This is a genomic window from Micromonospora sp. DT62 (assembly GCF_049847285.1).
GTDB classification, from domain to species: Bacteria; Actinomycetota; Actinomycetes; order Mycobacteriales; family Micromonosporaceae; genus Micromonospora; species Micromonospora reichwaldensis.
Map to the genome: position 1 here is coordinate 55,994 of NZ_JBNCOB010000010.1, position 113,301 is coordinate 169,294.

The following is a 113,301-nucleotide window of genomic DNA, read 5'->3' on the forward strand; positions in this document are numbered from 1 at the left end:
GGCGGCCAGCCCCTTGCGGGAGATCTCCGCCCGGTCGGCCGCCTCCCGGGTGATCCACCTGCCGTGGTAGCCGCCCGTCAGGATGCCCGGCCCGTCCGGCACCTCGCACAGGTCGAGGATCTCGCGCAGCGCGGTGCCGGCCGCGCACTCCACCACCGCCGGGCGTCCCGCCGCGCCGGTGACGGTGAGCAGCACGGTGCCCGGCTCGTCGTCGGTGCCGAGCGCCGCGTACTCGTACGGGCCGAGCCGGGCGGCGACCGCGAGTTGGGCGTACGTCTCGGCGTTGCAGAGCAGGGTGGGCAGGCCGCCGACGCCGGAGTCGCTGGAGCGTCGCTTGGTGCCCGGCGGGATGTGCGGCAGGCCGTTGATGCCGTTGACCAGGGCTCCGCCCTCGCCGGAGATGAACCGGTGCGGCACGGTGACGATGCTGGTCGGCGCCGGCATCCGGCGTTCCTCCAGCGCCTCGGTCAGCGAGTCGCGGCCCACCCCGTCGTCGGCCACTCCGACGACGATCTCGTCGGCGTCCAGCGCGTACGCGGCCAGCGCGGCGCCGTCGAGGACCAGGTGCGGGGCCCGGGTGAGCAGCACCTTGTCCTTCCAGCTCGCCGGCTCCCCCTCGGTGGCGTTGACCACCACCACCGCCGGGAGGTCCCGCCGCTCGCAGGACTCCAGCACCGCGCGGAGCTTCCTCGCGAACGGGAAGCCCGCGCCGCCCTTGCCCTTGAGCTGGACGCCCTCGGCGAGCCGGAGCAGGGTGGCCGGTTCCATCGGCCCGACCGGCCCGTGCACCTCCTCGTGGGCGGGCAGGTCGAGCCGGCCGAACTCGGCGAAGCCGGCGGTGAGCCGGGGCTCGCCGACGCACGCCACCGGAGGCACGGTCGTCCGGATCACTTCGCCTCACCCCGCAGCCCGGCCCAGTACGCCCCGTCGACGGCGTCGGCGTTGACCCGGCGGCGGGCCGACCGGCTCTCGCCGGCGGCCCGGCGTGCCCGTCGGGACGCGAGGTCGACCAGGGTCGGGGTGTCGTCGGCCGGCAGCGGGACCTCCTCGGGGACGTACCGGACCGGGGGCCGCCAGTAGTCCGGTTCGAGGTCCCGGTCGTCCTCGACGCTGTGCCGGCCACCGCCGCTGCGCGGCGCGGCGGACACGGGGCCGGCGGACATGGGACCGGCGGAGATCGGGTCACTCGGCTCCCAGCGTCGGGGGCTGTCCCAGGGTTCCTCGGCCTCCTCCCGGCGGCGGGGCGGCGCGGGCTCCTCCTCGCCTCGGCGCCGGCCGGCCGGGGCGAGTTCCGCCGCACGCCGGCGCGGGCGTGCCGGGTCGCGGAGCGTGCCGGGCTCGGGCACGGCCGGCACGGTGAACCGCTCCGGGTCGCGGCGCCGCGCGGCGGGGGCGGACCAGGTGCCGGTGACCGTGGTACCGGCGATCGTGGCGCCGGCCCAGGTCCCCACGTGCCGCTCCGGCTCCGCCGCCCGGCCGGCGCGTCGGGTCCGGCCCCGCAACAGCGACCGGCGCGGGGCGTCCTCGGCCGGCCGCCCGGCCAGGGCCTGGTTCATCGCGGCGGCCTGGTGCTGCTCCCGGCGGCGCCGGCCGAGGCTGACGGAGAGGCGGACCAGCAGCGCCAGCACGACCAGCAGGACGCAGACGAGATAACTCAGCAGCACCCAGGGCTTCGCGGGCCGCCCGGCGTTGAGCCCGTGCACGATGGCGAACGGCCAGGAGAGGTACGCGGCCGAGTGCAGGGTCCGCCAGAGCCACCTCGGGCCGACCCCCGCGAAGCGGGCCCGGACGACACCGGTCCAGAGCACGCTCACCATCAGCAGGGCGGCCACCGTGCCGAGGCCGACGTAGAGGCCCCGTCCACCGACGAAGGGGACCACCGCGTCGGTGCTCGCCGCCCGGCCGGTGGCGATCTTCGTGAGCACGTGGAAGACCAGCCCGGCGACGCCGAGGATGCCGGTGGCCCGGTGCGCGGACTGGAGCAGCACCCGGTGCCGGATCAGCAGCACCAGCCGGTCGGTGGCGAGCAGCCCCATCATCACGGTGAGGCTCAACGCCACGAGGGCGACGACCCCGGCGAAGAACTCGGTGAAGAAGAAGCCGTACGCGTACGCGGCCGAGCCGGCGCCGGTCAGCATGGTGGCGGCCCACAGCGCGGCGAGCGCCGAGAGGGTCAGCAGGGCCACCGCGGACCGGGACCGGGTACGGGCCCCCCGGCTGGTGCTGGTGGTCCGGACGGTGGGCGGCTTCTGGTTCCGTTGTGCCCGGGCCATCTGCTCCTCGATCGTCTCGCGGCGGCGCACCACCGGCCGGCCCTGTTCCCCATCGAGTACGGACGGGCAGGGCGGGCGGATCACCGGCGCGCGGAAATTCCGCGTACCGGCGCCGAAGCGGGGCCCGCGTGTGATCTTCAGAGGGTCCGTGGCACTGAACCTCGGCGGGCAACTGGCGAGCCGCTCGGGCGTCCTCTGCTGCCGAGAGGCGCGTGTCCAGTGGTGGTCAGGCTCGCTGCTCGCCAAGGACCTTGCTGAACAACGCGAGGTAGCTGTCCTGGGCCAGGGACAGTTCTCCGAGCGCCTCTTCGGTGAACCACGCGATGGCGTCGTGTTCGTCCGGCGCGGCGTTGACCGGAGACCCCGTCCACGCTTCGATCAGCCAGATCTGCATGTCGAACGTGTCGGCATGAACTTCGTGCACGGGCGGACCCGACGGCGCCGCGATGTCGATGCCCAGCTCCTCCCGAAGCTCCCGGGCGAGTGCCGCGCCGGGCAGTTCCCCGGGATCCACGTGCCCACCGGGCATGTCCCAGACGTCGGGATACCAACGGCGCTGAGGAGATCGGTGGCACAGCAGCACCCGGTTGTCGTCCCGCAGCAACGCCGTGACGATGCGAGCCTTGGAAGAGCCTTCCGCGGAGATCGACACAGGCGCATTGTGCCACCCGTCGGACGGTAGGGGGCACTATCGTTCTGACGTGCACATCCGTTTCGACGTCCCCGCCGATCCCGCCTACCCGGGCCGCGTGGCCGCTGCGCTGGGCAGTGTCCGGTTGCGCAAGTTCGGCTACATCGGTGCGGTACTGGCGGCGGTCGGGGCGATCGGGTTTGCCGTCTCGCGGGGGTTCGCGTGGGGTGACCGGGTCTCGTCGCTGTGCATGGCGATGGTCCTGGGTGGTCTGCTGTCGATGGTGTACTCGCCGTGGGTGCAGTGGCGGGCCCGGCGTCGCTCCGGTCGCTATGCCGTCGAGGGCGCCTACGACATCACCGACGACAACATCATGATGCGCAGCGGCTCGGAGTCCGGCGGTATCGCCTGGGACGGGGTGGCTCGGGTGCGGGACACCCCTGAGTTCTGGATCGTGTACGTCGGCCGGATGCCGGCGACCGTGATTCCACGCCGCTTGATGTCCGCTGAGGACGCGGAGACGTTGGGGGCCTTCATGGCCGATCGCGGGCTGCTCGTCGGCTCCGCCTGACAAGTTTTCAGGCAGGGCCGGCACCTCTGTTGACGCCTGCCGGTGCCGCTGTTTCCCCGCTGGGCGGGGATGGCAGGCTGCGATGGTGTCTGCGGAGCCGCGCGGCGACTACTCCTGGCTGTTCGACCTGGTGGCGGTCGATCCGGTCGTGCGTCACCATGCGCTTGCCCGGCATCAGGCACTGCTCGCCGCGGCGAGCGATGCGTTGCGTCTGTCGAACGGCCTGTGGGCAGCGCACTACCGGTCGAGGTCCGGTCAGGCTCGGCTCGCCGCGAGGTTGGACCAGGCGCGCGCCGACTTCCGGTGGCATCAGGAGCAGACGATCCACGGGCCTCTGGAGGCCTTCCGGGACGCTTCGGACGACGACCGCGCCGGCCGCGCCCGGTGGGCGCCGATCGCCGCCCTCTACCTGCGGTGGGAGGCGGAGTATCCCGACGAGTGGGGAGCGCCGGAGTCGTGGATGTGGTCCTGCTGGGGCACGAAGGAGGTGCTTCTTCGCCGACTCGGTCGGGGCGGTCTGCCGGAGGCCATCAAGCCAGAGATCGCCGAGCTGATCCTCGCGGCACTGCGGCGGCCGTACCGGTGCAAGGACTGGCTGTACGCATGCCTGGTCCGTCATCTCCACGACTCGCCGTTCTTCCAGGAGGTGGAGATCCTGACGTCCGCCGACGATCCCCTGGTCCGGCTCCGGGCACAGTTCGTCCTCCACGTGGCCGCGCATCCCGAGCGGACTCCCACCCGTACGAGCTGGCGGCGCTGGCTCGATTCCGCCACCTGACCGCTCGATCGCAGGCGCCTGGTCCGTCGTACGAGGCCGACAGCCCGAAGACATCCACGCATGCCCATGCATTGACAGCGCTTGCAATGCGCTTGTAACCTTTCGGAAATTTTCAAGCCGTACTGCAAGATCACGGCACCATCGGGGCCTCCCGGCCTCGCCACCGCCCCGTCCCCCACACCCCCGTCAGGAGTCCTCCATGCAGAGACGTCGACGGTTGTCGGCGATCGTCGCCCTCGGCGTGATCGCTGGTCTGATCGTCCCCACCGCCGCGACCACTCCCCCGGCCGGCGCGGCCCCGGCAGGCGGCAAGAAGGTCATCGCCAACCTCTTCGAGTGGAACTGGTCGTCGGTGGCCACCGAGTGCCGCACCAATCTCGGCCCGAAGGGCTACGGCTGGGTGCAGGTCTCGCCGCCCCAGGAGCACGTGCGGGGCTCGCAGTGGTGGCTGGCGTACCAGCCGGTCAGCTACCGGATCGAGTCGCGCAAGGGCACCCGCGCGCAGTTCAAGTCCATGGTCGACACGTGCCACGCCGCCGGGGTGAAGGTGGTCGTCGACGCGGTCGTCAACCACATGTCCGGGCAGGACAACGGCGGCACCGGCTGGGCCGGCTCGTCGTACGGGCACTACGACTACCCGGGGATCTACCAGACGCAGGACTTCCACCACTGCGGCCGCAACGGCGGCGACGACATCGCCAACTACAACGACCGGTGGGAGGTGCAGAACTGCGAGCTGGTCAACCTCGCCGACCTGAAGACCGAGTCGGACTACGTCCGGACGAAGATCGCCGGTTACCTCAATGACCTGCTCTCGCTGGGCGTCGACGGCTTCCGGATGGACGCCAGCAAGCACATGCCCGCCGCCGACATCGCCGCCATCAGGGGCAAGCTGTCGCGCTCGGCGTACATGGTGCAGGAGGTGATCCACGGCGCCGGGGAGCCCATCCAGCCGGGTGAGTACACCGGCAACGGCGACGTGCACGAGTTCCGCTACGGCAAGGACCTGGCCCGGGTCTTCCGCTCCGAGAAGCTGGCCTACCTGCGCAACTTCGGCGAGGGGTGGGGGCACCTGCCCAGCGGGTCGGCGGCTGTCTTCGTGGACAACCACGACACCCAGCGCGACGTCGGCGGGGTGCTGACGTACCGCGACCGGGGCATCTACGCGCTGGCCAACGCGTTCATGCTCGCCTGGCCGTACGGCTCCCCGACGGTGATGTCGAGCTACACGTTCAGCCAGCGCGACCAGGGCCCGCCCTCGGACAGCTCCGGACGGACCCTGAACGCCACCTGCTACTCCGGCTGGGAGTGCGAGCACCGCTGGCCGGTCATCGCCAACATGGTCGGCTTCCGCAACGCCACCGAGGGCGCCGGCGTCGTCAACTGGTACGACAACGGCAACAACCACATCGCCTTCGGCCGGTCCGGCAAGGGCTACGTCACGATCAACGACGAGGACTCCGCGGTCAACGGCCGGTCGTACCAGAGCGGGCTGCCGGCCGGCCGCTACTGCGACGTCGTCCACGGCACCTTCAGCAACGGCACGTGCAGCGGGCCGGTGATCACCGTGGACGGCGGCGGCTGGTTCGCCGCGAACGTGCCCGCCCACGACGCGATCGCCATCCACGTGGGCGCGCGGCTGAGCTGAGGCTCCACCCCTGCGGACCCCGTCCCGACCGGCATTCCGGCCGGGACGGGGTTTCGCCGCCGTTCACCCGTTACAGTTGGTTTGTGCGTTTTGACCGAATGAACCGGCGACACGTCCGCACGCTGGCCGCCGCCGTCGGCGTACCCCTGCTCCTGCTGGCCGGCGGGGCCACCGGCTGGGTGCTGACCCCCGGGGCCGAGCCCACCGCGCCGCCGGTCGTCGGGCCGCCCGCGCCGACCGGCGCGGCCCCCACCAGCGCCGCGCCGGAGCGGGTGCCCGTCGCCGCGCCCGCGCCGGACGACCTGCCGGTGGTCGACTACGGCCCGGCGCCCACCGGCTTCCCGCCCGACCGGGACACGATGGACACCACGCCGCTGACCGAGGGCCTGCACCCGACCCGCCGCATCGCGGCCTACACCGCCCCCGGCGGCCGGCCGCTGGCGTTCCTCGACCCCACCATCAGCGGCGTCGAGCTGACCATGCCGATCGCCCAGCGGCGGGCCGGCTGGACGGCGGTGCTGCTCCCGTCGGCCAACCGCACGCTCGCCTGGCTGCCGCCCGGCGGCCACGCCACCGTGACGCTTTCCGACCAGATCGTGATCGAACGCAAGCACCACCGCCTCACCTGGTACCGCGCCGGCCGGGCCGTGCGCAGCTGGGAGGTCAGCCTCGGCCAGCGCGGCCAGGAGACCCCGCTGGGCCGGACCTTCATCCTGGGCCGCACGCCGCCGCCGCAGAGCGTGTACGGGGGCGTCGACATCTACGCCCTCGGCTCGGTGCCCGACGACCCCGACTCGGTGCCGGCCGGCCTGCGCGGGGCGCACATCGGCATCCACAGCTGGTACCACGACGGCGAGCTGGGCAAGAAGACCACCAACGGCTGCGTCCGGCTGACGAAGAGCGGGCAGCGGGAACTGCTGGCGAAGGTCCGCCCCGGCACCGAGGTGGTGGTGGTCGACGAACTGCCTGCCCCACCACCGACGGCCTGACCGACACCGATCCCGGTGGGCGAACCCGGCCGGGGCGAGTCCCGTCGTCGACACGGCGGGCCTTGCGACGACGGGCCAGACTGGGCACCCCGTGACCCAGGAGGCACCGTGCGTAATCCGTCCCGCTTTGTCAGACGCCTCGGGGTGGCCGCAGCCGCCGCCACAGCCATGATCACGCTAATGCCGCAGGCGGCCGTCGCCGCGGTCGTCCTCGCCGACGGCGTCGTACTCCAGGCCACGACCGGCACCGACCACCTGGTCACCGCCGACCGGCCCGCCTGGGCTGCAGCGGCCGTCTACTCGAACTCGAACTACAACCTCAGCCTCTTCGACCAGTGGGGTGGATGGCTGGCCTCCAGTTACGGCTACGGCTTCAACCGGGCGGAATTCGTCGCCGTCAACTCGCACCTGTTACCCCTGGCGTCGTACGAGGCCCGCACCAGCACAAGCTACGGGCCCGCCGTCGCGCACACCCAGTGGCGGCAGTCCCACACGACGACGACGTTGCCCTACCCGGCCAACGACGGGGTGACCGGTCCGTCCGATCCAGATCTGGCCTTCGCGGCGCTGGGCAGCACCCAGGTGGTCAGCATCTCGGACATCCACCTCAAGGCCGGCGAGGCGTTCTGGGTCGACACCGCCCCCGACACGCTGTTCTTCCTGCTGGAGAGCAACCCGTACGACAGCACGACCCGGCTGCGCAGCCGGCATCAGCACGCCACGTCCGGGGTGGTGCGCACCGCACAGGGCTGCACGCTCTACCGTGCGAACCACAGCGGCGTCCACGGCCTGCTGATGGTCGCGGACGCCGCACCGGTGACGACCACCCCGCCGGGCGGAACGGCGGTCGCCCTGCACCGGTACGACCCCGCCCGCCCCTACACCTGCCCGCAGCGCAACTTCCCGGGTCCCACGCCCCCGGGCGTCTGACCGACCGGCGGGTCCTGCCTTGCAAGGCCACCTCCCGTCCAGGCCAACTACCTCGCCTCCAACGGCGGCGCCTGGTCGGGCGACAGCCGCCACTCCCCGCCGCCCTGGGCGTGGAGGGCAGCCCGTACGCCGGGGCTACTGCTACGGCCTGAGCACGACCGGCATGCGCAACTGGATCCCGCGCCATCGTGAAGTTCGCGACCCGGCCGACACGGAGGACCACATGTCCACCGTGTCGGCTCGGGCGGCCTCCCGACCATGCCTTCAGGCGGGAACCGCGAACCGTGGGATAGGGGTTTGCCTACGTTGACGGGCACTGGGAGCAACGATCAGAATCCACTGGTTTCGATCATTGATCTCGGAAGGAACCTGATGCGGAAATCTCTTGTTGTGCGCTCCGTCCTGGCGCTGATGTTGACACTGACCGCGACGGTGTTCGGTGTCGGCGCCACCGGATCCGCCGCGTACGCCGACGGCTGCTACACCTGGGGGCGCCAGCTTTCCCAGGGCATGTCCGGTGACGACGTCCGCCAGTTGCAGATCCGGGTGGCCGGCTGGGCCGGCTACCAGAACGTCGTCGCGGTCGACGGGGTCTACGGCGCGGGCACCGCAGCGGCGGTGCAGCGGTTCCAGGCGGCGTACGGGCTGTCCGCCGACGGTATCGCCGGCACTCAGACGTTCAACAAGATCTACTCGCTGCAGGACGACGACTGCAGCCCCATCCACTTCAGCTTCGCCGAGATGGACGACGTCTGCTACGGCGGCTTCTCCGGTGGTCCGGTATCCGCAGCGACGACCAAGGCCAACATCCTGCGCACCATGTGGAAGCTGGAAGCGCTGCGGCACGCCCTGGGCGACCGGTCGCTGTCCGTCCGGGGATTCCGGGGTTACACCTGCAACAGCCAGATCGGCGGCGCCAGCAACAGCCAGCACCTCTACGGCACCGCCGCTGACATCTGGTCGAGCAACTACTCCCTCTGCACGATCGGCAAGCAGGCCCGCTACCACGGGTTCAGTGGAATCCTCGGCCCTGGCTACCCGGACCACGACGATCACATCCACGCCGACAGCCGGTACGAGAACAACGACGACGGCGCCACCAACAAGTGGAGCTGGGTCGCTCCGACCTGCGGCATCTGACACCGACTCGGTCACCCTGCTGGGCCCGGCCCCCGGACTGCGCGAGCCTGCGCCCGTATCCGCCCGCGCCGTGCAGCAGCCAGGACACGGTCGCCTGCCCGTGCGATACGCGGGCAGGCGGCCGTCGACCTGGCGCCCCGCAGCCCGGATCGGATCTCCTTGAGCGGTACGGCATCGAAGGCGAGGAGGTCGACGCGCTCGTGCAGGTTGCCCGGGATCCACGCCAGCACGGCTGGTGACAGGCGTACGACGAGGTGCTACCGGACCGATTCGAGGTCTACGTCGGGCTGGAGGCGGAGGCGTCGGGGATTCGCGCCTTCCAGCCTCAACTGATTCGGGGTCTACTTCAGAGCGCCGACTACGCCCGTGCGGTCATCCGCGACGAGCACCCGGATGCCCCCACCGAGGGAGTCGAGCGGCGGGTCGAGCTGCGGATGCGTCGCCAGGCCAGCGACAGCCCTCCCAAGCTGTGGATGGTGCTGGACGAGGCAGCCCTGCGGCGGCCCGTCGGCGCCGACGAACTCGACGTTCGCCCAGTGCGCCGACTTCGTTGCCCTGTCCGCTCAGCCTTCGCACTTACCAGTCGGACGCCCGGTCGGCGGACTCGACGTCAACGGGCGGAAGCTGGCGGGGCACCGGCCGGTGCGGTCGTCCGGCCAGCTTTCGCCACAGGAACTCCAGCGTCAACGCCCAGACGAAGGCGCGCTGCTCGTTGTTCGCCGCCGCGCCGTGCCCGCCCTCGACGTTCTCGTAGTAGGCCACGTCGTGGCCGTGCTCGCGCAGCCGGGCCGCCATCTTGCGGGCGTGCCCGGGATGCACCCGGTCGTCGCGGGTCGAGGTGACGAGCAGGACCGGCGGGTACGCCCGGTCGCCGTCGACGTTGTGGTACGGCGAGTAGCCGCGCAGGAAGTCCCAGTCGGCCGCCACGTCCGGGTCGCCGTACTCGGCCATCCACGAGGCGCCGGCCAGCATCCGGTGGTAGCGCCGCATGTCCAGCAGCGGCACGTGCGCGACGACCGCCCCGAAGAGCGACGGGTAACGGGTGAGCATCACCCCCGTCAGGAGGCCGCCGTTGCTGCCGCCCTCGACCCCGAGCCGCTGCGGCGTGGTGACGCCCCGGCTCACCAGGTCCGCCGCCACCGCCGCGAAGTCCTCGTACGCGCGGGGCCGGTTCTCGCGCAGCGCGGCGCGGTGCCACCCGGGGCCGTACTCCCCGCCGCCCCGGATGTTCGCCACCACGTAGGTGCCACCCCGGGCCAGCCACCCCCGGCCGATCACCCCGCTGTAGTGCGGGGTGAGGGGGATCTCGAACCCGCCGTAGCCGGTGAGCAGCGTCGGACCGGCTGGCGCGTCCGGGTCGCCCACCACGAAGTACGGCACCCGCGTGCCGTCGGCCGAGGTGGCGAAGAACTGCCGTACCGCCAAGCCGTTCGCGTCGAAGGACGCCGGTGCCCGCTTGAGCGTCCCGACCGCGCCGCCGACCTGCCCGAGGCGCAGCGTCGCCGGCTGGAGGAACCCCTCCGAGGCGAGCAGGTAGGCGTCGTCGTTGTCCGGGTCGGTGTCCACGACCTCGCTGTGATCGAACTCCGGCACCCCGGGCAGCGGCTCCCGCCGCCAGCCCTCCCCGTCGGGCGTCAGCACCTCCAGCCGGCTCCGCACGTCGACGAGGGTGGCCAGGATCAGCCGGTTGCGGGTCCAGGACCAGCCGCTGAGCGCCGTACGGTCGTCGGGGCGGAAGAGCACCGTCATCTCCCGTTCCCCGGCGAGGAACGCGTCGAACCGGGCCGCCAGCAGGGCGCCCGCGGGGTGGGTCACCCCGCCGACCGCCCACGGCGAGCGCGGCCGGACGAGCAGCCACTCCCGGTGCACGTCCCACCCGGCGTCCTCCGGCACGGCCACCCGGATCCGCTCCCCCGTCGCGGTCAGCAGGTGCTGCTCCGAGCGGTAGAAGTCCAGCCGGCGGCCCACGAAGTCACGCGCGAAGCCGGGCGTCGGGTCGTGCGAGGCCCACACGGCGACGTCGTCGGCCTGCCCCTCGTGGACGATCTCGGCCTCGGCCAGCGGCGTGCCCCGCCGCCACCGCTTGACCACCCGGGGATAGCCCGAGGAGGTCAGCGAGCCGGGCCCGAAGTCGGTGGCGACGTAGATCTGGTCGGCGTCGATCCAGCCCACGTCGCTCTTCGCCTCGGGCAGCGTGAAGCCGTCCTCGACGAAGACGCGGCGGTCGAGGTCGAACTCCCGCACCACGACCGCGTCGCCCCCGCCCCGGGAGAGGCTCACCAGGGCGCGCCCGTAGCCGGGCCGCAGCACCGTCGCGCCGCCCCAGACCCAGCTCTCGCCCTCCTCGGCGGCCAGCGCGTCCAGGTCGAGCAGCACGTCCCACTCCGGCTCCGACCGGCGGTACTGCTCCAGCGTCGTCCGTCGCCAGACCCCGCGCGGGCGCGCCGCGTCGGTCCAGAAGTTGTAGTAGAGATGGTCGCCGCGCCACCCGGGGTAGGGGATGCGGTCGTCCGCGTCGAGCACCTGGCGGAGCTCGGCCCGCAGGGCGGCGAACCCCTCTCCGCCGGTCAGGGCGGCCACGGTCTCCGCGTTGCGGTCCCGCACCCACCGCGCGGCGTCCGCACCATCAAGATCTTCCAGCCAGAGGTACGCGTCGTCGCTCTCCACGGTCAACCCAGCCACCTCGCCACTATCCCCGACGGGGCGGACACACCCGGACCCGGCCGGCTGTCGGCATGGCGACGTCCCGCCACACGTGGCGTTCCGCCGGCCCACCGGTGACGTGATATCAACGGCAGGTCCGGCCGCCACCACCGATGCGCGTCAGTCCCAGGTCTCGCCGAGGTCGAAGACGTCCAAGCCGGGTGGCGCCGCCGCTTCGATGGCCTTCCGGTCCCGGGTCACCAGATAGCAGCGGTAGAGGATCGCCGTGGCGATCGCGTGCGCGACGTCCAGTGACACGGTGAACGCGGCCGCGATGCGGGCCACCCGCCGACTCGTCGCAGCGTCGTAGACCGCCACCTGAATGTCGCGGTCCTCCGTGAACAGCAGATCAAGCATGGCGGCGGCGGGCGTGCCCGCGAGTTCGAGCTGCGCCTGCCCGAGACAGAGCGCCGGAATCCACACCTGCTGGTCGGGATCCTCCTCGGCCAGGGTCAGCATGGCACCGGGCTCGACGCTCGTGCCCGACGCGTACGCCAGCAGGGCGGAGGTGTCGAGGACGAGACCGTTCACGCGGCGGCGGTCCCCTCGTTGTCGAACTGGCTGAGCCACTCGACGTTGCGGGCGTGCTGCTCGTCACTGACGGGCGCGAGAGCCGCCAGGCGGGCGCGGGTCTGCTCGACGTCCTCGTCGGTGACCACGTAACCGAGCTGCGCCCACTTCGCACGAAGACTGTCGGCACGCATCTTCCGACGAAGGATCCCGGCGATGAAACCGGACGTGGTGCCCTGCGTGCGCTCGACGTACGCGGCCACGTCGTCGGGCAGGCTGATCGTGATGCGGCGAGTCATACTCCGACCATACCCGCTGCATACTGACGGAATGCCAGCAGCTCGTCACGCCACACCGATCGCGCTCCAGTCCACCACCGGTGCCGACCCTCTGGTCACTTTTGGTCAATATGCCCCAGAAACTGCCTTACGATGAGATCTCTTCGTGGAGGTGGAGGACCATGCCGACGTATGTCGCGTTGCTGAACTGGACCGATCAGGGGATCCAAGGCTTCAAGGACACCGCGAAGCGCGCCGAGGCCTTCGCCGCAGCGACACAGAAGCTCGGGGCGAATCTCCTGAACATCTGGTGGACCGTCGGTCCGTACGACCTCGTGGCCATCGTCGAGGCGCCCGACGACGAAACCGCCTCCGCGGCGCTCCTGCGGCTCGGCGGGGCGGGCAACGTCCGCACCACGACCCTGCGGGCCTTCGGTCAGGAGGAGATCAGTCGCATCGTCGCCAAAGCCGCTGGCTGACTCCGTCACGGCCATGACCATGGGGTGGCTGCCGACCTGAACGAGCAGCCACCCCCGTACGTATGGCCAGGACCGCGGACGGGCACCCTCGCCGAACACCCGCCGCGGCGTGCAGGCGATTCAGAGACGCAGCACCCTAGAGGCCGAGGTAGGCGGCGATGCCGTTGGCGTGCCCTCGGGCCGTGGCGGTGATGAAGGCGGCGCGCTTGAGCAGGTTCGCATCGGCCACGGTGTCGATGAACAGGTTCTCGGTCAGGACGGCGGGCATGGCGGTCTCGCGCAGCACATGGAAGTTGGCGGTCTTCAGGCCGCGGTCGGTGACCGAGCCGACGGTGCGCATGCCCGACAGGACCCGGGAGTGCACCGGACTGTGCAGGGCGCTGGAGGTGCCCGGGTACCGGTAGCTTTCGAAACCCGTACCGCCGCCGGAGTTGATGTGGATGCTGACGAAGATCGTGGCGCCCCACGCGTTGGCGTCGCTCGTACGGTACGTGAGACTGCGGGTGATGTCTGAGGTGCGGGACATCCGTACGTCGACGCTGTAGTTGGCCTTGAGGATGTCGCGGGTCTGAAGCGCAATGCTGAGGGTCAGGGCCTTCTCGGTCAGGCCGTTGCCGACCGCGCCGGGGTCGGTGCCGCCATGCCCGGGGTCGAGGTAGACCTTCGGGACCGCCGCATGCGCGGTTCCGGTCGCCGCCCAGGGAGCCACGACGAGACCAGCGGCGGCAGCCAGCAGGGTGCGGCGGCGCGCTGAGGAGTTACTGATCACGAGCACCTCTCACGGAAGTAGGGGGCGCCAGGAGGCCGCCGGGGCCGCCCATACCCGTACGGGCTGGCACGGCGTCACTGTAATGCATGGAAATATCTAGATGGAATGATCCGCTGCTCGAAGTCGTCCAGCGGGGCCGAGCGGGCCGGTCAGAACTGCGCGACCCAGTACGGGGAGAGGTCCATCCAGCCGTTGGCGCCCGCGCCGTTCTTCCGGCCGCTGCTGGCGGTGCTCAGGGTGTACCAGGCGTCCACGAAGTCCGGGTCGTCGGTGTACCAGGAGGTGGGGATGGCGTCCAGGATCGCGTTGACCAGCGGGGTGTACGCGCCACCGTCCACGATCACCAGCAGGGCGCCCGCGATGGCCTTGACCAGGGACGAGTAGTTGGTGTCCCCGTCGTCCTCCATCATGACCACGTCGGCCAGGTTGTACTTGTACGAGGAGAAGTGCACCAGCAGCTGGTTCGGGTAGTAGGTGGTGCCGTCGTGGTCCAGGTACGGCATCTGCACGAGGTCGACCTTGACCTTGCCGTCCAACCCGAACCCGGCCACGAGGTTGTAGATCTCGGCGTCCCCCTTGATCCAGGGCTCCTCGTCGTCGCTCAGCCGCACGGCGTCGACCTTGGTGGCCCAGTAACCGGCCGACGCGGTCACCCCGGAGGCGCGGGTCGCCGGACGCGCCGGAGCCGCCCGGCCGATGCCCCTCTCGCCCAGCTCCTGGCGCATCATCGCCAGCCCCGCGGTGAGCGCCCGCTCGGTGTCCACGTCCACCACGAGCACCGGCTGCCGCGGCACCCGCGTGGCATCCAGCACCACCGTGCCGCCGGAGCGGTCGTAGGCGGTCACGCTCGTCGCCGAGTCGTCGGTCGGGACGGCGGCCACCAGCGGCGCTTCGCCGCGGGCCAGCGCCGCGCGCATGTCCGAGTGGGCCAGCCGCAACCGCAACAGCGAGCCGGTGCCGCCCGGCAGGCCCTTGGCGACCAGCAGCCGCTGGTTGGCGGCGCGGAGGTCACCGGCGAGCCGGGCGTCGACGCCGGCGGCGAGCAGGTCGACCGGGCCGTTCACGGCGGAGCCGCCCAACCGGGTCAGCTCGGACCGACCGGTGAGGGCCACCTGACGGGCCACGCCGTCGGTGATGGCGAACACCGGGCTGGCGACCGCCGGGGCCGGTGCGGGGTGGTCGGGCCGGGCGTACGCCGGGGTGCCGATCGCCGCGACCAGGGTGGTGGTCGCGATGCCGAGTGACAGGACGGCGCGGCGGAAGGTACGTCGGTTCACATGGACTCCTCTGCGTCTCCCGGCCATCTGCTCGTGGCGGCGACCGGGAAATTGACGACGATGACTAAATAGGTATACGTCCACGGGGAAGCCGTCAACGTCGCCGTGAGCAGTTGATTACGTACCGCAGGTCAGACAGCCACGAACCGGACCGGCTCGCCGAGCACTGTGGCGGCCCGGTCCAGATCCGCCAGGCGAGCGGCGAGTGTGGCCGATGCCAGACGCCCCCAGCAGCACCTCGCGTACCGCGCGGGTCATCTCGAAGCCCTGGCTGACCTGCGCGTCGCCGGGCGCTGGCGGCACGGCAGGGAACCCGTGATCAGCGGCCGAGAAAATCTGGTCTCCCGAGACTAGACATTCTTGGTGGGGCTGGGTAATGTTGCCTCCGTTGACGACAGAGATCAGTTGCAGACGCTGACGAGAGCAGGACGAACGTCGAAGCAGGGCCCGGAACTTCTCGCGGCTCGCTCGGCAACTGCGGTGGAACCACATCACCGCACGCAACACGGCACGTGCAGGACAAGACCTTGACGTAACTCCAGGTCAGGGCAACCGCAGGACAAGACCTTGACGTAACTCCAGGTCAGGGCAACCGCAGGCAGGGCCGATGCAATGTTCGGGGCTCCGCCTGATGCAGCAAGGATCCGCCGCACATGTGCGGGGCCATGAAGTCGCGTGGGGCTCCGGCATCGGCGGATAGCAACCGTAGGCAATGCAAGAAGAGGAAAGGGAGGGCTGGACGCCGTTGGATCGCCCGCCGTCAGGACGTAGTGCAAGTTCTGAGGTGGACGCCGTAGCCCCATCGAACGTGAGGTGGTCTCCGGTCACGCTTATGCGATCCTCGCACCGCCTGCTGATAGCGGCACGGTGCGGAAACGAGAACCCGACGAACCTGTCGGTAGATGGTGTATTCAACCCGTAACCCTGGGCCCCGGCGCAACACGCGCCGGGGCCCTCGTTCACGAAGAGGAATGCATGGCCCAACCCGACGACATGCTCAACGACGACGACTACCCCGCCTACACCATGGGCCGCGCCGCCGAGATCGTGGGCGCCTCGCAGGATTTCCTGCGCCGCCTCGACGAGGCGAAGCTGATCATCCCGTTCCGCTCCGCCGGCGGACATCGCCGCTACTCCCGCTACCAGCTGCGCCTGGCCGCACGGGCCCGGGAGATGGTCGACCAGGGCACCGCCCTCGAAGCCGCCTGCCGGATCATCATCCTCGAAGACCAGCTGGAAGAAGCCCTCCAGCACAACCGCGACCACCAGTGCCGCCAGCAGGCCGGCGCTACCTGACCCCGCGCCACACGGTCCTTCTCCACCACGAGAAGGACCGTCTGCCGCACCCCGAAGAACCTGCGGATGTCGCGCCGCCAGGACAGGGACACACGCAGGGAGACCAGGGGCTGTCACCCGCCTGTGCTACGGTCTCCTTGTTGCAGTTTTGATTTCCGTAGACGTTTCCGGCGCCTGATGGGGTTATCTGAAACCTCCTCCAGGCGCTCTTTTCGTTTGTCGTGTCGGTTCGGCGCGGGCGATCAACGCGGCGGCGTAAGAGTTCGCACACCGTGCGGCCTCCAACAGCCTGCGAAGGAGCAGACATGGCTACAGGTACCGTGAAGTGGTTCAACGCCGACAAGGGCTTCGGCTTCATCGCCCAGGACGGCGGCGGCCCCGACGTCTTCGCCCACTTCTCCGCGATCGCATCGAGCGGCTTCCGCAGCCTCGATGAGAACCAGCGGGTGGAGTTCGACATCACCCAGGGCCAGAAGGGCCCGCAGGCGGAGAACATCCGCCCGCTCTGATCTCCATCCTGCGAACGGCGGTCCGACTGGTTCAGCGGGCCGCCGTCCGTCATTTCCGCTGGCGGTGGGCCTGAGCGCCGACCACGCCGGATCCCGGCGCAGCGACCGGCCAGGACCTCGTCATCGACGGTCCGCCCGTCGCGGCATCGGCCAGCATGGCCTTCCGAACTGGCATGGGCGCGACGATCGCGGGTAGTACCCGAAACATGAGGGCGAGTTTCCGGCTCGGCCGGATCGCGGGCGTGCCGGTCGGGGTCAACTGGAGCGTCCTGGTCATCTTCGCGCTGATCGCCTGGGGGCTGTCGGCCAACCAGTTCCCCCGGGCCTACCCGGACCGGCCCGTCGCCGCGTACGTCCTGGCGGGGCTCGCCGCGGCGGTGGTCTTCTTCCTCGGCCTGCTCGCCCACGAGGTCTCGCACGCGATCGTCGCCAAGCGCAACGGGCTGGAGGTCGGCGGGATCACCCTCTGGCTCTTCGGCGGGGTGGCCGAGCTGCGCGGCGAGGCGCGCGACCCGGGCGCGGAGCTGCGCATCGCCGGCGTCGGCCCGCTGGTGAGCCTGCTGATCGGGCTCTTCTTCGGCGCGATCGCGGTGGTGCTCGCCATGGCCGGGGTGGAGGGGCTGCTGCTGGGCTCGCTGGCCTGGCTGGCCGGCATCAACGTGCTGCTCGCGGTCTTCAACGCGCTGCCGGCCGCCCCGCTGGACGGCGGGCGGCTGCTGCGCGCCGCCGTGTGGAAGGCGACCGGCGACCGGACGAAGGCGTCGGTCGTCGCCGCCCGGGCCGGCTGGGCGCTCGGCGCGGTGCTGATCGGGCTGGGGCTGTGGCAGTTCCTGGCCGGCATCGGCATCGGCGGGCTGTGGCTGACCCTGATCGGTTGGTTCCTGATCGGCGCCGCCGGCATGGAGGAGCGGCAGGCCCGGATGGGCAGCGCGCTTCAGGGCATCCGGGTGGCCGACGTGATGACGCCGCAGCCGCAGACCGCGTCGGGACAGATGACGGTGGGCGACTTCGTCGACCACTACCTCTTCGCGTACCGGCACACGGCGCTGCCGCTGATCGAGGACGACCGGCCCGTCGGCCTGGTCACCCTCGACCGGGTGCGCGGCATCCCGGCGGACCGCCGGGCCGGCACCACGCTGGCCGAGGTGGCCTGCCGCGCCGACGAGCTGGTGCTCGCCCGGCCGGACGAGCCGCTGAACGAGCTGCTCCCCCGGCTCAGCGAGTGCGCCGACGGCCGCGCGCTGGTGGTGGCCGACGGCCGCCTCGTCGGGATCGTCTCGCCGAGCGACATCAGCCGGGCGGTGCAGCGCGGCAGCCTCCGCGATCAGATGCAGGGCAGCCGGCCCGGTCGCTAGTCGCGGGGAAGGTAGTGGTCGAGCAGGTCCGTGCGGAACGTGCCGGCCGGGTCCAGGCGGCACGCCAGGTCGAGGAAGTCGGCGTACCGGGGCAGGGCCGCGGCGACCGCCGCCGGGGCGAGGCCGAAGACCTTCCCCCAGTGCGGGCGCGGCGCGAACGGCGCGAGCCGCTCCTCCACCGCCGCCACCACCGGCAGCACCGCCGCCGCGTCGGCGGTCCAGGTGAAGTGGATGGCCAGGCTGTCCCGCCCGTGGTTCGGGCTGAGCCACAGCCCGTCGGCGGCCACCGCCCGCAGCTCGCAGACCTGGAGCACCGGCGCGATCAGGTGCGCCACCGGATCGAGCGCGGCCAGCGCCTCCGACGCCGAGCCGCGCGGCACGTGGTACTCCGACTGCAACTCCGTTCCACTGCTGGGCGTGAACCCCAGCCGGAAGTGCGGCAGCCGTTCGTGCCACGGGCCCGGCTCGCCGAGCTGCGGGGTGCAGTTCCGCGCGGGCATGCCCGGCACCGGGTGCCGCGGCGCGTCGGCCGCCGTCGTGCCGAGCCAGTCCGCCGGGAGCGGGGCCGCGTCCGCGCGCTGCTTGACCCACACCTCCCGCAGCCGCGGCGACCGCCAGTCGGTGAAGACGCTGACGCTGTACGCCGAGGCGAACGCCGCGTCCAGCTCCGCGCGGGACAGGCCGAGGCGGACGTGCTGGCGGATCTCGAAGGTCGGCACCACGTCCAGGGTGACCCGGGTGACGACGCCCAGCGCGCCCAGCGACACGACCATCCCGGCGAAGGTGTCCCCGTCGGCCGCCCGATCCACGGTCAGCAGGTCGCCGCCGGCGGTGACCAGTTCCAGCCCGGCGACCGCGCTGGCCAGGTTGCCGATCGTCTCCCCCGAGCCGTGGGTGCCGGTGGCGACCGCCCCGGCGACCGAGATGTGCGGCAGCGAGGCGAGGTTGGCCAGGGCGTACCCGCGCGGGTGCAGCCAGGCCGCGAGGTCCCCGTACCGCATGGCGGCCGGCACGGTGACGGCCCGGCGGTCCGGGTCGAGCGCGACGGTCGCGGGCAGCCCGGCCAGCGAGACCAGGTCCCCGGTGGTGTCCCCGAGGCGGTTGAACGAGTGCCCGGTGCCCACCACCCGGAGGCGGTCGCTGCCCGCCACCAGCCGGCGCAGCTCGTCGAGCGAGGAGGGGCGGTGGAGGCGGCGGGCGGCGTAGCGGACGTTGCCCGCCCAGTTGTGCCGCGGCCCGGCCTCGGCGGTGGTCGCGGGCACCAACGCCCCCCGGTTGCGGTGCAGTTCCATGTCGTACCCCCGTTCGACACCGTGGTCGTCGGGACGCATCATCCGACGAGCAGGGCGGGACGGAAACCGGTCGATCGGGCACGGTTATCGCGCCCTCGTCGGGGAACCCTACGCCGATGAGCAGCTATCGCGATCCCGCCCCGCAGGGCGACGTGTTCCCCTCCGAGGAGGAGATCGACCCGACCGGCATCGGACCGGCGGCGCCGGCCGGGGCGTACCCGGCGGGCACCACGCCCCGCCCCAAGCCGGCGCCGCCGCCGACGCCCCCGCCGCGCCCGGTGCCCCATCCGGGGCCGGCGCCCCGGGTGGGCCGCGCCTGACGGCCGGCACGACGGGGCCGCCGCCCCGCGCGCGCGACTTCCCGCCGTCGTCGGCGCAGGGAGGTCGACGCGGTGGCGGAGCGGCGGTTGCCCGCCGGCTCAGAGCTGGGGCTTCACCTCGGCGGCGACCAGCTCCAGGTGGTCGAGGTCGGCCAGGTCGTGCACCTGGAGGTAGAGCCGCTCGCTGCCGATCTCGGCGTACCGGCCGATCTTGTCGACCACCTCGGCCGGGGTGCCCGCCAGGCCGTTCTCGCGCAGCTCGTCCGGCTCCCGGCCGATCGCGGCGGCCCGCCGGGCCACTTCGGCGTCGTCCCGCCCGCAGCAGAGCACCAGGGCGTTGGACCAGCGCAGCTCGCCCGGGTCGCGGCCAGTCTCGGCGCAGGCGGCCCGGACCCGGTCGAACTGGGCGGCGGAGTCCTCGATCGAGGCGAACGGCAGGTTGAACTCGTCGGCGTAGCGGGCGGCCAGGCGGGGCGTGCGCTTCGGGCCCATGCCGCCGAGCAGGATCGGCGGGCGCGGGTCCTGCACCGGCTTCGGTAGGGCGGGCGAGTCGCTGACCGGGTAGTACGTCCCGGCGAAGTCGAAGGTCGCGCCGGGCGGCGTCGCCCAGAGCCCCGTGACGACCGCGAGCTGTTCCTCCAGCCGGTCGAAGCGCTCCCCCAGCGACGGGAAGGGGATCCCGTACGCGGTGTGCTCCTCGGCGTACCAGCCGGTGCCGATGCCCAGCTCGACCCGGCCGCCGCTCATCTGGTCGACCTGCGCCACGGTGATGGCCAGCGGGCCGGGCAGCCGGAAGGTGGCGGCGGTCATCAGCGTGCCCAGCCGGATCCGCCGGGTGTCCCGGGCCAGCCCGGCGAGCGTGGTCCACGCGTCCGTCGGGCCGGGGTCGCCGCTCACCGCGCCCATCTTCAGGTAGTGGTCGGAACGGAAGAAGGCACCGTAGCCGACCTCCTCCGCGCAGCGGGCCACGGCGAGCAGGTCGTCGTACGTCGCGCCCTGCTGGGGTTCGGTGAAGATCCGCAGTTCCATGCTTCGAGCATAGGGAGCGGGCCGGGCCGGCGTGCCGTTCCGGCCCTTCCCCGGGCGGCGGCGTCGGGCGGGTGCCCACCGCGCGAAGTGGCGGGCATCCGATAGCGGCGAGCCTGGCCCCGGGTCGTCCGCCGGTCCAGAGTGGAGGCCGAGCGACGAGGCGAGGAGGAACCCATGGAGGACCAGCACCGGGACGGGCTGACGGGGGCGGTGGACGCGCTGCTCCCGGAGGTGTCCCGCCGGGCCGGGGAGATCGAGGCGGCCCGGGGCCTGCCCGCCGATCTGCTCGACTCGCTGCGGGCGGCCGGCTGCTTCCGGATGTTCGTCCCCCGCAGCCACGGCGGGTACGAGGCGGACCTGCACACCGGGCTGCGGGTGCTGGAGTCGCTGGCCCGGGCCGACGGCTCCACCGGGTGGACGGTGATGATCGGCGCCGAGACGCCGCACCTGGTGGCGATGCTCTCCCGCGACCGGTTCGACAAGGTCTACGCCGACGGGCCGGACGTGATCGTCGGGGGCGGGTTCGCCCCGCAGGGGCGCGCCGAGCCGGTCGACGGCGGCTTCCGGGTCACCGGCCGGTGGGCGTTCGCGAGCGGCTCCCGGCACGCCGACTGGATCTTCGGCAACTGCGTGCTGACCGGGGACGGCGGGCCGGCGGGGGGACCGCCGGCGATGCGCTCCATGCTCTTCCCGGCCTCCCGGGTCACCGTGCACGACACCTGGCACGTGCTCGGCCTGCGCGGCACCGGCAGCCACGACATCGAGGTGGCGGACGCCTTCTGCCCCACGGAGGAGAGCTTCGACCTGTTCACCGGCGTGCCCTGCGTACCGGGGCCGGGCTTCGTGGCGCCGCTGGTCCACTTCGTCCTGCACCTCGGCGCGGTGGCGGTCGGCATCGCGCAGGGCGCGCTGGACGACATGGTCGCGCTGCTCGAGGGCGGCCGGCAGCGGCTCTACGCCCGGCAGTCGCTCGCCGACTCGCCGGCCTTCCGCCTCCAGCTCGGCCGCGCCGACCTGGACGTACGGGCCGCCCGGGCGCTGCTGCGGGACCTGGCCGACGAGCTCTGGGCGGCCTGCGCCACCGATCCGGCGGCGATCCCCGCGCTGCACCCACGGATCTCCGCCGCGCTGCCCTGGGTGACGGAGCGGGCAGCCGCCGCGGTCGACACCTGTTACCGGGCGGCCGGCGGCGGGGCGGCCCGGGACTCGTCGCCGTTGCAGCGCCGGTTCCGCGACATCCACACGTTCAGCCAGCACGCGGCGGCGGCCGAGGGCTGGCTCGCCAACAACGGCGCGCGGGTGCTCGGCCGGCCGGTGGAGCTGGCCTACTGACCCCGGGGTGCAGCGGCGCGCGGGCGGGTGTCCCGGCTTCCGACCGGAGCCGGGGCACCCGCCCGCCGTCGATCGACGGGTCAGCAGCGCTGCCGCTGCCCCGTGTAGTGCACGCCGACCTTGCCCACCACGGTCAGGTCGGTCAGGGCGGTGTTCGCACCGCGGGACACGTAGCACGAGTAGCGGTGCTGGTTGATCACTTCGAGGTGGATGTGGGCCCCGCTGTCACCGTTGACCTGGTAGCAGCTGGACCAGCGGAAGCGGCCCGTCTCGCCGAGCTTGGTCCACGGACCGACCGAGGCGCCGACGACGATGCCACCGGGCTTGTTGTTCACGTGCATCACGTCCGCCCGGCCGAGGATCTGCCCGGTCGTGGTGTCCCGGGCCTCGAGCCCGATGCGGTAACCGCCGTCGGCGAGGTTGCGGGTCGCGCAGCCGGCCTGGACGGTGACCACCTTGACGGCGACCGGGTGCCCGGAAGCCGTCTTGGTGCCGAACGGCGAGACGATCGTGGCACCCGGATTGCGGTAGATGTCGACAGCCCAGTCGTTCGGGTAGCCCCAGTGGCCGAAGACGATGTGGTGCGAGGTCGGCCCGGAGAGACCGAACCGGTCCCAGGTGGACGATCCCTGGATCGGCGGATAGACGTTGACCGTGTCCGCCTCCGGATGCGCCTGCGCGGCGCCGGCCGGGGCGACCACGGCGCCGACCGCGAGCACGAGGGCGGCCATCGCAGGGGCGAGACGACTGAACTTCACATGATCTCCATGGCTGTCCTGGCGCAGCGGGCTCGGTGGACATCACACCGGGAGGCGCACGAGCGGGCCTGCGCACGATCTGGCGGATCTTATACCACCATCGATGGATCTCATGATCGACGTCTATCCCTCCGCCCCCGGCTCCCGGGTCCTCCTGGCGGATCTCCGGCCGTTCAGACGTACGGCCGGGTGGCGTACGCCGCCTTCAGCGCGGCCAGCCCCGTCGACTTCGGCGACAGGGTGCCCCAGCCCGAGTTGAAGTAGTTGGTCCGCGCGATCCGGGGTCCCTGCTCGGCGTTGAGCTGGGCGATGGCGGCCGGGACGGTGGCGATCCAGCCCGCCTGGTCCGGCACCTCCGCCACCCGTACGCCCCACTCGGCGATGATCACCGGGCGGGAGAGGGCGACCGGGCCGAGGTCGGCCACCGCCCAGTCCTTCGCCCGGCGGAACCGGGCCAGCGCCGTGTGGGTGGGGCTGGTGGCGTAGGCGTTCCACTGGAGGAAGTCGAGCCTGGCCATCAGCGCCTCCGGGTGGGTGCGCTGGAAGCAGGCCCGGTCGAAGCCGCCCACTCCCACCGAGAACGTGGTGCCGGCCGGCAGCTGGCGGGCCTTGAACCAGTTCACGATGTACGTCATCGCCTGCACCGCGCGGGCGTCCGACTGCGCCCAGTTGTAGGTGACGCCGGACTCGGTGGTGCCGAACTCGTGGTCGGTGTCCAGTTCGGAGGCGAGCTGGATGTTCACCCCGAAGCCCATGGTCCGGTACTGGGACAGAGCGCGGGCGAAGAGCCCGTCGCAGTGCCCGGCCAGGACCTGGCTGTAGCCGTACGCCCGGGGCCAGGTCGTGCCCGGGCGCTGCTGGATGGTCATCGCGGGCGCCGGGACGGTGTAGGTCACGCCGTCCACGGTGAAGGTCTGCGGCCCGGCGTCGGGCGCGCCGTAGTGCTTCAGCTCCAGCACCATGTTCATCTGCACCCCGGCCCTGCCGAGCGTGACGAACCACGGCCGTTGGTAGCCGGGGAAGATGTAACCGTCGGCGAAGCTGCGGTACTGGGTCAGCGAGCGGAAGTTGCCGCCGGCCATGTCGGCCGTCGGGTCGGCGCCGCCGGAGAGGTAGTAGCCGCCCAGCACCGGCGGCGCGATCGTGTAGTCGGCGGTCGCGGTGGCGGTACGTCCGGCGTTGTCGCGCACGGTGACGGTGACCCGGGGCATCACGCCACCGCCCGGTAGACGGCGACGGACCCGTTGTCCGACGCCCTGGTCCAGGTGCGGCCGGAGTCGTCGGTGACGGTGAGGGTGAGCGGGTCGATGACGGCGGTGACCTTGACCGGCGCGCTGCTGTTGCCCTGCGCGTCGGTCACCACGATCGTGACGGTCACCGGCTTGGTGTCGGCGTCGCCGTAGGTGACCGTCAGGATCATCTGGTCGCCGGGTGAGTAGGTGGAGGCGTTCAGGGAGGCGGTGGCGGTGGGAGCGGCCATTGCCGGCTCCTCTCGTGCTCGGTGACCGGACCGACCGGCGCGTGGCCAGGGCCGGTTCCGGTGGGCAGGGTGCGGCGGCTTCCGCCCGGGCACCCGGGACGGGACTGCCGGAGCGCGACCTCACGCTGCGTGGGCGGCCGGCGCTGCGTTACGCCGGGGGCGTCGCGGGGTCGGGTTCGGTGATGGCGGTGTCGGCGGGGACGATGCTGTCCCCGCCGGGCCCGAGGAATGGGTTGTGGCCCGCCATCCTCACGCCTCTGACCTGCTACAACAGTGCGCCGGAAAGGCGATCGGCGTCCTGTCGGTTATCGGACGGCCGGCATGTCCGGCAGGTGACTGCGCTCCGGCCGGAATTGTGCCGAAGCTGCCCTGGCGACGACCTCCTCCGGGCTGAGCGGCGCCTTCGGGTGGTGGGACAGGCACATCGGCGTGTCCACCTTGACGAACGCGAAGCCCTCCCCGGCCACGTAGAACTGGCCGCTCTGCATGAGGCCGATGTCGGGCAGCCGCCCGCCCTTGGCCTCCGCCAACTGACGGGCCGCGTCGATCTGCGCGGGAGCGTTGAGCAGCCCGAAGAACTGCGTGGTGGCGTTGCCCGAGATCTGGTTGTGCAGCCCCTTCGGCGCCTGGGTGGCGAAGACCAACCCGAGCCCGTACTTGCGGGCCTGAGAGGCGAGGGCGATCGTGCTGGCCGTGCAGGCCGTCTGCCCGGACGACGGGGCGAGAGTCTGCGCCTCGTCCATCACCAAGAGCCCGCCCAGCGGTCGCCCGCCCGCCGGGTGCCGCTTGATCCAGGCGAACAGGGCCATCTGGAGCTGGTTGACGAAGCCCTGCCGTTCCTGGTCCGACGTGAGCCCCACAAAGCTGATCACCGAGATGCGTGCGCGACGACCCGGCGAGGGGGTGAGCAGCAGGCCCGGATCGGCCGGGGCGCCGACACCGCCGAACAACGGATCGGTGACCATGGCGGCCTTCAGAGTCTCGGCCAGATCCTGGGCCAGCTTGTCCGCCCGGCTCAACCGGCTCACCCCGTCGGGCAGTTCGGCGAGGAACTCGGTGAAGCCGGGCAGGCCCACCATTCCGCTCCTCGCGTACGCCTGGAGGGCCTCGGTCAGCACGGCCTTTCCCTGCTGGGCCACCTTCGTCGGCCGGTCCACACTGGCGCGCGGGGCGAGTGCCTCCACCGCCGAGCGGATCGCCTGGTCGAATTCGTCCGGCGAGTCGCGTACGGGGGTGAAGTCCGGCAGCGGCTGGAAGCTCAGCGGTCGACCGGCGTTGACCCGGGGCGTCCAGACCACCACCTCGGTGTGTTCGAAGTGGTCGCGGGCCCGCTCGGCGTCACCGGGGCCCCATCCGGCCGGCGGCTGCGGCCAGGGATCGCCCAGGCGGGCGAGGTCGTTGTTGGGATCGAGCACGATCGCGGAGACGCCCTCCCGTGCGCACTCCTCGACCAGTCGCCGGATCAGCACGGTCTTGCCGGAGCCGGAGCCGGCGAAGATCACCGTGTGACGGCGCAGCGACTCCAGGTCCACCGCGAACGGCCGCGCCCCGTCGGTGGTCCGCCCCAACAGGATCGAAGTTCCGTCGACCGCGCCCCTCCCGCCGTCGACCCGCGTCTCGTCCTCGCCGCCCACCTCGGCAGTCGGCCCGACTGACCGGGCGACCGGCCCGGCCTCCGCACGGGCCGCCCCAGCGGAGTCGCCGAGGATCGTGGCGAACAGCTGCGTAGAGCCGGCCGGTCGGCGCGCGACCAGCCACTCCTGGAGAACCGAGGCCGGTTCGCCGCTCAGCTCACGAAGCGCGGCGAACACCCGCAGGTCCGCCTCCGGGACGCCGCAGCGGACGCCGCCGGCCGCGTCGAAGGCCGCCAACACCTCGGCCGTACGCTTCCCGGTCGGCCACGGGCCGTTGCGCAACAGCACCAGCCGCCGCTGCGGCAGCGCACGGTCGAGGCCCGCCATGGTGCAGGCCGCCTTCACCCTGGCGGTCGCCGCGATCGCGTTCGGATGGGAGATCCCGCGGAAGCACCAGTGCGCCTCGTTCTCGGTGGCCTCGTCCAGCACCTCGGTCAGCCGCCCGTGCAGCGCCGGTTTGCGGCCCGGCAGCGGGTCGTACCTGTAGCTGGCGCCTATCGGGGACCGCTCGGCGATCCAGGCCGCCAGACCGGCGGCGAGGAGCGCCGGCATGTGCTCGTCCTCGGTCCGCGGATCGAGCGCACCCGCCACGTCCGCCCCCGCCACCAGCTCGGCGAAGCGGGCGTCGAGCTGCCGCAGGCGCACGTCGTCACCGGTGTCCGGGTCGCGGCACGACGTCGGGCCGACGGCGGCACTCCCGTCCGGCGGCTCGGACCCGCCGACGACGTGGTCGACGACCTCGATGAGACGGTCGAGCTCGGTCACCTCGCCCCGGTCCCGGCACCAGGCGACGTGCCGGTCCACCCGGCGCAGCAGCGCCCGGGGCGTCAACGCCGAGGCGTCGACGAACGCCTTCTCGCTGATCGGCCAGGTCGGGTACGGCGGTGCGAAACGCGGCCCGGCGAAGGCGGCGGTGAACCGCTTCGCGACGATGGCCCGGCCGATCTCGGGGGTGGGAATCCGGTCGGGGAGGATCGCCTGCCGGAACCGGTCGCCGACCGGAGTGGGCGCGCTCCTCGTCAACAGCTCCCAGGTGTCCGGCAGGCACGACACCACGATCAGCGTCCGGCGGGTGACGTCACGCAGCTTCAGCAGGCCGTCGGCGATGGGCCCGACGACCTTCGCCTGGGCGTCCTCCAGCCCGGCGTACTGGTCGAACATGGCGGTGCTGGTCTGGGCGAAGAGCGTGTCGAGCTGGTCGACGGCTATCACCGTGGGGTCGAGCGTCAGCGCCATCAGCCGCGAGACGTCCTGGACGATCTGCTGCGGGGTACGGATCGCCGGGGTCAGCCCCCACGCCGCGCGACCGTCCGGGTCACCCGGCTCGGAGATCAGATGGGCGTAGCCGACGTCCTGTGCCTCGAAGTCCAGCGCGCCGTGCAGGACGAGTGCCCGGGCGGTGTCCTGGCAGTCCCGGCCGATCTCGCGATGGCGCGTCCGCAGGGCCCGCACGAAGGTGTCCAGGTGCTCCCGGGTGACCGGCTTCGTCCCGGCGACCGCGTCGCGTACCTCCGCCGGGATGCCAAGCTGGGCGGTGAGCCGACGCAGGAACGTGCGCAGCTGGGTGCCCCAGCCGATCGCGTCCCGTCCCATGCCCTCGACCAGGGCCAGCGCCACGCTCTCCCAGAACGTCTTCCCGCTGACCATGTCGACCAGGAAGAAGTAGCCGCCCTCGCGCTGGATCCGATCCCGCACCGCCCCGAGCAGGTGGGTCTTGCCGGCGCCGGCCCGCCCCTGCATGGCCACGCCGAGGGGCACCGTGGTGTCGTCGGTGCGGGCCCTCCCCACGCCGCGCAGGATCTCCGCGACCACCTTCTCGTGCAGCTCCGGCACGTCGTGCGGGCTGGGCCGCCACACGTCGTCGGGAGTGACCGCAGGGTTGAGACTGACCGCCTCGAGTGCGGCCCTCACGTCCTCCGGGATCATGCCGAGCCGATCGCCAGGGTGTGGTTCTCCTCGTCCCCGATGCGCACCGCGGCCGCCCGGTCCCGCGCGGTCAACGACTTGGTGTTGGCGACCGGGATGATCCGTACGCCGTCCCGGTGGACCATCGCGCGCAACGTCGCGTCGACGGTGGCGCGGTCCTGCCGGCCGAGGCGCTCGCGCAGGTCGGCGAGCCCCACCCACGCTCCCGGCTCCCGGGTCAGCTCGTGATAGGCGGCGCGGATCAGGGCCTCCACGGCGTCCGGCTCGGTGGCCGCCGGCGCTGGCGCCGCGCTGGGAGGCGTCGGGCTGGCCGCCGGACCTGAAGTGGCCGACGGCGGCGTGAAGAAGTCGGCGTGGCTGAGCCCCAACCGGCTCAGCGAACGGTGCAGGTTGGCCAGCAGGGTGAACAGCGAACGGGTGGCTGAGCCACTACGTGCGGGCGGGGCGCCGCCGTGCAGCTGCCGCACCACCCGCCACCCCTCGTCGGTCAGCTCGTGGGAGAAGGGCCGGTGGGACCGGTCGGTCTCGACCAGGCCGAGCTTGACGAGTTTGGCGTTGTCGGCGCCGGTGAGGCTGAACCCGGCCAACTCCTTCAGCTCGTTGTTGGTCAGTTCGCGGGCCTCGACCATGAGCACCACGAGCGCGTTGATCTGGTTGGGCGTCAGGTGGGGAAGGTCCGCCGTGCTCGTCATGGTGCCTCTTCTTCGTGGGGGTGCGCGCCGGCCAGGCGACGACGGGTCAGCAGTTGCCGGATCATGCCGACCACGGCCTGGACGTCGGACAGCACCTGCTCGTTGGTGAACCGGAGCACGTCCAGCCCGAGGAGTTGCAGCCGCACGTCACGCCGCCGGTCGTTGGCGAATCTGATTCGTCCCCGATGTTCCGGGCCGTCCACCTCGACCGCAAGTCCCTCGGCCGGCCAGAAGAGGTCCAGGCGGTAGGTCTCGCCGAGCAGGTGCCAGTCGTACGTGTGGTTCCAGCGCCTCCCCCGGGCCCACTCGTGTGGCGTCAGTGCCAGCTCCAGTGCCTGCTCGGCGGCGCTGTCGCCGCGCGGGACACCGGACAGCGGCGGAAACGTCAGTGCCGGCGGAGGCTCGCGGACGGTGTCGGGAACCCGACCCGCCTGCACCGCCAACTCGGTCAGGCTCGACGGCAGCGCAACCTGAACCGACCGGATCCGGTCGACCGTCCGCAGTTCTGGCCCGGCCAGCCAGACGGTGAGGCGGCCGTGCCGCACCAGCCATTCGGCGGCGGCAACCAACGCGCGTTCGGTCTCCGTGGTCAGCTCGTCGGTCAGGCCGACCAGCAGGACGCACCGGTCACGGTCGTACGCGGAGGCCACGACCCGGGCCAGGCCGGCAGCCCGTACCTCTGCCGGAAAGCGCGGCCGGTGCTGCCGGTCCTCCCCGCGCAGCGCGCGCTCGGCGAGGTCGGCCAGGAACGGGCCGAAGTGCTCGGAGTGCGCGGCGGCCCGCATGGCAAGGGACCGCACCGCAGCGACGCCCAGCGTGCCGGACCCGTCGAGCCGTTCGGCACCGGGCAACCAGCGGGGGAACAGCGTGAGTGCGGCCCCGTCCAACTCGTCGAGGACGGCGGCGAGCAACTCGGTGAAGCCCCGTCGGGCCGGTACGTGGTACCGAACGACGACCGGGGCGGCGGCCGGTGCCGGATCGAGTCCTACCTGGAGCAACTCGGCGTCGATGCCGGGCAGGTGGCTGACCTGCCGCGGAGGAAGGGCCTCCCACCACTCGCCGGGAGGTACGCCAGTGGCCACGGCCGAGCACGTTACCGAGGATCGATCGGGCGCGCCGCCCGCCCGATCCGCCTGCCCGTGCCTGCACCGCTGTGACCGGGTACGGCCATCCGGCTGCGGCTGTCTGCTGGTCCCGGAGCCCTGCTGTCGGTGTCGGGGGCGGCGGCGGGCCCGGAGTCGGCCGTACAGTGTGCCGACCGTTCTAACGAGGAGGGGCTTCGTGACCCAGCCACCACCGGTGTCGGGCCCCCCGGGGTCCGGCGAGCCGACCGGCAGCACCGACGGTGACGGCCCCGGAGACGCGACGCCGCACCTGCTCGTCATGCCGTCCATCGAGGGCGCGCCACCCCCGATGGTGTGGCCCGGGGCGGAGGGCGCACCCGCCTGGGCGATCCCCGTCAGCATCCCGCCCGGGACGCGCGGTTACGCGGTGTTCATCCCGCTGATGCCGGCCACCACCGAGGCGGCTCCGGTCGCCGCGGGCCCGCCGGCCCCGGCACCGGCCGTCCCCGCCCCCAGGCCGGCCGAGGCGACCGCCGCGCCAGCCCCGACGGCCGTCGTCGGGCCGGAAGAGAGCATTCCGACGCAGACCGTCGCGGTGACGGCGGCGGACGCCGCGCCACCGGCCACCGCCGGAGCACCGGCCGCCCCGTCGGCGGGCACCGGCACATCCGCTGCCCGCCCGCCGGCGACCATCGTCCAACAGCCCGCCGCCGCGCCGCTGCCGGCGCCGTACCGGATCGGGGTGCCGTCCGGCGCGCCGGCGCCGTACCGCGGCTACCAGCCGGTCCCCCGCCCACCGTCGTTCCTCGACACCCGCTGGCCGGGGCCCGCGCCCGCCCAGGGCCGGGCCGTGCCGCTCGCGGTCCTCGCCGGAGCGCTGGGCCTGGCGTTCTTCGTACCGCTCACCCGCACCGGCATCGGCTGGTTCCTCGGCTGGCTCGCCCTGACCGTCGCGGTGGTCCTCGCGGTCCGGCGGACGGGCGCAGAACTGCCGCGCGCCGACCGGCGGATCCGCGCCGGCTGGGCGGTGGCGGCCCTGGCGCTGCTGTCGGTCCTGGCCTTCCGCAACGCCTGGTGGCTGGTGACGTTCTGCGTGCTCGGCGCGCTCTGCTGCGCGACCCTCGCGATCGTGGGCGGCCGGCTCGTCCGCTCCATCCTGTTCAGCCTGGTGGCAGCCCCCTTCGCGGCGTTCCGGGGGCAGCCGTGGGTGCGTGGGCACCTGCACGCCCCGGCGAACCCGCACCTGGCCCGTCGGGTCGTCGGGTCGGCCGCGGCCACCGTGGCCGCGCTTATCGTCTTCGGCGCGCTCCTGTCCTCGGCCGACGGCGCCTTCTCCGTGATGCTCGGCGAGCTGGTTCCCGAGGTCAACGGCGGCGCGACGTTCCGCTGGCTCCTCCTCGCCGCCGTCGGCGGGCTCTGCGCCGTCGCCGCCGTCTACACGCTGGCCGCGCCGCCCGACCTGTCGACGATGGACCGGTCCGGCACGCGCCGCTTCGGCCTCGTGGAGTGGGCGCCGGTCATCAGCGCCCTGACGCTGCTCTTCGGCGGTTTCGTGGCGGTGCAGTTCACCGTCCTGTTCGGTGGGCAGCGACACGTGCTGCGCACCGCCGGCCTCAGCTACGCGGAGTACGCGCGCAGCGGGTTCTGGCAGCTCGTCGTCGTCACCATGCTGACGCTGGCCGTGCTCGGCGGGGTGGCCCGCTGGGCGCGGCGGGACCGGGCTGTCGAGCGCCACCTGCTGCGGGTCCTGCTGGGTCTGCTCAGCGTGCTCAGCTTCGTCATCGTGGGGTCGGCGCTGTCCCGCATGTACACGTACCAGAAGGCGTACAGCTTCACCGGCGAGCGGCTCTTCGTGATGGCGTTCGAGCTGCTGCTCGGCACCGTGTTCCTGATGATCCTGGTGGCCGGGCTCCGCTGGCGCGGGGCCTGGATCCCCGGCACGACGGTGGCGCTCGCCGTGGTGATGCTGCTGGGCCTGGCCGTGCTCAATCCGGAGGACTACGCCGCCCGCCGCAACATCGCCCGGTACGAGCAGACGGGGAAGATCGACGCCTGGTACCTGCGGGCGCTCTCGGCCGACGCGACGCCGGCCCTGGCGGGCCTGCCCGATCCGGTGCGCCGCTGCACGCTGAGCTGGGTCGCCAAGGACCTCGACGAGCCGGACCCCTGGCACGCCTGGAACCTGGGCCGGATCCGGGCGCGCGCGGCGCTCGACCGGGCCGGGCCGGGCGCGGTCGGCGGTCCACGCGACTGCCGGGCCGCCGACCAGTTCGACCTGCCGAAGCGCCGCCGCTGACGGACCCGCCGTCCCCGGGTCGGTTTGGGGACGGCGGGACTGCCGGGTCGGTGGGCCGGGTGCGTCCACCGGGTGCCGGTCGGGTCACCAGGGCTCGGGGATGCTCACCGCGAGGCAGCGCCGGGTGCCCGGGACCGGCTGGTAGCAGGCGGACGCCTCCAGGTTGTTGGTCAGGTCGGCGCGGGAGAAGGACGTGCTGCCGCCGTTGACGCAGGTGCCGCCGCTGGTGGACACACCGCCGGTGACCTTGGCCGTGGCGCAGCCGACCGTGGCGGCGGTCTTCTCCACCGTGTTCAGCGAGGAGCGCTGGTCCGTGTACTGGTGGGCGCCGTATCCGGTCAGCCGCACGCCGGGACGGGTGACCGTGTACTGGAACGCCGCCGACGTGTAGTACGACCAGCTGGCGCCCGTACCCACGGTGCGCATCTCCGGATCGGCGGACGAACCGGGAACGAACATGGCGAAGCCCTTGTCGTGGGTGGTGGTGCCCGCGACCATCCGGTAGACGATCACCAGCAGCCCCTGGCTGTAGCTGCCGGTGGAGTAGGTCAGGTAGCTGCCGCTGCCGCAGGTGGTCCGGTCGGCGACGTAGCCGACGCCGTTGGCGTAGAGCATCACCCTGGCGCAGCGGCCGTCGTCGGCGGTGTCCTCGATCGTGCCGACCGTGGTGCTGGTGCCTGAGTTGTCGGTGGCGTAGCCGGTCAGTCGGACGCCGGGCAGCGTGCCGGCGTACTGGTAGGCGGTGGGATGGTAGTAGCTCCACGAAGCCGACCAGCCGCTACCGGAGGGCAGCGCGAACGCCGGCGAGGCGGGCAGCAGTACGGCGACCAGCGCGGCGACCAGGGCCGCGAACAGCGTCATCCGGGTCGACCGCCATCGGAAACGGGCCTTCATCGGTCCTCCGATCTCCACGACGGGCGAAACACCCGGCGTCACGGATCAGGTTGACCGAGGACGTCGGCGGCGGGTACCGCTGGGTCTCGAAGCGGACAGCCGGACGGCATCACCCGGCTGTGCGCCTCCGACCGCGAAGGCCCGGCGGGCACCTGCGGGCGTTCAGGCCGGCGCCGCGCCCCGGACGGCCCAGGCCCGGGCGGTGAGCCGGATCGAGCCGTCCGGCGCCACGGGCAGGCGGGCCGCGAGCAGGTCGCGCAGGCGGGCGCGCTGCGGTGCCGGCAGGGAGGCGACGTACGAGGGGGCGGGGCCCTGGCCGCCGAGGAACGGCGTCCAGTAGTCGTCGACGTCCGCGAACACCATGGGCACGTCGACGGGCCGGAGCGCCACCGCCGTCAGGCCCGCGTCGGTCCACATCCCGTGCAGGGAGTCCGGGTCGCACACCGCGAACCGGCGGCCCTCGTCCCGCTCGGCCACGGCCGGGTCGAGCAGGGCGGCGGCGGCCCAGAAGTGACGCAGCAGCGCCATGCCGCCGGCGTAGTCCCAGACGTAGGCGGCGGCCACCCCGCCGGGGCGGACGACCCGGGCGAACTCGGCGACGGCGCGTGCCGGCTCGGGCACGAAGTTGACCGCCAGGCCACTGACGACGACGTCGACGCAGCGGTCGGGCAGCGGCAGTGCCCGGGCGTCGCCGACCTGGAAGGCCGCCCGTTCGTCGCGGACGGCCGCACGGGCGTACGCGACGAAGCCCGGCGAGCTGTCGACGCCCGAGACGTGCCTCGGGTCCCCCAGTGCCAGCACGGTCGACGTGAGCGCGCCCGTGCCGCAGCCCACGTCGAGCCAGCGGCGGCCCGGTGGCACGGCCAGCCACCGCAGGAACTCCCCCGCGACGGGGCGGCTCCACCGGCCCACGTACGCCTCGTAGGCCTTGCCGTCCGCCCAGACCGAGTGCGCCATGCGGAGACGATACGACGACCCCGGCATGCCGGGCCGACCGAGGCCAGGGCCGGTGGGGCTGGTTCGCACCGATTCGCCTCGATGAGCCAGACTCGGTCGTACCCCTGCCTGCGACGACAGCTCCCGAGCGCACCCCCGTATCCCTCGCCCGATGGTTGGAGCGCATGTCCCACACCCTCCTCGCCTGGTTGGTCGGCGGCGTCCTGCTGGTCGGCGCGGGCTTCGCGACGACCCTGCTGCCGAGGTGGCGGGCGCGGGGGCGGGAACGGCGGACCGCCTGGTCCGCCGCGCGCGCGGCCATCGACAGCGCGGCCGTCAGCCGGGACGCGGCGGCGACCCGGGTGCCGCAGGCCGAGCAGTTGCTGGCCCGCGCCGAATCGATCGCCGCCGGACGCGGCGGGGCGTCCGCCGCCCGGACGGCGGCAGAACACGCAAGGGAGGCCGACCGGCTGTGGCGGACACACCAGTGACCCCCCGTAGGCGCCACCGCCACGAGCTGCTGCGCTGGGCGCTGCTCGGCGTCGCCGTGGTCGTCCTGGTCGTCTTCCTGCTCGCCCAGCGGCAGAGCGTCGACGTCAGCTACGGCCGGTCGCCAGCCGCTCCGGCGAAGATCGACGAGGGCTCGGCGGGTGAGCTGAGCGACGCGAGCGTACCCTCGGTGGACGAGATGACCGCGCTGGTGGCCGCCGAGTCCGTGGTGCGGCTCCCCGGCGCGACCGCACGCTGGAACGAGCAGCGGGTCCGCGAGGCCGCCGGCGCCGAACCCGTCCGCATCCTGGTCGCGCCGCCCGGGCTCGACGAGGACGAACGCAAACGGGTACGGGACGTGAAGAACGCGACCGTCCGGGTGATCGGCACCGAGGTCAGCGGCGGCATCTACCAGGCCGTACCCGACACCCTGCCCGGCTGGCGCGCCCAGTTCGCCACCGCCGACGTGACAGGCCTGCTGGTGGCGTTGATCGCCGCGCTGCGGGACGCGCCCGACCCGCCCGAGCACGACGAGCTGCGGTGGCGTGACCCGACCGACCGGGAGCTGGCTGCCGTCGCCGCCGACCTGCGGGCCACCGGCCTGCACCTGGGGGCCGGGGCCACGCTGACCGGCGTCCCCGACAAGGCCGCGCGCAACGCCTTCCCGGACGGCGCCCGGTACGTGGCGCTGCCCGCGCAGCCGTTCGGCGAGCCGGTGCCCCGGTACGGGCCGGCGCTGGCCGAGCTGTTCCCGGGCACGCCGATCGTCGTGATGTACGGCCTCTGGATCGAGTACCACGGCCCGGCGGCCGACGACTTCGCGGAGCTGGCCGGGGCAAGTTTCTACGGCCAGTTCGGCGGCCGGCTGAGCCGGTACGACTACCCCCAGGGCAACATCCTGACGGCGTACCTGAACCGGGTCACCGACCTGCGCTACTCGGGGCTGTTCGACCGCCCGCTGCCGTACCAGCCGGTCGACCCGCTGCGGGTGGCGCTGCCCGCCCTGCCGTGGCTCTTCGCGGGCTGCGTGGCGACGTTCCTGATCCTCTCGGTCCGGTCGCTGCGCCGGTCGGACGCCCTGGTGGTCCGGCGGGGCGATCCCGGACGGGGTGGCACGCCCGCCCGGTTGGCCGGTCTCACCGCGCTCGCCGTCGAGATGTCCCTGCTCACCGACGCCCGCAGCGATCCGGCGCTGACCCGGGGCATCGTCAAGCTCCAGGCCGCCCGAGCCGCGCTGGACGAGGGGCTACCGGACCGCCACGTGCGGACGTTGCTGGACGAGGCGGCCGACGAGTTGGACGACGGCGCCCGGACGTTGGGAGTCGCCAGCTACCGCCCGCACCTCTACCTCCGGGGCAGGTTGTCGTGAGCCAGTCCGTACGACGCCGGCTCGCCGACCTGTTCGGCACGCCCTTCGGCATCGCCGTCCTGGCCTGCCTGGCGCTGGCCGGCTGGGCGTTGTGGACCGGCGGGGCGCTGGAGGGCCCGGTCGCCCGCCAGGTGCGCGCCTCCTCCGTGTACGCCGCGCCGGGCGTCGAGCTGGACCGCGCGGCGGCCGAACGGATCATCGGCAACCGCCGGCTGGTCGTGCTGATGTTGGCGCCGGGCGCTGACCTCAGGCAGGGCTGCCGCCAGGTCGAGCGCGCCGCCGACGGGACCGTCGTGCTGGTGATGAGCCGCGACGGCGACGGGTACGACACCTACGGGTGCGCGCTGCTGCCCGGGCGCGACGACGGGAACTTCGGCCGGGCCTTCGTGGCGGAGATGGCCGTCAGCCGGGGCGTCGACACCTTCGCCGACCGCCCCCTGGAGGCGCTGAAGGTCGTCACCGTCAACTACGACCTGTTGGTGAAGGCCGGCACCGTTCCCGACGGCGCGCGGACGATCAGCCCGTCGCTGCCCCGCTTCCTGCTCGCGGCCGCGGCCATCGTGGCCGTCGTCGCCGGGGCGACGGTGCTCTACGTCGGTGGCCGCCGCGCGGGCCGGCTCGCGGACGCCCGTCGCCGCCGCCGCGACGACAGCGCCGACGCCCGCAGCGCGCTCAGCGCCGCCGCCGCCGTGCTCGCCCAGCAGATCATCGACCTCGACCGGTGGTACGCCATGGCGGCGCGCCAGGCCTACGTCGACGGCGCCAAGGAGACCTTCGGCAGGAAGTACCTGGCGCTGACGTCGGACTACGCCGCGCTGCTCGAACGCGTGACGGCCGTGGACGCGGACGACGAGGACGCCGTACGCCGACTCGTCGAACGCGTCGACGCGTTGAGCGGACGCGCGTCGGCGCTCACCGGGTCGGCGGCCGCGAACGGGGCACGCCCGAGGTCCGCCCGGGGCGCCAGCGCACGGCCCTCCGGCGACTGACGACCCCGACGAACCGCGCCGGAGGTACGCCGACCGCCGCCGGCCGGGTCGGCCGACACCGTGCCGTTCACGGCGGTGCGGCCGTACGACGCCCGGGGCGGCGGCGTGACCGACCACCGGGACATGCGCAAGCTCAACTCGACCGAAGGGGGCAATCGATGTTCAGCATGAACGTGAACCAGCGGACGGTGTTGCGGGCGGCGGTGGTCGGCGGGGCCGGCGTCGGCATGTCCGCCGGGATCGATATGTCCCTGCACCTCGCCGCGAAGATCGCCGGCGAACGGATCGCGCAGGCACTCCAACTGGTCGTCGAGTACGACCCCGACCCGCCGTTCGACACGGGCAGCCCCGAGAAGGCCGGCCCGGAACTGATGCGCCTGGCGCTGGAGTTGCTGGGGCAGCCCGCTCCCCGCTGACGGTCGGAGGGCGGCCCGTCCCCGGCGCTCCAGCGCGTCGGTCGCGCCGCCCTGGCTCGTGGCGGTGCCCGGAGCGCGACGTCCCCGGCCGAGGGCAGGAGGCGCGAGACGACGAGAACGCCACCCACCGGCTCCTGCACCTCGTCGAGGCGTTGAGCCGGCGGGTGTCGGCGATCAGGGGGCCGCGGTGAACGTCACGAAAACTCTCACTTCAGCACGATGTCGAATTCCTGGGCCACTTCGGAGACGATTTCGGCGACATCCTTCAGGAAGCGGTTCTGGTCCGGCGATGCGTTGACAGTCGGCACCGGGGCGCCCTTGTCGTAGATGTCGGAGGCGATGATGCGGGCGCGGACGAACGTGGATCCCTTGCCGCTCTGGTTGTAGGCCGTCTGCCAGCTGCGCTGCACTTCGTGCTGGAGCCTGCGCCGGGCCAGATCGATCAGCTCCCCGGTCACGGCATTCGATACCTCGTCGATGATCGTCTGCCTCTCGTCGTCGCTCGGCTGACCCCCGTCCCAGCGCACCGGCTGCTGCAGCATGAGATATACCTGCGCTTGCAGCGCATAGCGGAGATCAGCGACCGGCTTGAGGTTGTCGTATTCGTCCACCCACCCTTCCGCCAGGCGGCGACTCAACGCCTTGACGCGGGTCCAGTGCTCCTTCCGCGCGTCCGGGTTGACCTCGAACCCGAGCAGTCCCCGCCACCGCAGGTGGAAGCTCTTCGCCGCTTCGGTCACCGCGAGGGAGAGATTCATCCGGTCGTAGACGGGCCGGCTGGGGCCAGCTTCGACAGCCTGCTCCGGGTGGGCCAGGGCGTCGACCAGCCGTTGGAGCTCCTCGATCGACCGCCCTCCCATTTTCTTCTTCGCGTTGAGCGGCTCGTGGATCCCGCCGACGAAGAACCGTGCGCAGTCGAGGCGGCGACGCAGGACGCGCTCGGCGGCCGGGCCGAGTTCGTCGCCGATCGCCTTGAGCACGTTCTCCACGGAGGCGAGCACGTGCTCCTCCCGGGCGGAGAATGTCGGCAGGTTGTCGCCCTTGACCTGGTCGAAGTGAGTGAAGAGGAAGTGCAGTTTCATCGCGTTGCCCGAGACGGCGATGCCCTTGAGCGCCGCCACCGGGGCCGCCTGCATCGGCTGGGCCGCGTTGTCGACCAGAAGCACGGCGTCGACTTTCTCGAGCTGCAGGGCGACCCGGGTCGAGAGGGTGGCTACCGACTTCGGGGTGTGGCCGAGACCTTCGCCGTCGACCAGGACGAGCTTGGCCGGCTGGGCGGCCCACTGCGGTACGAACGGACCACTGACCCGGATGCCGTTGACGAGCGGCGTGAGCAGGCGACCGAACAGCGGGGCATAGTTGCTGGAGAATCTGGTGACGTTCTTGATGAACGCCGTTCTGTCGTCGGTGCTCCAGAACCAGCTGACCGGCCAGTCCTGCCGGTTCCGCCGAAGGTCACCGACTTCCAGCGTGGTGAAGCGCTTCTCGATCTCGTCGATCAGGGAATCCACGATGCCGTGGAACTCGTCGGACTGCCGCAACGCGGTGTCGAGGTTCTCCTCGATGTATTCGGCGACGGCCCGTTCGTCTTCCTCGCTGGGATCGAACGCGTCCCGGGTGTCGCTGGCATACCGCTCGACGATCGTCCGGACCGAGCGCACCGCCTTCTGGATCACCTGCTGGGTGAACTCGATGTCGACCTGGCCGTACTCGGTCGGGTCGACCTCCTCGCCGTCGTCGACGTCATCGTCCACGAGGTCGTCGGCGGCCGGCGCGGTGGCGCGGCCCAACACGTAGCTGAAACGGAACCGCTGATTGACGTGATCGAGAAGCTGCCGGACGACCTCGGCGTCGCCCTTGCCGTTGAAGGCGGCCAGCGCGGCGGCTGACACGTTGTCGCTCAGGTAGTCGATCACTTCGTCGCGAGGCGTGAACGTCACGGCGGCGTGGTATGTCTCGTCCGTGCTGGTGATCAGCTCCGTATCGGCGACGGTCGTCTTCGCCGTCGACGTGGACGGGAAACGCTCGGTCTCCGGATCGGTGCCGAGGAGCTGCCGCACCACCGTCGTCTTGCCTGCCCCGGTCGTGCCGAGCATCATCACGGTCTCGTAGCCGTCCGCCGCGGTGGGAAGCGGAAGAAGCTCCTCGCGTACGCCTGCGAAGTCGAGCTGCACAGCCTCCACGTCCTCGTGGAAGATCTCCACGATCCGGGCGTCGAATCGCGCCTCGGCGCTCGCCCGTGCGGTCGGCTCCCAGAGGTCCGGGGTGCGCAGGATCTCGTTGAGCTGTTCGACCATCCGGGCGGCCTCGGCGTCATCGGCCGTCCCGAGCGCCCGACGAACCCGGCGGCCGGGCTCACCCGTACCCGCATCGATCCTGCTGGGGTGCCGAAAGATGACCGACCAGCTCTCCCGGCTCTGATTTCGGCTCTTGGCGGCGGTGTAGGAACTCTGCACGGCGATGGACACGGAGGGTCCTCCTGGAGGGGGTGGCAGGCCCGAGGGTTGGATGCGGGCAGGGGGAGATGAACGACCGGCCGCGCCTTGGTGAAAGCGACCCTAACACACGTTTTGCTGAAAGCACCGTCAAACAGCCTAGGCGTAATCGGGCACGTGTAGGGTGACGGCGAGACGCAGGACCACTGACAGGACGCCCATGCCGCAGCCCACCCAGGTGACCGCCGCCGAGATCTCCCGGCTGGCCGGGGTCACGCGCGCCACCGTGAGCAACTGGCGTCGGCGTCATCCCGACTTCCCTGCCCCGTCGGGCGGGACGGAGACCAGCCCGGCGTACGACCTGGACGCCGTCCGGGCCTGGCTTTCCGCGCGCGGGCAACTGCCTGCCAGCTCTCCTGCCGACGATCTGCGCACGGCCTTACGGACCAGCGCGACCGACCTCGCCCACCGAAGCAGACTGTTGCCGCTCGTCGTCGCGGCGAGTCGCGTTGCCGACAGCGAGGTGGAAAAAGCCGTCGGGCTGCCCGATGACCAACTGTCCGCATGGGCTGCGAAGACGAGCCGGTCGTACGCGGTCGACATCCCCGGCATCGGCAGTCTCACGGGTCAGCCCGACGAGGCCGAGGTGCTTCGTGCCGTGCTGCGTTGCGTCGACGAGGAGGGCGCGGCGCAGACGTTGGAGGTGCTGGCCGAGGGAGACGTCAGTGACGGCAGGGCGGGGGGCGCCTACCGCACGCCGCTGCCTGTCGCCGATCTCATGGCGGAGCTTCTCGCGGGCCCGGGTGAGCCGTACCCGGATCGGGTCTTCGACCCTGCGTGCGGGGTGGGTGGTCTGCTCCTGGCCGCCGCCGGGCGCGGGGCCCGCAATTTGTACGGCCAGGACGCGGTGGGGGTGTTCGCCGCGCAGGCCGCCGCCCGCCTCGCCGTGCAGGCTGGCGGGACGAAGGCACAGGTCCAGGTCGGTGACAGCATGCGCGACGACGCGTTCCCGACGTTGGCCGCCGACGCGGTGCTCTGCACCCCGCCCTACGGCCACCGCGAGTGGGGCCACGAGGACCTGGCGTACGACCCTCGGTGGCTGTTCGGGCTGCCGCCGAAGAGCGAGTCGGAACTGGCGTGGCTACAGCACTGTCTGTCGCACCTCACTCCAGGTGGCCGTGCCGTCCTGCTGATGCCGCCCGGAGCCGCCTTTCGGCCGTCGGGGCGGCGGATCAGGGCCGAGATGATCCGCAGCGGTGCACTACGTGCCGTCGTCGCCCTGCCGGTCGGGGTGGCCCAGCCGCTGCACATCGGCCTCCAACTGTGGCTGCTCGAACGGCCACACCCGCAGGCGACCCTGCCGTCGACCGTCCTGATGGTCGACACCGCCGGCACCGGAAGCGCTGACACCGGCGACACGCCGGACAGGCGCTCCACGTCGGACTGGCCGGCGATCCGTAGCTTGGCGCTCGACGCCTGGCAGGAATTCGACCGACATCCCGACAACCACGATCCCGTTGCGGGCGTGGCACGGGCCGTCCCGGTCGTCGACCTGCTCGACGAGGCGGTCGACCTCAGCCCTGCCCGCCACGTACGCGCCGCTCCGGTCGCGGCGAAGCCCGACGAGCTTGCCGAGATGGCGTACGAGCTGAGGAGCCGGCTGCGGCGGGCAGCGACGGGGCTGATGGCCCTCAGCCGCGGCGACGCGTGGCCTCCTGTCGGCGCCGATCCCCGGGCCTGGCGCAGCGCCAGCGTCGCGGACCTGCTGCGGGGTGCCGCCCTCACGCTGTTCCGCGCGCCGGCGGCGATCCGCAGCTCAAGCCCTGTCCTGCAAGATTCCGAGTTGCCCCGGACGCTCACCGCCCGGGACGTGGTGTCCCGCAGGCCGGCCTCGGGTGCCGCCGAGGAGAGTCGCTCGAACGAGGACGTCACCATCGAGGCGGGGGACGTCATCCTTCCCGAGATGCTGCACGAGGGTGTGAGCAGCGCCCGCGTCGCCGACGCCCGCGACGCCGGCCACCTTCTCGGCCGGCACCTGCATCTGCTGCGCCCCGACCCGACCCGCCTGGACCCGTGGTTCCTGGCCGGGTTCCTGGCGGCGGAGGACAATCTCAGCTCCGCGTCGTCGGGCACCACCGTGGTCCGGATCGATCCCAGACGGCTCCGCATCCCCCTGCTTCCCCTCGCCGAACAGCAGCGCTACGGCCACGCGTTCCGCCAGCTCCACGCGCTGCGCGTCGCGGCGGACATCGCCAACCGCCTCGCCGACGAGACCGCCCGCACCCTTGCCGCCGGCCTGACCGGCGGTGCACTGCTCCCACCGGAAGGACAACGTTGAACAGCACCAAGCACTCCGAGCTGGCGAATCACGCCTGGTCGGTCGCCGATCTCCTGCGCGGCGACTACAAGCAGTCCGACTACGGCAAGGTGATCCTGCCGTTCACGGTGCTGCGCCGGCTGGAGTGCGTCCTGGAACCCACCCGGGGCAAGGTCCTGACGGAGTACGACCGCTTCAAGGGCCAGGACGTGGACGTCTCCCGGTTCCTGCGCCGCGCGTCGGGGCACCGCTTCTACAACGTGAGCGGCTACACCTTGAAGTCGATCGCCGGCGACTCCGGTCAGGCCGCGAAGCACCTGCTCGCCTACATCGGCGCGTTCTCGGAGAACGCGCAGGAGGTGATGGAACGCTACGAGTTCGCCCAGCAGATCCGGCGGCTCGACAGCACGAACCTGCTCTACCGGGTGCTCGGCCGCTTCGCGGACCTCGACCTGCATCCCTACCAGCGCGACACGAAGACCGGCGAGGTGATCCTCGGCGAGGACGACAAGCCGGTCCCGAACGTCACGAACCACCAGATGGGGTACGTCTTCGAGGAGCTGATCCGGCGCTTCGCCGAGCAGTCCAACGAGACGGCCGGTGAGCACTTCACCCCGCGCGAGGTCATCGAGCTGATGGTGAACCTGCTGGTGGCCCCCGACGACGACGCGCTGAGCATCCCGGGCACCTCGCGTACGGTGATGGATCCGGCGTGCGGCACCGGCGGCATGCTGTCGGCGGCCGAGGAGCACATCACCCGGCTCAACCCGTCCGCGACGGTGACCGTCTTCGGTCAGGAGCTGAATCCGGAGTCCTGGGCGATCTGCCGCTCCGACATGATGATCAAGGATCAGGACCCGGACAACATCAAGTTCGGCAACTCGTTCAGCGACGACGGCCACCGCGGCAAGCACTTCGACTACCTGCTGGCCAACCCGCCGTTCGGCGTGGAGTGGAAGAAGGTCAAGGACGAGGTCGAGCGCGAATACGAGACGCTCGGCGAGAGCGGCCGGTTCGGCGCCGGCCTGCCCCGGATCAACGACGGCTCGCTGCTCTTCCTCCAGCACATGATCTCGAAGATGAAGCCGGTCACCGCCGACGGCAGGGGCGGCAGCCGCATCGCCATCGTCTTCAACGGCTCGCCGCTGTTCACGGGGGCGGCCGAGTCGGGCGAGTCGCGCATCCGGCAGTGGATCCTGGAGAACGACCTGCTCGAAGGCATCGTCGCCCTGCCCGACCAGCTCTTCTACAACACCGGCATCTCCACGTACTTCTGGATCCTCACCAACCGCAAGGCCAAGGACCACCAGGGCAGGGTCGTGCTGCTCGACGCCCGCGACCAGTTCGCCAAGATGCGCAAGTCGCTCGGCGACAAGCGCAAGGTCGTCACACCAGACCAGATCAAGGACATAACCCGGCTGTACGGGGAGGCGCTCGACGCCGCCCGCGACCCCGAGCACCCGCGGCACGGCAAGGTGAAGGTCTTCGCCAACGAGGACTTCGGCTACCGCCGGATCACCGTCGAACGTCCGCTGAAGCTCCGCTTCGAGGTCACCGAGGAGACGCTGACCGCCCTGGCCGCCTCGAAGCCGATCCAGAAGGTGTCGGACGTCGACACGCTGACCGTCGCGCTGAAGCCGCTGATCGGTCAGGTGTGGACGACGAAGCGGGCAGCGTGGGACGCGCTGCGGAAGGCGATGGCCGAGGGCGGGGCGGCCTGGCCCACCGGCACCGCGTTCCAGAAGGCGATGCGGGACATTGTCGGCGTGCGCGACACGGAGGGCGAGGTGCAGCTCGTCAAGGGCGAACCGGAGCCGGACGCGGACCTGCGCGACTACGAGAACGTGCCGCTGGACCAGGACGTCGAGGAATACCTGCGCCGCGAGGTGCTCCCCCACGTCCCGGACGCCTGGATCGACCACGAGAAAACCAAGATCGGGTACGAGATCCCCTTCACCCGCCACTTCTACGTCTACAAGCCCCCGAGGCCGCTGGCGGAGATCGACGCGGAGTTGAAGGCGCTGGAGGCCGAGATCCAGGCACTGCTGGGCGAGGTGACGAAGTGACCCAGACGCAAATCGCGCCCTGGCTTGCCAACTCGCGATGGCCCACGGTGCCGATCAGGTTCCTCGCCCGGCTGGGGACTGGCCACACCCCGAGCCGGAGCGTCCCTGGATATTGGGAGAACTGCTCCATCCCCTGGATCACCTTGGCTGATGTCTGGCAGCTTCGCAACGGCAGTACGGACGTCATCACGGACACCAAAGAAAAGATCAGCCAGGTTGGTCTGGCAAACTCTGCTGCGGTCAAGCACCCGGCTGGCACCGTCATTTTATCCAGGACGGCGTCGGTGGGATTCTCGGCGATCATGGGCGAGGACATGGCTACCAGCCAGGACTTCGCGACTTGGACTTGTGGCCCGGACTTAGATCCCCGCTACCTGTTGCACGCCCTGCGAGCGATGGCCAACGACCTCAAACGAGTCGCGGCCGGCTCTACGCATAAGACGATCTACATGCCCGATATCGAACAGCTGAGGATCCCGACGCCTTCGATGGAGAAGCAGCACCGTATCACTGACTTCCTCGACGTCGAAACCGCGCGTATCGATAGACTTGCAGCGGATCGGATGCGACAGCGCGCCCTTCTGGAAGAGCGCTCGTATGCAGAAGTTTCCGAGGCACTACTACCTGGCGTACTCACCGCAGCGCGGGGAAGGTCGCCGTGGCCTTGGTTGCCCGACATGCGCGAAGACGGCCCCCTGGTGCGACTCGGATACGTGTGTCGACTGCAAAATGGCCTGACCGTCGACGGCAACCGCGACGTGGGTGGCGACGCCGTGACTCGCCCATACCTACGGGTAGCGAACGTGCAAGCCGGTTACGTGGACCTTGCGAACGTCACTGAAGTGACTGTGCCGCGCGAAACTGCGAAACGATGCACGTTGCGCACTGGCGATGTTCTGATGACGGAGGGCGGAGATCTAGATAAGCTCGGCCGAGGCACCGTATGGAATGGCCAACTGCCCATCTGCCTGCACCAGAATCATGTCTTCGCACTTCGCCCTGAGTTGGACCGGCTCGATGGCGACTATCTGGCACTGATGACCCAGACGATGCACGGACGCTGCTATTTCGAGAGCACGGGTTCAAGAACAACCAACTTGGCCTCGACGAACAGCAGCAAGATCCTTAGTTTCCCAATCCCGCTGCCCCCGGTAGGACGCCAACGTGAACTAGTACGGAGCGTCCGAAGGCGGCTCGATGCCATCGCTCGAGTAAGGAAGGAGCTGGATCGACAGCTCGCGCTACTGATTGAACGTCGCCAAGCTCTGATCACCGCCGCTGTCACCGGTCAGATCGACGTCGCCACCGCCAGCGGGCGAGGAATCGAGGACTGAGATTGCCGCTGGTGCTGCGTCCTCCGCGTCCCCATCCTGACACGGGGATGCGGAGGGGGATTCATGTTGGATAGTGTCTGTCCCGCTACACATTGCACAGACGACCAGCATCCCGCCGCGCGGTTGACCGGAAGGACGGCATGGCCAGCATCGAGCAGGTCAAGGCAGAGCTTGCCCAGGCAGCCGAACAGAGCAACGTGACGACCAGCCAGATCCGGGCGGCCATCGAGGGCACCGAGCAGGTTCTCGCCCGGCTGCGTGCGGTCGGTGCCGGCACCGGGCATCCCACCATCTCGGAGGCGATTGGCCGGGCTGAGCAGAGCAAACAGCGACTGATCGAAGCGGCCACCACCCTCCAAGGCAGTTCCGAGTTGGCCCGCCGGTACATCAGCGTCCTGGGCTGACCGTGAGCATCAGCGAGGTCAAGGCAGCCCTCGGGGAAGCGCACCGGCTGCTCGACCATGGCAGGACGACCACCGAGGGGATCGGTGCCTCCCTGGACGACACCGCCGGGCTCATGCTCGCTACCCTGCATGACAGCCGGCGCGCCGAGGCAGAAAAGGCCCGGCAGGCCATCGCCGACGCGATGCGCGAGGTGAAGTTAACCCTCCGGGCCATCGATGCCGCTCAGGAGAGCGGCACCGAGTACGGGAAAGTGCTGGGATGAGCAGCCTGCTCGCCGAGGTCGTTGCCCAACTCAGGTCAACCGTCAACCAACTCGATGGGCTCGCCGTGCGAGCAACACGCGCCGCAGAGGACGTCGGCCAGGGAAACGCACTATATGCGGAAGTCAGCAGAGGGACCGGTCACCCGCAACTTCGTGCGGCGGTTACGCACAGCCGTACCGGCGTCGACAAGGCTCACCGGCTTGCGCGGCTGAGCAGCGAGGCCGCCAAGCATGTCTCCGCCTACCTGAACGCCATCGCCCCCGGTTCGGCTCCCCAGCAGGCCACATCCGAAGCAGTGCATCCGTCCGGCGAGGAACTGTTGGCCGACAGCGATCGACGAGACCTTGCTCGCGCGAAGACACGAGGGTTCCTCAACCGCTCGGTGCGAAGGGCCGACGAGGCGCAGGAGCAAGCATCATCAGCCACCGATGCACTTCAACAGTGGGCCAAAGCCCTTCGAGACCTCAACGGCCCCTCCGGCACTCACTCAGCCGGCACCAGCACCCCACCCGCCCCGGGTCCCACACCACAGCCGAAGATAGATGGAGCAGAGGCCGCAGGAAACCTTGTAGTGGTCGGCCTGCTGGCTGGCGTGGCAACGCATCGGGTCACCGGAGTGATCGGCAAATGGATAGCGAGGTTCAACAGACGTGAACGAACAACCGCTCAGCGAACTGATCCGGGCTCTGGCCAAGGCTGACTGGGATTCCGTCGATGCTCTGGTGGTGAAGATCGGCCAGCACGGCTTGGCCAACGGCCTCCGGGTCATCGGGGCCGCCTTCGCCCTCGCGGTCAACCATCGCTTCGATCCCAGCACCAGCCCGACCGACGTGGCCCGTTGGGTCGCCGAGATCCGCACCCAGTATCAGGGGGAAGATTCTCTACCGACCCTTGAGATGGAAGGGCTCGTCCGGGCTGCCCTCGGCGAACCGGAACTGGTCGACACCATCGCCGCCGAGACCGCCCTCGGGGCCGAACTCTTCATGCTCGGACAGATACTTCTGCAGGCCAATTTCACCGCGACCGAACTCGACGAGTTCATCGCAGAGGCGGAGCAACTCGCGGCCGAGCACCGGTAGGCACCGGGCATCGGGGTGGCTACGATCCCGCAGCAACCCCAATCACCGCTTCGGCCAACTCCCGGTCTGCGTGGCCGCGGCTCAAGGACGGCTGCTGGCCGACTTGATGCCGCTGACGAACGCGCTCCAGGCCGCAGGGTCGAAGCTCAGCATCCCGACTGCCAGGGCTTTGGAGTCTCGGACGTCCACCAGAGCGCCCCGGTCACGCACCTCCACGCACTGGCCGTTGCTGCCGGAACGGCTCGACTTGCGCCAGGCGTTACGCTCCATGCGCGCTCAACTCCTTGATGAACTTGATCGACTCGGCGGGTGACATCGCCAGCATCTTGAGATTGTCGTACGCCGCCGACAACCGCGCCAGGTCACGGCTCGACTCAAGGAACAGCTCGCCGGCCAGGGTCTCGATGTAGCCCAACGGTGGCTCGTCCTGCTCGAAGCTGAGCAGCGCAAACCCACTGCTGTCCGCCAGGTGAGCGCCGGCCTCGAAGCGTAGGACCTGGATCGTGACGTTGGGCAGGCGGCTCAGCGTCACCAAGTGGTCGAGCTGCTCGCGCAGCACGTCCGGGCCGCCGACCTCCGTCCGCAGGGACGCCTCGGACAGGATGGCGTGCATCCGCAGCGGGGTTGGCTGCCGACGCAGCACCTCCTGTCGGGTCATCCGGGCGACAACCCGCTGCTCGATCTCGTCCGGGTCGCTCTCGCGGCCGATGACGTTGACCTCCCGCGCGTAGCGCTCGGTCTGGAGCAGACCGGGCACCAGCATCGGCTCGAAGTTCTTGAGTTCGACGGCCTCGGTCTCGTACGCGATGTAGGTGGCGTACCTGCCGCCGACGCGCTGCCACCAGCCTTCCTCACGCAGGCCACGCGCCTGTTCCAGCAACGACGTGCCAGGCTCCTCGTCAATCTTGATGCTGTACGCGACCAGCAGCTCCATGACGTCACCGACGCGGGGCTTGATCTCGCCGGACTCGATCCGACTGATCCGTGACGACGAGCAGCGGACGATCTCCGCTACCTGCTCGCCCTTCAGTCCCTTTGCTTCACGGAGCTTGCGTAGCTCCCGGCCGAGTCGCCGGGAGCGCGGTGTCGCGGGCGTGAATCGAGGCATGCCCAGATTCTGCCCCAACGCACCTGGGATCAGCTGCTTCGACTCACATGCGAATCCGACACTCATCCCTCAGAACGCTTGCTTCGCATCACTTGATGCGCCAGCCTGGTTACAGCACGCCGCCGAGCAACCCCAGAGCGTGCATGGCCGGTCGAGGGCTGCGGCCGTGGCACCGTCCCGGCTCTCCGCCTCGTCAGAAAGCGAGAGTGCTCGTGATCTCCGAAGTTCTGTCAGTCGTGTTCGGTGGGCTGATGCCGGGTTTCCTGCTCGGGCTGCTCGCGTTCAAGGTCAAGTCACGGTGGTGTCCGCGCTGCGGGGAATCCACTGACGCCATGCGGCCCGCGGAGTGGAAGCGGTGACCGGACCGGGCCGGCGCAACGGCAACGAGCTGCCGATCGGGCGGCGGGTGGCACAGTTGCGGGCGCGTCGGGGCATGAGTCAGCAGGTCTTCGCCGACCGGATCCGCAAGTCGAAGAGCTGGGTGGACAAGGTGGAGCGTGGCGTACGTACCCTCGATCGACTTTCGGTGATCGAGACGGTCGCCGGGGCCCTCGGCGTCGCCCCGGGCGTCCTGCTCGCCGGCAAGGTCCAGCGGGCCCGAGCCGCCGACAGCGGCGGCGCCGTGGAGGGGGTGCGGGCGGCGCTCGCCCGCTACGACATGCCCGGCTCCGGCAACGACCGCCAGTCGCCGCCGCCGTCGGTGCGGCAGCTCGACGACCAGGCGGGGTACGCGTGGACGGCGTACCGCAACGGTCACCACCCCCAGGTGCTGCGGATGCTGCCCGACCTGCTCGGCGACAGCCGCCACACCTGCCACCCGCAGCCGGGCGACGCGTCCACCGCCGAGGTGCTGGTGCGGGTCTACCGGCTCGCCGCCCAGGTGCTGGTCAAACTCGGCGAGGCCGACCTGGCCTGGCTGGCCGCCGACCGGGCGATGACCGCAGCCGCCGGTGACCCACGACGTGCCGGCCTCGCGGCGGTCTCCCTCGCGCAGGCGCTCCGGGCCCTGCGGCGGGGCCGACTGGCGATGACCGCCGCCCTCACCGCCGTACACCAACTCGACCTGGCCCGGCCCCCCGACTGCCCGGCGGGCGGGCCCGCCCTGACGGGGACCCTGCTGATCGAAGCCGCCCTCGCCGCCGCCGTGTCCGGAGACGCCGCCGCCACGGCCGACCTCATCGAACGCGCGGCCCGCCTCGCCGCCACCCACGACGAACGCCACCACCGCGACCATGACGGCGTCGGATTCGGCCCCACCACCGTCGAACTCGCCCGCGCCCTGACCGCCATGCACCTCGGCGACCATCATCGGGCCGTCACCACCCACCGGCGGGCCACCGGCGACGACGCCTGGCACCTGCTCCCCGCCGAACACCGGGCCGCCCACCTGATCGACATCACCCGCACCCACCTCGACCTCGGCGACCCGCACGCCGCCGGACGCGCCCTGGTCACCGCCGACGCCATCGCCCCCGCCGAGATCCGCCTGCGCCCCGCCGCCCACACCGCACTCACCGCCGTGCTCCGCGCCGGCTCCCCCACCGCCGACGTGACCCGCCTCGCCGCCACCCTCGGCCTGACCTGGTTGCCCTGATCCGCGCTACCCGTCGTCGTCGGGGTCGGAGTCCTTTGCAATGCGGACCACCCGGTCGAGCGCCTTCCCGCCGGTGAGGAGCACCGCACAGAGCATGGAGATCGTGCCCGGGATGAAGACGAGCAGGTTGTCGATCCGGGCCCACGCGGCGGGGCTCCACATCGCGACCCACGTCAGCACGAGAGCGATGGCCGTCATGAGTTCGCCGACAAGACTCACGATGCTGGCGAAGAACGCACCTCGGCGGTGTTGCTGCACGGCACGTCTGGACAGGTGGAAGTCGATCCCGAACAGGACCAGGAGCAGGGCGAAGACGGAGAGCAGCAGCCCGAGGTCGCTAGGGGACAATTCGCGCATATGCCTACTATGACCGCCGTCGACAGGCGCGGTGGTCAAAGTTGACGGCGCGTCGGCCTGGCTTCAGGGGGTGGGAAACCGACGGGATGCCGACAGACGAACGGCGCAACTGGGCGGTACGCCCACTGCTCAGTAGTCTCCTGTGGGCGGTGGCCCGAGGCCCGGGCCCGTTGCGGGAGGCGGCAATGGCGGTCCACCACGAACAGACTTTCGGGGACGCGATCGTCGCTGCGCTCCTCGCCAACGGCTGGGAACCCGGCGACAACGCCGACTACCGCCCCGAACTCGGCCTCGACACCGCCCAGCTCCTCACCTTCGTCGGCGCCACCCAGGCCGCCGAGTGGAAGGAGCTGATCGCCTTCTACGGCGACGACCAGGCCGCCGCACAGCGCGGGTTCGTCAAGCGCCTCGACCAGGCCATCGCCACCGACGGGCTGCTCGACGTGCTCCGCAAGGGCGTCAAGGACCATGGCGTACGGCTCCGGGTCGCGTACTTCAAGCCGTCCTTTGTCGAGTCCGACGCGATCCTCGCCGACTACCGCCACAACCGGCTCACCGTCGTGCGGGAGTTGGCGTACGCGACCAAGCAGTCCGACCGGGGCAACCGGCTGGACCTCGCGCTGTTCCTCAACGGGATCCCGGTGGCCACCGCCGAGCTGAAGAACCCGCTCACCGGCTCGGGCGTCGCGCACGCCAAGGAGCAGTACCGCACCGATCGCGACCCCACCGAGCTGCTCTTCTCCCGGCGGGTGATCGCCAACTTCGCCGTCGACCCCGACCGGGTCTTCGTCACCACCCAACTGCGGGGCAAGCCCACCCGGTTCCTGCCCTTTGACACCGGCTCCTCGGGGCCGGGCCGTCCCGGCGGCAGGGGCAACCCGCCGGCCACGGAGCACGGAAAGTACGCCACCTCCTACCTGTGGGAGCAGATCTGGCAGCGGGACAACTGGCTCGACCTGCTGGAACGCTTCGTGCACCTGCACAAGGAGAAGGGCGCCGACGGGCGTACCCGAAAGTCTCTGGTCTTCCCCCGCTACCACCAGTGGCACGCGGTGCGGAAGCTGACGGCGCACGCGGCGCGGCACGGCGCGGGCCACAACTACCTGGTCATGGCCTCGGCGGGGTCGGGCAAGTCGAACACCATCGCCTGGCTCAGCCACCGCCTGTCGTCGCTGCACGCCCACCGTGACGTGGCCGAACTGGACCCGGCGGCGGTCGCCGCCGGCCTCACGCCCGGCTCCCCCGTCTTCGACAAGGTCGTCATCATCACCGACCGGCGGAACCTCGACGCCCAACTGCGCGCGACGGTCGGCAGCTTCGAGCAGACCGCCGGCCTGGTGGTGAACATCGACGAGAAGCAGGGCTCGAAGTCCGAGCAGCTCGCCAGGGCGCTCTCCCGCGAGACGGGCAAGATCGTCACCGTCACGCTGCACACCTTCCCGGCCCTGGTGGACTACCTCAAGCGCAACCCCACCGAGATCCAGGGCCGGCGCTTCGCGATCGTCATCGACGAGGCGCACTCCTCCCAGTCCGGCGACGCGGCCGGCTCCGTCCGGGAGGTGCTGCGCGACCTGGGCCTCGACGCCGACTCCGACGACCCGGGTGCGACCAGTGCTCCCGCGCCGGCCGACACCGAGGCCAAGCTGAAGGCCAGGGCGCGCAGGCGGCACCGGGCCGCCAACCTCTCCTACTTCGCATTCACCGCCACCCCCAAGCACAAGACCCTCCTGGACTTCGGCACGCTGGGCGAGGACGGGAAATTCCACCCGTTCCACACCTACTCGATGCGGCAGGCCATCGAGGAGAAGTTCATCCTCGATCCGCTGCGCAACTACGTCACCTACGACACCTACTGGAAGCTCGTCAACGGCAACCCCGACGAGCGGAAGGTCGACCGGGCCAAGGCAAACCCGCTGCTGGCCCGGTTCGCGCTCACCCACGACTCGACCGTCGCCCAGCACGCGCAGGTCATCGTCGAACACTTCCGCACACACACCGCCGGAAGGCTCGGCGGGCGGGCGAAGGCGATGGTGGTCACCGCGGGCAGGCAACAGGCCGTGCAGATGGCCCGCACGATCAAGAAGTACCTCGGCGACCTTCGCTACCCCGACCCGGGCATCCTGGTGGCGTTCTCCGGCACCCTGAAATACGACGGGGAGGAGCTCACCGAGACGAAGGAGAACGGCGGCCTGGCGGAAAGCGCGTTGGAGAAGGCGTTCGCGTACACGCGCGCCGACGACAAGGCCGCCCAGGCCGGCAGCGCCGGGCAGCGCGAATACCGCATCCTGGTGGTCGCGGAGAAATACCAGACCGGCTTCGACCAGCCACTGCTCACCACGATGTACGTCAACAAGACGCTGACCGGCATCGCCGCCGTGCAGACCCTGTCCCGGCTCAACCGCACCGCCGAGCGCAAGAGCCAGTCCGACCTGGCGGTGCTGGACTTCGTCAACGACGCGGAGGACATCAAGGAAGCCTTCCGCCCGTACTTCGAAGAAGCCGCCACCCTGCCCTCGGACCCCAACCTGCTCTACACCGCGCAGAGCAGGGTGATGTCCGCGGCACTCCTCGTCGACGACGAGATGCTCGCCTTCGCGGCGGCCTGGCTGGCCGCCGACGAGCAGGCCGCCGGCAACACGGCGAAGTGGGAGAAACTCCACGCCGAGCTGTACCGGCACCTCGACCCGGCGGTCGCCCGCTTCACCGCGCTGCTCGACAGCGACGACGAAGAAGACCAGGCCACGGCCGAGACCTTCCGCGCCGACCTGAACGACTACGTGCGCAAATACAGCTTCCTCTCCGGGATCGTCCCCTACGCCGACGCCGAGTTGGAACGCCTCTACCTCTACGGGCGGCACCTGCTCAACCGGCTGCCCCGCCGCGACGACGGCGGCGTGGACATCGGCGAGGTCGACCTCAGCCACCTGCGGGTGGAGAAGACCGGTGAGCACGACGTCAGCCTCCTGCCGGAAGGGCCGGCCGACATGACGGGCTTCGGTGACGGCTCCGGCGGCGGCAAGGAGGCGGAAAAATCGCTCCTGTCGGAACTCATCGACCGGTTCAACGCCAAGCACGGCACCGAGTTCACCGAGCAGGACGTCATCAAGCCCTTCCACGAGGCGCTCGCCGACCCGAAGGTGCGGCTGGCCGCCGTCGCCAACGACGAGGAGAACTTCGGCCACGTCTTCGACCCCGTCTTCGAGGACAAGATGATGGACCACTTCGACACCACCGCCGAGATGGGCCGTAAGTACTTCGACCAGCAGCAGAACTTCCGCAGCTCGCTCAACCGCAGCGCCCGCGGCGCCGCCTGGCAGATGATCCGCCGCCAGGAAGGCGTCGTGGACGACGCCGCCTGAAAAGCCACTACCGTGCGGAGGTGACAGTGCGGGCAGAGCCGATCGCCGGCCGGTACGAGCTGGTCGACGAGATCAACTCCGGCGGTATGGGGCAGGTCTGGCGCGGCTACGACGCCGTCCTCGACCGCGAGGTCGCCGTCAAGCTCATCCGCGCCGACGTCATCGCCTCCGCCGAGCAGGCCGAGGAGTTCGCCAAGCGCTTCCGCCGCGAGGCGCGCGTCACCGCCCGCATCCAACACCACGGCGTCCCCCAGGTGTACGACGCCGTGCTCGACAACACCTACGACCAGGTCTACCTGGTCATGGAGTATGTGCGTGGCACCTCGCTGCGCGCCTACGTCGACCCACTCCGACCGTTGCCCATCGACTGGGCGGCGGCGGTCGCGGCGCAGATCTGCACGGTCCTCTCCCACGCCCACGCCATCCCCGTCGTGCACCGGGACCTGAAGCCCGACAACGTCCTGGTGTCCGACACCGGGGCCGTCAAGGTGCTCGACTTCGGCATCGCCGCCATCCTCCGCACCGACGTCACCCGCCTCACCGTCACTGGCGGCGTCATCGGCACGCACCACTACATACCGCCGGAGCAGATCCAGGGCGCGCGGATCACTCCACAGAGCGACCTGTACGCCCTCGGCTGCGTCCTCCACGAACTGCTCGTCGGCAGGACCGTCTTCGCCGGCGGCAACGAGTTCGAGCTGATGCGGCAGCACGTCTCCGAGCCACCCCTGCCACTGCGCAAGCTGCGGTCGGACGTACCGGAAGCCCTGGAAGAGCTCGTTCTCCAGCTCACCGCCAAGGCGCCCGAGCATCGCCCCCGAGACGCCTACGACGTCTACGACCGGTTGCTGCCGTTCCTCCCCGCCCCGGGGTCCCATCCTCCGGCGGCCGGACACTTCCCGACCGGCGTGCCGGACCCCACGCTGTTATATCGCCGCCCCAACGCACCACGGCCACGGGCGGAGACCCTGCCTGCGGCAGATCCGCGTGACCGCCCCATCCCGCCACAGCCGTCCCCCGATGGCCCTGCGACGGACCTGCGGGGAGCGATCCACGGCGCGGTGTCCCGCTCCAACGACCTGCTCGCCGAGGAGCGGTACACGCAGGCGGCGGAAGCACTGCAACAGGTCATCGCACCCGCGGCAGCCGCGCTCGGCGTCGAGAGTCCCCGGGTCCTTGCCCTCCGTCAGCGGCGAGCGGCCATCCTCGTCATCGGCGGTGACTTCCGCCAAGCCCTGCCGGAGTTCGATGCCCTGTACTCGGCTTTCGTACGCACCGGAGGGCCGACCGGTGACGACACGCTGGCCTGCCTACGCCAGGCCGCGCACTGCCGGGCGGAGCTGGGCCAGTCCACCGCCGCGCTGCGCCAGTTCCGGCAGGTGCTCACCCACGTCCGCACCGCCGAGGGTGACGTGTCCTCCGATGCCCTGGAACTACGCCGCAACATCGGCATGCTGCTGCTCGCCGAGGGCAGCGTCGAACAGGCGGTGGCCGAGCTGGTGCCACTGCACGAGGACCTCTCGCTGGTCTACGGGCCGGACCACGAGGAGACCCAGGAGATCTCCGGCCTTCTCACCCGGCTACGCCGCACCGGCGGTACGCGTCGGTAGGCCCCTGACGACATCGGGCCAAGAGGGCTCAGCTCTTAGCTGACCTGGGAGGTCGCGTCATGTCGGCACCCCGTAGCCGACCTCTGCGCAGAGGTCGGCTCGCGGCGATCACAACCGCTCGAAGCTCTCCATGCCGGCGAGTTCGAGCACCTCGGTCCGGGTCGCCGGGCATTCCTGCCGGGTCTGGTCGTCGATCTGACGGCCGGTCGGCACGGCGCCCTGCTTCTCGTACCAGGAGTAGAGGTTCACGGTGAGGTTGGCCATCGTGCCCGTCTCGGAGCCGATCCCCCTCAGCGTCGGCAACTGGCCGTCCAGGTAGGCACACACCTCCTTCGCCGACACCGGCGTCGCGCCACCGGCCGGAGCGGATCCGATGGCGCTGGACGCGGCGTCGGCTGCTGCGGGGGTGCCCGCCGTGGCCCCGGAGGGCTCGGGCGCGCCGGCGTCGGCACACGCCGTCAGGGCGAACACGAGACAGAGGGTCGGCGCGAGCATTCGGATCGTTCTCATCGGTTCTCGTCCTGACATGGTTGTCGGTGGTGGGCGACCGGCGGCCGGGCCGAGGCGGACGGCTTGTCAGCCTCGGCGGCGATCGCGGTGACGAGCCAGAGGCCGGCGGGTAGTCGGTAGCCGACGCCAGGTTCACGAAACCGGTCGAGCAGCCGGGCCGCGCCCGCCCGGGCCGAAACCTGCCCAGCCAGCGGAGCCGCCCGGTACGCGGCACCGGCGGGGCCGACCTCGATGAGCCATTCGGCCACCGCATCGGCGTCGTCTGGAGCATTCATGACGACGTCACACGGCGTGATCGTGACGGCGGTGAAACCGGCGACGGTGAGGACCCGGACGAGCCGCGCCGGGTCGGCGAAGGAGAACGGACCGGGCTCGTCACCCACCGGCAGCGGTGGTAACGGCCCGAGGTGCGGTGCTGCGCCGAGCAACGCCGCGGACAACCATGGGTTGACGCTGCCGTCGCGGAAGACGGTCGCGGCGAGGCGCCCTCCCGGGCGCAGGGACCGCCGGATCGTCGTGCAGCCGGCGACCGGATCCGCCAACAGCATCAGCGCCATTCGCGAGTACGCCGCGTCGAACGGTGCCCCCGGCACGACATCGAGGGTCTCGATGTCTGCCGCGTGGAACCGGATGCCCGGGTACCGGTCCGTGGGGAACCGTTGCCGGGCGGCGGTCACCATCGCCTCGGCGATGTCGACACCGACCACCGCGCCGGTCTCGCCGACCGCCGCGGCGATTTCGGCCGTGGTGCCACCGCACCCGCAGCCCACATCAAGGATGTGTTCGGCGGGCCGCGCGGCCATTCGATCCATGGCCGGCGCTCCCAGCGGCCGGCCGATCTCGTCCTGCCGATCGGCGTGCCGAATCCAGCCAGCTGCCGCTCCCGCCCAGAAAGCGGTGTTGTGGGACCGCAAGGTGGCAGTGTCGGCCATCAGAACGGCATCTCGGCGCCGTCGACGCTCAGCGATCGGAAGCTGGCCGCCTTCGTCGGGTCGAAGCCATCCTCCTGCGCCGCCAAGCCTGCGGCCCGCACCAGCCGTTCGGACTGGAACCGACGGAACGCGGCTTCGTCCTGCCAGATGTTGATGATCCGCCAGCCGCCCTCGGTCGGACCGGCGACATGGGCGACGAGTCCCGGCGGCCGGTCCGGTCCGAGGTGTCGCTCCACCTGCTGGTACTCCGCCTCGCTGACGCCGGGCATCTCCTGCAACACACCGAACGGCATGGCCACCCCTTTCGATAGAGTTAGTATCTATCCAATAGAGCACTACACTCGTCCAGTGGTTGTCAAGAGACGCTATGACTCTTCCCGGCGGCAGGAGCAATCCCGACAGACCCGGCGGGCGATCCTCGAAGCGGCTGGTCGGTTGTTCGTCGACCCCGGCTACGCGGCCACGCCGCTGACCGCCGTCGCCGCGGAAGCCGGCGTCGCGGTCCAGACGCTCTACGCGGTGTTCGGCAGCAAGCGGCAACTGCTCTCCCACCTGGTCGACGTCACCCTGGCCGGTGACGACGAACCGGTGGCCCTGCCCGACCGGCCCTTCGTCGCCGAGATCCGCGCGCTCGCCGACCCCCGCGCCAAGCTCGCCCGCTACGCCCGCCATCTGGTCGAGGTGAACGCCCGGCAGGCCCAGGTGATGCTCGCGTTGGCCGCAGCGGCCACAGCCGACCCGGACGCCGCCGCGATCTGGCGCAAGAACATCGAAGAGCGCCGCCGTGGCATGGCCATGTTCGCCGCAGAACTCGTCGGCACGGGAGCCCTCCGCCCTGACCTGGACGTCGAACAGGTGGCCGACATCCTCTGGTTGGCCCAGGACGTCCGCAACTTCGACTGGCTCGTCCGGCAACGCGGATGGCCGCTGGAGCAGTACCAGCGGTGGTATGTGGACACCGTCAGCGGCGCCACCATCGCCGATGACCCGCTACCGCTGGGTTTGTACAACTCACGAAACTCGGGTGCCCGATGATTCCGCCCGCCCGCCGAACCGCCCTGTCCTGCGGGACTGCCGGCGGGCCCTCTCAATGGCGGCCTGGTGCCGTCGGTTCTGGTGGTGACGAGGAGGAAGCCACTCGTCACGCGAGCAACTGGAAAGGGTAGAACGGATCGGCCTCACCGACCGTCAAGAGCAACTCAAGCGGCAACTCCGGATCGCCCTGGCCGACGGCCAGCGCAACCCACCGACCAGCGCCCAGCGACCGCCAGACGCACATCTGACCACTGAGCTGGCAAAGCTGGTTCATCGGTTCCGCCAGCACGGTCGCTAACGCTTGGAAAGCGGTATCGATCTCCGCCTGGGCTGCCTCGACAATCTCCTCGCTGCGGTCATCCCAGAAACTCCGGCTGGCCTGCGGGACATACACGTGGAAGCCAGGCCCGCTGGACTGGCAGCCCTTCCGCGTGTTCTTACCGGGAAAAGGAAGCGTGAGCAGGCCGTCAACGATCGCGAGCCGGTCTTGCATGACCATGCCAAGAGGCTAGAGCCGGCAACGTATGCGGTCACCGCACTAGAGGCGGCCGGTGAGCCGGTGGGCGGGCAAGCCCGGCCACGTCGCCTCGACGAGCTGCTGGCTCCGTCGGGGTGTACGGCGAGGAAGACCAGCGCCTGCAGGGTGGCGCTGCGCCGCACATTGCATGGGTGTGCCGTCGGCAACCAAGGCCGCGTCGACGTGCACTCACCCTTAGCCGTGCCAGCACCGAGGAACAGAGCGGTTGCGGCGCACGCCGCTAACGCCACCGCAAGCGGCCCACCGCGCGGTGCGGAATTGACGCACGGTCCGCGCCGGAGTGTTCCGACGCGGACCGTGGGTGCCGCCTCGTCTCCGAGGGCTGACAGCCGAGACGAGTCTCTTCGTGATGACTACTAGCTAGCAGATAGGTACGCCTGGTAGCTGTTGTGCCGGATGGTTGATGAAGATGTTGGAGATGAAGCCGTTCTGATCCCGCAGTCGGGACCACCAGCTGTTGACGTAGCCCTCGGCGTAGACGGTGTCGCCCTGCTTTTGGCATGTGACGTTGACGAGGGTGGGACCGGCCAGCGAGGTCACGGTCGACGCCCACAGGTACGCGTCGCTGCGGACGCGGACGCCGGAGCCCCAGGTCCAGAACGCGGTGCCGCCGCAGCCGTTGTCGCTGGTGAGGTAGTACTGGCTGTACGACCCCGGGTAGGCGAGCGCGGCCCCGTTGATCCTGATGGTCTGGCCGACGCCGTTGTAGAGCTGCTCGTAGTGGATGTGCGCGCCGAAGGAGTTGCCGGTGTTGCCGGTGGTGCCGATCTGCTGTCCGGTGTTCACCCACGCCCCGTGGCCGACGGAGAACGCGGCGAGGTGGAAGTAGTAGGTCTTCCAGCCGCCACCATGGTCGATGACGATGTAGTTGCCCGCACCGCCGGACTGCCAGTGGCGGGTGGCGGTGCCGGCGGCGGAGGCGAGCACCGGGGCGCCGGCGGTGCTACCACCGTCGGCGCGGACGAAGTCGAGGGCCATGCGCACCTCGGCGCTGTGGTGGCTGTACGTCCACCGTTGGCCGCAGGGATACGGCGCCTTGAAGTTCGGCGCCGCCTGGGCGGGCGAGGCGACGAAGAGTGTGGCGGTCAGCGCTGTGGCGAGGGCGGCCACGAGCGTGACGAGGGATCTGAGCGGTCGCACGGTTCATCCTGAGGGTTGGCTATAGAAGGCTTCCGATGCACTTACGTTCGGAGGATCCTAAGGGTTCCGTCGACGGATGTTAATAGCTTCCAGAGACGCAGAGGCCTGACGAAGGATTCCTGCCGTCCCTGTTGCCGTCTCGTTGCGGTACGGAGTGGGTTCGGCCGCTACAGGCCCACGTAGCAGAGGCCTTCGGTCCATTCGTCAGTCTGTTCGGCGAGCACGGCACCGACGAGGCGGATGAGCACCGTGGCCATGCCCCTGTCGCACTGGCGAGCGTCGGAGATGACCAGGCGAACAGCGGACGGCCGCAGTCGGTCTTCGCCCTCCGTTGGCGTTGATGTGCCGGCAGTGGGCAGGCAGTTCAGGTTGGTTGCCCGGCGGCGGCGCGGCGAACGAGGTGGCGTGCCTCATCGCGTCGCATCCCGGTGGCCCGCAGTAGTTCGTTGGCGACGATACGAAGTTGGGAGACCGCGATCGTCCCGGAGAAGCCGATCTCGTGCCGACAGGCCTCCCCGGCGAGCCGCACCGCACGCAGCACTCGCTCGCGGGCCTGGACTGGTTCCTCGCCGGCCAGGTACGCGCGGTGCAGCAGCCGCACCGCTGTGCCGTACTCCTCGACAGCGGCTGGCAAGTCCGGTGGCACCGGTTCGGCGTCCCGCAACGCCGTGCCGGCGCGGCGCACCAGGGTCCGGCTGTTGCGGTAGGCCCGCTCCATGTGCTCGACGCCGTCTCGGTAGGCGTACACGGTCTGGCGGCGGCGCCAGCGCAGCGGAGAAAACTGGACCACCTCCTCGGCTGCGGACATCGCCTCGCGAAGCTGCATCAGCTTCGTCTCTGAGTTACGCATCTGCTTCAGCAGGATCTCCGCTCGATGAGCGTCACCATTGGCGAGGGCCTCGGCGCAGGCGGTCATCTGCCCGGCGAACAGATCCAAGGCGGAGCCGGCGACCCGGCGGATGGTGCGCAGCGGGTTGAGCGGCGCCAAGATCAGCATCACGAACAACCCGACCAGGCCGCCGACCAGGGCATTGATCGCCCGAGGAAGCTCCAGGTCGGGGTTGGCCGGAGTAAGCGTCGCCACCAGCACCGCCGTGGCGCCGGCCTGGGTCATCAGCAGGCCGGTGCCACGGGCCGCTGCGGCGCCGGTGATTGCCAGGAAGACAATGACGCCCGTCTGCCACGCCCCGGTGCCGATCAGGGCGATCAGCAGGTCACCGGCGGCGATACCGACGCCGATGCCCAGAAGCAGTTCGACGGTGCGCCGGGCCCGCTTGGCCAGCGACGCGCCGATCACCGCCACCGCGGCGCCTGGGGCGAATGTGGGCTCCTCGATGCGCAGCAGTTGGTGAGCGACCACCCAGGCGAGTGCCGCCGCGACCCCGGCCTGCACGCCGATGATCAGATACGCTCGGAATCGCCGAGACGCGACCCGGCCGGCCTTCGCCAGATGGCACCGCAGCCGCCCAACAGGTGAACCTGAATTCTCCGTTGGCGAAGCACGAGACGACATGGGTCCGACTACCCGGACCGATACCCGTCACACCGGTCAGGCGGCATCTACCGTGCTGTAAGCGCTGCCGCGCAAGGCTGGCGAATTCCTGGCGTGGAGGCCGGCCATCGGTAACGCTGCGGTCTTGTTCGGTTGTTCGGGGAGAACTGATTCTCGCCCTGAGGCCTCTGGCTGTCTGAAGTCGCTAGTTGATGCCGATTTCGACCGCTTTGCGGGGTAGCATCTTATAAGCTCGAATTATTCGTATCTTGCCGGCATTTAGTGATCTTGGACGGTCGGATGATGAGGCTGCTGCAGTCACTGCTGGGCATCGGCGCGGAAGAGCTCAACCCCGGCCAGATGGCGCTGCGGGCGATCCTGACCTTCGTGGTGTCGGTGGCGATCGTCCGACTGGGACACAAACGGCTGTTCGGCAAGGCGACGGCCTTCGATCTCGTCGTCGCGATCATGTTCGGCTCGGTCATGAGCCGCGCCATCACGAACACGCTGGGACTTCTCGGCATCTGGCTCGCCGGATTCGCGCTCGTCATGATGCATCGACTGGCCGCGACCCTCTCCTACCACATCAACTTGTTCGGTCCGCTCTTCAAGGGCAAGCCGGTCCTGCTCGTCGAGGACGGTCAGATGATCCGCTCGGCGATGCGAAAGAGTCACGTCTCCCGGGGGGATCTCGAAGAGGCCCTCCGTGAGACGGGGAGCGACGCCGACCTCTCCCGGATACGGCAGGCCTATCTCGAACGCGACGGCACCATCAGCGTGGTTCCCCGCTCCGGCGAGGCGCGCGTCCTCGAGGTCGCCGTGGCCGGCAATGTCCAGACTGTCAGAATCTCGGTGGACTGAGGTGAGCCGTTCTGCCGCTCGACCCCCGAAGAAGGTGAGATGCGGGAGACGTTAGATGCCCGGATAAACAGGTAAAGGGGGGCATGGCCACAGGCGCGGAGGACAAGAAGACGCCGGTCGGCGGCCCGGCTGGCGGGCGGCCGGGCGAGCCACCCAACATCCTGTTCATCCTGGCCGACGACCTGGGCTGGGCGGATCTGGGCTGTTACGGCGCGTCGGGAATCCGCACGCCCAACCTCGATCGGCTGGCCGCAGAGGGCATCCGGTTCCGCCACGGCTACGCGTGCTCGCCGTGGTGTTCGTCGACTCGCATCGGTCTGTACACCGGGCGCTACCCCACCCGCCTGCCGGCGGGCCTGGAGGAACCGCTGACCACCCACACGGAGCGCAACGGGATTCCCGCCGACCAGCCGACCCTGTCGTCGTTGCTGCTGGCCACCGGTTACCAGACGGCGATGTTCGGCAAGTGGCACTGCGGATGGCTGCCCTGGTACAGCCCGCTGCGCATCGGCTTCCAGACCTTCTACGGCAACTTCGACGGAGCCATCGACTACTTCGAGCACATCAACACGATCGGCGAGGCCGACCTGTACGAGGGCGAAACCCCGGTGGAGGAGGCCGGCTACTACACCTCGCTGATCTCCGACCGCGCGGCCGAGTTCGTCGCCGCAAACAGGGAAAGCCCGTTCTACCTGCAGCTCAACTACACCGCGCCGCACTGGCCCTGGGAGGGCCCGGACGATCGCGAGGTCGGCGCGGAAATCCGGCGCAGGTTCAGCGAGCAGCCGGTGCCCACCCCGTTGATCCACCCCGACGGTGGCTCCCTGGCAAAGTACGCCGAACTCATCGAGGAGATGGACGCCGGCGTCGGCAAGGTGCTCACCGCGCTAGCCGACGCCGGACGCGCGGAGAACACAATCGTCGTCTTCACCTCCGACAACGGCGGCGAGCGATGGTCGAACAACTGGCCGCTCGTAGGGGAGAAGGGCGACCTGGCCGAGGGCGGCATCCGCGTACCGCTGATCCTGCGATGGCCGGCTGCCGTGCCCGGCGACCAGGTCAGCGATGACCCCATCGACACCCTTGACCTGACCGCGACCCTCATCGACGCCGGCGGAACGACCCCGGACGGCCAGTATCCGCTGGACGGAGTGAGCCTGTTGCCGTGGCTGATCGACGGGGCTGACTTCCCCGAGCACTACCTTTTCTGGCGTACCTCGAATCAGGGGGCGTTGCGCCGCGGCCGGTTCAAGTACCTCTACGACCGCCGCGACCGGTCGGTGCTCGGCAACTGGCCACGCCGCGAGGGCCCCTTCCACCTGCTCTACGACGTGACGGTCGACGGCCGCGAACAGGCGGACATCGCCGACCAGCATCCGGAGTTGCTGGACGAACTGCGGGCTGCCTGGGAGCGGATCGAAGGAGAGATGCTGCCGTTTCCACCAGGTCACCCCGGTGCGCCGGAACCATCGGCAACGGCTGAGACCAGCGAGCCGGACTGAACTGGAGTGGGTGAGGTGTGACGATGCTACGAGACCTGCTCACCGTTGCGGCGAACCTGGCGGTCCTGGTGTTTGCCGTGACCTCCATGCTCTCGGTCGGTTTCGCCCACTCGATCAAACAGATCCTCGGACCGCTACGTGACATCTGGGCGTTGCTGCGGGCACTGCTGGCCAACTTCGTACTGGTGCCCCTCCTCGCGCTCGGAATCCTCCGGCTCTGGCCGCTCGACCGACCACTGGAGGCCGGGCTACTCCTAGTCGCGATGTCGGCTGGCGCACCGTTTTTGATCAAGCTGACCGCGGTGGCCCAGGCCGAGGTGGCGCTCAGCGCCACCCTGCTGGTGCTACTGCTGCCCGTCACCGTCCTGTACGCACCCGTAGTCGTGCCCCGAGTGCTGCCCGAGGCCGAGGTCTCCGCCATCGCCCTCGCAGTACCGCTGCTTCTGACCATGCTCCTCCCGCTCGCCGCCGCCCTGCTGGTCAACAGCCGCTGGCCGGACCGGGCCCGGCGGTGGGCACCCTTGGCCCGCCGCGCCTCCACCGTCGCGCTGGTGGTACTCGTCGCGGCCACCACGCTGGCCAACATTCCAACGATCATCGACCTGTTCGTCGAAGGCGCGATCGTGCCGCCCCTGCTGGTCATCGCCGGCGCCTTCGTGATCGGCTACCTGCTCGGCGGCAAGGACCGCAACGCCCGCGAAGTGCTCGGGCTCGGCACCGCCCAACGCAACATCTCAGCGGCGACGGTAATGGCGACGCAAAGCTTCACCGAAAACGGCACCCTGGTCATGGTGATCGTGACGTCGCTGGCCGGCTTCGCGCTGCTCTTCCCCCTCGCGGGGGTGCTGCGCAGACGCGAGCTGACGGCAACCCCGCAGGGCCGCAGCAGTACGTAGAATCCCCTCACATTCGGGCCGTGAGTAACCAGGCTGTCTCAGCCGTTATCCCGGCTAGATGCGGCGTGTCCGGGTCATCGACAGCATGGCTGACCAGCGTCTCGCCTGGTGGGGCGGGCGGGACTCGAACCCGCGACCGAGGGATTATGAGTGGCCCTCGCGACGGAGACTGCGCCCACTAGCTGCAACTACAGCCACAGTCGGGGCGACTCCACAGCACTGCAACCACTTGAACCGCCCTCACTTCGCACCACAAGCGGCACCACGCCCTCTATGCCGATCCGTCGATCCCATGAGAACCTGAATCTTCGTGTGATCGCACGACTACCTACGGCTACCTAAGCTGGAGGCGCGCGTGGCCCAGATGTCGCTCTTCGGTCCCAGCGAGGCTGGACCCGACCCGAAGCCTGTCGACGACCGCACCGTTCGGCTACAGCTGCTAATTACGGTGAAGGCGGCACCAAACCCCTCAGAGAAGTACGGAGAGACCGTCTGCGTAGCGGGGCTGCGAACGGACGTGCTGCGGCCGACGTGGGTTCGCCTCTACCCGATCAACTTCCGGCATCTGGACAGCGACGAGGCGTTCAAGAAGTACGACATCATCTCCGTCGACGCCAAGCCGGCACGGCAGGATCAGCGGCGCGAAAGTTGGAAGCCGATCATGGAGCGGATCCACAAGGAGCGCCATCTCGATGGCTGGCGGTCGCGACAGCCGTTGCTTGACCCGGCTGTCGAGGATTCGATGTGTCGTCTCAACCGCGAGGCTCAGGAGCGCGCTGACGCGCAATCGCTGGCCCTCGTGCGCCCCAAGGAAGTTCGCGCGCTCAAGGTCACGCCGCACCCCGGCTGGGACGATGACGAGCAACGCAAGATCGAGGCTTACGCGAGTCAGCCGGACCTCTTCAGCGGCCGGAGCAGATCCCCGCTACAGGCGCCCCGCTTCAAGGCGGCGTACCACTACCGCTGCCACGAACACGGATGCAAAGGACACAAGCAGCACGTCATCGACTGGGAGTTGGTAGCGCTGCAACGCCGGCTCGCTGGCTACTCGGACGCTGCGCTACGGGAAGCTCTGGAGGCCAAGTTTCTGGGAGAGATGTGCGCGCCGAACCGCGACGTCGCCTTCTACGTCGGCAACCAGGCCAAGCGCGTGCACGTCTTCAGCGTGCTGGGCGTGTACTGGCCGAAACGATAGGCATCCGGTCTTCGAGTGCGCGCATCACGACCTGGCGGTGACACCGACTCTCATCCGCCTCGAAACAGAGCAGCGCTACCAGCTCACGTTGCGCCGTCTCGGCGAGCGCATCGAGCGCCGCCAGCGACTCAGCGTGGTGCAGCCGAGAGGCGTACACCGCCCGCGCGGAGCGCAACTCTTCGGGGTTGCCACCGAAGCCAGGGCGGTTCTCCTTTGGGTTACCAAGCTCCCGGCGATGCTCGTAAATGATGCCCTGCGCCGCGAGTGCCTGGCTGAGGGCCGACTTGCTAAAGCCGCGCTTGCGAGAGATCGGCGTCATCCGGACGTCGACTAGGCGCGTGACGCCCACGTCCGCGAGGCCCGTCACGAACTCATCGATGGAGCGGCCCTCGTAGCCGACACCCAGGATACCGATCCGGTGACTCACAGCTAAGGTGACGCTCATCGGGACACCCTTTCATGACTCGTCTGCCAAGACCATCGGGACGGCCAAGAAATGTGCCACCCTGCACACCTGCGAACGGAAGCGACCGCAGACGGCAACGGGTTGGCTCAAGTGCTCTCAGCGGGCTGGCCTGTGCGGGCTGGTGGCGGTGGTCGGCGTTCGTTGCGGGAGGGCTGAACCATCTCCGCATCTCCGCATCTCCGCAAACATGGCTGTGAGCTGGGCGAATGCTTGCGGAGATGCGGAGTGCCGTTGAGGGGTCATCTCCGCAAGAGGCCGTTATCTCCGCAGTGGGTTGCGGAGATGCGGAGATCGACGATCCTTGATGTTCTGATCTCCGCAGAGTGTTTCCCCTGGTGGAGTGCCGTTGGTGCGGCGTTGCGGAGATGCGGAGATGGTTCAGCGGGTTTTACCCCTCGTGGCGTTCGACCCAGAACACGGACCGGTCGCCCCGGTCGTTCTTGCCGGCGCGGATGACGTGATCGCCGCGCCAGCGTCCGGCCTGCCCGGTCAGCAGCCGGCCGAGTTGCAGGGGGTTGGGTAGGCGGCCGTTGTGGGTGGTGATGAACTGCCCGTCCCACGGGTCGTTGACGTCGCTGCCCAGGTGCATCGGCTCGGCGTCTTGGCGGAGTTCGGCGGCGGTCATCGCACGGCCGCCGTGGCGGTCGTGCCAGCAGGTGAGGAACGCGCGCCAGCGCGTTTCGTCTTCATCGATCTCACGGATGTCGGCGGCGTTGGTGAGGAACCCGTCGATGCCGTGGTGGGCGAGGAATCCGCCGAGGGCTTGCGCCCACGGGGTGAACTGCCGCATCGACAGTCCGGTGACCCGTGGTGCTCCCCGTCGCGTCCAGTCGAGGACGAGGACCAGGAGGTGCCACAGGACGGTGAGTTGGTTGGCCGGGTCGGTGATCCATTGGTCGAGGTGGGGGATGCCGAACCCTCGTTGGTCGCGCAGTTCGGGGCGGGGCATGTTCGGGTCGAGGTGCACCCGCACCGTGCGACTCGCCATGTCGCCGCCGACTTGCAGGTTGTTGCCGGTGGCCATCCATAGCCGGTCGTTGACGGTGGCGACGTTGCGCGACGCGCCTAGCTGCCGGTCGGACCACACGCCGGAGGTGACGAGCTGGGCGAGCACGGCGGAGTCGATGACGGTGCCCTCGGCGAGGTTGTCCCAGATGACCACGCCGACCTGCTCGGCGAGAACCGCGGTGATGCTCTTGCGGAGTTCTTCATCGGAGTAGGCCCAGGTCATGACGCGCTGCCCGTAGAGCATTCCCGGCCCGGCCGTGAGGATCGTCTTCCCGCTTGACGGCATGGTGGCGTCGATGAGCGCGAACGGCGTCAGGGATCGGGTGAAGTGCCGCAGGATCGGCGTTGCCAGCAGCGCCACGTAGTTGGCCCGGTCAGCGGCGGACGCCCACGGGAAGTCACGCAGGAACCGGCCGAGCAGGAACGTACGTGCCTCGTCTACCTGCTCGGGGGTTGGTTCGTCGGGCACGGGTGGCAGCGCCACTTTGGAGGCGAGGTAGAGGCCGGTTGCGGGGTCGTAGCCGGGCTTCTGCAACAGGGTGCCGTCGCGGCGCAGAACCGGGGCGCCGATGATGCCGCGCAGTGGTGGCACGCCCGGCCACGTCTTGCCGGCCAGCACCGAGGACAGGATGTCGCGGGGCGGGGTGACCTCGTCTTCGAACATTTCTGGGTCGCCGGTGTCGCTCTTGCGGGTCTTGAGCCGGTAGACGTAGGCGTGTTCGGCGAGTAGCCCGGCGAGGCCGGCGGGGTTGACCATGCTCGCTGACACCGGCAGTGGCGAGTCTTCGTCGGCGGCGGTGGCGAGGCCGCCGGAGACGGCTTCCATGTGCACCAGCGACCCGGCCGATACGTAGGTGTCGGGCAACAGCCCGTCGACGAGCGCGGCCTTGAGTACGCGGATGGTTTCCGGGCCGGAGCCGATCTGTAGGCGGGTGGTCATGCCGCCGTCCTTCCGAGGTTGGTGAGGTGGCGTGGGTTGCGTGCCCCGGTGCGCAGGCCGGACGCGATCGTGCGGGCTATCTCGCCCGAGCGCAGGCCGATCGACAGCGCGGCCGGTTCCAGGACGGCGGTCACGTCGTCGTCGGTGAGCGCCCCTCCGGCGGCCAGCTGCCCGAGGGCGACGGCGGAGGCGAACAGCGCGTGGTTGCGCTGCCCGTCGGGGGCGGCGGTGAGGTGGGCCACCTGGCGGCGGATCGCCGCCGCGACGTAGGGGCCGCGCCGATCGGCCGGCAGCACCACCGGGGCGGGCCGGTAGGTCGGTCGCGGGGTCGGGGTGAGCAGTCCAGCCAGCCATGCGGGCAGCGGCGCCGGGTCGCAGTCCAGCGCCACCGCGTAGGGGCGGCCGGCGACGGTGCTGCCGGCGGCGACGACGTAGCCGCCGTGCGCGCGGGTGTCGACCTTCCAGCCCAGCCCGCCCCGGTCGCCGGTGGTGTTGCGCAGCTGCGGGCCGCCGGTCGGGTGGCGGTAGTACAGGTGGCTTCCGCCCCCGCCGGTGGTCACGGTGTACGTGGTGTCGATGCTGCCGCCGTGGCGGCCGGCGAGGGCGGCGAGCACGTCCAGGCCGTCACGCGCACCGGCCCAATCGGCGGGCGGGGTGTCGTCGGCGGTCTTCGGCACGTCCAGGTCAACCACCGCCAGCCCGGACGGGCCGCACGCGATACCGACGCCGTAGGGGCGCATCGACCACGCCCGCCGGATGCGCTGCGGGTCGGTCGTGGCGCGGTCTTCCCAGCCGAGGTGTCGGCCGGCGACGCGGCAGCGCGGGTCAAGGCCGGTGCAGTTCTCAGCGGTGTGGTCGGGGAACGCGGGCCGCTTGTCATCGGGACGCAGCGGGAAGACGTGCCATCCGCGCGCGGCGTGAGCAAGGGCAGCGGCCAACAGGCCAGGATCGGGCATGAGATCCCTTCCTTCGGTCGACGGCGGACACAGGGGCGTAGAGGGCGACTCCAGCCGCCCGGCGAGCGCTGAGGGCGTGCGAGCGGGACAGCGAGGGCCTTGCAGGTAGGGGCGGATGCTGTGCGGGCTGTGGCAGTAGGGGGCGGCGGTGCCGATCCAGTGACCGCACCGGGCCACCGGCCCCGTGCGGCCGGCGGTCACCGCGCGGCCCGCCCCGGTCGAGGTCGGGCCGCGACGGCGGCGCGGGTCACGGCCTGGCGCACGTCGCCGAGTAGCCCGACCAACTGGCGGCGGGCGGCCAACTCGCCGGGGGCGAGGGCCACGCGGACGCGTACTTCGGCGTGCTCGCGGCCGGCGGCGGTTCGTACCCGCACGAGGACGGCGCGGGCGTGGCCGGCGACGTTGACCACGATTTCGTCGGAGCGGTGCTCGCCGAGGTTGCAGCGGTGGTCCCTGCCGCACCAGGCGGTGTGGCCGGTGGAGCGGTTCACGGGTGGCCGTCGCGGTATTCGGCGCGGATGTGGTCGAGCAGCCGGCGGCCGGCGCGGACACGGATGCCGGTGCCGTCGCAGCGGGTGCAGTCGCGGCGGGTGCCGATGGTGGTGCGGTGTGAGCGTGCTCCCCGGCAGCGGCGGCAGCGTCCCCACGGCGACGCCGCGCACAGGATCAGGTACCACGTTGTGTAACCGAGGGCAGCGAGGCTAGCAAGCGGCAGGATGGTGGTCACGGAATGCCTCCACAGGCCGTTTCGAGGGCGTAGAGGGCTGACGCCGCTAGGAACTAGGGCGCTGGCCAGGATTGGTGTGGGCCGCTAGCGGGGGTGCTAGGTCTAGCGGGGGGTGCCGCTAGACCTAGCAACCTGCGGCTGTCCGGGTTAGGCGGCTTTGTCGCCGCGCCGCTTGTTACGCTCCGCGACCGCATCGGCGATGTGGGCGCGTTCGATGCCGCGCCGGTTGGCGCCCTTGCCGGTGGCCGGGTCGGTGCCCCATACCTGCCCCGTGGTGATGCCGTACGGCTTGAGTGCCGCCGTGAGCTGATCGCGCGTCAGGTCCCCGTACGCCTCGGCGTTCAACTCGGCAAGCCGCTCCGTCAGCGTCTCCGCCCACACCTTTGCCTCGGTCGCGGGGACGACGGTGAGGATGTCGTCCAACAGCGTGTCCCGGCGGGCCGCCGGGGTGGCGATGCTCTGCCCGATGGCGTGGCCGGTCAGCGTCCCGGCAGCCTCGCGTAGGGCGCGTGCCCGGTCGGTGATCTTCTCGGCGGTTGGGCCGTCGACGTAGAAGGTGCGGACGATCTGCGCGTCGTCGGCGGCGCCGACGAGGTAGCCGACGCCCTTGTCTTTCTTGGCGAACATGGTCGCCCGGATGCCGTTCTTGTACGCCGAGGTGCCGAGGATCATGTCGTTCTCGATCTGACCCATCACGCGCAGGCAGAACCGCGTACCGGCGTTCGCCGACACGCCGGTGGGCAGGCTCTTCGCGTCGGGCCGCTGGGTGGCGACGACGAGGATGACGCCCAGGGCACGGCCGAGCTTGATGATTTTCTCGGCCAGTTCGCCGGCTTCCTTGCCGAACTCCGGGTGCGAGAACAGTTCCTGCACCTCGTCCAGGGCCACCACCAGCCAGTGAAGACCCAGCTTCTTGCGGCGGGCCAACTCCGGGGTGACCTTGTTGTCCGGGCACACCGCCTTCGGGAGTCCCTTGATGACGGCGGCGCGGCGCTGGCACTCCTTGCGCAGCTCCCGCAACGCCAACAGGCCCTCTTCGGCGGTGTCGTCGTCCTGCCCCGACGCATACCGCGCGGACACCTTCTCCAGGGGGTCGAGGCCGCCGGTGCCCTTAAAGTCGAAGCACCACAGTTCCGCGTACGGGTCGAGCGCGGCGGCGAGCATCGGCACCTGCGTGGCGGCCGTCTTGCCATAGCCGGGAATCGACCCGATGAGCAGGTTCGTGTACGGCAGGTCGAAGGAGATGACCCGGCCGCGTGGGTCGGTGCCGAACGGCACCGGCCGCCCCAGGTCGAACCCGCCCGTGGTCTTGAGCAGCGGCCACGGCTTCGGCGGCGTGGCGGCCATGTCCTGATCGCCCACCCACAACAGCAGCCGGCCCGGGTGCACCTCCGGCTGCCCTTCAGGCCAGACGCAGCCGAGGGGGCGGGTGAGGCCGGCGGCGAGCCGGTCGCGGCGCTCGATGACGTCCCCGGCGGTCACGCCGGGCGGTAGGTCGATGTCGGCCCGCCAGCCGGGGCCGTCGCGGACTATCGGGGCGGTGAACGCGATTGCGCGTTGTCCCTGCTTGGCGATGGCCTGGGTGATGCCGGAGATGCCGAGCACGGCCAGGGCGCGCACCACCACATCCGAGGTGAGCCGCGCGACCCTGGGGATGACCACGGCGGTGTCGAGCAGCGGCTTGTCGGCCGGCTGACCGAACATCCCGCACAGGGTGACCAGCATGGCGAGTACTGCCCACCGCGACCACGGCGGCGCGAACGCCACCGCCACGCCACCGGCCAGGGTGATGGCGAGGGTGAAGGTGGCGACGATGCCGCGCCACCGCACCCGCCGGTCACGCTGCCGGGACAGCTTGAGGTACAGCTCGCCGTCGCGGGTCTGGGAGGTCGACTGGCGCAACTGCTCGCCTTCCCAGTCGAACAGCCACCGGGTCGCACCCGAGATGATCCGGGCGGCACCGGCCGGGGCGCGCAGCAGTAGCTTGCCGCCGTACTTGGGTAGGCGGGTGGCGTGGTAGGCGGTGGTGTGCAGCAGGTGTCCCACCGCCCAGCGCATCACGTCGCGCAGCTCGTCAAACGAGCGCAGCCACGCGGGCAGGATCGGGCGCCGCTGCCCGGCGCGCGCACCCGACAGGGTGAACCGCGGGGACTTCTGCGCGGCCGGCGAGTCGACCAGCACCGGCCCGCCGTCACCGTCGTTGTCGGGGTCGGTGGTGCGGGCGGCGCGGGCGGCGTCCAGGTCGACCACCTCGGCGTCGGGGCCGGCGGTGATGTCGGCTTCGGCGGCTTGCCAGTCGAATCGGTCGTCATCGTGGGGGGACGTCATGATGGGGGTTCCTCCATCTGATCCGTGAAGGGTCGGGGGCCGAGGGCCGGCGGCACGGCGCGGTTGTCGAGGCCAGGTGCCGTGCCGCCGGGCGGGGTCAGCTCTTGACGGAGATGCGGTTGCCGCAGTCGCCGCAGGTCGCGTGCATGCGCTGGTTGTCGGCGGTGATGTCGCGCCAGTTGCTCTCGTTGCCGCAGGCCGGGCACCACAACTGCGAGGTGCCGGTGGTGATGCGCCCGCCGGTGGAGCCGATCGAGATGCTTGCCATCAGTGGTGTTCCTCTCGTCGTGTCGGCTGGGTCAGATCTCCCACATGGCTCCGCACTGGGTGCAGACCATGTACTTCTTTCCGTTGGCGTAGGTGTAGTGGAAGGCGGGGTGCGCGCAGCTGGTCACGTCGGATTCCCTTGCGGGTCGGGGTGGTCCGGTCGGGCCACCTCCGCACGGGCACCCGGTGATGAGCGGGTGCCCCACGGGGGCGGTCAGGCCGAGGCCATCAGGGCGGCGATGAACAGCCAGCCGATGTGCCAGGACTGGTCGAGGGCGTAGGCGCCGGTGCCCAAGCTCGGGTTGTCGTCGCGGCCGGGTCGGGGTGCGCCGAGGGCGTAGAAGCGGGCCGAGCCGAGAGCGGCGGCGATGCGCTGAAGCGGGGTGCGTCGGTCGGCGATGTAGTGGGAGACGGCGGAGATGGTCAGCCCGACCGCGACCGCCCACGGGTCGAGCCGCAGGCCGGTACCGGCCACCAGGAAGACGAGGGCCAGTACGGCGGTGAGGGTGTAGGTGGTGACGTGGGTAGCGCAGGCGATGCGGCCGGTCCAGCCGGGCTGGCCCTTGCAGTCGGCCTGGTGCTGGGTCTGTACCCAGTGGTCGGCGACCTGGTGGGCGACGTAGAGGGCGACGAACACGGCAGCGAACGCGGCAGCGTGGCGGTCCGTGGAGTCTGGGAACATGGGTGTCTCTCCTGAGGTCGTTTGGCTGAGGAGTGAGGGCCGGCGGCACGGCACAGGTTGCGAGCCAGGGGCCGTGCCGCCGGGCATAGCTAGTCGTGGGTGCGGACGAGGTGCGCGAGGGCGGCGCCCATGCCGAGCACCGCGACCGGGAGGCAGGCGACGGCGGTGGTGATCCACCACGGGGCCGAGGTGACTCCGGCGGCTTCCAAGAGGTGGTAGGCGATCTGGCCGAGCGCGCCGACGGCGAGGGAGCCGAGGGCGGACCACTTGGCGAACCGGCGGGCCGGGGCGGGCACCCTGCCGGACAGCCACACGTACAGGGCGTACGCGCCGTAGGTCTCGACTCCGATCGGCAGGGTGATCGCGGAGTTGATGGAGAAGCTGTCCCAGATACCCGGCAGCGGGTGCACCACGCCGAACCCGGTGAGTCCGCCGAGCCCGACCCACCCGGACCAGATCGCCACGAACGCGGGCAGGGCCAGCAGCACCACCGGCCACACCACCGCCCGCCGGCTGTCCGTTGAGTCGTCCGGGAGCGCATCGGTCGTGATGTTGGTGCCCAGGTCTGCGACGGGTGCTGCCTGCTCCGACACGACCGGCGGGATGCCGTCCCTGGCCGGCGGCAGGTCCGGTGCCAAGACCGGGTCAGTTGGGTCCGGGACCCTGCCGGCCGGGTCGCTGGTGGGCTCGGTGGTAGCCGTTGGGGTGTCATTCCGGGTCAGCGCGGCGAGGATCGCGTCAGCCTTCGGACCACCCACCCGCAGCTCCTTCTTGATGCGGTTGCGCGACGGGATCTCGCCGAGCTGGTCGGCCAGGTCGCGGGCGGCGGGGATCAGGTCTTCGACCGGCCGAGGGAAGGCCGACAGCGTGGGGGCGGTCATGACAGGTGTCCCTCCGATACGTCGGTGCCGTAGATGAGCGAGAACAGGGCTTGTTGCAGGTCCACCAGGTCCGCCCCGCACCCGTCGTACGGCTCCGCCATCGACGGGTAGCCGTGCGCGGCGAGCACCTGGGCCACGTCCAGCGCCAGACCGAACGTGAAGCGGGGGTCGTCAGCGGGGCGGGGAATCGGGTAGCGACGGCTCATGGCGCTACCCGCCTACGCGGCCCGGCCGTCGGCCGAGCGAACGGCGAGCAGGGCACGCGCCTCACGCAGCACCCGGCGCTGCGCCCGACGAAGCCGCTGCCAGTCCAACTCGGTCGGACCGGCGTCGCTGGTCAGCACGACGATCTGCGCGTCGAGCAACAGAACCTCGGCCTCGATCAGCGGCAACTCCTGCTCAACCTCACCGAGTTCCGTCGCGCTGGGCTCACCGTCATAGCTCGTCATCACGCCACGCTCCGAGTGCAGTAGTCGGCCACGTCGACCAGGCCGTTGGTGAGGGCGCCCGCCTCGATCGCGTCGATGGCCTTCGCGGGGACGACGTACCGGCCGCGAATGCGGATCGCCGGGAACTCACCCGCACGAATCGACCGGTAGAGCGTCATGTCGCAGGTACGCAGCAGTTGAGCCGCTTCCGCGACGGTGTAGAACCGCTGGGGGTGGCCAGCAGGTCGATCGGTCTTCATCGGTGTCCTTCCGCTTCATCGATCGGGGTGCAAATAGCTTCCGATCACGAGGGGTGACACCTTCACCACATGGCTGGACGACTAGGGACGTCCTTGGTAGTTTGCAGTCGTCCCTACTCGTCCCTTGGAGGCGACAGTGCCGAACGACCGGCTACGTGACGCGATGCTGCGCAAGGGCTTCACGCCGACGGCGATTGCCGAGCATGTCGGAGTCGATCCGAAGACTGTGGAGCGTTGGATCACGCAGGGCCGAGCGCCATACCCGCGCTACCGGCACGCGATCGCCGCGCTGGTCAGGGAGAGCGAGTCGTACCTCTGGCCGAATGCCATGCCACAGGAACGCGCCAACCGCGTGGCGGAATCCGAGGTGGTACAGGTCTACCCGCGCAGGGCGGCCGTACCGGATGACCTCTGGCGACGACTGATCTCACAGGCACAGGACCGGATCGGCATCCTCGTCTACGCAGGACTGTTCCTGCCCGAGCAGCAACCGCAGCTGGTCGCCACGCTCAAGGCAAAGGCTGCGGCCGGCACCCGAGTCGAGATCCTGCTTGGCGACCCGGACAGCCCCGAGGTCGCGCAGCGAGGCGCTGAGGAAGGGATCGGCGACGCGATGGGCGGCAAGGTACGGAACGTGCTCGCCTTCTACCAGCGCCTACGCGACGTCCAGGGCGTGACGGTGCACTTCCACCGGACGACGCTCTACAACTCCATCTTTCGGTTCGATGACGAGATACTCGTCAACTCGCACGTCTTCGGCTTCCCCGCGGCACACACGCCCGTCATGCATCTACGGCGGCTCGCCGGCGGCGATCTCTTCGACACGTACGCAGACAGCTTCGATCGGGTGTGGGAAACCTCAGTGCCCGTGTGGGAGCCAGCGGTGGCAGGCTGACGGCATGGCAAGAACCGAGTACTACAACGACCCGCAAGCGCCGAAGCCGAACAGCATCGTCCCGGCGGTGACGGTGTTCGTCCTCGACGCGCAGGACCGGGTGCTACTCATCCGTCGAACGGACAATGGGCTCTGGGCCATCCCAGGCGGCGCGCAGGATTTCGGTGAATACATCGCACAGACGGCCGTTCGCGAGACCAAGGAGGAATCCGGGATTGACGTTGAGGTGACCGGCATTGTCGGAATCTATACCGACCCAAAGCACGTCATGTCGTATAGCGACGGCGAGGTTAGACAACAGTTTTCGATTTGCTTCCGTGGTCGATACATCAGCGGCAAGCCGACGGCAAGCAGCGAATCTTCTAGCGTGCGATGGGTTAACAGAGGAGACTTGGACGCCCTGCCGATCCACCCATCAATGAGACTCCGCATCGACCACGGATACGAACGGCGGCGGGAGCCCTACATTGGGTGAGGTCTTACGGCGGATAGTCGATCCTCGGTGCGCCGAACGGCAACCATGAGAGTTGGCTCGGCGCGCGCCCAGAAACGGGTCACCAGGTGATCCGGCCCGTAGCGGGTTCGAACCTCGGCTAAGCGCTCCGGAACGGTCATATCTTGCCCATCTGGGCCGGTGGTCATGTCGGCGTACCATAGCGCGTCTCGGATCGGAGACTCTTCGTCGATAAACTCCATGGACAGTTCGCTCGCTAGCCCCCGTTCCTCCGCTTCGAAGATTGCGCAAGAGTGACACGCGACAAGACCCGCGAGTCGACTATCGAAACCGTTATCGCGCAGCCACCGAGCACCGTCAAGCGCGTGCAGCCCCGACTCGATCAGAGCCGGGGCATACCCGACGTCGTGCAGCCAGGCAGCGGCGACAAGCAACGTCTTCTCATCCGGCGCCACGAACTCAGCAAGGCACTCGGCCTTGTTGGCAACCGCCTGGACATGTCGCCATCTTCGAGGTAGAGGCTCTCGCAGGTAGCCCTCTGCAACACTCCGTGCCTGATGTGCTAGCTCCACCCGATCGAGGATACGCGCTCTCCACCCTCAAGGGGACCGGGCTACTCCGCAGCCGGTGTTGCATCGTGCAAAAGAGTCACGTCCGGCAATTCAGACCCAGAACTATTAGCCTTAAGCTCAACTCTAATCAATTCGGCAAGCAAGGACCGCATGACAAAGAAGGGCAGCGGACGACTGCCGTCGGCACTTCCAGGGATCTGCCCAAAAAGATCATCCAAAAAGCTTACGGCTCTTGCTCCGGAATGCACGAAGCCCGACCGAGCCATATAACTTACTTTAAGCGCATCGATGAGCTGATCACGCCCTGCCGGCAGGTAATCACCCATCACTTTCTCGTCACTCCAGGACCCCTGAATCCACTGCCCACTCCCGGCATCCACCCCGTATGTGTATTCACGCCACGACAGCGACTTAAAAGACACTGGCATTCGTTCCACAGCATAGTTGATAAAGGTTTGGGAGAGCTTGAGTTGCTTATCGCGCATCAGCTTCGATTTCAGAGCGGAGTACTGCACGTCCGTCAGGCCCTGCCTCTTAGCAAACTTTTCCCAGCTAACCGCCTGCTCCCAGTCCTCCCACGCAGTTGGAGGCGAGCCGAACTGGCGCGAGAGCGCTTCGATGCCGGCGATCACCAGCGTGTAGGCGGCAGCCAAATCCCGGTCGAACAGAAGCACCGCTCCATAGTGCAAGCTAATCGCTGAGTTGAGCACACCTTCCGCTTCCGCGGAAAGCCCTCCGAGTTGCGACAGGATTTCGCGAAAAGCAGGGATTACCGTGTCAACCGAAGTAGGCGAAACCAAACGTTTGTCACTCAAGGCAGGCAGTGGAAGGAAGTGCAGATCGTCCTGCCCGTCAACGCGGAAGCTCTGCTCACTTAGTACCTCAATCCTGCGATCGGAGGCCAGCGTGAGGCCGGCACCCAACGCCATCTCAAAGTCGTCGAGAGTCGCCCCATCACGCTTTCTCTCCATCCACCGAATTGCGCTTGCAGCTTCCGGCGGCATCCCAAGGCGGATGACTCTTCCCAACGCCTGGAGTTCGATTAGGCCTTCGCAATCCAATGCCCAAAAACCGGGAACTAGCACTCGACGGGTTAAGTCGGCGACGGGAGGAGGCTCTTCAAACGTCGCCGCCTTCAGATCACGGACCCATGCACTCAACGTTGCCATTGGGGTATGTTATCCATCCTCCGCAGCGAAATCCATCCAATAGCTCACGCCTCTTGCAATGGCATCCACAGTCAAATGCCACGCCATCTTCCACCCCTCTCAGCGCCTGCCTTGCCGCTGCACACTAAGACCCGATATCTGACGCCTCCCGCCTAGCGTGACGCCTCTTGACCACCGCTGGCTCCTGCGCTTGTGGTATTGCCGGCTCCGCTGCGGGGGCCATCTCGATGTGCGCGATCTGATAAAAGACCCATACAATCCGCAGTAATTGGAAGGCCACAAGAACGGTTGCACCCACGACAAGCCATCGGGCTTCGTTTACCGAACCCTTTCCCCCACGATCGAGCATCTTCGCTAGAACCATAGAAAAGGCGCTGACCCATGGCGTTATAAGAGCCGCTAACCACACCTGCAGCAACCTGGTTCCGAACTGGGATCGGGCCATAATTACTTTAGCGCTTCGAAGGCCGATAAAGATCGTAAAAATTACTCCACCAAAACCAGCAAAAAGCGCGGTCAACTGGAGTAGATCCGTATATACGTTGCGCCTATCGGCAAGATTGAGACGACCGAGGGCATCAAGCCCTGAGCCAGGTGCAACCTTGAGTGCTAGGAACACGACAAGCGTCACGACTACGAGGTGGTCAAGCCACCACCATAGAACCAACCGGTCCCACACTCGGCTCAGCATGGGCTAGACCTTACGCTGACCCTACGACAACGCCGTCGAGTTGACGGTCGAGGTGGAGTTGATTGCCGACCGAATGTCGTCATATAGGTCATCGTAGGCAGCAGCTATCGCCCGCGCCGCAGACATCATCTCAGGCTGCGACTTACCTTGATCCAGTTCGACATCAACAGACTGAGCTACCGCCTCTTGAAGAAGATCATACGTCTTTGACTTGCCGTCCTGCATCCTCCTGTAACGAATTTCGGCCTTATCTACGAAGCCAATAGCATCAGACGTGGCAAGCGACTCAATGTCATGATATGCAATCTCAGCAGCATCATTCTGCCCCTTCGGCGCAATTGCAACCGACACCTCGATAGCAACATACCCAAGCCGTTGTCGGGCATGCCTGATAAATCCGGTTACGGAACTGTCAACACCAAAAACCTCAGCATTTACATCCGGCCCCACGGCGAGCGTAAACTTGGTCAGCGTGCCGATGTCAGCCAAAGCGCGAAGGGTGTTTCGATCCGCCAGCGGCACCACTTCGATTCCGCCCTCGATCAACTCAAGCTTATTGACGTAATCGCGGAACGATGCAGTACCCGGAGCCGAGCCCGAGTTCCGCATTACAGCAAGGACATTATCTTCGAAGACCGAATAAAAAGCCGGCTCTGCCAAAGTCTCATCGTCACCGAGGACCAGTGGGCGATAGTTCCGACGACGTTCGATACGGAGAGAGACGTCACGAGTGATTCTATCTAGCGTAATCAACGGAACAGCGGGAGTAGCCCCAGAAGGGGAGGGGTTATACGACGACCCCAGAAGCTCCATTCTTGCTACAGAAACATATGCTTCTTCGTCCGGAAGCTCCGCGACAGCGTCCAGCAGGTCACTGAACGGAAGCTTGTTCGGGAAGCGCTCCTTGGCTGAATTCAAGATTTGGTAGAAGCGCACCGTGCGTTGAGCCACTAATTACCACCAGCCACTGTAGAGGGGTGAGTTTCGCTCACGCTACCCCCTTTCGCAGGCCAAACTCATGGCCCGCTCGCTCGGTGACAGGTTTCGGACAATATGAAGGCTATTCACTTAGCCGGGCGGGCTGGCATTCGGGCTACGAGCGTCGCTGCCGCCCTCTGGTCAGACTCAGAGAGCCAAGCGGCATAGACACGGAGGGTCGTAGCACCGCCTCCTCCATGCCCAAGCCGGCCGGCGACTGTTCGGACGTCAACACCAGCCGCGATCAACTCCGTCGCCGAGTAGTGCCGTAGTGCGTGCAAGTTCGTGGTGATGCCGAGTCGAGCAGCCATCCGGCTGAATCGCTGGGTGGCCGTGTCTGGCACGAGCGGCGTACCGCCATCCGGGTCCGGCGAGAACACGTAACCGTCGCCGGACAGTGACAACCCGAGGGCCAACGCGCGTTCCTCGCTGCGCGCCAGCTGGTCGCGCAGCACCTCCACCGTCTCAGCGTCCAGGGCTACACGCCGCTGCTGATGCGTTTTGGTGTCCTTCTCCCGCAGCTTCCCCGCGTCGTCCATGTACAGGGCAGTCCGCAGGGTCAGCACGGCGGCGCCCAGGTCGACGGCGGACCACCGCAGCGCGCACAGTTCACTCCGTCGCGCCCCTGTCGTCATGGCCACCCACACGAACGCGCCCCAGTCGGGGTCCTTCCACGCCTGAGTGACCAGTCGAGCCGCTTCCGGCGCCGTTGGCGGGTGCGGGTTGGGCTGAGGCATCCCGGGCTTCTCCGCTTGGTCTGCCGGGTTGACCGCGATCCACCGCCACCGGACTGCCCGGTTCAGCGCCCCGGACAGAATCCAGTGAATCTGCCGGATCGACGCGGGAGCGAGCGGCTTGCACTCATGCGGCCGGCATTTGTCGGTGCAGTCGTGCGGCCCTGCCTTGCGGTGCTCGATGGCCTTCCGTGCGCCTCCACAGTGGTCCCGACACTTCCGCAGCACCGCGTAGAACGACTCCAGCGTCTCGGCGTCCAGCCTGCCCACCGGCAGCTTGCCCAGCAGCGGCCGGACGTGCTTGTTCAGCTTCTTGACGTACCCCTGCCGGGTCGACGTCTCCACGTCGAGCACTTCCAACCACCGGTCAAGCAGCTGGTCGACGGTGGCGCGGGTGCGCGGGTTGCGCCGGTCATCCACCTGGGCGAGGAAGCGCGTACGCGCCTTCTCGGCTTCCTTCCGGGCGGTCGGGCCGGGCGGGATGGTCTCGGTCAGGTAGTGCCGCTTCTTGGTGATGGGGTCGATGCCCGCGTAGACCTTCACCCTCAGTGAACCGCTGGGCAGCTCTTCGATCTCGCCTCGCTGGCGCTTCGCGCGCCCGGTCGATGTCCCCATGGGGACGACCGTAGCTCGCTCGCACCACGAGTAGCCCCACGGAAAGATCGCTGATCTAGCGTTTGTGCTGGTGGGGCGGGCGGGACTCGAACCCGCGACCGAGGGATTATGAGTCCCCTGCTCTAACCGGCTGAGCTACCGCCCCATTACCGCGCCGGATCTTATCCCGCCCGGTGGATCACCGGCCAGCACGAACCGGCGCCGTCGCTCATCGGCGTCGCCGGCGTAGCAGCACGATGGGCAACGCGAGGATAACAGTGAGCAGCCATCCCACCGCGATGACGCCCCACAGCCAGCCCTCGTCGCTCTCGGCCGTCTCGGTGATGAACATGCCGAGGGTGAGCAGGAAGGTCCCCCCGCCGATCGCCAGCGCGGCGAGGCCGCTGACGACCATCAGCGGGATCTCCCACCAGGAGCGCTTCGCCGGCTCCCGCCGTTCGATGCCGGCAGCGGCCTGCGGCTGCGGGATGCGGTCCGGATCGCGGGCCGGCATGGCCACCTGCCGGTCGGCCGGCACCTGGGAGTCGATCACCCGGATCGCCCCGGGGTGCAGGTCGAACATGGTCGGTTCGATCCGCATCGAGATGGCGTCGTCGCCGATGAGCTGCCGGGCGCCGTCGGGCCAGGTGAGCATGAGGGCGCATTCGGCGTACCGCACGGTGAGCGGGCCGCCGCGGCCGAGCCAGCTCACCCCGTCCACGCCGACGTGCAGCTCGCCGTCGCCTTCCTTCTCCCGGTAGGGGGTGCCGGCGACCGTGTCGGCCGAGCGGGTGGGCGCTGCGACGAAGCCGGCCCAGTCGGCCCGGTGTCCCTCGGGCACCATCAGCAGCGCCCCGGCCAGCGCCTCGCGGGCCACCTCGTGCACGTCGTCCGTACTGACGTCCTTCAGCTCGGCGCGGTGCTCGTCGACCGTGAGGTTGCGCTCCCCGGTGAGCACGTTGAAGGCGTACGAGGGCAGCCGCGCCGCGTCCACCTCGGCGGTGCCGAGGAAGTCCTGCCGCTTCGCCACGACGGCGTCGAGGTCGGCCTGTTCGATCCGGCCGACCCGGAGCTTGGCGAGCGTGTCGACGAAGCCGCCGAGCACGGCGTCCTGCTTCTCCGGCAGCGCGTCGGCCAGCGCCCGCAGCGTCGCGTGGCCGTCGCCGCGCGGCTCGTAGCCCGCCGTCGTCTGGTAGGAGAGCCCGGCGTCCTGGCGCAGCGCCCGGTACAGCTCGCGCTCCAGCACCCCGGCGAAGACGCTCGCGGCGGTCCGGCGCCGCACGACGGCGTCCAGCACCACGGCCCGCGAGCCGCCGACGAAGTACGCGGGGGTCTGCGGCAGCGCCGACGACGCCGCCGGCACCGGCTGCCGTACGCCCTGAGGCAGCGTCAGGCGCAGCCCGGCGGGGACGGCCTTCCCGGCGATCCAGAGCACCGCGTTCTCCCGGGTGAACCAGCGGGCCGCCCACTGCCGCAGGTCGTCGGCGGTGAGCGCGGAGAGCCCCCACTCCGGGTAGCTGGTGATGCCGAAGTCGCGGGCGCCGTGGCGCCACAGCGGGATGTCGTCGACGGCGGCCGTGCCCCGGCTGCTGTCCTCGGTGCGCAGGATCTCCTTCTCCACGTCGAGGCGGCCGGTCGGCAGCTCGGTCAGGTTGGCGCAGACCGAGCTGAGGAAGGTGGCGATGTCCTGCGCGGAGCCCTGCATGTGGAACGTGGTGAACACCGGCGCGGTGGCGCCGTTGACGTGGTAGTCGGCCAGCCCGAGGGGGGCCAGGGCGAGGTGTTCCAGCAGGTGGGTGATGCCGCTGCGGGCGAGCGTCTCGTCGGCGGTGCCGACCCGGAAGGTCAGCCCGGCGCGCATCGGCCCGCCGGTGGGGGCGAGCAGCGTGGGCACCCCGTCCACGTCCAGTTCCTGGATCATGACCGCCCACCCTTCGCGTACGCCTTGTCGCGGAACCGCTGGAACTGCGTGGTCGAGTCGCCGTCGATGTAGCCGAACGACGCCTCGTCGCCGAGCGGCCCCATCGCCGCGAACTGCTGCGCCGCCGCCGGGTACTCGTCCATCAGGCAGAAGGCCATCGCGAAGACGCTGCGCACCCAGACCCAGCCCCAGTCGTTGCGGAACTCGGGGTGCCAGACCGACTGCTGCGCCGCCTGGTGGATCTCGCGCTGCACGTGCGCGCCGCGCAGGTGGGCGCTCGCCTCGCGGAGGTCGTCGTGGTCGAGCGCCTCCTCCAGGTGGGCCTCGACCACCAGCACCGCGTTCGGGGCGCCGGGCGGGGCGGCGTCGGCGCACTCCCGGGCGAAGCCGTGCGCCCGCTCCCAGGTTCCACTCCACTTGGGACAGAACTGTTGCAGCAGCGAGGCCTGGGCCGGCAGGTGGTGCGGGTGGTGCTTGGCGAGCTGGTCGTAGCGGCGGCGGGCCTCCGCCTGGCCGAGCTCCAGTCCGCGCGCGTTGGTGATCCGCTGCGTCCAGGCCGCCGCGTCGTCCGGGTGCCGGGCGGTGACGTCGATCAGCACCTGTTCGGCGCGCCGCAGGTGGGCGTGGAACTGGGCGAACTGCTCCCGGCTCACGTGCTGGGCGCGGTAGGACGAACGGATCCGCCAGCCGGCGCGGATCAGGTGCGACCCCAGCAGGGCGCCGGCGAGCGCGTCGTCGGGCCGCTGCGCCAGCACCTCACGGAGGAATCCCTCGATGTCCTCGGCCTCGCCGACCTCGCCGACGAGGAAGGTCCGGCCGTGCGGGTCCTGCCCGTTCACGAGCGCGCGCAGGGCCGGCCAGTCGCGCGCCGCGAGGGCCGCGCGCACCTGACCGACCTGGGGGTACGCCGCCGCGGCGTCGAAGTCAGGCGGCGGAAGGGGTGCGGGCATGGCGAGGAGCATAAGTGATCTTCAACGGGGCGTGACCCTCCGTTCAGCCGGTACGCAGCTCCGACAGGACGGCCCCGGCGGCCCGCCAGCCGCTGGCGAGGGCACCCTGGATGGAGGGGCTGTCCCGGTGGTCCCCGGCCACGAACAGGCCCTCCCCCAGCGCCACCGGCTTGCGCAGCCGCCCCTGCGGCGGGGGCGCGGCGGGCAGCGCGTCGGGGATGGACACCGTGGTCAGGTGGGTCCAGTCCGCCGTGGACCGGCCATAGAGGCGGGTGAGTTCCGCCCGCACCGTCGGCTCGGGCGGGGCCGACGGGCCGACCACCGAGGTGGCGACCAGGTGCCGACCGGCCGGCGCGTACGTGGGCGCGGCCCTGCTGACCACCACCGTGTTGGCGACGATCTCGCGCCGGTCGCCGTCGAGGAGCAGGATCGGCTCGTCCAGTGGCAGCTCCGGCGCGCTGTGGTAGTAGGTCGTGTAGGCGTGCGTGCGTGCGTACCGCCGGCAGACCTGGCAGCAGCGTGGCCGCCGCCGGCGGGTCCACGGCGACCACGACGGCGCGGCAGCGGAGGTCACCGGCCTGGGTGCGGACCCGGCCGGGCGCGACCTCGGCGACCGGGGTGTCCAGGTCGATCAGCGCCGCCGGGAGCGGGTCGGCGACGGCGCGGGGCAGCGCGCCCATCCCCTCGGCGGGCAGGCCGATCCGGCCCCGGGCGAAGGAGCGCAGCACCATCGCGAGCACGTGGCTGGAGGTCTCCAGCTCGCGGTCGACGAGGACCCCGGACAGGAACGGCCGCAGCAGTTCCTCGATGATCGTGTCGGAGAGGCCGGCGCGGCGCAGCGCCGCCTCGGTGGTGGTCTCCGGGGCGGCGAGCAGCCGCTCCTTCGGCAGGGTGGCGCAGCCCGTGGCGAGCGCGGCGAACCGTAGCCGGTCGAGCAGGGAGCCCACGCCGGCCAGCGCGGTGCCGGGCGCGCCGGTGGGTTCGCGCAGCGGGTTCACCAGGCGGGCCAGCCGGTCGCCCCGGCGCACCAGCACGCCGGAGGTGAGGTGTCCGAGGCGCAGCCGGTCGACGTCGAGCAGGGCGCCGATCCGGGGGTACGCGGTGTTGAGCACCTGGAAGCCCCGGTCCAGCAGGTAGCCGTCGACGGCGTCGGTGGCGACCCGGCCGCCGAGCCGGCCGCCGGCCTCCAGCAGCCGCCACGGCACGCCCGCGCGGTGCAGCCGCCGGGCCGCGGCGAGCCCGGCCAGGCCGCCACCGACCACGACGACATCGGTCTCGGCGAGCATCGCGCACCTCCCGCTCTCCGTCCGTCCGGGACAGCCGGCCCGGCCACTCACCTACCACGAATCGACGCATGAATCGACGCAGCGGGAGTCCAAGTCGACAGCGACCATCCTGCCGGGCGCGCGGCCCGGGAGTGGGCGAAACAGGTCGTCCCGCACCGGGCGGGCACGATCCCCGCCACGACGGGCCCGGGCGACGGCCGGCAGGCGCGCGCGACGGCCGGCCGACACGGGGCGGGAACGGCGAACGCCCGCCGGCGTAGCCGACGGGCGTCTGGTGGAAGCTCCCCCGTTTGGACTCGAACCAAAAACCTGCCGGTTAACAGCCGGCTGCTCTGCCAATTGAGCTACGGGGGACCGTTGCGTCGTCCGGCGCCGATCTCGCTGCGCCGTGCGGACGGGACAAGAGTACAGGATTCCGGGGGGTGTTGGTCCAGGGGGTTACCGCTTCGATCGGCGCCCGCGCACACGACAATAAACCCGGACAAATCGTCATCCGGGCACAAGGAGGTATGAGCGGAGAGCAGGATGGGTAGTTAGCTGCAGACAGAGAAGGCAGGCGCGATTTGGTCGCCTCCGGCGGGGTAACCGTCGGTCGACGGCGCGTCAGGTACGGAAGGAGCCGCCATGCGCGGAAAGATGATGTTCCTTGGCGGGCTGGCTGCGGGATTCGTCCTGGGCGCCCGTGCCGGTCGGGAGAAGTACGAGGAGCTGGTGATCCGGGGCCGCAAGGTGCTCGACCACCCGACCGTCCAGGAGGCGGCCGGTGTCGCGCAGGCCCAGGCGACCCGCCTCTACAGCGAGGGTAAGGACAAGCTCGGCCAGTCGAAGCTGGGCGAGAAGCTCGGCAGCAACGGCCACAAGCAGGAGCTGACCGCCGCCGACGACGCGTTCGCCGGCACGCCGGCCACGGTCGGTGCGAAGAGCTCCACCGGGTCGTCGAGCACGACCCCGACCTCCGGGTCGACGTCGACCACCGCCACGCCCCGTAGCAAGCCGTCCAGCTCGGGCACCAATGGCAGCACCCTCTGATCGCACCTTCGGACGGGCCGGTCGCCTCCGGGCGACCGGCCCGTTCGTGTGCGGGCCCCGACGCCGGCCCGCTCGGGTGCGACCCCGGGGCGGTCAGTCCTTGCTGGTGAACGCGGCGTCGAAGGCCGCGGCCGGGGCGTCGAAGGCGAGCCGGCGGACGAACTGCAACGCCTCCGGGGCGCCGACGAGGCGGTCCATCCCGGCGTCCTCCCACTCGATCGAGATCGGGCCGGCGTAGCCGATCGCGTTCAGGGCCCGGAAGCAGTCCTCCCAGGGCACGTCACCGTGGCCGGTGGAGACGAAGTCCCAGCCGCGCCGCATGTCCGCCCACGGCAGGTGCGAGGCGAGCCGGCCCCGCCGCCCGTCGCCGGTGCGCACCTTCGCGTCCTTGCAGTCGACGTGGTAGATCCGGTCGGCGAAGTCGAAGATGAAGTTCACCGGGTCCAGCTCCTGCCAGACGAAGTGCGACGGGTCCCAGTTCAGCCCGAACGCGGGCCGGTGCCCGACCGCCTCCAGCGCCCGCTTCGTCGTCCAGTAGTCGTACGCGATCTCGCTCGGGTGCACCTCGTGGGCGAAGCGCACGCCCACCTCGTCGAAGACGTCCAGGATCGGGTTCCACCGGTCGGCGAAGTCCTGGTAGCCGCGCTCGATCATCGACGGCGGCACCGGCGGGAACATCGCCAGCGTGTGCCAGATCGACGAGCCGGTGAAGCCGACGACGGTGTCCACCCCGAGCTTCGCCGCCGCCCGGGCGGTGTCCTTGATCTCCTCGGCGGCGCGGCGGCGTACGCCCTCGGGCTCGCCGTCGCCCCAGATCCGGGCGGGCAGGATGCCCTGGTGCCGCTCGTCGATCGGGTGGTCGCAGACGGCCTGGCCGACCAGGTGGTTGGAGATCGCGAAGACCTTCAGGTTGTGCTTCGCCAGGGTCTCGCGCTTCCGCTCGACGTACGAGTCGTCCGCGAGGGCCCTGTCGACCTCGAAGTGGTCGCCCCAGCAGGCGATCTCCAGCCCGTCGTAGCCCCACTCGGAGGCGAGGCGGCAGACCTCGTCGAACGGAAGATCGGCCCACTGGCCGGTGAAGAGCGTGATGGGTCGCGCCATGGTGCTTCTCCCCTGTGCTGATGGGGGATTCCGTGGGTGCGTGACCGGGGCGAGGGTGACCGGCCGGGCCGGTACGGCGGCGGGCCACGGCGGGACACCGGTGGGTGCGGGCGTGCACCTGGACCCGCCGGGTTGCGCCTCCCGCCGGTCACCGGCAACCGCCACGGTCGCCGCCCCCACTCTAGAGCCGCCGGGCCCCCCACGAAAGCCCCCGCCCCTCCCCGCGATCCTGCGGCTCTCCGTCCCCGGTGGGCACACCGTGCCGGGCGCGGACCGCGGGATCGCGGGGGAGGAACGGGAGGGTCAGCGGATCAAGGCAGGGTCCACTTCTGGTTGGCGCCGGTGTGGCAGGTCCACAGGTGCACGGCCTGGCCGTCGGCCGGGGTGTTGCCCGAGACGTCCAGGCACTTGCCGGTCTGCGGGTTCTTCAGCGTCCCGTCCGCCTGGGCCGACCAGTTCTGGGCGCCGGTGCCGTTGCACGTCCACAGCTGGATCTTCGTGCCGTCGGCCGACGCGCCGCCGGAGATGTCCAGGCACTTGCCCAACGCCTTCACCGTCGAGTTCGGCGTCACCGTCCACGTCTGCGCCGTGGAGCCGTTGCAGCCGTAGATCTGGATCTGGGTGCCGTCGGCCGTGGCACCGTTGCGCACGTCCAGGCACTTGCCGCCCAGGCCGCGGATCGGGCCGACGCCGCCGCTGCCGCCGGACCTGACCAGGGTGAAGTCGTCCACGTCGAAGAGCCCCGTGCCCGAGCCGGTGAAGGTCAGGTAGAGCGTGCCGGTGCCGGACGGCACACCGGAGAGGGCGGCCGTGACGTCGGCGAAGGTGTTCCAGCCGCCGGTGTTCGGCACGGCGACCGAGCCGAGGACGGTGCCGGTCGTGGAGCCGGTACGCACCTGAATGGTGCCGCCCGGCCCGCCGGAGACCACCCGCGCCCGCAGCGACGTCGTGCCGGTCAGGTCGATCCCGGCGTACGCGGCCCAGTCGCCCGGATCGATGTTCCCGAGGGTCTGCCCGCCGTTCGCGCCGGCCTTGGTGAACGGCGCGACCCCGGAGGCCGAGCTGAACGCCTCGGCCTGGACGGTGTTCCCGACCGGCGGGTTGACGCCCAGTTCCTTGATCCGGATGTTGCGGAACGAGGCATCGTCGCCGGTGCCGTGGTTCTGCAGCCCGATGTGGCCGGCGAGCGAGCGGACCGGGTCGGTGTTGGTGAAGTCGTTGATCTTCACGCCGTTCAGGAAGACCTGGAGGCGCTCCCCCTCGACCAACAGCTCGTAGGTGTTCCACTCCCCCGGCGGGTTCAGCGCCGCGTCCCGGGCGGCGATGTCGGCGGACTTGAAGGTGTAGACGGCGCCGGTCGTGCGGTCGGCCGCGTCGGTGGCGTCGATCTGCACCTCGTAGCCGTTGTTCACCGCCGACCAGGGGTCGCTCGACGGCGGAAAGCCGATGAAGACGCCGGAGTTGTCGTCGCCGGCGAGCCGCCAGTCCAGCTTCAGGGAGTAGTTGGTGAACTGCTTCGCGCTGTACCAGTAGAGGCCCATCCCGCCGACCGAGGTGAGGGTGGCGTCGGCGTTGCTGAAGCTGCCCGGCCCGGCCTGCGACCAGCCGGTGGTGGAGCCGTTGTAGAGCGGCGTGTAGCCGGTCTCGGGCCGGCAGTCGGCCTTGGCCCGGCCGGCCGCGTACCGGATGCCGCCGAGCAGGTGGGCGCGGAAGGCCGGCTCGGCGTACGACGCCTGGGTGTGCCCGCCGCCCGTGTAGAAGGACCGGCCGCCGCTGTAGGTCTTGCACCAGGAGTGCGGGTGGTCGGCGCCCATCGAGCCGCCCGTGTAGGAGGACTCGTCGAGGGTGGCCAGCACCCGGGCCGTGGAGCGGGCGTTGGTCTGGTAGTTGTACCACTCATCGGTGCGGGGCCAGGTCTGCGGCAGGTGCGCGGTCGCCGGGTGCGCCCGGTTCTCCGCCTTCACGTTGGCCTGCTGGATGGCCGGGTGCGAGGCGAAGTACGCCCCGACCAGGTTGCCGTAGAAGGACCAGCCGTACTCGGTGTCGGCGGCGGCGTGCACGCCGACGTACCCGCCGCCGGCGCCGATGTACGACTCGAAGGCGCTCTGCTGCGTGCCGTCGAGCACGTCGCCGGTGGTGTTGAGGAAGACCACCGCCTCGAAGCGGGACAGGTTGGCGGTCGTGAACTGGGCGGCGTCCTCGGTGGCGGTGACGGTGAAGTTGTTGGCCGCGCCGAGGTCGCGGATCGCCTGGGTGCCGACCGCGATGGAGTCGTGCCGGAAGCCGGCGGTCTTCGAGAAGACGAGCACGTCGTACGGGGCGTCGGCGGCGCTGGCCGGCGTGGCCGGGGTGGTGCAGGCGAGGACGGCGAGGACGGCGGTGGCCGCGCCGAGGAGGGGTCGGAGGAGTCTGCGCATGTCGCTCTCCAATGCCGGGGCTGTCAAGGGCCTGCCGGGGCGGGGAGGGGCGTCGTGCCCCTCCCCGCCTCAGGTCAGGGCAGGGTCCACTTCTGGTTGGCGCCGGTGTGGCAGGTCCACAGGTGCACGGCCTGCCCGTCGGCCGGGGTGTTGCCCGAGACGTCCAGGCACTTGCCGGTCTGCGGGTTCTTCAGCGTCCCGTCCGCCTGGGCCGACCAGTTCTGCGCGCCGGTGCCGTTGCAGCCGTACAGCTGGATCTTCGTGCCGTCGGCGGACCCGCCGCCGGAGATGTCCAGGCACTTGCCCAGCGCCTTCACCGTCGAGTTCGGCGTCACCGTCCACGTCTGCGCGGCGCTGCCGTTGCAGCCGTAGATCTGGATCTGGGTGCCGTCGGCGGTGGCCGCGTTGCGTACGTCCAGGCACTTGCCGCCGAGCCCGACGACCGGGCCGGTGCGGACCCCCGTCGAGCCGGTGGTGAAGGCGAACGTGTCCACGTCGTAGAGCGCGCCGGTGCCCGTGCCGGCGAACGTGAGGTAGAGCGTGCCGGTGCTGGCCGGCGCCCCGGAGATGCTGCCGCTGACCGTGGTGAACGTGTCCCAGGCGCCGGTGACCGGCACGGTCGCGGAGCCGAGCACGGTGCCCGTGGGCGAGCCGACCCGCACCTGGAGGGTGCCGCCGGCGCCGGCCGAGGAGACCCGGGCGCTGAACGAGGTCGCGTTGTCGATCCGGTACGGCTCGAACGCGATCCAGTCGCCGTTGTTGATGTCGCCGACGGTCCTGCCGCCCTCGGCGGTGCCCTTGTCGAAGGTGCCGACGCCGGAGGAGGTCTTGAAGTGCTCCGCCTGGCGCTTGCGGGGCTGGAGGGTGTGCTGCTTGTGCGTGGTCAGCCCGCCCGCGTCGGTGTACTCGGCGTCGAAGACGGCGAAGATGTTCGCCGCGTCGTCGTGTTCACCGTCGACGGGGATGGTGATCGAGCCGGAGCAGCCGTTCTTCGAGGTGATCTGGTGACCGTGGTTGTCGTGGCCCAGCACGTACGTCATCTTGACCTTGGCGCAGTCGATGGCGGGGTCCTCGGGGTCGGTCACCGTGATGCTGAACGGCACGGTGTCGCCGTAGCTGAACAGCTTGCCGTTGGCCGGGCTGGTGATGGTGACCGTGGGCGCGGTGTTGCCGACGCCGATCTGCACGTTCGCCGTGCCGGTGGCGCCCTGGGGGTCGCGTACGGTCAGGGTGACCTGGTAGGTGCCGTTGGCGGTGTACGTCTTGCTGGGGTTGGCCGCCGTCGAGCTGGTGCCGTCGCCGAACGCCCAGGAGTACGTGAGCGCCCCGCCCTCCGGGTCGCTGGACCCGGCCGAGGAGAAGTTCACGGTCAGCGGAGCCGCGCCGGAGGTCTTGTCGGCAGCGGCGACGGCGGTCGGCGCCCGGTTGCCACCGGCGATGTAGTCGTAGCGGTAGAGCGCCGAGTTGGCGTCGCCGTTGAAGTACCCGGTGCCGTAGTCGAGGATGTAGAGCGCGCCCTCGGGCCCGAACGCCATGTCCATGATCTGCTTGCCGTTCCACGGGAACGTGTCGATGCCGCCCGGGCTGCCGTCGGCGTTGAGGTGGATCGGCTTGACCCAGCCCCGGCCGAGTTCGCCGGCGAAGAACTGCCCGTCGAAGGACTGCGGGAACTTGGTGGTGGAGTTCAGCGCGGCGTCGTAGCGGTAGACGGGGCCGCCCATCGGCGATTCGGAGCCGCCGCCGAACTCGGGCGGGGTGCCGGCGTCGCCGGCGTACCGGATCCAGGCCGGCTTCGCGCCGGGCAGGGTGGGCAGGCCGGTGTTGCGGAACGAGTTGTTGGTCGGCCCGCCGGAGCAGTTGTACTTCGCCCCACCGGTCCCGGCGGCGAAGTCCCACTCGGCGTACGTCTCGGTGGCGGTGTTGGTGCCGGTGCAGTACGGCCAGCCGTAGTTGCCGGGCCCGGTGACCCGGTCGAACTCCACCTGCCCGCTCGGCCCCCGGGCGCTGGTGGTGCCGGCGTCCGGGCCGTAGTCGCCCACGTAGACGATGCCGGTGGCCCGGTCCACGCTCATCCGGAACGGGTTGCGGAAGCCCATGGCGTAGATCTCGGGGCGGGTCCGCGCGTCCGAGTCGACGAACATGTTGCCCGCCGGGATCGAGTACGTGCCGTTGGCGTTCACCTTGATCCGCAGGATCTTGCCGCGCAGGTCGTTGGTGTTGGCCGCGCTGCGCTGCGCGTCGTACGCGGGGTTGCGGTTGGTGCGCTCGTCGATGGGCGCGTACCCGGCCGAGTCGAACGGGTTGGTGTCGTCGCCGGTGGAGAGGTAGAGGTTGCCGGCGGCGTCGAAGTCGATGTCGCCGCCGACGTGGCAGCAGATGCCCCGGTCGGCGGGCACGTCGAGGATGTCGACCTTGCTGCCGGTGTTGATCGTGAAGTCGGCGTTGAGGGTGAACCGGGAGAGGCGGTTGACGCCCTGCCAGGCCGAGAAGTCGGTGCCGGTCGCCGGCGCGTCGCCGGCCGGGGTGGCCAGCGGCGGCGCGTAGTAGAGGTAGATGTGCCGGTTGCTGGCGAAGTTCGGGTCGGCCCCGACGCCCTGCAACCCCTCCTCGTCGTGGGTGTAGACCGGCAGCGTGCCGATCACGGAGGTGGTGCCGGCGGAGTCCGTACGCCGGACGGTGCCGTTGCGGGCGGTGTGCAGGACCGACCGGTCCGGCAGCACCGCGATCGTCATGGGCTCGCCCACCTCGGCGACGCCCTTGGCGAGGGTGACCTGCTGGAAGTCAGTGCCCACGATGGGGTGGGCCTGGGCCGGGCCTGGGCCGCCCAGCGTGGCCGGGCCGGCGCCGAGGGCGACCGTGCCGGCGGTGGCGGCCAGCAGCAGCGCCGAGGCGGCGGAGAACCGTCGTCGGAGCCGTGGGGTGGGGGCGTCCTGGGTGGACATGGGTGTGCCGTCCCTTCCTGACGAGTGACTGCCAGGGCGGGCGCGCGCCGTCGCGCCGGATGCCGTAGCGGGGGATGCGGTCGGCCCGCCGGGGTGCCGTGCCCGGCCGGCCGCGACCTGCGAGGGATGGAGTGGACCCCATCGATCGGAGGTCACCAGTCGATGGGTTCCCGCGCCGCCGGTTCACCTCGACGAAACAGATTCGTGATGGCCCGACATTAAATGGCGGACATCGATGTGTCCATACCTTCCGCCGATTCGGCACCAACTTTCGTCGGTCCCGTCAAAAGTCGCCGCCCGCACGGAGCCGCGACTCAATGGGGACGGTCGACGGCCTGGGCGGCGAGGGTGGTCAGGGCGGCACGGGCCCCGGCGGTCACCGGGGTGGACCCCAGGGCCGCCAGGGCGGCCTCCGCGCGTACCCGGATCATCTCCTCGATCCGCTCGCGGGCCCCGGTGCCCTCGATGATCTTCCGCAGCTCGGCGGCGCCGTCACCGTCGAGCGCCGGGTTGCCGAACAGCTCCCGCAGCCGCGCGGCCTGCGCCCGGTCGGCGGCGCCGCGGGCCAGCGCCATCATCACCGTCGGCTTGCCCTCCCGCAGGTCGTCCAGGACCGACTTGCCGGTGACCGTCGGGTCGCCGAAGACCCCCAGCACGTCGTCGCGCAGTTGGAACGCGTCGCCCAGCGGGTCGCCGAACTCGGCCAGCGCAGCGAGCAGCTCCGGCCCGGCCCCGGCCAGCGTCGCCCCGATCTGCAACGGCCGGGTGACGGTGTAGCGGGCCGCCTTCATCCGGATAACCGTCAGCGCGCTCGCCACCGACCCGTCACCCACCCCGGAAACCAGGTCCAGGTACTCCCCCGCGATGACCTCGGTGCGCATCAACGCGTAGACCGCGTATCCCCGGTGCACCCGCCCCGCGTCCAGGCCGCACTCGTGGAACATCTGGTCGGACCAGGCGGCGCAGAGGTCGCCGCAGAGCAGCGCGGTGTTGCGCCCGTACGCCTCGGGGTCGCCGCGCCAGGACGAGCGGGCGTGCAGGTCGGCGAAGAGCCGGTGCACCGACGGGCCGCCCCGGCGCCGGTCGCTGCCGTCCAGGATGTCGTCGTGGATCAGCGCGAACGCGTGGAACAGCTCCAACGCGGCGGCGGCCGTCACGATCGGGGCGCCGTCGGGGCCGTCCGCGCCCCGCCATCCCCAGTAGCAGAAGAGCGGGCGCAGCCGCTTGCCGCCGGCCAGCACGAACCGGTGCAGCGCGGTGAAGACGCCCCGGGGCGCGCCGTCCGGCCAGTCCCGGCCCTGCCGGTCGAGGAAGGCGGCGAGCGCGGCGTCGAACCGGGCCCGCAGCCCGCTCGTGTCGGTCGGAGCGACGACGGCGGTCACGGCTCCTCCCCGGACGGCCCGGCCGGCGGCGGGGCGGGCGGCGCGGCCGGCGGCGACGGCGGGACCGTGCCGGGGATCGCCGGCGGCGCCAGCCCCGCCAGCTCCAGCAGGAGTGCCTTGACCTCGGTCGCGGCGACCCGGTCCCGGACGGCGGACGGATCGGAGCAGAGCAGCACCGGCCCGTCGGCCGGATCGGCCGGGAGCCGGCCGTGCGACCCGCGCACCGCCCGGGCGCCGGCGTCCAGCCCCACCACGCTCATCAGGTAGCGCATCCCGAGCTTCTTGCGGGCCAGCGCCACGGCGGCCCGCCGCTTCGCCGCACCCGGCCCGGCCGGGTCGAAGAACAGCTCGGCGGGGTCGTAACCCGGCTTCCGGTGGATCTCCACCAGCCGGGCGAAGTCGGGCGCGCGGGCGTCGTCGAGCCAGTAGTAGTAGGTGAACCAGGCGTCCGGCTCGGCGACGAGGACCAGTTCCCCGGCGCGCGGGTGGTCCAGCCCGTGCGCGGCCCGGCCGTCGGCGTCGAGCACCTCGGCCACCCCGGGCAGCCCCGCGCAGAGCGCCGCCACCGCCGGCACGTCGGCCGGGTCGCGGACGTAGACGTGCGCCACCTGGTGGTCGGCCACCGCGAAGGCCCGCGAGGTCCACGGGTCGAGGTACTCCATGCCGGCCTGGGTGTGCACCCGCAGCAGCCCCTCGGCGCGCAGCAGCCGGTTGACGTCGACCGGCCGGGAGACGTCGGTGATGCCGTACTCGGAGAGCACCACCACGGTCGCGTCGCGGGCGCGGGCGGCGTCCAGCAGCGGCCCGAGCACCCCGTCCAGCTCGGCCGCCGCCGCGGCGGCCCGGGGCGACGAGGGGCCGTGACGTTGCAGGTCGTAGTCGAGGTGCGGGACGTAGACCAGGGTCAGGTCCGGCGCGTGGTCGGCGAGGATCCGCTCGGCGGCCCGGCAGATCCACGCCGACGACGCCAGCCCGGCGCCCGGCCCCCAGTAGCTGAACAGCGGGAAGGTGCCGAGCCTGCCGGTGAGGGCGTCGTGCAGCTCCGGCGGGTCGGTGTAGCAGTCCGGCTCCTTGCGCCCGTCCGCCCGGTAGACGGGGCGGGGGGTGACCGTCCAGTCCACGTCGGCGCCCATGGCGTACCACCAGCAGACGTTGGCGACCGTGAAGCCCGGCTCGACCCGGCGGGCCGCCTGCCACAGCTTCTCGCCGCCGACCAGGGCGTGGTGCTGCCGCCAGAGCAGCACCTCGCCGAGGTCCCGGAAGTACCAGCCGTTGCCGACGATCCCGTGCCCGGCCGGGAGTTCCCCGGTGAGGAACGTCGACTGCACCGGGCAGGTCAGCGCGGGCAGCACCGTGCCCAGCTCCGCGCGGAAGCCGGCGTCGGCGACCGCGCGCAGCCGGGGCATGTGCGCCAGCAGGCGCGGGGTCAGCCCCACCACGTCCAGCACCACCAGCCGCCGGCTCATGTCGTCACCTCGCTGCCCTGTGCGGGCGCCAGGCCCAGGGCGACCAGCTCGGCGCGGGCGAAGGCCAGCTCCGCGGCGATGCCGGCGGCCAGTTCCGCGTCGGTGCGCGGGCGCCGCGCGGCCGGCAGCACCCCCCAGGTGTACGTCTCGACGTCGAGGTGGTCGCAGCCCGCCTCCGGCCCGGCGTAGAGCGCGGCCAGCGCGGCGCGCAGCACCGGCAGGGTCGCGCCCAGCGGCGGCTCGGGCGAGGCGTGCAGCGGCACGTGGTAGTGCACCCGCCACGGCCCGGGCAGCCGCGCGGCCAGGGCGGCGTCCAGGTCGTCGGCGGCGTGGGCGGGATCGGCGGGGTCGGCCGCCCCCGCGCAGCCGGCCGCGCGGGTCTGGTGCAGGAAGCGCGGCTCCACCCAGCGGCGCAGCGCCGGCGTCGCCCCGGCGGGCGCCTCGATGGCGGCCGAGACCTGCACCTTCACCACCGGCAGCCCGGCCGTGCGCAGCCGGGCCAGCGCCTCGGCCGGCGCCTCCCAGGCGCAGGCGAGGTGGGCGAGGTCGAGGCAGACGCCGAGCCGGTCGGTGTCCACCCCGGACAGGGCCGCGACGGCCTGGCCGGTGCTCTCCACCACGCAGCCCGGCTCCGGCTCGAACCCGACCCGGACGCTCCGGCCGGTCGCCCGTTCGACGGCCGCGAGACCGGCCGCGAGCTGGTCGAGCCGGCGGCGCGCGGCGTCCGCGCGGGCGGCGTCCCAGGGCCGCCGCCAGGCCAGCGGCAGGGTCGAGACCGAGCCCCGGGCCGCGTCGTCGGGCAGCAGGTCGGCGAGCACCCGGGCCAGGTCCAGGGTGTACGCGAGCCGCGCGGACGTCGTCCAGTCCGGGTGGTAGACGTCGCCCTTGACCACGGGCGCCTGGAAGGCCGCGTACGGGAAGCCGTTGAGCGTGACCACCTCCAGCCCCCGGGCGGTCAGCGCGGCTCGCAGCCGGCGACGGGCGGCCGGATCGGCGGCCAACTCGGCGGCGACCGGGGCGGCCAGCCACAGCCCGAGGCCGAGCAGGTCGGCGCCGAGCGCCTCGCGTACGGGCACGGCGTGGGTGTCCAACTGGCGCAGGATGCCGGCGAGGTCCTCGGCGGGGTGCACGTTGGTGCAGTAGCCGAGGTGGACGGTGTCGCCGCCGGCGTGCCGCAGTCGCATCAGCTTCCGCCGCGCAGGATCGAGTTGCCGGCCCAGGTGCCGGCCGCCGCGTCGGCCGCGTGCTCCAGGTCCGTGAGGTCGAGCCGACCGGACTGGCCGTAGAACTCGACCGGGTTGCGCCACAGCACCCGGTCCACGTCGTCGTCGGTGAAGCCGGCCAGCAGCATCGCCTCCCCGGTGGCCCGGGTGAGCAGCGGGTCCGAACGCCCCCAGTCGGCCGCGGAGTTGACCAGCACCCGCTCGGTCCCGTACGCCCGCAGCAACTCCACCATGCGCGGCGGGGACATCTTGGTGTCGGGATAGATGGAAAAGCCCAGCCAGCAGCCGGTGTCGCGGACCAGCCCCACCGTCACCTCGTTGAGGTGGTCGAGCACCACCCGGCCCGGCTCGACGCCGGACTCGGCGACCACGGCGAGGCTGCGTTCGACGCCCCGGGCCTTGTCCCGGTGCGGGGTGTGCACCAGGGCCGGCAGGTCGTGGGCCACGGCCAGGGCGAGCTGGACGGCGAACGCCTCGTCCTCCTCCGGCGTCATCGAGTCGTAGCCGATCTCGCCGACCGCCACCACGGCGTCCTTGTCAAGGTAGCGCGGCAGCAGGTCGAGCACCGGGCGGCAGCGCGGGTCGTTGGCCTCCTTCGGGTTCAGCGCGACCGTGGCGTGGTGGCGGATCCCGAACTGCCCGGCCCGGAACGGCTCCCAGCCGACCAGCGAGTCGAAGTAGTCGGCGAAGGAGGCGGGGCTGGTGCGGGGCTGACCGAGCCAGAACGCCGGCTCCACCACCGCCCGGACCCCGGCGGCGGCCATCCGCTCGTAGTCGTCGGTGGTCCGCGAGGTCATGTGGATGTGCGGGTCGAAGATGCGCATCAGGCCTCCTGGATTTCGCGCAGCCGGGTGAGCAGGTCGATCGCGTCCGCCGGCATGGCGCGCCCGGCGGCCTGCCGCTCGGCGGCCAGCGACGCGAGCATCGCGGCGAGTTCGCCGTCGGCGCGGGCGTCGAGGTCGTGCACCACGGCCAGCGGCACGCCGGTGAAGACGCACTTGAGCACCGCCTGCCGCCAGGCGGCCGGGTCGAGGTGCCGGGCGTACGGGCCGAGGGCGGCGGCCAGCAGCCGGGTGTCGTTGGTGCGGATCGCGTCGTGCAGCAGCGGCGTCCCGGCCGCGCCGACCGGCAGCAGCGGCAGGGCCTTGAGCACGGCCCGCTTCTCGGCGGCGTCGCCCTGCCGGTAGCGGGTCCCGGCGTGGGTCGCGTGGTCGGTCGGCAGCGCGGCCAGCAGCAGGGCCCGGGCCGCCTCGTCGGCGCTCCAGCCGGGTGCCCCGGGCAGCGGTGCCCGACCGCAGCGCCGCCCGGCGGCCGGGAAGAACCGGTCGATCGTCGCCGGTTCGGCCGCCACCCGCCGCAGCGCCGCGTCGAGCCAGTCGAATTCGGGTACGCCCCGCAGCGCGGCCCGCAGTGAAACCGGTGTCATTCCGTCTCCTCCCTCGTGCTGCCGACGTGGCCCCGTCACCGTTGCCGGCGCGCCGCCTCCTTCGCCGTGGCACCCGGTCCCGGACGCGCCGCCTCCTTCGCGGCGGCGCGCAGGAAGTCGAGCGAGCGGGCCGCGACGGCGGGGGCGGCGTGCGAGTGCCGGGGCAGCTCCACGGCGACCAGGCCCCGGTAGCCGGCGTCGCCCAGGGCCCGCAGCACGGGCGGGAAGTCGATCTCCCCCGCGCCGAACTCCAGGTGCTCGTGCACGCCCCGGCGCATGTCGTCTATCTGCACGTTGACCAGGTACGCGCCGACCTCGCGTACGCACTCGGGGACCGGCCGCGGCTCCAGGCAGCGGCAGTGCCCGATGTCGAGGGTGATGCCGAAGCGGGGCGGATCGCCGAGCGCGCCGCGCAGCCGGCGCCAGCCGGCGATGTCCTCGACCAGCATGCCCGGCTCCGGCTCGAAGCCGAGCGTCGTGCCGGCCGCCTCGGCGGCGTCGACCACCGTCGCGCAGCCGGCGACCAGCCGGTCCCAGGCGGTCGCGGGCGGCACCGTCTGGGGGCGTACGCCGGACCAGAGGGAGACGGCCTCCGCGCCCAGGTCGGCGCCGATGCGCACGGCCCGGCGCAGGAACTCGACGCGCCGCGCCGGGTCGTCGTGCAGCAGCGTCGGGGCGTGCTTGTGCCACGGGTCGAGCAGGTAGCGGGCGCCGGTCTCGACGACCACGGCGAGGTCGAGCGCCGCGAGCCGGCGGGCGACGGCGGCCACCCGGCGGGCCAGCGCGGGCGCGAACGGGTCGAGGTGGTCGTGGTCCAGGGTGAGCGCGACGCCCTGGTAGCCCAGGTCGGCGACGACGGCGAGCGCGTCGGTCAGCCGGTGGTTGGCGAACCCGTTGGTGCCGTAGCCGAACCGGAGCCCGCCGTCGCCGTCGGCCGCGCCGGCCACCGCCGTGGCCCGGGGGCCCGGCGCGGGACGGGTCGGGGCGGTCATGTCGGGGAGATCCTTCGGGCGAGCCGGCCGCCGAGCGGCGCGGCCGCCGCCACCGCCAGCCCCAGCAGCCCGGCCCCGGCGCGTGCGGTGAGGGCGCCCTGCAACGCGGGCAGCCCGGTGATCCCGGCCCCCACCGCCGCCCGCACCCGCCCGGCGCGGGGGTCGGCCGCCGCCCGGGCCTGGGCGGCGCCGTAGCGGGCCGCGTACCAGCCGGCCAGCAGCGCCGGCAGCGCCGGCAGCGCGGCCCGGTCGGGGCGGGACCGGACGGCGGCGCCCGCGGCGACCAGTGCGGTGCCGGCGAGGGTACGCAGCGGCAGCGCGGCGCCGGCGCCGGTGACCTCGTGGCGGGAGAGCGCGGTGACCGTCCACGTGTGCGCGGCCACGGTGACCGCCGCCGGGACCGCCCGCAGCGCCCGTCCGCCCGTGGCGCCGAGGAGGACGTCCAGCCCCCGGCAGGCGGCCATCACGGCCGGGCCGGCGGCTGTCGACTTCGCCGCCAGGTCGTACCCCCAGACGGCGGCGGCGAGCGGGACCGCGACCGTCGCGGCGCGCCGGCCCCCGGCGGCGGTGGCCAGCGCGACCCCGGCGCCGGTGAGCCCGGCGGCGAGGCCGAGCGCGGCCCCGGGGGCCACCCGGCCACTGGGGATGGGCCGCTCGGGGCGTTCGACGGCGTCCAGGCGGCGGTCGGCCCAGTCGTTGGCGGCCATTCCCGCCCAGTAGAGCAGGACGGACGCGGCGGCCAGCGCGGGCGTACGCCGCCCGAGCGCCCCGGCGGCGGCCGCGCCGGCGACGACGTCCCCGGGCACCGAGAGCGCGGCCGGCGCCCGGACCAGTTCGGCGAGGTCAGCGAGGCGCGGCATCGGTGCCTCCCGCGTGCAGCCGGCGGGCGAAGCCGCACAGTCGGGTCCACTGGTCGGCCAGCGAGTGGGTGGACGTGCCGAGCGGGTCCTTGAAGAAGAAGGCGAGGTCGGTCAGGGGGCCGGCGTGGCCGGCGGCGTGCGCGGCGGCGGTGAGTCGGGCCAGGTCGAGCACGAGGGGCGCGGCCAGGGCGGAGTCGCAGCCGTGCCAGGTGAACTCCATCCGCATCCCGGTACCGAGGAACCCGGCGAAGGTGATCAGGTCCCAGGCGGTCTTGAAGTCGCCCAGCGCCTCGACGTACTCGATCCGGGTGCCGCCCTGCGGCAGGTGGCCGAGGGTCTCGCCGAGCACCCGCTGCTTGCTCTCCACCTTGGCCGCGTTGGCCGCCGGGTCGGCGAGGGTAGCGCCGTCGCCGCCGCCGAGCAGGTTGACCCCGGACCAGGAGCGCACCGCCAGGTGCCGCATCGCGAACATCGGCGCGAGCACGGACTTGACCAGCGTCTCCCCCGTCTTGCCGTCGTGCCCGGCGTACGGGATCCCGCACTCGGCGGCCAGCGCCACCAGGGCCGGCAGCCGCAGCCCGGTGGACGGGGTGAAGTCGACGTACGGGCAGCCGGCCCGCACGGCCGCGTACGCGTAGAGGGAACTGGGCGGCAGCACCTCGTCGGGGCCGGCGAGCGCGGCGGCCAGCGCGCCCGGGTCGGCGTGGCCCGGGTGCGGGCGGGCGGCGGGTTCGGTGGCCGAGACGTTGACCACCACCACCCGGTCCAGCCCGTGCCGGCGGCGGAAGTCGGTGAGGTCGCGTACGGTCGCGGCGGCCCGGTCCGCCTGGGTGCCGCCGGCAGGGGCCGGACGCAGCTCGCGTTCCACGGCGGCCAGCTCGTCGGGGAGGGCGGCGACCAGCCGGCCGGGCAGCACGCCGGCGGCGGCCAGGGTCTCGGCCCGCTTCCCCAGCGGGGTGGTGACGACGTCGTGCCCGCCGAGGACCAGGTCGGTGAAGGCCGGCAGGGCGGGCCCGCGCAGGTCGGGCAGCTCGGTGACGCAGCCGGTCGGGCCGGTGAGCCCGGACCGCAGGGCGAGCGCCCCCACGATGCTGGTGGTCGCGACCGAGCCGCGTGCTCCCACCAGCCAGACACCCGTACGCATGGTGCTCCTTCCCGATCAGGAGGAACCAGCCGTGCATTGAGTTATATAGATATCAGAAGTTTGTTCAGAAAGATACGCATCTATGCGGATGGGCCCCGTCCGCCGGCCGCCCCGGGAGGAACCCACCGGTCCGGTGTCGACGTCGGCGGCGACGACCCCGGCCCGGATCCCGGCACGGGCACGGACGGACGGGGCTGGCAGGCAGGGCCGGTCGGCGTCCCGTCCCTGCCTCCCCCGCATCCGCCGGTCGGAACGACGGCGCGCGCCGACCGGACGTCGTGGGGTGACACGGCCCGGCAGGATCGCCGGGTGGTGACGGCCCTCCGGTGCGACCGGGGAATCCCGGTCCGGCCGCACCGGACGACCGTTCTGCTCGTGCGTCACCGGGCCACGCCGGCCCGGCCGCACGTCCTCCGGCTCCGACCTCGTCCCGGCCGCGGGGCGCAACCGCGGCCGGTCCCTCGCCGGTCGGTGCCGGAGTCGGCTCAGGCGGCGACCGTGGCCAGGGCCGGCTCCACCTCGGTCCACGAGGAGCCGAGCTCCGCCGACCGGGTCACCGCGTCCAGCACCAGCTGGACCTGCAACCCGTCGACGAAGGAGGGCGCCGGGTCGACGCCGGTGGCGACCGCCTCGACGAAGTCCCGCATCTGGTGGGTGAAGGAGTGCTCGTAGCCGATGAGGTGGCCGGGCGGCCACCACGCGGACATGTACGGGTGCTCCCCCTCGGTCACCAGGATGCGGCTGAAACCCTGCTCGGCGGCGGGTCGCGTCGCGTCGTAGAACTCCAGCTCGTTGAGGCGCTCCAGGTCGAAGGCCACCGTGCCCAGCGAGCCGTTGATCTCCACCCGGAGGGCGTTCTTGCGTCCGGTGGCGAAGCGGCTCGCCTCGTACGTCGCCAGCACGCCGCCGTCGAGCCGGGCCACGAAGACCGCCGCGTCGTCGACGGTGACCGCCCCGGTGGCCGGGCGGTGGCCGTCGGCACCATTGCCGTCGGCCGTCGCCCCGTCCACCGTCGCCGCCAGCCCGCTCGACCCGGCCGGCAGCGGCCGCTCCTTGACGAACGTCTCGGTGACCGCGCTGACCCCGGTGATCCGGCGGCCGGTGACGTACTGGGTCAGGTCGATGATGTGCGCGCCGATGTCGCCGAGCGCGCCGGAGCCGGCCTTGTCCCGCTGCAACCGCCACACCAGGGGGAACTGCGGGTCCACGATCCAGTCCTGCAGGTACGTCGCCCGGACGTGCCGGATCACCCCGAGCCGCCCGTCGGCGACGAGCTGGCGCATCATCGCGACCGCCGGCACCCGCCGGTAGTTGAACCCGCACATCGACCGCACCCCGGCGGCCTGCGCGGTGACCGCCGCGGCGGCCATCGCGCGGGCCTCGGAGACCGTGTTGGCCAACGGCTTCTCGCACAGCACGTGCTTGCCGGCGGCCAGCGCGGCGAGGGCGATCTCGGCGTGGCTGTCCCCGGGCGTGCAGACGTCGACCACGTCGATGTCGTCCCGGGCGATCAGGTCGCGCCAGTCGGTCGTGTACGCGTCCCAGCCGAGCCGGTCGGCGGCGTCGGCCACCTTCCCGGCGTCCCGGCCGCAGATCAGCGACATCCGGGCCCGCGCCGGCAGGTCGAACACCCGGTTCACGGTGCGCCACGCCTGCGAGTGCGCGGCGCCCATGAACGCGTAGCCGACCATGCCGACCCGCAGTTCTCTGTCTGTCGTGGACAAGGTGGGTCTCCCCCCGTGTATCAGAACCCGAGCTTGAGGTAGCTGCCCGCGTTCTCCTTGGTGATCGTCTCGGAGGCGAGGATGATCTCCTTGGGCACCTGGAGTTCCACCAGGTCGGACATGCCCTTGCCCTGGCCGATCAGCCGGGCCAGGGAGATGGCCGAGGAGGCCATCGAGGGGCTGTAGGTCACCGTCGCCTTCAGCACCGTGTTGTCCGCCTGGATGTCCTCCATCGCCTTCTTCGAGCCGGCGCCGCCGACCATGAAGAACTCCTTGCGGCCGCTCTGGTTGACCGCGGCCAGCACGCCGATGCCCTGGTCGTCGTCGTGGTTCCAGAGCGCGTCGATCTTCGGCAGGGCCTGGAGCAGCTGCGCCGCCTCCTGCTGCCCCGAGTCGGCCGTGAACCGGGCCGCCCGGCGGTTGGCGACCTTGAAGCCGCCCGCCGTCAGGGTGTCGACGAAGCCCTTCGACCGCTCCTGGGTCAGCTCCAGCTCGTCCATGCCCGCGATCTCGCCGATCACCGGGTTGGTGACGCCCTTGGCCTTGAACTGCTCGATCATGTAGGTGGCGGCGGCCACGCCCATGCCGTAGTTGTCGCCCTTGATCTGGAGCCGGTAGGCCCGCGCGTCGGGGAAGGCCCGGTCCAGGTTGACCACCGGGACGCCGGCCTTCATCGCCTCCAGCCCGAACGCGTTGAGCTCCTTGCCGTCGTGCGGCAGCAGCACGATCACGTCCGGCTTCTGCGAGATCAGCGTGGACAGCGCCGCCCGCTGGGCCGCCGCGTCCGCGCCGGCCTCGACCGACTTGAACTCCACGTCGGAGTACGCCCCGGCCTGCGCCTTGGCGTTGTTGGTGATGGCGGCGATCCAGCCGTGGTCGGCGGCCGGCGCGGAGAAGCCGATGACGACCCGCTTGCCGGGCTCGTTGTTGCCGCCCGGCGCGGCCGCCGCCTTGGTCTGCGCCTCGGTCGGCTTGGTCTCGTTGCTGGTGCAGCCGGCGAGCAGCACGCCGGCGCCGACGGCGGCCCCGCCGAAGAGCAGCCGGCGACGCGACATGTCGCGACTGTGCTGGGTCATGACGACCTCCTGGGTTGACGGTGGTGGAGGAAATCTCGCGGTGCGGGACGGAAGAGCGCGTGCGGTGCCCGGCCACCCTCGCTCAGGTGGCCCGGATGCCGCGCGGTCGGTGCGGTGCGGGTCAGGTGGTGGTGAGCCGGTTGCGGCTCAGGAACTGGGTGAGGCTGCGGAACTGGACCTGCTGGACCAGGACGGCTGCGACGATGATGCCGCCCTTGACCATGTTCTGGGCCTCGGTGGAGAGGCCGTTGATGGCGAAGAGGTTGGTGATGGTGGCGAAGATGACCACCCCGAGCAGGGAACCGATGATGGTGCCCCGCCCGCCGCTGAGCAGCGTGCCGCCGATGATCGCGGCGGCGATCGCGTCCAGCTCGTAGAGGTTCGCCATCGCCGCCTGCGCCGAGTTGGCCTGGGCGGTGAGCATGATGGCGGCGATCCCGCAGCAGAGCCCGGAGAGCGCGTAGAGCAGCACGGTGTGCCGCCGGACGTTGATGCCGGCGAGCCGGGCGGCCTCCGGGTTGCCGCCGACGGCGACCGTACGCCGGCCGAAGGTGGTGCGGTTGAGCAGCACCCAGCCGGCGGCCACCACGGCGGCGAGGATGTAGACCAGCAGCGGGATGCCCAGCAGGCTGTTGCTGGCGAGGCCGTTGATGAAGCCGTTGTCCGACACCTGGGTCTGCTTGTCGGAGATCTCGGCGGCCAGGCCCCGCGCCGCCACCAGCATGGCGAGGGTCGCGATGAACGGCACCAGCCGGCCGTACGAGATGAGCAGCCCGTTGACCAGGCCGACCGCCAGCCCGACGGTGAGCGCGCTGAAGATCATGCCGCCGGCGCCGTAGCTCTGGGTGGCCACCGTGGTGCACCAGACGCCGGCCAGCGCGACGATCGCGCCGACGGAGAGGTCGATGCCGCCGCCGATGATCACGAAGGTCATGCCGACGGTGACCACGCCGACCACGGCCGCCAGCTTGAGGATGCTCAGGACGTTGTCCCACACCCAGTCGGGGTTGGAGTAGAGGTCGGAGCGGGTGAGGGCGCCGATCACGACGAGCACGGCCAGCACCCCGATCAGGCCGAGGTTGCGGCGGGCGCCCTCGCCGCCGTCCCCCCGCCACCAGGAGATCCGGCCCGGTGCCGCCACCTTGTCGACGGCCGCCCCGGTCTGCGCCGGGTCCACCGGCGGCGACTGCGCCGGCAGCTGCGCCGCCCGCTCCGGCGCCACGGTGGGATTAGGACCCTCGGTCATGCCGGAGCGCCTTCCATCAGGGACCCCGCCATGACGAGGTCGAGCACGGTGTTCTCGTCGAGTTCGCGGGCCGGGGCCTCGTGGACGACCCGCCCCTCCCGCATCACCAGCACCCGGTCGGCCAGGCCGAGCACCTCGGGGACCTCGCTGGAGACCAGCAGCACCCCGACGCCGCGCGCGGCCAGCCCCCGGATCACCTGGTAGAGCTCCGCCCGGGCGCCGACGTCGACGCCCCGGGTCGGCTCGTCGAGCAGCAGCAGCCGGGTGTTGCCGAGCAGCCAGCGGCCGACCACCACCTTCTGCTGGTTGCCGCCGGAGAGGGTGCGCACCGGCCGGCGTACGTCGCGGGGGCGCAGCTCCAGGCTCTCGGCGATCCGGTCCGCCTCGGCCCGTTCCCGTCCGGCGTCGGTGAACCCGGCGCGGGCGTAGCGGGCGAAGGTCGCCAGGGTCACGTTGCGGTAGATCGGCTCGCCCAGCAGCAGCGCCTGGCTCTTGCGCTCCTCGGGGGCCATCCCCATGCCGGCCCGCACCGCCGCGCCGACGCTGCCGGGGCGCAGCGCCCGGCCGGCCATCCGCACCGAGCCGGCGTCGGCACGGCGCGCGCCGTAGATGGTCTCCAGCAGCTCGGAACGTCCCGAGCCGACCAGCCCGGCGATGCCGACGATCTCGCCGGCCCGGACGTCGAGCGAGACGTCGGCGAACTCGCCGGCCCGGGTCAGCCCCTCGACCGTGAGCAGCTCCGCGCCGCCCGCCGCGCCGGCCGGGCGGTCCGGGAAGACGTACTCGATGGTGCGGCCGGTCATCCGGCTGACCAGGTCACGGGTCGGGGTGTCGCGGGCCGACAGGTTCGCCGCGGTGGTCCGGCCGTCCTTGAGTACGGTGACCCGGTCGCCGATCTCGCGGATCTCCTCCAGCCGGTGCGAGATGTAGATGACGGCGATGCCCTGCGCGGTCAGCTCCCGGATGATCCGGAACAGGTTGCCCACCTCGTCGTGGGCCAGCACGGCGCTCGGCTCGTCCATGATGATCAGCCGTGCCTCGTGGGAGAGCGCGCGGGCCATGCTGACGATCTGCTTGCCGGCGGCGGGCAGCGCGCGCACCATCCGTCCGGGCGGGATCTCGGCGTGGCCGAGCCGGCCGAGGATCTGCCGGGTGTGCCGGGCCATGGCGCCCCGCCGGACGAAGCCGAACCGGCGCGGTTCGTGGCCGAGGAAGGCGTTCTCGGCGACCGAGAGGTCCTCGACCAGGTCGAGTTCCTGGTAGATGGTGGCGATGCCGGCGCGCATGGCGGCCTGCGGGTTGGCGAAGGTGGTCGGCTCGCCCCGCCACTCGACGAGCCCCGAGTCGGGCCGGTGCACCCCGGCGAGCACCTTGATCAGGGTGGACTTGCCGGCGCCGTTCTGCCCGAGCAGGCAGTGCACCTCGCCGGCGCGCACCTCCAGCTGCACCCCGTCCAGGGCCCGTACGCCCGGGAAGGTCTTGACCACGTCGGTGAGGCGCAGCACCACCTCGCCCGCGACGGCGTCGGCGGGTGTCCCGACCAGTTGCTCACTCATGATGCCTCCGCGAAGGCGACGTCACTGGCGAGCACGGCCGCGCCGGCGACGCCGGCGCGCGGGCCCAGCTCGGACAGGACGACGGGAAGGTTGCCGGTGGCCAGCGGCAGCGACCGGCGGTAGACGACGCTGCGGATCTCGGCGAGGAGGATGTGCCCGAGCTGGGCGAGCCCGCCGCCGATCACGATCATCGACGGATTGGTGAAGCTGACCAGCCCGGCCAGGACCCCACCCACCCGCCGACCCCCGTCGCGGATCAGCTGGATGCACGTCACGTCCCCCTCGACGGCACCCCCGGCGACGTCCAGCGCGGTCACCGCGCCGCGTGCGGCGAGGCGTTCGGCCAGCGCGGGCGACACCCCGCTGCGCGCGGCGGCGGTCGCGTCCTTGGCCAGCGCGGCCCCGCTGAACAGGGCCTCCAGGCAGCCGATGTTGCCGCAGGAGCACATCGGGCCCTGCGCGTCGACCTGGATGTGGCCGATGTCCCCGGCGCAGCCGTCGGTGCCCCGGTAGACCTCGCCGCTGAGGTAGATCCCGCACCCTATTCCGGTGCCGATCTTCACGAAGAGGAAGTCGTCCACAGAGTGGGCGACCCCGCCGTGCCGCTCCCCGATGGCCATGATGTTGACGTCGTTGTCGACCACGGCCGGGCAGCCGTGCTCGCGGGTGAGCAGTTCGCGCACCGGGAACCGGTCCCACCCCGGCATGATCGGCGGGGAGACCGGCACGCCGTCGCGGAAGCTGACCGGGCCGGGCACCCCGATGCCGACGGCGTCGAGCCGCTCGTAGGCGCCGTCCACCCGGGCCTTGTGCAGCAGCTCGTTGACCCGCTGGAGGATCACCTTCGGGCCGGTGCGGATGTCGGCCGCCTCGGCGTACGCGGCGACCGGCTCCAGCCGGCCGTTGACCACCTCGACGTCGATGGAGCTGGCGCCGAGGTCGACGGCGGCGAAGCGCAGGCGCGGGCTCAGCTCGACCAGGGTGGAACGGCGACCGCCCCGGGAGGCCGCCAGCCCCGCCTCGGCGACGTAGCCGAGGGCGACGAGCCGTTCCAGCTCAGCCAGCAGCCGGGGACGGGGCATCTGCAACCGGTCGCCCAGCTCGGCCCGGGACACCGCCCCCTCGTCACGGAGCAGCCGCAGCAGCCGTACGTGCAGGGGGTCGACCGTCCGCACCGGACTCACCTCTTCGCGGGCTCGTTCACATCGACGTGATGCCGAGGTGTCGTGCCGACACAGTAGGAGTGTTCCGTGTCACGTGTCCAGAGCTTCGGCCGATTTGACGCGAACTTTTGTCCGATCGAGCAAAAGCATCGGGAGGATCAGGAAAAGCGCAGGGCTCCGGAGCTGGCCGAAGAGCGCCGTCGCCCCGCCACCGGGGGACGGTGGCGGGGCGGCGGTGGGTGCGGACGGGCGACGCGGTCAGCTGCGATTGGCGGCGTTGCGCTTCTTCTTGAGCTTGCGGTCGTCGCGCAGCTCGACGTACGGCTCCTCGTCCGGGGAGTGACCCGCCTCGATGGCGCGACTGCGCTCCAGCTCGGCGTCGAACTCCGCGCCGAGGAGGATCGCGATGTTGCTCAGCCACAGCCAGATCAGGAAGACGATCACACCGGCGAGCGCCCCGTACGTCTTGTTGTACGAGCCGAAGTTGCTGACGTAGAGGGCGAACAGGCCCGAGATCACCAACCAGATGACCACCGCCAGTACGCCTCCGGGGCTGACCCAGCGGAAGCCGCCGTGCCGCGCGTTCGGCGAGGCCCAGTAGAGGATCGCGAACATCAGGCTCACCAGGAGCAGCAGCACCGGCCACTTGGCGATGTTCCAGGCGGTCACCGCCGTGGAGCCCAACCCGATCGCCTCCCCGACCTGCTCGGCGAGGCCACCGGTGAAGACCACGATCACCGCGCTGGCCAGCAGCATCACGCCGATCACCGCGGTCACCCCGACGCGGATCGGCAGCGTCTTCCAGATCGGCCGCCCCTCCGGCACGTCGTAGATGGTGTTGGAGGCGCGCATGAACGCGGCGACGTAACCCGACGCCGACCAGAACGCGGCGAGCAGACCGAGGATCGCGGCGAAGCCGGCGAAGCCGCCGCTCTGCTGCGCCTGGTCGATCGCCCCCTCGACGATCTGCCGGATGCTGTCCTGCGGGACGACGTCGTTGACCGTGTCCTTGACGCCCTGCGTGGCGCGTGGGCCGAGCAGGCCGAGGATCGAGACCAGCACCAGCAGGCCGGGGAAGATGGAGAGCACCCCGTAGTACGTCAGGGCCGCCGCCCAGTCGGTCAGGCTGTCGTCCTGGAACTCCCGCACCGTGCGGCGCAGCGCGGCCTTCCAACCGGCGCCCGGCAGCTCGGTCGGGCTGTCGGGACCCTCGTCGGGCCCGACCGGGCCGCGACCCGGGCGGTGCCGCTCGGCACGAACAGGGTCGGATCCCCGGTCCGCGCGGCCCGTCCGGCGGTCGCCCACCCGGCCGGCCGCCGCCCCGGAATCGTCGCGGTCGCGTCCGCTGCGGGTGGAGGACTCGTCGGAGGCCATCGCCCCTCCTCGTGGTCGGTGTCAGTCCCCTCGACATGCCCAGGCAGCGGCCACCGTTAACCCCTAGCCGTAGAGCAACCTGCCCATCCGGCGCGAGGCGACCAGCAGCCCCAGGGCCATCGCCCCCAGCAGGTAGAGCACGTCGAGCACCCACTCCCAGCCGGCCGCGCCCACCGAGACGCCGCGAATGAGGTGCACCGCGCGGTAGAGCGGCGTCACCTCCACCGCCCAGCGCAGCGCGGCCGGGTAGGCCTCGGCGGGGACGAACGTGCCGGAGAAGAGGAAGAGGGTGAACTGGGCCGCCGACATCAGGTCGAAGTCGTGCCAGCTGCGCATGAAGGTGGTGATCGCCATGCCCAGCGCGCCGAAGGCGAAGCCGACCAGCACGGCCGCCGGGAAGGCGACCAGCGCCCGCGTCACGGTGGTCAGCTCCATCACCACCATCACCACCAGGAAGGCGGCCGAGTATGCGCTGCCGCGCAGCATCGCCCAGAGCAGCTCCCCCAGCGCGATCTCGAACGGCTGCACGGGGGTGGCGATCACCCCGTCGTACAGCTTCATCTGCTTCATCTTGCCGAAGAAGTTGAAGGTCGTCTCCGACAGCGCGCCGGACATGGCCGACGACGCGAGCATGGCCGGGGCGACGAACGCCGCGTAGGTGACGACCTCGCCGCCGGGCAGCGTGAGGTCGCCGACCAGCGCGCCGACCCCGACACCGATGGAGAGCAGGTAGAGCAGCGGCTCCACGAACCCGGAGACGAGCAGCAGCCAGTAGACGGTCTTCAGGGCCGCGACGTTGCGCTCGGCCACGGAGACCGAACGGCGGGACGCGGCGGAGACGGCGACCAGCCGGGGCAGGACGAGACCGACCACTGCGACCCTCCTAGACGACCAGCCTGCGACGGAACGCGTGCCGGGCCAGCAGCCAGCCGCCGACCGCCCAGGCCGCGAGGTAGAGCAGGTGGCCGGCGACCGACCACTGCGGAGCGACGCCGAGCGCCGCCGCCCGGCACAGGTCCACGCCGTGCCAGAGCGGGGTCGCGTACGCCAGCCAGCGCAGCGCCAGGGGCAGCGACTCGACGGGGAAGAACACGCCGGCGAAGAGCGTCATCGGGATCACCGCGAAGCGGAGCAGCATCGCGAGCCAACTGTCGACGGAGACCACCGACGCGTACGCGAAGGTCGGCGCGGCGACCGCCAGCCCGAGCAGCGCCGTCACTGGCAGCGCGGCGAGTGCCCACGGGGACCGCAGCGCCCCGAACAGGGCCGTCACCAGCAGGAACGCCGCGACGGTGGTGACCACCCGGAACACCACGAAGGCCAGGTGCCCGCCGAGGATGTCGCCCACCCGCAGCGGCGCCGCGCTCTGCGCGAAGTAGGTCCTCACCCACTGGAAGTTGCCGAACACGGGCCACGTCGACTCGCTGACGGTCGTCTGCAACGCGGTCGACGCGATCAGGCCGGGCACGATCCAGTCGAGGTAGCTCACCCCGTCGATGCCCTGGTCGATGTAGGAGCCGACGCCGACGCCGAAGCCGAGGACGGTCAGTACCGGCAGCAGGAACGACGAGAAGAGCCCCGCCCGCCAGGTGCGCCGGTAGGCGACGAGATGGTGGGCCAGCACCGCGAGCGCCGGCACCCGCGGCAACCTCGGGCGCGCGCGTTCCCGCGCCGACTGCGCCACGCTCACGCGACCACCCCCGTCTCGCTCCGCGTCCACCACGGCCTTCCTACCTGGCGGGTACGACAGGCCGGCGACTCCGTCGCCCCGTCAGCGCTGCCGGGCCGCGCGCAGCAGCGCCTGCACCGCGTAGGCGAGCAGCAGCAGCCCGGTGCCGGTGCCGACGACGAGCCCCGCCGGCACCGCCGAGACGAGCGCGGTGACCAGCCCGGCCACGGCGACGGCGCACACCGCCACCCCGAGCGGCCACAGCAGCGGGTCGCGCAGCACCGGGACGAGGGGGAAGAAGTGCAGCCCCACGGCGGCGCCGACCAGCACCGGGATGAACTCCGACCAGCCGACGAGGGCGAGCACGACGGCGCCGAGCCCGGCGGCGGCGAACTCGGCCAGGACGATCAGGAGGTAGCGGCGGTCGGCGGCACGGTCGTGGGCGACGCCCCCGGCCCCCCGGCTGCGGGCCACGACGACGGCGCCGATCACCGCCGTGACCAGGGCCGCGCCGCTCGCGACCACCAGCAGGGCGCGCAGCGGCTGCTCGGCGGCCGGCACGCTGAACCAGATCGTCGCGAAGACGCCCAGATAGAGCGCGGCCAGCCCGGCCTGGCGGCGGGACTGGAACTCCAACCTCGACATGACACCCCCGTGTGCGTCGCCGGGCGGTCGACGTGCCGCCGGCCCGCCGATGCTACGTAACGGCCGGCGCCACCGCACCCAGCCGGTCGCGCCGGACGACCAGCACCGGATCGCGAGTGACCGACGACGAGCGACCGGACCGCGGTCAGTCGACCAGGGTGCGGCCGGTGAGGTGGAGGAAGACGTCCTCCAGGCTGCTGCGCCGGACCAGCACCTTGGCCGGGTGCAGCCCCCGCTCGCCGACCTCGGCGACGGCCGCGTCGCCGTCGGGCACGTAGAGCAGGATCCGGTCGGGCAGCACCTCGACCCGCTCCCCCAGCCCGTCGAGCTTGCCGGCGAACGCCTCCTGGGACTCGGCGGCGAACCGCAGCTCGACGACCTCCCGGGTGGAGTGCTGGTCGATCAGCGCCCGGGGCGAGCCCTCGGCGACGATCCGCCCGCCGTCCATCACCACCAGGCGGTCGCAGAGCTGCTCCGCCTCGTCCATGTAGTGCGTGGTGAGGACCAATGTGACGCCCTGCTGCTTGAGCCGGAACAGCCGCTCCCACACCAGGTGCCGGGCCTGCGGGTCCAGGCCGGTCGTCGGCTCGTCGAGCAGGACGATCTCGGGCTCGTTGACCAGCGCGCGGGCGATGGTCAGCCGCCGCTTCATGCCGCCGGAGAGCGGCTCCACCTTGCTGTCGGCCCGCTCGGTGAGCTGGACGAAGTCGAGCAGCTCGGCGGCCCGCGCCCGGGCCACCCGGCGGGAGATGCCGAAGTAGCGCGCGTAGGTGGTGAGGTTCTCCTGGACGGTCAGCTCGGGATCCAGGTTGTCGAGCTGCGGGCAGACGCCGAGGCGGGCCCGGATCGCCGGCCCGTCGCGCACCGGGTCCATGCCGAGGATGCGCAGCTCGCCGCCGCTGGGCGGGGAGGTGCAGCCGATCATCCGCATGGTGGAGGACTTGCCGGCGCCATTGGGCCCGAGGAAGCCGAACGCCTCGCCGGCCCGCACCTCGACGTCGATGCCGTCGACGGCGGTGAAGTCGCCGAACCGCTTCACCAGCGCTCGCGCCTGGATGAGTGGTGGAGCCGTGGTCATCGCCCGACCCTAACCTCCGGCTCCGACAGCTCCCACCGGACCGGTTCCAGCCACCCCACCGGATCCGGACGGGTCCGTCGCCGGAGTGATAGGGGCCGGGCGGTAGGGGTACAGGCGCCCTGGTCAGGGCCCATCCGGCAACGGAGAGCGACGAAAACTACCCTGCGTCATGGCCCCGTACGGTGCCGGCGGCGCGGTGACGGCCACGCGAGGGTGGGCCGGAAACGTGCTGCTACCGGACCAGAGTGGACGCATCGGATACGGCTTGCTTCCGGCTTGCCGCATTCTTACCAATCAGGGCGTGCATCCTGCCGCATATCCGGACCCAATTACAGTCTCTCTGCGTAATCATGAGTCCCAATTAATTACTGGCTGCAATCATGATCAGCAATGTTCCGCCCGGTATCTAATTCGCGTATCGTGCCCCCTCGTGCCACCAGTGCGTTCCTCCGGCGAACCCGCCCCGCAGCCGTCCACCGTGGGCCCCGAGTCCACCCCGGATGGCGGTCCGGTTCCGTTGCCGCCCGAGACGGACAATCGGTCCGATCCAGACGGTGCCGCGCCCGATCCACGGGAACTCGCCGCGCAGTTCGAGGACGAAAAGCCCGGGCGGGAACTCTCCGGGCCGATCGGCGTGCTGGTCACCGGAACGACGTTGGCGGTCGCGCTGCTCGCCCTCTGGCAGGTGTTCTACCCGCTGCCACAGGGGAGCAAGTTCTACCTGGTCATCTTCCTGGCCGGCATCCTGCCGATGGTCTTCATGGCGTACCCGGCGGATCTGCGCCTGCCCCGGCGGCTGCGCCGCACGGACGCGACCGGGCCGGGCGACGCGGTCCCGGCGGAGCGCCCCAAGCGCCGGGGCCCCACCCTGCCGGACTGGATCCTGGCCGGCGCGGCGCTGGTCAGCTGCCTCTACCCGGTGCTGCCCGTCGGCCTGGGCGACGGCGGCGGCGGGTACGACGCCTTCCTCGACCGGCAGGGCCTGCTCGCCGGCATGGACGTGGCGATGGGCACCGTCCTGCTGCTCCTGCTGCTGGAGGCGTGCCGGCGCACCACCGGCTGGATCCTGCCGGCCGTCTGCGTGGTCTTCCTCGGCTACGGCTACTACGGCGGGCTGCTGCCCCAGTCCTGGCCGGTGGCCCACGCCGGCCTCGACTTCGGGCAGATCGTCGACGGCCTCTACAACTCCGACAGCGGCTTCTACGGCACCCCGCTCGACGTCGCGGCGACGTACATCGTGCTGTTCACCATCTACGGTGCGGTGCTGGACCTCTCCGGGGCCGGCCGGTTCTTCGTGGAACTCTCCGCCGCCGCCTTCCGGCGCTCGCGCACGGCCGCCGGGCGCACCGCCGTCGCCTCCGGGTTCCTGCTCGGCACCGTCTCCGGCTCCGGCGCGGCGACGACCGTCAGCATCGGCGCGGTCACCTGGCCCGTGCTGCGCCGCGCCGGCTACCCGCCGGAGCGGGCGGGCGGCATGCTCGCCGCGGCCGGCGTCGGGGCGATCCTCTCCCCGCCCACCCT

General features: G+C 71.0%; 102 protein-coding genes, 2 tRNA genes and 3 pseudogenes (2 of these 107 only partly in view). 37 read left to right on the forward strand and 70 right to left on the reverse strand.

The genetic code is table 11. From position 1 onward, the window contains the following. The 3 genes from ACPXCB_RS16400 to ACPXCB_RS16410 all read right to left on the reverse strand — a co-directional run. Positions 1–891, reverse strand: the 5' portion of a protein-coding gene (locus ACPXCB_RS16400) for an NADH-ubiquinone oxidoreductase-F iron-sulfur binding region domain-containing protein (RefSeq protein ID WP_425876281.1). The gene continues 576 nt to the left of window position 1, outside the view; the window shows 891 of its 1,467 coding nt (coding positions 1–891); its start codon is at positions 889–891; the stop codon falls past the left edge of the window. Beyond that, positions 888–2,306, reverse strand: a complete 1,419-nt coding sequence (locus ACPXCB_RS16405; protein ID WP_425876283.1) for a hypothetical protein — start codon at positions 2,304–2,306, stop codon at positions 888–890. The genes ACPXCB_RS16400 and ACPXCB_RS16405 overlap by 4 nt, the downstream gene beginning before the upstream one ends. A gap of 193 nt (positions 2,307–2,499) precedes the next feature. Beyond that, positions 2,500–2,925 (reverse strand): NUDIX hydrolase, encoded by a 426-nt coding sequence (locus ACPXCB_RS16410; protein WP_425876285.1) that lies wholly within the window; start codon positions 2,923–2,925, stop codon positions 2,500–2,502. A 49-nt stretch (positions 2,926–2,974) separates the two neighbouring features. Between ACPXCB_RS16410 and ACPXCB_RS16415 the strand changes: the two genes are divergently transcribed. The 7 genes and pseudogenes from ACPXCB_RS16415 to ACPXCB_RS16445 all read left to right on the forward strand — a co-directional run. After that, a complete protein-coding gene (locus tag ACPXCB_RS16415) occupies positions 2,975–3,475 on the forward strand; it encodes a YcxB family protein (RefSeq protein WP_425876287.1) in 501 nt (166 codons plus the stop codon). 82 nt (positions 3,476–3,557) lie between these two features. After that, the gene (locus ACPXCB_RS16420; RefSeq protein ID WP_425876289.1) at positions 3,558–4,253 is read left to right on the forward strand and encodes a hypothetical protein; all 696 of its coding nucleotides are present in this window, start codon (positions 3,558–3,560) and stop codon (positions 4,251–4,253) included. A gap of 199 nt (positions 4,254–4,452) precedes the next feature. Then, positions 4,453–5,901 carry an alpha-amylase gene (locus ACPXCB_RS16425; RefSeq protein WP_425876291.1) on the forward strand — a complete coding sequence of 483 codons (1,449 nt, stop codon included), beginning with the start codon at positions 4,453–4,455 and terminating at the stop codon, positions 5,899–5,901. Positions 5,902–5,984: 83 nt separating this feature from the next. Beyond that, positions 5,985–6,890, forward strand: coding sequence for a L,D-transpeptidase (locus ACPXCB_RS16430; RefSeq protein ID WP_425876293.1), 906 nt, complete (start codon positions 5,985–5,987; stop codon positions 6,888–6,890). Between the two features lie 180 nt (positions 6,891–7,070). Continuing rightward, entirely contained in the window at positions 7,071–7,820 is a 750-nt protein-coding gene (locus ACPXCB_RS16435; RefSeq protein ID WP_425876295.1) for a hypothetical protein, read from the forward strand. A gap of 372 nt (positions 7,821–8,192) precedes the next feature. After that, the gene (locus ACPXCB_RS16440; RefSeq protein WP_425876297.1) at positions 8,193–8,960 is read left to right on the forward strand and encodes a D-Ala-D-Ala carboxypeptidase family metallohydrolase; all 768 of its coding nucleotides are present in this window, start codon (positions 8,193–8,195) and stop codon (positions 8,958–8,960) included. Between the two features lie 137 nt (positions 8,961–9,097). Beyond that, positions 9,098–9,508, forward strand: a pseudogene (locus ACPXCB_RS16445) (Scr1 family TA system antitoxin-like transcriptional regulator); the annotation flags it as partial. A gap of 28 nt (positions 9,509–9,536) precedes the next feature. Here the strand turns inward: ACPXCB_RS16445 and ACPXCB_RS16450 are convergent. From ACPXCB_RS16450 to ACPXCB_RS16460, 3 genes are all read right to left on the reverse strand, one after another. Next, entirely contained in the window at positions 9,537–11,642 is a 2,106-nt protein-coding gene (locus ACPXCB_RS16450; protein WP_425876299.1) for a prolyl oligopeptidase family serine peptidase, read from the reverse strand. Between the two features lie 141 nt (positions 11,643–11,783). Then, on the reverse strand, positions 11,784–12,194 hold the full coding sequence (locus ACPXCB_RS16455; RefSeq protein ID WP_425876301.1) for a type II toxin-antitoxin system VapC family toxin: 411 nt from the start codon (positions 12,192–12,194) through the stop codon (positions 11,784–11,786). Then, entirely contained in the window at positions 12,191–12,472 is a 282-nt protein-coding gene (locus ACPXCB_RS16460; RefSeq protein WP_425876303.1) for a hypothetical protein, read from the reverse strand. The genes ACPXCB_RS16455 and ACPXCB_RS16460 overlap by 4 nt, the downstream gene beginning before the upstream one ends. 161 nt (positions 12,473–12,633) lie before the next feature. On the opposite strand from ACPXCB_RS16460, the gene ACPXCB_RS16465 reads away from it, so the two are divergent. Then, positions 12,634–12,930, forward strand: coding sequence for a GYD domain-containing protein (locus ACPXCB_RS16465; protein ID WP_425876305.1), 297 nt, complete (start codon positions 12,634–12,636; stop codon positions 12,928–12,930). Between the two features lie 136 nt (positions 12,931–13,066). Here ACPXCB_RS16465 and ACPXCB_RS16470 read toward each other — a convergent pair whose 3' ends face one another. Together ACPXCB_RS16470 and ACPXCB_RS16475 are read right to left on the reverse strand one after the other, a co-directional pair. Then, positions 13,067–13,699, reverse strand: coding sequence for an N-acetylmuramoyl-L-alanine amidase family protein (locus tag ACPXCB_RS16470; protein ID WP_425876307.1), 633 nt, complete (start codon positions 13,697–13,699; stop codon positions 13,067–13,069). Between the two features lie 149 nt (positions 13,700–13,848). Then, the gene (locus tag ACPXCB_RS16475; protein ID WP_425876309.1) at positions 13,849–14,976 is read right to left on the reverse strand and encodes a DUF3103 family protein; all 1,128 of its coding nucleotides are present in this window, start codon (positions 14,974–14,976) and stop codon (positions 13,849–13,851) included. Positions 14,977–15,951: 975 nt separating this feature from the next. Between ACPXCB_RS16475 and ACPXCB_RS16480 the strand changes: the two genes are divergently transcribed. From ACPXCB_RS16480 to ACPXCB_RS16490, 3 genes are all read left to right on the forward strand, one after another. Beyond that, positions 15,952–16,272: a MerR family transcriptional regulator gene (locus tag ACPXCB_RS16480; RefSeq protein ID WP_132237156.1), complete on the forward strand. Its 321-nt coding sequence runs from the start codon at positions 15,952–15,954 to the stop codon at positions 16,270–16,272. A gap of 305 nt (positions 16,273–16,577) precedes the next feature. Further along, positions 16,578–16,781 (forward strand): cold-shock protein, encoded by a 204-nt coding sequence (locus ACPXCB_RS16485; protein WP_151453711.1) that lies wholly within the window; start codon positions 16,578–16,580, stop codon positions 16,779–16,781. 206 nt (positions 16,782–16,987) lie between these two features. Continuing rightward, positions 16,988–18,136 carry a site-2 protease family protein gene (locus ACPXCB_RS16490; RefSeq protein WP_425876311.1) on the forward strand — a complete coding sequence of 383 codons (1,149 nt, stop codon included), beginning with the start codon at positions 16,988–16,990 and terminating at the stop codon, positions 18,134–18,136. Here ACPXCB_RS16490 and ACPXCB_RS16495 read toward each other — a convergent pair. After that, positions 18,133–19,428: an FAD-binding protein gene (locus ACPXCB_RS16495; RefSeq protein ID WP_425876486.1), complete on the reverse strand. Its 1,296-nt coding sequence runs from the start codon at positions 19,426–19,428 to the stop codon at positions 18,133–18,135. The genes ACPXCB_RS16490 and ACPXCB_RS16495 overlap by 4 nt on opposite strands. A gap of 116 nt (positions 19,429–19,544) precedes the next feature. Between ACPXCB_RS16495 and ACPXCB_RS16500 the strand changes: the two genes are divergently transcribed. Beyond that, positions 19,545–19,748 (forward strand): hypothetical protein, encoded by a 204-nt coding sequence (locus tag ACPXCB_RS16500; RefSeq protein WP_425876313.1) that lies wholly within the window; start codon positions 19,545–19,547, stop codon positions 19,746–19,748. A gap of 99 nt (positions 19,749–19,847) precedes the next feature. On the opposite strand, the gene ACPXCB_RS16505 is transcribed toward ACPXCB_RS16500, so the two are convergent. After that, a complete protein-coding gene (locus ACPXCB_RS16505) occupies positions 19,848–20,777 on the reverse strand; it encodes an LLM class F420-dependent oxidoreductase (RefSeq protein WP_425876315.1) in 930 nt (309 codons plus the stop codon). Between the two features lie 174 nt (positions 20,778–20,951). Between ACPXCB_RS16505 and ACPXCB_RS16510 the strand changes: the two genes are divergently transcribed. Further along, on the forward strand, positions 20,952–22,109 hold the full coding sequence (locus ACPXCB_RS16510; protein WP_425876317.1) for an acyl-CoA dehydrogenase family protein: 1,158 nt from the start codon (positions 20,952–20,954) through the stop codon (positions 22,107–22,109). 80 nt (positions 22,110–22,189) lie between these two features. On the opposite strand, the gene ACPXCB_RS16515 is transcribed toward ACPXCB_RS16510, so the two are convergent. The 6 genes from ACPXCB_RS16515 to ACPXCB_RS16540 all read right to left on the reverse strand — a co-directional run bounded on the left by ACPXCB_RS16515 (position 22,190) and on the right by ACPXCB_RS16540 (position 29,681). Then, the gene (locus ACPXCB_RS16515; protein WP_425876319.1) at positions 22,190–22,867 is read right to left on the reverse strand and encodes a hypothetical protein; all 678 of its coding nucleotides are present in this window, start codon (positions 22,865–22,867) and stop codon (positions 22,190–22,192) included. 173 nt (positions 22,868–23,040) lie between these two features. Further along, positions 23,041–24,078: a hypothetical protein gene (locus ACPXCB_RS16520; RefSeq protein WP_425876321.1), complete on the reverse strand. Its 1,038-nt coding sequence runs from the start codon at positions 24,076–24,078 to the stop codon at positions 23,041–23,043. Then, positions 24,078–24,347, reverse strand: a complete 270-nt coding sequence (locus ACPXCB_RS16525; protein WP_151453705.1) for a hypothetical protein — start codon at positions 24,345–24,347, stop codon at positions 24,078–24,080. Before ACPXCB_RS16525 ends, ACPXCB_RS16520 begins: the two co-directional genes overlap by 1 nt. 305 nt (positions 24,348–24,652) lie before the next feature. After that, positions 24,653–27,892: an ATP-binding protein gene (locus ACPXCB_RS16530; RefSeq protein WP_425876323.1), complete on the reverse strand. Its 3,240-nt coding sequence runs from the start codon at positions 27,890–27,892 to the stop codon at positions 24,653–24,655. 11 nt (positions 27,893–27,903) lie between these two features. Further along, the gene (locus tag ACPXCB_RS16535; protein WP_425876325.1) at positions 27,904–28,599 is read right to left on the reverse strand and encodes a hypothetical protein; all 696 of its coding nucleotides are present in this window, start codon (positions 28,597–28,599) and stop codon (positions 27,904–27,906) included. Beyond that, positions 28,596–29,681: an endonuclease domain-containing protein gene (locus tag ACPXCB_RS16540; protein ID WP_425876327.1), complete on the reverse strand. Its 1,086-nt coding sequence runs from the start codon at positions 29,679–29,681 to the stop codon at positions 28,596–28,598. Before ACPXCB_RS16540 ends, ACPXCB_RS16535 begins: the two co-directional genes overlap by 4 nt. 199 nt (positions 29,682–29,880) lie before the next feature. Between ACPXCB_RS16540 and ACPXCB_RS16545 the strand changes: the two genes are divergently transcribed. Next, positions 29,881–31,959 carry a DUF4153 domain-containing protein gene (locus tag ACPXCB_RS16545; RefSeq protein WP_425876329.1) on the forward strand — a complete coding sequence of 693 codons (2,079 nt, stop codon included), beginning with the start codon at positions 29,881–29,883 and terminating at the stop codon, positions 31,957–31,959. Between the two features lie 84 nt (positions 31,960–32,043). Here the strand turns inward: ACPXCB_RS16545 and ACPXCB_RS16550 are convergent, their stop codons facing one another. Together ACPXCB_RS16550 and ACPXCB_RS16555 are read right to left on the reverse strand one after the other, a co-directional pair. Then, positions 32,044–32,853: a hypothetical protein gene (locus ACPXCB_RS16550; protein WP_425876331.1), complete on the reverse strand. Its 810-nt coding sequence runs from the start codon at positions 32,851–32,853 to the stop codon at positions 32,044–32,046. A 162-nt stretch (positions 32,854–33,015) separates the two neighbouring features. Continuing rightward, on the reverse strand, positions 33,016–33,810 hold the full coding sequence (locus ACPXCB_RS16555) for a class I SAM-dependent methyltransferase (RefSeq protein WP_425876333.1): 795 nt from the start codon (positions 33,808–33,810) through the stop codon (positions 33,016–33,018). A 164-nt stretch (positions 33,811–33,974) separates the two neighbouring features. Here ACPXCB_RS16555 and ACPXCB_RS16560 point away from each other — a divergent pair, with 164 nt between their 5' ends. From ACPXCB_RS16560 to ACPXCB_RS16575, 4 genes are all read left to right on the forward strand, one after another. Beyond that, on the forward strand, positions 33,975–34,280 hold the full coding sequence (locus tag ACPXCB_RS16560) for a DUF6403 family protein (protein ID WP_425876335.1): 306 nt from the start codon (positions 33,975–33,977) through the stop codon (positions 34,278–34,280). Beyond that, complete coding sequence (locus ACPXCB_RS16565) at positions 34,277–35,647, forward strand: hypothetical protein (protein ID WP_425876337.1); 1,371 nt, start codon at positions 34,277–34,279, stop codon at positions 35,645–35,647. Before ACPXCB_RS16560 ends, ACPXCB_RS16565 begins: the two co-directional genes overlap by 4 nt. Beyond that, a complete protein-coding gene (locus ACPXCB_RS16570; protein ID WP_425876339.1) occupies positions 35,644–36,636 on the forward strand; it encodes a hypothetical protein in 993 nt (330 codons plus the stop codon). The genes ACPXCB_RS16565 and ACPXCB_RS16570 overlap by 4 nt, the downstream gene beginning before the upstream one ends. Positions 36,637–36,794: 158 nt before the next feature. Further along, on the forward strand, positions 36,795–37,052 hold the full coding sequence (locus tag ACPXCB_RS16575) for a hypothetical protein (protein WP_425876341.1): 258 nt from the start codon (positions 36,795–36,797) through the stop codon (positions 37,050–37,052). A 206-nt stretch (positions 37,053–37,258) separates the two neighbouring features. Here the strand turns inward: ACPXCB_RS16575 and ACPXCB_RS16580 are convergent, their stop codons facing one another. After that, positions 37,259–39,520, reverse strand: coding sequence for a hypothetical protein (locus ACPXCB_RS16580; RefSeq protein ID WP_425876343.1), 2,262 nt, complete (start codon positions 39,518–39,520; stop codon positions 37,259–37,261). 187 nt (positions 39,521–39,707) lie between these two features. On the opposite strand from ACPXCB_RS16580, the gene ACPXCB_RS16585 reads away from it, so the two are divergent. The 7 genes from ACPXCB_RS16585 to ACPXCB_RS16615 all read left to right on the forward strand — a co-directional run bounded on the left by ACPXCB_RS16585 (position 39,708) and on the right by ACPXCB_RS16615 (position 46,951). Further along, entirely contained in the window at positions 39,708–41,825 is a 2,118-nt protein-coding gene (locus tag ACPXCB_RS16585) for an N-6 DNA methylase (RefSeq protein ID WP_425876345.1), read from the forward strand. After that, entirely contained in the window at positions 41,822–43,870 is a 2,049-nt protein-coding gene (locus ACPXCB_RS16590; protein WP_425876347.1) for a type I restriction-modification system subunit M, read from the forward strand. The genes ACPXCB_RS16585 and ACPXCB_RS16590 overlap by 4 nt, the downstream gene beginning before the upstream one ends. A 47-nt stretch (positions 43,871–43,917) precedes the next feature. Next, positions 43,918–45,204: a restriction endonuclease subunit S gene (locus tag ACPXCB_RS16595; RefSeq protein ID WP_425876488.1), complete on the forward strand. Its 1,287-nt coding sequence runs from the start codon at positions 43,918–43,920 to the stop codon at positions 45,202–45,204. A gap of 140 nt (positions 45,205–45,344) precedes the next feature. Next, positions 45,345–45,608 (forward strand): hypothetical protein, encoded by a 264-nt coding sequence (locus tag ACPXCB_RS16600; RefSeq protein WP_425876349.1) that lies wholly within the window; start codon positions 45,345–45,347, stop codon positions 45,606–45,608. A 2-nt stretch (positions 45,609–45,610) separates the two neighbouring features. Further along, positions 45,611–45,871, forward strand: coding sequence for a hypothetical protein (locus tag ACPXCB_RS16605; RefSeq protein WP_425876351.1), 261 nt, complete (start codon positions 45,611–45,613; stop codon positions 45,869–45,871). Next, positions 45,868–46,572, forward strand: a complete 705-nt coding sequence (locus ACPXCB_RS16610) for a hypothetical protein (RefSeq protein WP_425876353.1) — start codon at positions 45,868–45,870, stop codon at positions 46,570–46,572. Before ACPXCB_RS16605 ends, ACPXCB_RS16610 begins: the two co-directional genes overlap by 4 nt. After that, a complete protein-coding gene (locus ACPXCB_RS16615) occupies positions 46,523–46,951 on the forward strand; it encodes a hypothetical protein (protein WP_425876355.1) in 429 nt (142 codons plus the stop codon). The genes ACPXCB_RS16610 and ACPXCB_RS16615 overlap by 50 nt, the downstream gene beginning before the upstream one ends. A gap of 81 nt (positions 46,952–47,032) precedes the next feature. Here the strand turns inward: ACPXCB_RS16615 and ACPXCB_RS16620 are convergent, their stop codons facing one another. Beyond that, entirely contained in the window at positions 47,033–47,221 is a 189-nt protein-coding gene (locus ACPXCB_RS16620) for a DUF397 domain-containing protein (protein ID WP_425876357.1), read from the reverse strand. After that, complete coding sequence (locus ACPXCB_RS16625) at positions 47,211–48,059, reverse strand: DUF5753 domain-containing protein (protein ID WP_425876358.1); 849 nt, start codon at positions 48,057–48,059, stop codon at positions 47,211–47,213. Before ACPXCB_RS16625 ends, ACPXCB_RS16620 begins: the two co-directional genes overlap by 11 nt. Positions 48,060–48,414: 355 nt before the next feature. On the opposite strand from ACPXCB_RS16625, the gene ACPXCB_RS16630 reads away from it, so the two are divergent. Further along, entirely contained in the window at positions 48,415–49,653 is a 1,239-nt protein-coding gene (locus tag ACPXCB_RS16630) for a helix-turn-helix domain-containing protein (RefSeq protein WP_425876360.1), read from the forward strand. Between the two features lie 6 nt (positions 49,654–49,659). On the opposite strand, the gene ACPXCB_RS16635 is transcribed toward ACPXCB_RS16630, so the two are convergent. Beyond that, entirely contained in the window at positions 49,660–50,010 is a 351-nt protein-coding gene (locus ACPXCB_RS16635) for a hypothetical protein (protein ID WP_425876362.1), read from the reverse strand. A gap of 86 nt (positions 50,011–50,096) precedes the next feature. On the opposite strand from ACPXCB_RS16635, the gene ACPXCB_RS16640 reads away from it, so the two are divergent. Next, positions 50,097–53,369 (forward strand): type I restriction endonuclease subunit R, encoded by a 3,273-nt coding sequence (locus ACPXCB_RS16640; RefSeq protein WP_425876364.1) that lies wholly within the window; start codon positions 50,097–50,099, stop codon positions 53,367–53,369. 20 nt (positions 53,370–53,389) lie between these two features. Then, positions 53,390–54,979 (forward strand): protein kinase domain-containing protein, encoded by a 1,590-nt coding sequence (locus ACPXCB_RS16645; protein WP_425876366.1) that lies wholly within the window; start codon positions 53,390–53,392, stop codon positions 54,977–54,979. Between the two features lie 108 nt (positions 54,980–55,087). Here ACPXCB_RS16645 and ACPXCB_RS16650 read toward each other — a convergent pair whose 3' ends face one another. The 3 genes from ACPXCB_RS16650 to ACPXCB_RS16660 form a co-directional block, all read right to left on the reverse strand. Beyond that, entirely contained in the window at positions 55,088–55,489 is a 402-nt protein-coding gene (locus ACPXCB_RS16650; protein WP_425876368.1) for a hypothetical protein, read from the reverse strand. Continuing rightward, entirely contained in the window at positions 55,486–56,301 is an 816-nt protein-coding gene (locus ACPXCB_RS16655; RefSeq protein ID WP_425876369.1) for a class I SAM-dependent methyltransferase, read from the reverse strand. Before ACPXCB_RS16655 ends, ACPXCB_RS16650 begins: the two co-directional genes overlap by 4 nt. Before the next feature lie 119 nt (positions 56,302–56,420). Beyond that, the gene (locus tag ACPXCB_RS16660; protein ID WP_151453554.1) at positions 56,421–56,714 is read right to left on the reverse strand and encodes a hypothetical protein; all 294 of its coding nucleotides are present in this window, start codon (positions 56,712–56,714) and stop codon (positions 56,421–56,423) included. A gap of 55 nt (positions 56,715–56,769) precedes the next feature. On the opposite strand from ACPXCB_RS16660, the gene ACPXCB_RS16665 reads away from it, so the two are divergent. Further along, positions 56,770–57,456 (forward strand): TetR/AcrR family transcriptional regulator, encoded by a 687-nt coding sequence (locus tag ACPXCB_RS16665; protein ID WP_425876371.1) that lies wholly within the window; start codon positions 56,770–56,772, stop codon positions 57,454–57,456. Positions 57,457–57,562: 106 nt separating this feature from the next. Here the strand turns inward: ACPXCB_RS16665 and ACPXCB_RS16670 are convergent, their stop codons facing one another. The 3 genes and pseudogenes from ACPXCB_RS16670 to ACPXCB_RS16680 form a co-directional block, all read right to left on the reverse strand. After that, on the reverse strand, positions 57,563–57,955 hold the full coding sequence (locus tag ACPXCB_RS16670) for a hypothetical protein (RefSeq protein WP_425876373.1): 393 nt from the start codon (positions 57,953–57,955) through the stop codon (positions 57,563–57,565). A 618-nt stretch (positions 57,956–58,573) separates the two neighbouring features. Then, a pseudogene (locus ACPXCB_RS16675) lies at positions 58,574–59,083 on the reverse strand (M23 family metallopeptidase); the annotation flags it as partial. Positions 59,084–59,498: 415 nt separating this feature from the next. Then, positions 59,499–60,527: an FUSC family protein gene (locus ACPXCB_RS16680; RefSeq protein WP_425876375.1), complete on the reverse strand. Its 1,029-nt coding sequence runs from the start codon at positions 60,525–60,527 to the stop codon at positions 59,499–59,501. A gap of 402 nt (positions 60,528–60,929) precedes the next feature. Here ACPXCB_RS16680 and ACPXCB_RS16685 point away from each other — a divergent pair, with 402 nt between their 5' ends. The 4 genes from ACPXCB_RS16685 to ACPXCB_RS16700 all read left to right on the forward strand — a co-directional run bounded on the left by ACPXCB_RS16685 (position 60,930) and on the right by ACPXCB_RS16700 (position 65,080). Further along, entirely contained in the window at positions 60,930–61,487 is a 558-nt protein-coding gene (locus ACPXCB_RS16685; RefSeq protein ID WP_425876377.1) for a DUF421 domain-containing protein, read from the forward strand. Between the two features lie 83 nt (positions 61,488–61,570). Next, positions 61,571–62,989 (forward strand): sulfatase family protein, encoded by a 1,419-nt coding sequence (locus tag ACPXCB_RS16690; RefSeq protein ID WP_425876379.1) that lies wholly within the window; start codon positions 61,571–61,573, stop codon positions 62,987–62,989. A gap of 23 nt (positions 62,990–63,012) precedes the next feature. Next, positions 63,013–63,885, forward strand: coding sequence for a bile acid:sodium symporter family protein (locus tag ACPXCB_RS16695; RefSeq protein ID WP_425876381.1), 873 nt, complete (start codon positions 63,013–63,015; stop codon positions 63,883–63,885). Between the two features lie 355 nt (positions 63,886–64,240). Beyond that, positions 64,241–65,080, forward strand: coding sequence for a hypothetical protein (locus ACPXCB_RS16700; protein ID WP_425876384.1), 840 nt, complete (start codon positions 64,241–64,243; stop codon positions 65,078–65,080). Here ACPXCB_RS16700 and ACPXCB_RS16705 read toward each other — a convergent pair. From ACPXCB_RS16705 to ACPXCB_RS16760, 12 genes are all read right to left on the reverse strand, one after another. Continuing rightward, entirely contained in the window at positions 65,046–65,525 is a 480-nt protein-coding gene (locus ACPXCB_RS16705) for a DUF488 family protein (protein WP_425876386.1), read from the reverse strand. The genes ACPXCB_RS16700 and ACPXCB_RS16705 overlap by 35 nt on opposite strands. A gap of 409 nt (positions 65,526–65,934) precedes the next feature. Then, positions 65,935–67,494, reverse strand: a complete 1,560-nt coding sequence (locus ACPXCB_RS16710; RefSeq protein WP_425876388.1) for a hypothetical protein — start codon at positions 67,492–67,494, stop codon at positions 65,935–65,937. Then, positions 67,491–68,450, reverse strand: coding sequence for a bifunctional DNA primase/polymerase (locus tag ACPXCB_RS16715; RefSeq protein WP_425876389.1), 960 nt, complete (start codon positions 68,448–68,450; stop codon positions 67,491–67,493). The genes ACPXCB_RS16710 and ACPXCB_RS16715 overlap by 4 nt, the downstream gene beginning before the upstream one ends. Before the next feature lie 197 nt (positions 68,451–68,647). After that, entirely contained in the window at positions 68,648–68,941 is a 294-nt protein-coding gene (locus ACPXCB_RS16720; RefSeq protein ID WP_425876391.1) for a hypothetical protein, read from the reverse strand. Continuing rightward, positions 68,938–69,177 (reverse strand): hypothetical protein, encoded by a 240-nt coding sequence (locus tag ACPXCB_RS16725; RefSeq protein ID WP_425876393.1) that lies wholly within the window; start codon positions 69,175–69,177, stop codon positions 68,938–68,940. Before ACPXCB_RS16725 ends, ACPXCB_RS16720 begins: the two co-directional genes overlap by 4 nt. A 147-nt stretch (positions 69,178–69,324) precedes the next feature. Next, positions 69,325–71,505, reverse strand: a complete 2,181-nt coding sequence (locus ACPXCB_RS16730) for a cell division protein FtsK (RefSeq protein ID WP_425876394.1) — start codon at positions 71,503–71,505, stop codon at positions 69,325–69,327. Between the two features lie 97 nt (positions 71,506–71,602). After that, positions 71,603–71,773 (reverse strand): hypothetical protein, encoded by a 171-nt coding sequence (locus ACPXCB_RS16735; RefSeq protein ID WP_425876396.1) that lies wholly within the window; start codon positions 71,771–71,773, stop codon positions 71,603–71,605. A gap of 213 nt (positions 71,774–71,986) precedes the next feature. Further along, entirely contained in the window at positions 71,987–72,454 is a 468-nt protein-coding gene (locus ACPXCB_RS16740) for a DUF3307 domain-containing protein (RefSeq protein ID WP_425876398.1), read from the reverse strand. A gap of 89 nt (positions 72,455–72,543) precedes the next feature. Then, the gene (locus tag ACPXCB_RS16745; protein WP_425876400.1) at positions 72,544–73,335 is read right to left on the reverse strand and encodes an ABC transporter permease; all 792 of its coding nucleotides are present in this window, start codon (positions 73,333–73,335) and stop codon (positions 72,544–72,546) included. After that, complete coding sequence (locus ACPXCB_RS16750; protein ID WP_091301309.1) at positions 73,332–73,541, reverse strand: hypothetical protein; 210 nt, start codon at positions 73,539–73,541, stop codon at positions 73,332–73,334. The genes ACPXCB_RS16745 and ACPXCB_RS16750 overlap by 4 nt, the downstream gene beginning before the upstream one ends. A 12-nt stretch (positions 73,542–73,553) precedes the next feature. Continuing rightward, positions 73,554–73,784: a DUF6284 family protein gene (locus tag ACPXCB_RS16755; protein ID WP_425876402.1), complete on the reverse strand. Its 231-nt coding sequence runs from the start codon at positions 73,782–73,784 to the stop codon at positions 73,554–73,556. Further along, positions 73,784–74,023 carry a helix-turn-helix domain-containing protein gene (locus ACPXCB_RS16760; protein WP_425876404.1) on the reverse strand — a complete coding sequence of 80 codons (240 nt, stop codon included), beginning with the start codon at positions 74,021–74,023 and terminating at the stop codon, positions 73,784–73,786. Before ACPXCB_RS16760 ends, ACPXCB_RS16755 begins: the two co-directional genes overlap by 1 nt. A 136-nt stretch (positions 74,024–74,159) precedes the next feature. On the opposite strand from ACPXCB_RS16760, the gene ACPXCB_RS16765 reads away from it, so the two are divergent. Then, positions 74,160–74,918, forward strand: a complete 759-nt coding sequence (locus ACPXCB_RS16765; protein ID WP_425876406.1) for an XRE family transcriptional regulator — start codon at positions 74,160–74,162, stop codon at positions 74,916–74,918. Positions 74,919–74,922: 4 nt separating this feature from the next. Beyond that, complete coding sequence (locus ACPXCB_RS16770; protein WP_425876408.1) at positions 74,923–75,393, forward strand: NUDIX hydrolase; 471 nt, start codon at positions 74,923–74,925, stop codon at positions 75,391–75,393. Here the strand turns inward: ACPXCB_RS16770 and ACPXCB_RS16775 are convergent. The 9 genes and pseudogenes from ACPXCB_RS16775 to ACPXCB_RS16815 all read right to left on the reverse strand — a co-directional run bounded on the left by ACPXCB_RS16775 (position 75,381) and on the right by ACPXCB_RS16815 (position 84,621). Continuing rightward, positions 75,381–75,944: an HD domain-containing protein gene (locus ACPXCB_RS16775; protein WP_425876410.1), complete on the reverse strand. Its 564-nt coding sequence runs from the start codon at positions 75,942–75,944 to the stop codon at positions 75,381–75,383. The genes ACPXCB_RS16770 and ACPXCB_RS16775 overlap by 13 nt on opposite strands. 41 nt (positions 75,945–75,985) lie before the next feature. Continuing rightward, positions 75,986–77,113 (reverse strand): hypothetical protein, encoded by a 1,128-nt coding sequence (locus tag ACPXCB_RS16780; RefSeq protein WP_425876412.1) that lies wholly within the window; start codon positions 77,111–77,113, stop codon positions 75,986–75,988. Positions 77,114–77,825: 712 nt separating this feature from the next. After that, a complete protein-coding gene (locus ACPXCB_RS16785) occupies positions 77,826–78,755 on the reverse strand; it encodes a hypothetical protein (protein ID WP_425876414.1) in 930 nt (309 codons plus the stop codon). 113 nt (positions 78,756–78,868) lie between these two features. Then, positions 78,869–80,131: a tyrosine-type recombinase/integrase gene (locus tag ACPXCB_RS16790; protein ID WP_425876416.1), complete on the reverse strand. Its 1,263-nt coding sequence runs from the start codon at positions 80,129–80,131 to the stop codon at positions 78,869–78,871. A 68-nt stretch (positions 80,132–80,199) separates the two neighbouring features. Continuing rightward, positions 80,200–80,276: transfer RNA gene (locus tag ACPXCB_RS16795), tRNA-Ile, on the reverse strand. A gap of 63 nt (positions 80,277–80,339) precedes the next feature. Beyond that, the gene (locus tag ACPXCB_RS16800) at positions 80,340–82,031 is read right to left on the reverse strand and encodes a M16 family metallopeptidase (RefSeq protein WP_425876418.1); all 1,692 of its coding nucleotides are present in this window, start codon (positions 82,029–82,031) and stop codon (positions 80,340–80,342) included. After that, a complete protein-coding gene (locus ACPXCB_RS16805) occupies positions 82,028–82,981 on the reverse strand; it encodes a hypothetical protein (protein ID WP_425876420.1) in 954 nt (317 codons plus the stop codon). The genes ACPXCB_RS16800 and ACPXCB_RS16805 overlap by 4 nt, the downstream gene beginning before the upstream one ends. A gap of 43 nt (positions 82,982–83,024) precedes the next feature. After that, positions 83,025–84,267, reverse strand: a pseudogene (locus ACPXCB_RS16810) (NAD(P)/FAD-dependent oxidoreductase). Positions 84,268–84,548: 281 nt separating this feature from the next. Continuing rightward, positions 84,549–84,621, reverse strand: a tRNA-Asn gene (locus tag ACPXCB_RS16815). A gap of 270 nt (positions 84,622–84,891) precedes the next feature. Here ACPXCB_RS16815 and ACPXCB_RS16820 point away from each other — a divergent pair. Next, positions 84,892–85,296, forward strand: coding sequence for a hypothetical protein (locus ACPXCB_RS16820; protein ID WP_425876422.1), 405 nt, complete (start codon positions 84,892–84,894; stop codon positions 85,294–85,296). Between the two features lie 93 nt (positions 85,297–85,389). On the opposite strand, the gene ACPXCB_RS16825 is transcribed toward ACPXCB_RS16820, so the two are convergent. The 21 genes from ACPXCB_RS16825 to ACPXCB_RS16925 all read right to left on the reverse strand — a co-directional run bounded on the left by ACPXCB_RS16825 (position 85,390) and on the right by ACPXCB_RS16925 (position 111,780). Continuing rightward, the gene (locus ACPXCB_RS16825) at positions 85,390–86,397 is read right to left on the reverse strand and encodes a sugar phosphate isomerase/epimerase family protein (protein WP_151455397.1); all 1,008 of its coding nucleotides are present in this window, start codon (positions 86,395–86,397) and stop codon (positions 85,390–85,392) included. A 311-nt stretch (positions 86,398–86,708) separates the two neighbouring features. Then, the gene (locus tag ACPXCB_RS16830; RefSeq protein WP_425876424.1) at positions 86,709–88,814 is read right to left on the reverse strand and encodes a ThuA domain-containing protein; all 2,106 of its coding nucleotides are present in this window, start codon (positions 88,812–88,814) and stop codon (positions 86,709–86,711) included. A 74-nt stretch (positions 88,815–88,888) separates the two neighbouring features. After that, on the reverse strand, positions 88,889–91,756 hold the full coding sequence (locus tag ACPXCB_RS16835; protein ID WP_425876426.1) for a PQQ-dependent sugar dehydrogenase: 2,868 nt from the start codon (positions 91,754–91,756) through the stop codon (positions 88,889–88,891). 314 nt (positions 91,757–92,070) lie between these two features. After that, positions 92,071–93,138 (reverse strand): polyprenyl synthetase family protein, encoded by a 1,068-nt coding sequence (locus ACPXCB_RS16840; RefSeq protein ID WP_425876428.1) that lies wholly within the window; start codon positions 93,136–93,138, stop codon positions 92,071–92,073. Continuing rightward, the gene (locus ACPXCB_RS16845; RefSeq protein WP_425876430.1) at positions 93,135–94,604 is read right to left on the reverse strand and encodes an alkaline phosphatase family protein; all 1,470 of its coding nucleotides are present in this window, start codon (positions 94,602–94,604) and stop codon (positions 93,135–93,137) included. Before ACPXCB_RS16845 ends, ACPXCB_RS16840 begins: the two co-directional genes overlap by 4 nt. Further along, positions 94,601–95,788 carry a metabolite traffic protein EboE gene (eboE, locus tag ACPXCB_RS16850; protein WP_425876432.1) on the reverse strand — a complete coding sequence of 396 codons (1,188 nt, stop codon included), beginning with the start codon at positions 95,786–95,788 and terminating at the stop codon, positions 94,601–94,603. Before eboE ends, ACPXCB_RS16845 begins: the two co-directional genes overlap by 4 nt. Next, positions 95,788–96,651 carry a TatD family hydrolase gene (locus tag ACPXCB_RS16855; RefSeq protein ID WP_425876434.1) on the reverse strand — a complete coding sequence of 288 codons (864 nt, stop codon included), beginning with the start codon at positions 96,649–96,651 and terminating at the stop codon, positions 95,788–95,790. The genes eboE and ACPXCB_RS16855 overlap by 1 nt, the downstream gene beginning before the upstream one ends. Further along, positions 96,651–97,253 (reverse strand): EboA domain-containing protein, encoded by a 603-nt coding sequence (locus ACPXCB_RS16860; protein ID WP_425876436.1) that lies wholly within the window; start codon positions 97,251–97,253, stop codon positions 96,651–96,653. The genes ACPXCB_RS16855 and ACPXCB_RS16860 overlap by 1 nt, the downstream gene beginning before the upstream one ends. Before the next feature lie 35 nt (positions 97,254–97,288). Further along, positions 97,289–98,245 (reverse strand): sugar phosphate isomerase/epimerase family protein, encoded by a 957-nt coding sequence (locus tag ACPXCB_RS16865; protein ID WP_425876438.1) that lies wholly within the window; start codon positions 98,243–98,245, stop codon positions 97,289–97,291. Then, positions 98,242–99,105 (reverse strand): SCO3242 family prenyltransferase, encoded by an 864-nt coding sequence (locus tag ACPXCB_RS16870; RefSeq protein ID WP_425876440.1) that lies wholly within the window; start codon positions 99,103–99,105, stop codon positions 98,242–98,244. Before ACPXCB_RS16870 ends, ACPXCB_RS16865 begins: the two co-directional genes overlap by 4 nt. Further along, positions 99,089–100,249, reverse strand: coding sequence for an inositol-3-phosphate synthase (locus ACPXCB_RS16875; RefSeq protein ID WP_425876442.1), 1,161 nt, complete (start codon positions 100,247–100,249; stop codon positions 99,089–99,091). The genes ACPXCB_RS16870 and ACPXCB_RS16875 overlap by 17 nt, the downstream gene beginning before the upstream one ends. A 485-nt stretch (positions 100,250–100,734) precedes the next feature. Continuing rightward, on the reverse strand, positions 100,735–101,940 hold the full coding sequence (locus tag ACPXCB_RS16880) for a Gfo/Idh/MocA family protein (RefSeq protein WP_393165336.1): 1,206 nt from the start codon (positions 101,938–101,940) through the stop codon (positions 100,735–100,737). Between the two features lie 53 nt (positions 101,941–101,993). Further along, positions 101,994–103,049, reverse strand: a complete 1,056-nt coding sequence (locus tag ACPXCB_RS16885; protein WP_425876444.1) for a substrate-binding domain-containing protein — start codon at positions 103,047–103,049, stop codon at positions 101,994–101,996. A 121-nt stretch (positions 103,050–103,170) separates the two neighbouring features. Further along, on the reverse strand, positions 103,171–104,295 hold the full coding sequence (locus ACPXCB_RS16890; RefSeq protein WP_425876446.1) for an ABC transporter permease: 1,125 nt from the start codon (positions 104,293–104,295) through the stop codon (positions 103,171–103,173). Beyond that, positions 104,292–105,851, reverse strand: a complete 1,560-nt coding sequence (locus ACPXCB_RS16895) for a sugar ABC transporter ATP-binding protein (protein ID WP_425876448.1) — start codon at positions 105,849–105,851, stop codon at positions 104,292–104,294. The genes ACPXCB_RS16890 and ACPXCB_RS16895 overlap by 4 nt, the downstream gene beginning before the upstream one ends. Further along, positions 105,848–107,026, reverse strand: a complete 1,179-nt coding sequence (locus tag ACPXCB_RS16900) for an ROK family protein (RefSeq protein ID WP_151456164.1) — start codon at positions 107,024–107,026, stop codon at positions 105,848–105,850. Before ACPXCB_RS16900 ends, ACPXCB_RS16895 begins: the two co-directional genes overlap by 4 nt. Before the next feature lie 246 nt (positions 107,027–107,272). Beyond that, positions 107,273–108,388 (reverse strand): YihY/virulence factor BrkB family protein, encoded by a 1,116-nt coding sequence (locus tag ACPXCB_RS16905; RefSeq protein ID WP_425876450.1) that lies wholly within the window; start codon positions 108,386–108,388, stop codon positions 107,273–107,275. 63 nt (positions 108,389–108,451) lie between these two features. Then, positions 108,452–109,261 (reverse strand): ABC transporter permease, encoded by an 810-nt coding sequence (locus tag ACPXCB_RS16910; RefSeq protein ID WP_425876452.1) that lies wholly within the window; start codon positions 109,259–109,261, stop codon positions 108,452–108,454. Between the two features lie 10 nt (positions 109,262–109,271). After that, positions 109,272–110,072 carry an ABC transporter permease gene (locus ACPXCB_RS16915; protein ID WP_425876491.1) on the reverse strand — a complete coding sequence of 267 codons (801 nt, stop codon included), beginning with the start codon at positions 110,070–110,072 and terminating at the stop codon, positions 109,272–109,274. A gap of 87 nt (positions 110,073–110,159) precedes the next feature. Next, entirely contained in the window at positions 110,160–110,702 is a 543-nt protein-coding gene (locus tag ACPXCB_RS16920) for a hypothetical protein (RefSeq protein ID WP_425876454.1), read from the reverse strand. A gap of 145 nt (positions 110,703–110,847) precedes the next feature. Further along, on the reverse strand, positions 110,848–111,780 hold the full coding sequence (locus ACPXCB_RS16925; RefSeq protein WP_425876456.1) for an ABC transporter ATP-binding protein: 933 nt from the start codon (positions 111,778–111,780) through the stop codon (positions 110,848–110,850). A 430-nt stretch (positions 111,781–112,210) separates the two neighbouring features. Between ACPXCB_RS16925 and ACPXCB_RS16930 the strand changes: the two genes are divergently transcribed. After that, on the forward strand, positions 112,211–113,301 hold the start of the coding sequence (locus ACPXCB_RS16930) for a TRAP transporter permease (protein WP_425876458.1). The gene runs 1,126 nt beyond the window's last position; the window shows 1,091 of its 2,217 coding nt (coding positions 1–1,091); it begins with the start codon at positions 112,211–112,213; the stop codon falls past the right edge of the window.

Excerpts from the sequence above, each read along its gene's own strand:
- ACPXCB_RS16670 (WP_425876373.1), bottom strand. The coding sequence starts at position 57,955 with ATGGTCATGCAAGACCGGCTCGCGATCGTTGACGGCCTGCTCACGCTT.
- ACPXCB_RS16920 (WP_425876454.1), bottom strand. The coding sequence starts at position 110,702 with ATGTCGAGGTTGGAGTTCCAGTCCCGCCGCCAGGCCGGGCTGGCCGCG.
- ACPXCB_RS16710 (WP_425876388.1), bottom strand. The coding sequence starts at position 67,494 with ATGACCACCCGCCTACAGATCGGCTCCGGCCCGGAAACCATCCGCGTA.
- ACPXCB_RS16870 (WP_425876440.1), bottom strand. The coding sequence starts at position 99,105 with ATGCCGCGCCTCGCTGACCTCGCCGAACTGGTCCGGGCGCCGGCCGCG.
- ACPXCB_RS16420 (WP_425876289.1), top strand. The coding sequence starts at position 3,558 with ATGGTGTCTGCGGAGCCGCGCGGCGACTACTCCTGGCTGTTCGACCTG.
- ACPXCB_RS16480 (WP_132237156.1), top strand. The coding sequence starts at position 15,952 with ATGGCCCAACCCGACGACATGCTCAACGACGACGACTACCCCGCCTAC.
- ACPXCB_RS16525 (WP_151453705.1), bottom strand. The coding sequence starts at position 24,347 with ATGGCCGCTCCCACCGCCACCGCCTCCCTGAACGCCTCCACCTACTCA.
- ACPXCB_RS16520 (WP_425876321.1), bottom strand. The coding sequence starts at position 24,078 with ATGCCCCGGGTCACCGTCACCGTGCGCGACAACGCCGGACGTACCGCC.
- ACPXCB_RS16625 (WP_425876358.1), bottom strand. The coding sequence starts at position 48,059 with ATGCCTCGATTCACGCCCGCGACACCGCGCTCCCGGCGACTCGGCCGG.
- ACPXCB_RS16575 (WP_425876341.1), top strand. The coding sequence starts at position 36,795 with ATGTTCAGCATGAACGTGAACCAGCGGACGGTGTTGCGGGCGGCGGTG.
- ACPXCB_RS16885 (WP_425876444.1), bottom strand. The coding sequence starts at position 103,049 with ATGACCCAGCACAGTCGCGACATGTCGCGTCGCCGGCTGCTCTTCGGC.
- ACPXCB_RS16660 (WP_151453554.1), bottom strand. The coding sequence starts at position 56,714 with ATGCCGTTCGGTGTGTTGCAGGAGATGCCCGGCGTCAGCGAGGCGGAG.
- ACPXCB_RS16835 (WP_425876426.1), bottom strand. The coding sequence starts at position 91,756 with ATGTCCACCCAGGACGCCCCCACCCCACGGCTCCGACGACGGTTCTCC.
- ACPXCB_RS16800 (WP_425876418.1), bottom strand. The coding sequence starts at position 82,031 with ATGATCCAGGAACTGGACGTGGACGGGGTGCCCACGCTGCTCGCCCCC.
- ACPXCB_RS16750 (WP_091301309.1), bottom strand. The coding sequence starts at position 73,541 with ATGAGCCGTCGCTACCCGATTCCCCGCCCCGCTGACGACCCCCGCTTC.
- ACPXCB_RS16735 (WP_425876396.1), bottom strand. The coding sequence starts at position 71,773 with ATGGCAAGCATCTCGATCGGCTCCACCGGCGGGCGCATCACCACCGGC.
- ACPXCB_RS16485 (WP_151453711.1), top strand. The coding sequence starts at position 16,578 with ATGGCTACAGGTACCGTGAAGTGGTTCAACGCCGACAAGGGCTTCGGC.
- ACPXCB_RS16490 (WP_425876311.1), top strand. The coding sequence starts at position 16,988 with ATGAGGGCGAGTTTCCGGCTCGGCCGGATCGCGGGCGTGCCGGTCGGG.
- ACPXCB_RS16790 (WP_425876416.1), bottom strand. The coding sequence starts at position 80,131 with ATGGGGACATCGACCGGGCGCGCGAAGCGCCAGCGAGGCGAGATCGAA.
- ACPXCB_RS16435 (WP_425876295.1), top strand. The coding sequence starts at position 7,071 with ATGCCGCAGGCGGCCGTCGCCGCGGTCGTCCTCGCCGACGGCGTCGTA.
- ACPXCB_RS16905 (WP_425876450.1), bottom strand. The coding sequence starts at position 108,388 with ATGGCCTCCGACGAGTCCTCCACCCGCAGCGGACGCGACCGCGACGAT.
- ACPXCB_RS16690 (WP_425876379.1), top strand. The coding sequence starts at position 61,571 with ATGGCCACAGGCGCGGAGGACAAGAAGACGCCGGTCGGCGGCCCGGCT.
- ACPXCB_RS16755 (WP_425876402.1), bottom strand. The coding sequence starts at position 73,784 with ATGACGAGCTATGACGGTGAGCCCAGCGCGACGGAACTCGGTGAGGTT.
- ACPXCB_RS16705 (WP_425876386.1), bottom strand. The coding sequence starts at position 65,525 with ATGAGCGTCACCTTAGCTGTGAGTCACCGGATCGGTATCCTGGGTGTC.
- ACPXCB_RS16650 (WP_425876368.1), bottom strand. The coding sequence starts at position 55,489 with ATGAGAACGATCCGAATGCTCGCGCCGACCCTCTGTCTCGTGTTCGCC.
- ACPXCB_RS16875 (WP_425876442.1), bottom strand. The coding sequence starts at position 100,249 with ATGCGTACGGGTGTCTGGCTGGTGGGAGCACGCGGCTCGGTCGCGACC.
- ACPXCB_RS16510 (WP_425876317.1), top strand. The coding sequence starts at position 20,952 with ATGGAGGACCAGCACCGGGACGGGCTGACGGGGGCGGTGGACGCGCTG.
- ACPXCB_RS16890 (WP_425876446.1), bottom strand. The coding sequence starts at position 104,295 with ATGACCGAGGGTCCTAATCCCACCGTGGCGCCGGAGCGGGCGGCGCAG.
- ACPXCB_RS16460 (WP_425876303.1), bottom strand. The coding sequence starts at position 12,472 with ATGACTCGCCGCATCACGATCAGCCTGCCCGACGACGTGGCCGCGTAC.
- ACPXCB_RS16825 (WP_151455397.1), bottom strand. The coding sequence starts at position 86,397 with ATGGCGCGACCCATCACGCTCTTCACCGGCCAGTGGGCCGATCTTCCG.
- ACPXCB_RS16805 (WP_425876420.1), bottom strand. The coding sequence starts at position 82,981 with ATGCCCGCACCCCTTCCGCCGCCTGACTTCGACGCCGCGGCGGCGTAC.
- ACPXCB_RS16730 (WP_425876394.1), bottom strand. The coding sequence starts at position 71,505 with ATGACGTCCCCCCACGATGACGACCGATTCGACTGGCAAGCCGCCGAA.
- ACPXCB_RS16895 (WP_425876448.1), bottom strand. The coding sequence starts at position 105,851 with ATGAGTGAGCAACTGGTCGGGACACCCGCCGACGCCGTCGCGGGCGAG.
- ACPXCB_RS16925 (WP_425876456.1), bottom strand. The coding sequence starts at position 111,780 with ATGACCACGGCTCCACCACTCATCCAGGCGCGAGCGCTGGTGAAGCGG.
- ACPXCB_RS16780 (WP_425876412.1), bottom strand. The coding sequence starts at position 77,113 with ATGGCAACGTTGAGTGCATGGGTCCGTGATCTGAAGGCGGCGACGTTT.
- ACPXCB_RS16500 (WP_425876313.1), top strand. The coding sequence starts at position 19,545 with ATGAGCAGCTATCGCGATCCCGCCCCGCAGGGCGACGTGTTCCCCTCC.
- eboE (WP_425876432.1), bottom strand. The coding sequence starts at position 95,788 with ATGCGACTGCGGCACGCCGGCGGCGACACCGTCCACCTCGGCTACTGC.
- ACPXCB_RS16685 (WP_425876377.1), top strand. The coding sequence starts at position 60,930 with ATGAGGCTGCTGCAGTCACTGCTGGGCATCGGCGCGGAAGAGCTCAAC.
- ACPXCB_RS16655 (WP_425876369.1), bottom strand. The coding sequence starts at position 56,301 with ATGGATCGAATGGCCGCGCGGCCCGCCGAACACATCCTTGATGTGGGC.
- ACPXCB_RS16585 (WP_425876345.1), top strand. The coding sequence starts at position 39,708 with ATGCCGCAGCCCACCCAGGTGACCGCCGCCGAGATCTCCCGGCTGGCC.
- ACPXCB_RS16865 (WP_425876438.1), bottom strand. The coding sequence starts at position 98,245 with ATGACCGCCCCGACCCGTCCCGCGCCGGGCCCCCGGGCCACGGCGGTG.
- ACPXCB_RS16550 (WP_425876331.1), bottom strand. The coding sequence starts at position 32,853 with ATGAAGGCCCGTTTCCGATGGCGGTCGACCCGGATGACGCTGTTCGCG.
- ACPXCB_RS16555 (WP_425876333.1), bottom strand. The coding sequence starts at position 33,810 with ATGGCGCACTCGGTCTGGGCGGACGGCAAGGCCTACGAGGCGTACGTG.
- ACPXCB_RS16610 (WP_425876353.1), top strand. The coding sequence starts at position 45,868 with ATGAGCAGCCTGCTCGCCGAGGTCGTTGCCCAACTCAGGTCAACCGTC.
- ACPXCB_RS16640 (WP_425876364.1), top strand. The coding sequence starts at position 50,097 with ATGCCGACAGACGAACGGCGCAACTGGGCGGTACGCCCACTGCTCAGT.
- ACPXCB_RS16740 (WP_425876398.1), bottom strand. The coding sequence starts at position 72,454 with ATGTTCCCAGACTCCACGGACCGCCACGCTGCCGCGTTCGCTGCCGTG.
- ACPXCB_RS16505 (WP_425876315.1), bottom strand. The coding sequence starts at position 20,777 with ATGGAACTGCGGATCTTCACCGAACCCCAGCAGGGCGCGACGTACGAC.
- ACPXCB_RS16440 (WP_425876297.1), top strand. The coding sequence starts at position 8,193 with ATGCGGAAATCTCTTGTTGTGCGCTCCGTCCTGGCGCTGATGTTGACA.
- ACPXCB_RS16620 (WP_425876357.1), bottom strand. The coding sequence starts at position 47,221 with ATGGAGCGTAACGCCTGGCGCAAGTCGAGCCGTTCCGGCAGCAACGGC.
- ACPXCB_RS16745 (WP_425876400.1), bottom strand. The coding sequence starts at position 73,335 with ATGACCGCCCCCACGCTGTCGGCCTTCCCTCGGCCGGTCGAAGACCTG.
- ACPXCB_RS16770 (WP_425876408.1), top strand. The coding sequence starts at position 74,923 with ATGGCAAGAACCGAGTACTACAACGACCCGCAAGCGCCGAAGCCGAAC.
- ACPXCB_RS16715 (WP_425876389.1), bottom strand. The coding sequence starts at position 68,450 with ATGCCCGATCCTGGCCTGTTGGCCGCTGCCCTTGCTCACGCCGCGCGC.
- ACPXCB_RS16695 (WP_425876381.1), top strand. The coding sequence starts at position 63,013 with ATGCTACGAGACCTGCTCACCGTTGCGGCGAACCTGGCGGTCCTGGTG.
- ACPXCB_RS16560 (WP_425876335.1), top strand. The coding sequence starts at position 33,975 with ATGTCCCACACCCTCCTCGCCTGGTTGGTCGGCGGCGTCCTGCTGGTC.
- ACPXCB_RS16600 (WP_425876349.1), top strand. The coding sequence starts at position 45,345 with ATGGCCAGCATCGAGCAGGTCAAGGCAGAGCTTGCCCAGGCAGCCGAA.
- ACPXCB_RS16465 (WP_425876305.1), top strand. The coding sequence starts at position 12,634 with ATGCCGACGTATGTCGCGTTGCTGAACTGGACCGATCAGGGGATCCAA.
- ACPXCB_RS16635 (WP_425876362.1), bottom strand. The coding sequence starts at position 50,010 with ATGCGCGAATTGTCCCCTAGCGACCTCGGGCTGCTGCTCTCCGTCTTC.
- ACPXCB_RS16860 (WP_425876436.1), bottom strand. The coding sequence starts at position 97,253 with ATGACACCGGTTTCACTGCGGGCCGCGCTGCGGGGCGTACCCGAATTC.
- ACPXCB_RS16880 (WP_393165336.1), bottom strand. The coding sequence starts at position 101,940 with ATGGTCGGCTACGCGTTCATGGGCGCCGCGCACTCGCAGGCGTGGCGC.
- ACPXCB_RS16535 (WP_425876325.1), bottom strand. The coding sequence starts at position 28,599 with ATGACGAGCACGGCGGACCTTCCCCACCTGACGCCCAACCAGATCAAC.
- ACPXCB_RS16495 (WP_425876486.1), bottom strand. The coding sequence starts at position 19,428 with ATGGAACTGCACCGCAACCGGGGGGCGTTGGTGCCCGCGACCACCGCC.
- ACPXCB_RS16425 (WP_425876291.1), top strand. The coding sequence starts at position 4,453 with ATGCAGAGACGTCGACGGTTGTCGGCGATCGTCGCCCTCGGCGTGATC.
- ACPXCB_RS16820 (WP_425876422.1), top strand. The coding sequence starts at position 84,892 with ATGCGCGGAAAGATGATGTTCCTTGGCGGGCTGGCTGCGGGATTCGTC.
- ACPXCB_RS16830 (WP_425876424.1), bottom strand. The coding sequence starts at position 88,814 with ATGCGCAGACTCCTCCGACCCCTCCTCGGCGCGGCCACCGCCGTCCTC.
- ACPXCB_RS16760 (WP_425876404.1), bottom strand. The coding sequence starts at position 74,023 with ATGAAGACCGATCGACCTGCTGGCCACCCCCAGCGGTTCTACACCGTC.
- ACPXCB_RS16855 (WP_425876434.1), bottom strand. The coding sequence starts at position 96,651 with ATGCGCATCTTCGACCCGCACATCCACATGACCTCGCGGACCACCGAC.
- ACPXCB_RS16845 (WP_425876430.1), bottom strand. The coding sequence starts at position 94,604 with ATGAGCCGGCGGCTGGTGGTGCTGGACGTGGTGGGGCTGACCCCGCGC.